At 67.4% G+C, this 112981-nt stretch carries 104 protein-coding genes (1 of these 104 cut by a window edge); 39 read left to right on the top strand and 65 right to left on the bottom strand.

Going from position 1 to position 112981, the window contains the following annotated elements; translation table 11 throughout:
• The 3 genes from SB751_RS00520 to SB751_RS00510 all read right to left on the bottom strand — a co-directional run.
• On the bottom strand, positions 1-782 hold the beginning of the coding sequence (locus SB751_RS00520) for a TonB-dependent siderophore receptor (protein ID WP_144195466.1). Its footprint begins 1420 nt before the window's first position; 782 of the gene's 2202 nt are visible here — the first part of the coding sequence; its start codon is at positions 780-782; its stop codon lies beyond the left edge, outside the window.
• Positions 783-938: 156 nt separating this feature from the next.
• Positions 939-1739 carry an IclR family transcriptional regulator gene (locus SB751_RS00515; protein WP_410747711.1) on the bottom strand — a complete coding sequence of 267 codons (801 nt, stop codon included), beginning with the start codon at positions 1737-1739 and terminating at the stop codon, positions 939-941.
• Positions 1739-2527, bottom strand: coding sequence for an IclR family transcriptional regulator (locus tag SB751_RS00510; protein ID WP_144195462.1), 789 nt, complete (start codon positions 2525-2527; stop codon positions 1739-1741). Before SB751_RS00510 ends, SB751_RS00515 begins: the two co-directional genes overlap by 1 nt.
• A 154-nt stretch (positions 2528-2681) precedes the next feature.
• Here SB751_RS00510 and SB751_RS00505 point away from each other — a divergent pair, with 154 nt between their 5' ends.
• The 3 genes from SB751_RS00505 (at position 2682) to SB751_RS00495 (ending at position 5902) form a co-directional block, all read left to right on the top strand.
• Complete coding sequence (locus SB751_RS00505; RefSeq protein WP_144195452.1) at positions 2682-3842, top strand: acyl-CoA dehydrogenase family protein; 1161 nt, start codon at positions 2682-2684, stop codon at positions 3840-3842.
• Positions 3843-3928: 86 nt separating this feature from the next.
• On the top strand, positions 3929-4870 hold the full coding sequence (locus SB751_RS00500; RefSeq protein WP_244845081.1) for a Bug family tripartite tricarboxylate transporter substrate binding protein: 942 nt from the start codon (positions 3929-3931) through the stop codon (positions 4868-4870).
• A 36-nt stretch (positions 4871-4906) separates the two neighbouring features.
• Complete coding sequence (locus SB751_RS00495) at positions 4907-5902, top strand: oxidoreductase (RefSeq protein ID WP_250025258.1); 996 nt, start codon at positions 4907-4909, stop codon at positions 5900-5902.
• 10 nt (positions 5903-5912) lie between these two features.
• Here SB751_RS00495 and SB751_RS00490 read toward each other — a convergent pair whose 3' ends face one another.
• From SB751_RS00490 to SB751_RS00465, 6 genes are read right to left on the bottom strand one after another with little or no spacing between them, the layout of a single operon-like run.
• Positions 5913-7883, bottom strand: a complete 1971-nt coding sequence (locus SB751_RS00490; RefSeq protein ID WP_410747710.1) for a response regulator — start codon at positions 7881-7883, stop codon at positions 5913-5915.
• Positions 7876-8802, bottom strand: a complete 927-nt coding sequence (locus SB751_RS00485; protein ID WP_144195444.1) for a sensor histidine kinase — start codon at positions 8800-8802, stop codon at positions 7876-7878. The genes SB751_RS00490 and SB751_RS00485 overlap by 8 nt, the downstream gene beginning before the upstream one ends.
• A gap of 41 nt (positions 8803-8843) precedes the next feature.
• Entirely contained in the window at positions 8844-9890 is a 1047-nt protein-coding gene (locus SB751_RS00480) for an ATP-binding protein (protein ID WP_246118892.1), read from the bottom strand.
• Complete coding sequence (locus SB751_RS00475) at positions 9865-10290, bottom strand: anti-sigma regulatory factor (RefSeq protein ID WP_187645152.1); 426 nt, start codon at positions 10288-10290, stop codon at positions 9865-9867. The genes SB751_RS00480 and SB751_RS00475 overlap by 26 nt, the downstream gene beginning before the upstream one ends.
• 1 nt (position 10291) lies before the next feature.
• On the bottom strand, positions 10292-10654 hold the full coding sequence (locus SB751_RS00470; RefSeq protein WP_211944294.1) for an STAS domain-containing protein: 363 nt from the start codon (positions 10652-10654) through the stop codon (positions 10292-10294).
• Positions 10655-10667: 13 nt separating this feature from the next.
• Positions 10668-11516 carry an STAS domain-containing protein gene (locus SB751_RS00465; protein ID WP_144195440.1) on the bottom strand — a complete coding sequence of 283 codons (849 nt, stop codon included), beginning with the start codon at positions 11514-11516 and terminating at the stop codon, positions 10668-10670.
• A gap of 276 nt (positions 11517-11792) precedes the next feature.
• Between SB751_RS00465 and SB751_RS00460 the strand changes: the two genes are divergently transcribed.
• The 5 genes from SB751_RS00460 to pdeM are packed head-to-tail and all read left to right on the top strand — an operon-like array spanning position 11793 to position 18255.
• Positions 11793-12050 carry a hypothetical protein gene (locus SB751_RS00460; protein WP_144195438.1) on the top strand — a complete coding sequence of 86 codons (258 nt, stop codon included), beginning with the start codon at positions 11793-11795 and terminating at the stop codon, positions 12048-12050.
• Between the two features lie 43 nt (positions 12051-12093).
• Positions 12094-13191 carry a ligase-associated DNA damage response exonuclease gene (locus tag SB751_RS00455; protein ID WP_410747709.1) on the top strand — a complete coding sequence of 366 codons (1098 nt, stop codon included), beginning with the start codon at positions 12094-12096 and terminating at the stop codon, positions 13189-13191.
• Entirely contained in the window at positions 13188-14888 is a 1701-nt protein-coding gene (locus SB751_RS00450) for an ATP-dependent DNA ligase (protein WP_410747708.1), read from the top strand. The genes SB751_RS00455 and SB751_RS00450 overlap by 4 nt, the downstream gene beginning before the upstream one ends.
• Complete coding sequence (locus SB751_RS00445) at positions 14885-17566, top strand: ligase-associated DNA damage response DEXH box helicase (RefSeq protein ID WP_410747707.1); 2682 nt, start codon at positions 14885-14887, stop codon at positions 17564-17566. Before SB751_RS00450 ends, SB751_RS00445 begins: the two co-directional genes overlap by 4 nt.
• Positions 17563-18255 carry a ligase-associated DNA damage response endonuclease PdeM gene (gene pdeM, locus SB751_RS00440; RefSeq protein WP_211943300.1) on the top strand — a complete coding sequence of 231 codons (693 nt, stop codon included), beginning with the start codon at positions 17563-17565 and terminating at the stop codon, positions 18253-18255. The genes SB751_RS00445 and pdeM overlap by 4 nt, the downstream gene beginning before the upstream one ends.
• Before the next feature lies 1 nt (position 18256).
• On the opposite strand, the gene SB751_RS00435 is transcribed toward pdeM, so the two are convergent.
• The gene (locus SB751_RS00435) at positions 18257-18778 is read right to left on the bottom strand and encodes a CinA family protein (protein ID WP_144195427.1); all 522 of its coding nucleotides are present in this window, start codon (positions 18776-18778) and stop codon (positions 18257-18259) included.
• A gap of 230 nt (positions 18779-19008) precedes the next feature.
• Complete coding sequence (locus SB751_RS00430) at positions 19009-20922, bottom strand: PAS domain-containing sensor histidine kinase (RefSeq protein ID WP_211943301.1); 1914 nt, start codon at positions 20920-20922, stop codon at positions 19009-19011.
• 242 nt (positions 20923-21164) lie between these two features.
• On the opposite strand from SB751_RS00430, the gene SB751_RS00425 reads away from it, so the two are divergent.
• Positions 21165-22304: an aromatic ring-hydroxylating oxygenase subunit alpha gene (locus SB751_RS00425; protein ID WP_144195423.1), complete on the top strand. Its 1140-nt coding sequence runs from the start codon at positions 21165-21167 to the stop codon at positions 22302-22304.
• A gap of 45 nt (positions 22305-22349) precedes the next feature.
• Here SB751_RS00425 and SB751_RS00420 read toward each other — a convergent pair whose 3' ends face one another.
• Positions 22350-23429 (bottom strand): alkene reductase, encoded by a 1080-nt coding sequence (locus tag SB751_RS00420; protein ID WP_144195421.1) that lies wholly within the window; start codon positions 23427-23429, stop codon positions 22350-22352.
• A 130-nt stretch (positions 23430-23559) separates the two neighbouring features.
• On the opposite strand from SB751_RS00420, the gene SB751_RS00415 reads away from it, so the two are divergent.
• Both SB751_RS00415 and SB751_RS00410 read left to right on the top strand, forming a co-directional pair.
• Positions 23560-25167, top strand: a complete 1608-nt coding sequence (locus SB751_RS00415) for a phospholipase D family protein (protein WP_410747706.1) — start codon at positions 23560-23562, stop codon at positions 25165-25167.
• Positions 25168-25229: 62 nt separating this feature from the next.
• Entirely contained in the window at positions 25230-25565 is a 336-nt protein-coding gene (locus SB751_RS00410) for a helix-turn-helix transcriptional regulator (RefSeq protein WP_186296738.1), read from the top strand.
• A gap of 129 nt (positions 25566-25694) precedes the next feature.
• Here SB751_RS00410 and SB751_RS00405 read toward each other — a convergent pair whose 3' ends face one another.
• From SB751_RS00405 to SB751_RS00375, 7 genes are all read right to left on the bottom strand, one after another.
• Complete coding sequence (locus tag SB751_RS00405) at positions 25695-26762, bottom strand: 2-aminoethylphosphonate aminotransferase (protein ID WP_410747705.1); 1068 nt, start codon at positions 26760-26762, stop codon at positions 25695-25697.
• Positions 26749-27954 carry a phosphonopyruvate decarboxylase gene (aepY, locus tag SB751_RS00400; RefSeq protein ID WP_144195415.1) on the bottom strand — a complete coding sequence of 402 codons (1206 nt, stop codon included), beginning with the start codon at positions 27952-27954 and terminating at the stop codon, positions 26749-26751. Before aepY ends, SB751_RS00405 begins: the two co-directional genes overlap by 14 nt.
• Positions 27951-29660: a phosphoenolpyruvate mutase gene (aepX, locus tag SB751_RS00395; protein WP_144195413.1), complete on the bottom strand. Its 1710-nt coding sequence runs from the start codon at positions 29658-29660 to the stop codon at positions 27951-27953. Before aepX ends, aepY begins: the two co-directional genes overlap by 4 nt.
• Positions 29657-30442 (bottom strand): NTP transferase domain-containing protein, encoded by a 786-nt coding sequence (locus tag SB751_RS00390; protein ID WP_144195411.1) that lies wholly within the window; start codon positions 30440-30442, stop codon positions 29657-29659. Before SB751_RS00390 ends, aepX begins: the two co-directional genes overlap by 4 nt.
• Before the next feature lie 72 nt (positions 30443-30514).
• Complete coding sequence (locus SB751_RS00385; RefSeq protein WP_144195409.1) at positions 30515-31516, bottom strand: flippase-like domain-containing protein; 1002 nt, start codon at positions 31514-31516, stop codon at positions 30515-30517.
• Positions 31513-32352 (bottom strand): 2OG-Fe(II) oxygenase, encoded by an 840-nt coding sequence (locus SB751_RS00380; RefSeq protein ID WP_144195407.1) that lies wholly within the window; start codon positions 32350-32352, stop codon positions 31513-31515. The genes SB751_RS00385 and SB751_RS00380 overlap by 4 nt, the downstream gene beginning before the upstream one ends.
• An 8-nt stretch (positions 32353-32360) precedes the next feature.
• Positions 32361-33035 (bottom strand): CDP-alcohol phosphatidyltransferase family protein, encoded by a 675-nt coding sequence (locus SB751_RS00375; protein ID WP_144195405.1) that lies wholly within the window; start codon positions 33033-33035, stop codon positions 32361-32363.
• A gap of 232 nt (positions 33036-33267) precedes the next feature.
• On the opposite strand from SB751_RS00375, the gene SB751_RS00370 reads away from it, so the two are divergent.
• Together SB751_RS00370 and SB751_RS00365 are read left to right on the top strand one after the other, a co-directional pair.
• Positions 33268-33624, top strand: a complete 357-nt coding sequence (locus SB751_RS00370) for an ArsR/SmtB family transcription factor (protein ID WP_144195403.1) — start codon at positions 33268-33270, stop codon at positions 33622-33624.
• Complete coding sequence (locus SB751_RS00365) at positions 33608-34588, top strand: SRPBCC family protein (RefSeq protein ID WP_144195402.1); 981 nt, start codon at positions 33608-33610, stop codon at positions 34586-34588. Before SB751_RS00370 ends, SB751_RS00365 begins: the two co-directional genes overlap by 17 nt.
• On the opposite strand, the gene SB751_RS00360 is transcribed toward SB751_RS00365, so the two are convergent.
• On the bottom strand, positions 34476-36431 hold the full coding sequence (locus tag SB751_RS00360; protein WP_410747704.1) for an FUSC family protein: 1956 nt from the start codon (positions 36429-36431) through the stop codon (positions 34476-34478). The genes SB751_RS00365 and SB751_RS00360 overlap by 113 nt on opposite strands.
• Positions 36432-36566: 135 nt before the next feature.
• On the opposite strand from SB751_RS00360, the gene SB751_RS00355 reads away from it, so the two are divergent.
• Entirely contained in the window at positions 36567-37457 is an 891-nt protein-coding gene (locus tag SB751_RS00355; protein WP_144195398.1) for a LysR family transcriptional regulator, read from the top strand.
• A gap of 74 nt (positions 37458-37531) precedes the next feature.
• Here the strand turns inward: SB751_RS00355 and SB751_RS00350 are convergent, their stop codons facing one another.
• The 21 genes from SB751_RS00350 to SB751_RS00250 form a co-directional block, all read right to left on the bottom strand.
• Positions 37532-42400: an ESPR-type extended signal peptide-containing protein gene (locus tag SB751_RS00350; RefSeq protein ID WP_410747703.1), complete on the bottom strand. Its 4869-nt coding sequence runs from the start codon at positions 42398-42400 to the stop codon at positions 37532-37534.
• 146 nt (positions 42401-42546) lie between these two features.
• Positions 42547-43713, bottom strand: coding sequence for an ABC transporter permease (locus SB751_RS00345; RefSeq protein WP_410747702.1), 1167 nt, complete (start codon positions 43711-43713; stop codon positions 42547-42549).
• Positions 43714-43741: 28 nt separating this feature from the next.
• A complete protein-coding gene (locus SB751_RS00340; protein ID WP_144195392.1) occupies positions 43742-44896 on the bottom strand; it encodes an ABC transporter permease in 1155 nt (384 codons plus the stop codon).
• 48 nt (positions 44897-44944) lie between these two features.
• On the bottom strand, positions 44945-45664 hold the full coding sequence (locus tag SB751_RS00335; RefSeq protein WP_410747701.1) for an ABC transporter ATP-binding protein: 720 nt from the start codon (positions 45662-45664) through the stop codon (positions 44945-44947).
• Position 45665: 1 nt separating this feature from the next.
• A complete protein-coding gene (locus SB751_RS00330) occupies positions 45666-46874 on the bottom strand; it encodes an efflux RND transporter periplasmic adaptor subunit (protein WP_144195388.1) in 1209 nt (402 codons plus the stop codon).
• A 78-nt stretch (positions 46875-46952) separates the two neighbouring features.
• Positions 46953-48365 carry an FAD-binding oxidoreductase gene (locus SB751_RS00325; protein ID WP_144195386.1) on the bottom strand — a complete coding sequence of 471 codons (1413 nt, stop codon included), beginning with the start codon at positions 48363-48365 and terminating at the stop codon, positions 46953-46955.
• A gap of 28 nt (positions 48366-48393) precedes the next feature.
• Complete coding sequence (locus SB751_RS00320) at positions 48394-49101, bottom strand: FadR/GntR family transcriptional regulator (protein ID WP_410747700.1); 708 nt, start codon at positions 49099-49101, stop codon at positions 48394-48396.
• A gap of 109 nt (positions 49102-49210) precedes the next feature.
• Positions 49211-50224: a cytochrome c-type biogenesis protein CcmH gene (locus tag SB751_RS00315; protein WP_409558923.1), complete on the bottom strand. Its 1014-nt coding sequence runs from the start codon at positions 50222-50224 to the stop codon at positions 49211-49213.
• Complete coding sequence (locus SB751_RS00310) at positions 50217-50756, bottom strand: DsbE family thiol:disulfide interchange protein (protein WP_313818850.1); 540 nt, start codon at positions 50754-50756, stop codon at positions 50217-50219. Before SB751_RS00310 ends, SB751_RS00315 begins: the two co-directional genes overlap by 8 nt.
• Positions 50753-52762, bottom strand: a complete 2010-nt coding sequence (locus SB751_RS00305; protein ID WP_410747699.1) for a heme lyase CcmF/NrfE family subunit — start codon at positions 52760-52762, stop codon at positions 50753-50755. The genes SB751_RS00310 and SB751_RS00305 overlap by 4 nt, the downstream gene beginning before the upstream one ends.
• Positions 52759-53220, bottom strand: coding sequence for a cytochrome c maturation protein CcmE (ccmE, locus tag SB751_RS00300; RefSeq protein ID WP_211943307.1), 462 nt, complete (start codon positions 53218-53220; stop codon positions 52759-52761). The genes SB751_RS00305 and ccmE overlap by 4 nt, the downstream gene beginning before the upstream one ends.
• Entirely contained in the window at positions 53217-53369 is a 153-nt protein-coding gene (ccmD, locus tag SB751_RS00295) for a heme exporter protein CcmD (protein ID WP_144195376.1), read from the bottom strand. The genes ccmE and ccmD overlap by 4 nt, the downstream gene beginning before the upstream one ends.
• A gap of 18 nt (positions 53370-53387) precedes the next feature.
• Positions 53388-54149 carry a heme ABC transporter permease gene (locus tag SB751_RS00290; RefSeq protein WP_211943308.1) on the bottom strand — a complete coding sequence of 254 codons (762 nt, stop codon included), beginning with the start codon at positions 54147-54149 and terminating at the stop codon, positions 53388-53390.
• 4 nt (positions 54150-54153) lie between these two features.
• A complete protein-coding gene (gene ccmB, locus SB751_RS00285; protein WP_144195372.1) occupies positions 54154-54819 on the bottom strand; it encodes a heme exporter protein CcmB in 666 nt (221 codons plus the stop codon).
• On the bottom strand, positions 54819-55454 hold the full coding sequence (gene ccmA / locus SB751_RS00280) for a cytochrome c biogenesis heme-transporting ATPase CcmA (RefSeq protein ID WP_410747698.1): 636 nt from the start codon (positions 55452-55454) through the stop codon (positions 54819-54821). The genes ccmB and ccmA overlap by 1 nt, the downstream gene beginning before the upstream one ends.
• Positions 55455-55517: 63 nt before the next feature.
• Complete coding sequence (locus SB751_RS00275; RefSeq protein ID WP_410747697.1) at positions 55518-56108, bottom strand: cytochrome c3 family protein; 591 nt, start codon at positions 56106-56108, stop codon at positions 55518-55520.
• A gap of 19 nt (positions 56109-56127) precedes the next feature.
• Positions 56128-56601, bottom strand: coding sequence for a nitrate reductase cytochrome c-type subunit (locus tag SB751_RS00270; RefSeq protein WP_244844761.1), 474 nt, complete (start codon positions 56599-56601; stop codon positions 56128-56130).
• A gap of 29 nt (positions 56602-56630) precedes the next feature.
• Positions 56631-59126 (bottom strand): periplasmic nitrate reductase subunit alpha, encoded by a 2496-nt coding sequence (napA, locus tag SB751_RS00265; RefSeq protein WP_410747696.1) that lies wholly within the window; start codon positions 59124-59126, stop codon positions 56631-56633.
• A complete protein-coding gene (locus SB751_RS00260) occupies positions 59098-59505 on the bottom strand; it encodes a chaperone NapD (RefSeq protein WP_144195362.1) in 408 nt (135 codons plus the stop codon). Before SB751_RS00260 ends, napA begins: the two co-directional genes overlap by 29 nt.
• Positions 59506-59591: 86 nt before the next feature.
• Positions 59592-59750, bottom strand: a complete 159-nt coding sequence (gene napE / locus SB751_RS00255; RefSeq protein ID WP_144195360.1) for a periplasmic nitrate reductase, NapE protein — start codon at positions 59748-59750, stop codon at positions 59592-59594.
• A 145-nt stretch (positions 59751-59895) separates the two neighbouring features.
• On the bottom strand, positions 59896-61026 hold the full coding sequence (locus SB751_RS00250) for an L-talarate/galactarate dehydratase (RefSeq protein WP_410747695.1): 1131 nt from the start codon (positions 61024-61026) through the stop codon (positions 59896-59898).
• 204 nt (positions 61027-61230) lie between these two features.
• Here SB751_RS00250 and SB751_RS00245 point away from each other — a divergent pair, with 204 nt between their 5' ends.
• A complete protein-coding gene (locus SB751_RS00245) occupies positions 61231-62235 on the top strand; it encodes a LacI family DNA-binding transcriptional regulator (protein ID WP_211943311.1) in 1005 nt (334 codons plus the stop codon).
• Between the two features lie 9 nt (positions 62236-62244).
• Here SB751_RS00245 and SB751_RS00240 read toward each other — a convergent pair whose 3' ends face one another.
• On the bottom strand, positions 62245-63744 hold the full coding sequence (locus SB751_RS00240) for a SulP family inorganic anion transporter (protein WP_313818852.1): 1500 nt from the start codon (positions 63742-63744) through the stop codon (positions 62245-62247).
• Positions 63745-63889: 145 nt separating this feature from the next.
• Here SB751_RS00240 and SB751_RS00235 point away from each other — a divergent pair, with 145 nt between their 5' ends.
• Genes SB751_RS00235 through SB751_RS00225 form a run of 3 tightly spaced genes read left to right on the top strand, consistent with a single transcriptional unit; the run spans position 63890 to position 66536 of the window.
• Entirely contained in the window at positions 63890-64606 is a 717-nt protein-coding gene (locus SB751_RS00235) for an ABC transporter ATP-binding protein (protein ID WP_211943313.1), read from the top strand.
• Complete coding sequence (locus SB751_RS00230) at positions 64603-65877, top strand: ABC transporter permease (RefSeq protein ID WP_250025272.1); 1275 nt, start codon at positions 64603-64605, stop codon at positions 65875-65877. Before SB751_RS00235 ends, SB751_RS00230 begins: the two co-directional genes overlap by 4 nt.
• A gap of 5 nt (positions 65878-65882) precedes the next feature.
• A complete protein-coding gene (locus tag SB751_RS00225) occupies positions 65883-66536 on the top strand; it encodes a DUF3299 domain-containing protein (protein WP_144195346.1) in 654 nt (217 codons plus the stop codon).
• 1 nt (position 66537) lies between these two features.
• On the opposite strand, the gene SB751_RS00220 is transcribed toward SB751_RS00225, so the two are convergent.
• Complete coding sequence (locus tag SB751_RS00220) at positions 66538-66966, bottom strand: VOC family protein (RefSeq protein ID WP_144195344.1); 429 nt, start codon at positions 66964-66966, stop codon at positions 66538-66540.
• A 109-nt stretch (positions 66967-67075) separates the two neighbouring features.
• On the opposite strand from SB751_RS00220, the gene SB751_RS00215 reads away from it, so the two are divergent.
• On the top strand, positions 67076-67999 hold the full coding sequence (locus tag SB751_RS00215; protein ID WP_144195342.1) for a LysR family transcriptional regulator: 924 nt from the start codon (positions 67076-67078) through the stop codon (positions 67997-67999).
• Positions 68000-68019: 20 nt separating this feature from the next.
• Here SB751_RS00215 and SB751_RS00210 read toward each other — a convergent pair whose 3' ends face one another.
• Positions 68020-68769, bottom strand: coding sequence for a M48 family metallopeptidase (locus SB751_RS00210; RefSeq protein WP_144195340.1), 750 nt, complete (start codon positions 68767-68769; stop codon positions 68020-68022).
• Between the two features lie 176 nt (positions 68770-68945).
• Positions 68946-70664: a YbaL family putative K(+) efflux transporter gene (gene ybaL, locus SB751_RS00205; RefSeq protein WP_211943315.1), complete on the bottom strand. Its 1719-nt coding sequence runs from the start codon at positions 70662-70664 to the stop codon at positions 68946-68948.
• A 208-nt stretch (positions 70665-70872) separates the two neighbouring features.
• On the opposite strand from ybaL, the gene SB751_RS00200 reads away from it, so the two are divergent.
• Positions 70873-71298 carry a DUF1801 domain-containing protein gene (locus SB751_RS00200; protein WP_144195336.1) on the top strand — a complete coding sequence of 142 codons (426 nt, stop codon included), beginning with the start codon at positions 70873-70875 and terminating at the stop codon, positions 71296-71298.
• 16 nt (positions 71299-71314) lie between these two features.
• Here the strand turns inward: SB751_RS00200 and SB751_RS00195 are convergent, their stop codons facing one another.
• Positions 71315-73048 (bottom strand): sigma-54 interaction domain-containing protein, encoded by a 1734-nt coding sequence (locus SB751_RS00195; RefSeq protein WP_410747694.1) that lies wholly within the window; start codon positions 73046-73048, stop codon positions 71315-71317.
• A gap of 165 nt (positions 73049-73213) precedes the next feature.
• On the opposite strand from SB751_RS00195, the gene SB751_RS00190 reads away from it, so the two are divergent.
• The 5 genes from SB751_RS00190 to SB751_RS00170 are packed head-to-tail and all read left to right on the top strand — an operon-like array spanning position 73214 to position 79597.
• A complete protein-coding gene (locus tag SB751_RS00190) occupies positions 73214-74761 on the top strand; it encodes an acyl-CoA carboxylase subunit beta (protein WP_250025277.1) in 1548 nt (515 codons plus the stop codon).
• Positions 74762-74817: 56 nt separating this feature from the next.
• A complete protein-coding gene (locus SB751_RS00185; protein WP_410747693.1) occupies positions 74818-75816 on the top strand; it encodes a tripartite tricarboxylate transporter substrate binding protein in 999 nt (332 codons plus the stop codon).
• A 3-nt stretch (positions 75817-75819) separates the two neighbouring features.
• Positions 75820-77961 carry an acetate--CoA ligase family protein gene (locus SB751_RS00180; RefSeq protein ID WP_144195330.1) on the top strand — a complete coding sequence of 714 codons (2142 nt, stop codon included), beginning with the start codon at positions 75820-75822 and terminating at the stop codon, positions 77959-77961.
• On the top strand, positions 77958-79385 hold the full coding sequence (locus tag SB751_RS00175; protein WP_410747692.1) for an acetyl/propionyl/methylcrotonyl-CoA carboxylase subunit alpha: 1428 nt from the start codon (positions 77958-77960) through the stop codon (positions 79383-79385). Before SB751_RS00180 ends, SB751_RS00175 begins: the two co-directional genes overlap by 4 nt.
• The gene (locus SB751_RS00170; RefSeq protein WP_092301205.1) at positions 79385-79597 is read left to right on the top strand and encodes an acetyl-CoA carboxylase biotin carboxyl carrier protein subunit; all 213 of its coding nucleotides are present in this window, start codon (positions 79385-79387) and stop codon (positions 79595-79597) included. The genes SB751_RS00175 and SB751_RS00170 overlap by 1 nt, the downstream gene beginning before the upstream one ends.
• A gap of 18 nt (positions 79598-79615) precedes the next feature.
• On the opposite strand, the gene SB751_RS00165 is transcribed toward SB751_RS00170, so the two are convergent.
• The 5 genes from SB751_RS00165 to SB751_RS00145 all read right to left on the bottom strand — a co-directional run bounded on the left by SB751_RS00165 (position 79616) and on the right by SB751_RS00145 (position 85916).
• Positions 79616-80554 (bottom strand): tripartite tricarboxylate transporter substrate binding protein, encoded by a 939-nt coding sequence (locus tag SB751_RS00165; RefSeq protein WP_211943332.1) that lies wholly within the window; start codon positions 80552-80554, stop codon positions 79616-79618.
• 105 nt (positions 80555-80659) lie between these two features.
• Positions 80660-82000, bottom strand: a complete 1341-nt coding sequence (gene eno / locus SB751_RS00160; protein WP_410747691.1) for a phosphopyruvate hydratase — start codon at positions 81998-82000, stop codon at positions 80660-80662.
• Positions 82001-82024: 24 nt separating this feature from the next.
• Positions 82025-83443: a pyruvate kinase gene (gene pyk / locus SB751_RS00155; protein ID WP_144195322.1), complete on the bottom strand. Its 1419-nt coding sequence runs from the start codon at positions 83441-83443 to the stop codon at positions 82025-82027.
• 13 nt (positions 83444-83456) lie between these two features.
• Positions 83457-84749: a glycerate kinase gene (locus tag SB751_RS00150; RefSeq protein ID WP_410747690.1), complete on the bottom strand. Its 1293-nt coding sequence runs from the start codon at positions 84747-84749 to the stop codon at positions 83457-83459.
• Positions 84750-84827: 78 nt separating this feature from the next.
• Entirely contained in the window at positions 84828-85916 is a 1089-nt protein-coding gene (locus SB751_RS00145) for a tartrate dehydrogenase (protein ID WP_092301220.1), read from the bottom strand.
• A 116-nt stretch (positions 85917-86032) separates the two neighbouring features.
• Between SB751_RS00145 and SB751_RS00140 the strand changes: the two genes are divergently transcribed.
• Positions 86033-86956, top strand: coding sequence for a LysR family transcriptional regulator (locus SB751_RS00140; RefSeq protein WP_144195318.1), 924 nt, complete (start codon positions 86033-86035; stop codon positions 86954-86956).
• A 14-nt stretch (positions 86957-86970) separates the two neighbouring features.
• Here the strand turns inward: SB751_RS00140 and SB751_RS00135 are convergent, their stop codons facing one another.
• The 5 genes from SB751_RS00135 to SB751_RS00115 all read right to left on the bottom strand — a co-directional run bounded on the left by SB751_RS00135 (position 86971) and on the right by SB751_RS00115 (position 91689).
• Positions 86971-88074 (bottom strand): NAD(P)H-dependent flavin oxidoreductase, encoded by a 1104-nt coding sequence (locus SB751_RS00135; RefSeq protein WP_410747689.1) that lies wholly within the window; start codon positions 88072-88074, stop codon positions 86971-86973.
• Entirely contained in the window at positions 88071-89006 is a 936-nt protein-coding gene (locus SB751_RS00130; RefSeq protein ID WP_250025283.1) for a LysR substrate-binding domain-containing protein, read from the bottom strand. Before SB751_RS00130 ends, SB751_RS00135 begins: the two co-directional genes overlap by 4 nt.
• 91 nt (positions 89007-89097) lie before the next feature.
• On the bottom strand, positions 89098-89805 hold the full coding sequence (locus SB751_RS00125) for an SDR family NAD(P)-dependent oxidoreductase (protein WP_144195313.1): 708 nt from the start codon (positions 89803-89805) through the stop codon (positions 89098-89100).
• Between the two features lie 209 nt (positions 89806-90014).
• A complete protein-coding gene (locus tag SB751_RS00120) occupies positions 90015-91067 on the bottom strand; it encodes an alpha/beta fold hydrolase (protein ID WP_144195312.1) in 1053 nt (350 codons plus the stop codon).
• 148 nt (positions 91068-91215) lie between these two features.
• Positions 91216-91689, bottom strand: a complete 474-nt coding sequence (locus tag SB751_RS00115) for an aminoacyl-tRNA deacylase (protein WP_250025284.1) — start codon at positions 91687-91689, stop codon at positions 91216-91218.
• Between the two features lie 289 nt (positions 91690-91978).
• On the opposite strand from SB751_RS00115, the gene katG reads away from it, so the two are divergent.
• From katG to SB751_RS00100, 3 genes are all read left to right on the top strand, one after another.
• Complete coding sequence (katG, locus tag SB751_RS00110; protein ID WP_144195310.1) at positions 91979-94231, top strand: catalase/peroxidase HPI; 2253 nt, start codon at positions 91979-91981, stop codon at positions 94229-94231.
• A gap of 449 nt (positions 94232-94680) precedes the next feature.
• Positions 94681-95679 (top strand): hypothetical protein, encoded by a 999-nt coding sequence (locus SB751_RS00105; RefSeq protein ID WP_144195309.1) that lies wholly within the window; start codon positions 94681-94683, stop codon positions 95677-95679.
• A gap of 135 nt (positions 95680-95814) precedes the next feature.
• A complete protein-coding gene (locus tag SB751_RS00100) occupies positions 95815-96201 on the top strand; it encodes a hypothetical protein (RefSeq protein ID WP_144195308.1) in 387 nt (128 codons plus the stop codon).
• A 20-nt stretch (positions 96202-96221) separates the two neighbouring features.
• Here SB751_RS00100 and SB751_RS00095 read toward each other — a convergent pair whose 3' ends face one another.
• Positions 96222-96320, bottom strand: coding sequence for a hypothetical protein (locus SB751_RS00095; protein ID WP_322791030.1), 99 nt, complete (start codon positions 96318-96320; stop codon positions 96222-96224).
• 214 nt (positions 96321-96534) lie between these two features.
• Between SB751_RS00095 and SB751_RS00090 the strand changes: the two genes are divergently transcribed.
• The 8 genes from SB751_RS00090 to SB751_RS00055 all read left to right on the top strand — a co-directional run bounded on the left by SB751_RS00090 (position 96535) and on the right by SB751_RS00055 (position 104740).
• Positions 96535-97455 (top strand): alpha/beta fold hydrolase, encoded by a 921-nt coding sequence (locus SB751_RS00090; protein ID WP_410747688.1) that lies wholly within the window; start codon positions 96535-96537, stop codon positions 97453-97455.
• Complete coding sequence (locus tag SB751_RS00085) at positions 97452-98864, top strand: amidase family protein (protein ID WP_144195305.1); 1413 nt, start codon at positions 97452-97454, stop codon at positions 98862-98864. Before SB751_RS00090 ends, SB751_RS00085 begins: the two co-directional genes overlap by 4 nt.
• A 205-nt stretch (positions 98865-99069) precedes the next feature.
• Positions 99070-100623 (top strand): efflux transporter outer membrane subunit, encoded by a 1554-nt coding sequence (locus SB751_RS00080; protein ID WP_410747687.1) that lies wholly within the window; start codon positions 99070-99072, stop codon positions 100621-100623.
• The gene (locus tag SB751_RS00075) at positions 100616-100864 is read left to right on the top strand and encodes a hypothetical protein (protein ID WP_144195301.1); all 249 of its coding nucleotides are present in this window, start codon (positions 100616-100618) and stop codon (positions 100862-100864) included. The genes SB751_RS00080 and SB751_RS00075 overlap by 8 nt, the downstream gene beginning before the upstream one ends.
• Before the next feature lie 47 nt (positions 100865-100911).
• Positions 100912-102483 (top strand): MFS transporter, encoded by a 1572-nt coding sequence (locus SB751_RS00070; protein ID WP_211943324.1) that lies wholly within the window; start codon positions 100912-100914, stop codon positions 102481-102483.
• A gap of 5 nt (positions 102484-102488) precedes the next feature.
• On the top strand, positions 102489-103541 hold the full coding sequence (locus tag SB751_RS00065) for an HlyD family secretion protein (protein ID WP_410747686.1): 1053 nt from the start codon (positions 102489-102491) through the stop codon (positions 103539-103541).
• A gap of 24 nt (positions 103542-103565) precedes the next feature.
• Positions 103566-104186, top strand: coding sequence for a TetR/AcrR family transcriptional regulator (locus SB751_RS00060; RefSeq protein ID WP_211943326.1), 621 nt, complete (start codon positions 103566-103568; stop codon positions 104184-104186).
• Between the two features lie 299 nt (positions 104187-104485).
• A complete protein-coding gene (locus tag SB751_RS00055; RefSeq protein ID WP_144196230.1) occupies positions 104486-104740 on the top strand; it encodes a DUF1488 domain-containing protein in 255 nt (84 codons plus the stop codon).
• 196 nt (positions 104741-104936) lie between these two features.
• On the opposite strand, the gene SB751_RS00050 is transcribed toward SB751_RS00055, so the two are convergent.
• A complete protein-coding gene (locus SB751_RS00050) occupies positions 104937-105344 on the bottom strand; it encodes a hypothetical protein (protein WP_144195293.1) in 408 nt (135 codons plus the stop codon).
• 762 nt (positions 105345-106106) lie between these two features.
• Between SB751_RS00050 and SB751_RS00045 the strand changes: the two genes are divergently transcribed.
• Positions 106107-106358 (top strand): hypothetical protein, encoded by a 252-nt coding sequence (locus SB751_RS00045; RefSeq protein WP_410747685.1) that lies wholly within the window; start codon positions 106107-106109, stop codon positions 106356-106358.
• On the opposite strand, the gene SB751_RS00040 is transcribed toward SB751_RS00045, so the two are convergent.
• From SB751_RS00040 to SB751_RS00010, 7 genes are all read right to left on the bottom strand, one after another.
• Positions 106351-107184: a hypothetical protein gene (locus SB751_RS00040; protein ID WP_410747684.1), complete on the bottom strand. Its 834-nt coding sequence runs from the start codon at positions 107182-107184 to the stop codon at positions 106351-106353. The two genes, SB751_RS00045 and SB751_RS00040, sit on opposite strands and share 8 nt — an antisense overlap.
• A 71-nt stretch (positions 107185-107255) precedes the next feature.
• Positions 107256-107519 (bottom strand): hypothetical protein, encoded by a 264-nt coding sequence (locus tag SB751_RS00035; RefSeq protein WP_410747683.1) that lies wholly within the window; start codon positions 107517-107519, stop codon positions 107256-107258.
• An 89-nt stretch (positions 107520-107608) separates the two neighbouring features.
• A complete protein-coding gene (locus SB751_RS00030) occupies positions 107609-108421 on the bottom strand; it encodes a zonular occludens toxin domain-containing protein (RefSeq protein WP_410747682.1) in 813 nt (270 codons plus the stop codon).
• Positions 108422-108599: 178 nt separating this feature from the next.
• Positions 108600-108923 (bottom strand): DUF5455 family protein, encoded by a 324-nt coding sequence (locus SB751_RS00025; protein WP_410747681.1) that lies wholly within the window; start codon positions 108921-108923, stop codon positions 108600-108602.
• A 1-nt stretch (position 108924) separates the two neighbouring features.
• Positions 108925-110448, bottom strand: coding sequence for a hypothetical protein (locus SB751_RS00020; RefSeq protein WP_410747680.1), 1524 nt, complete (start codon positions 110446-110448; stop codon positions 108925-108927).
• 65 nt (positions 110449-110513) lie between these two features.
• Positions 110514-110780 carry a hypothetical protein gene (locus tag SB751_RS00015; protein WP_410747679.1) on the bottom strand — a complete coding sequence of 89 codons (267 nt, stop codon included), beginning with the start codon at positions 110778-110780 and terminating at the stop codon, positions 110514-110516.
• A 1142-nt stretch (positions 110781-111922) separates the two neighbouring features.
• Positions 111923-112255, bottom strand: a complete 333-nt coding sequence (locus SB751_RS00010) for a hypothetical protein (protein ID WP_410747678.1) — start codon at positions 112253-112255, stop codon at positions 111923-111925.
• 156 nt (positions 112256-112411) lie between these two features.
• Here SB751_RS00010 and SB751_RS00005 point away from each other — a divergent pair, with 156 nt between their 5' ends.
• Positions 112412-112702 carry a hypothetical protein gene (locus SB751_RS00005; protein ID WP_410747677.1) on the top strand — a complete coding sequence of 97 codons (291 nt, stop codon included), beginning with the start codon at positions 112412-112414 and terminating at the stop codon, positions 112700-112702.
• Positions 112703-112981: the final 279 nt, after the last annotated feature.

Raw genomic sequence — 112981 nt, 5'->3', positions numbered from 1 at the left:
CGTGCGTCCAGGCCCAGCGAGACCGAATTGCGGTTGATGCCCACGGCATTGCTGGGCTTGCCTTCCTCGTGCGTGAGGTTCAGGCGATAGCCGAACATGTTGTCCGGGCCGGCGCGGCCGCCCACGTCGACGTGCTCGGTCCACACGTGCGACGAGCGGTAGCCCAGTTCCACGCTGGCCGTGAACTGCTCGGTCGGGCGCTTGGTGACGTAGTTGACCGTGCCGCCCGGGTTGCCGAAGCCGTACATGAAGCCGGAGGCGCCCTTGAGCAGTTCCACCTGTTCGAGCTGTTCGTAGGGCAGCGTCAGGCCGTAGCTGATGAACGGCATGCCGTTGATCTTGTACGCGTTGCGCCAGTCGAGCTGCAGGCCGCGCACCGTGGTGTACGACGCCCACGCGTTATTTGCGTTGCTGTTGTCCGAGACCGAGGCGTCGTTGAAGAACACATCGCCGATCTTGGTCACCTGGCGGTCCGCCAGGTCTTCGCCGGTCACGATGGTGGTGGAGAACGGCGTGTCGAGCTGCGAGCGGTTGCCCAGCGCGCCGCCGGAGGCCTTCTTCTTCAGCTGCGGGCCAATTTCGATTTCCTGCGCCGCGCTCACGGTCACGGCCGGCAGCGCCTGCTCGGCCGGGGCGGCTGCCGCCGGCTCCGTCGTCTGGGCGAAGGCGACGCCACACAGCGGGAATCCGGTCAGGACGGCCATCCGGGCGAAAGCGGCCAGAGGGCGCACGCGCGACGGCGCGTGCTGCCGGCGCGCGGCATTGGGCAAGCTGGAAGTCATTGTTATGTTGGCTCGAAGGTGCGAATACTAACGTGAATACGAACGATTCGCGTTACTCGGAAAAGTCGAATGATCCTAGGCGGGCGTTGTGCCGTCAAGGAAAAGCCCGCGTGGGGGCGGGCTTTTGTGGTGTTTTTGCGATGGATAGCTGCCGCGTCAGCGCAGCCCCAGGCGCATCTCGAGCTGGTTCGCCAGGGCCACCAGGCGTGGACCGATGACCTTTTCGACCGCATGGAAGGCCCCCGCCTGCGCCAGCACCCCGCAATGGATGACAAACCAGCGGGAATCCACGCGCGCGCAGAGCGGCACCGCAAAACCGAACACATCCGGTCGCCATTCGCCCCGGCTGGTGCAGTAGCCATGCCGCGCCAGATCCTTGCGCGCCTGCGCCAGCGCCGGCGCCGCGCGGTGGTAGGCCTCGGGGTCTTCCAGCCGCAGGCGGTTCAGCACGGCCGCGCTGGCCTTGGCCGGCGCCCGGCACAGCCATGCCTTGCCGATGGCGCTGGCCAGCATCGGCATGGCGGCGCCCACGTCGGGGGCGAACGCGAGGTCTGGGGTGGCAAGCGCGGTCTCCACGTAGATCATCTGGTTCCGGTCCCGTATGCCCAGTGAGACGGCCCCGCCCAGCTCGCCGGCCATCGCCTGCATCAGCGGGCGGGCAAGCTGGCGGATCGGCATGCCGCACAGCAGCGGGTAGGCCGGCGCCAGCACCGCCGCGCCCAGGCGGTACTTGCCCAGCGCCACGTCATGGCGCAGGTAGCCGAGCGCGGCGAGCGTGTGGGTCAGCCGGGCGACGGTGGACTTCGACAAGCCCGTGCGCAGCACGAAATCCCGGTTGCCGAGCAGGGACTCGCCGGGGCGGTAGGCCAGCAGGATGTCGATGCCGCGCGCCAGCGTGGTGGCGAACTGGCGGTCGCGCTCAGGCGGGGCGGGGGGCTGGGGCGGATGGGGTGCCATCAGCCGGCTCCGGTCAGCAGCAAGAATTCCACCTCCTGCACCATCTCGATCAGGCCCGGGCCCATGCGCTGCTCGAGCATGTCGGGGGTCAGGCGGCTGGCCAGCACGCCGCAGTTGAAGATCAGGATTTCCCCGTCGATCAGCGTGCGCATGGGCACGGCCACGGCGTGCACGTCGCGCTGCCAGGCGCCCGGCGTGCGCGTGAAGCCGAACCGCGCCAGATGTTCGATGGCCTCCGGCACGGCCCGGGCATGGTCGCACCATTCGTCCGGCGCGTGCTCGCGCAGGCCGGCGACGACTGGCGCGCGCACCGCTTCGGGCGCCTGGGCTAGCCAGGCGCGCCCCATCGCGGTGGTCAGCATCGGCAATGACGCCCCGATCTCCGGGCGGAATGCGATGGCGTCATGGGCGCGGACGGTCTCCACGTAGACCATATGCAGGCGGTCGCGCATGCCGAGCGAGACCGTGCCGCCTATGCAGTCGCTGAGGCATTTCATCAGCGGGCGGGCCAACTGGCGCACGCCCAGCGAGGCCAGCAGCGGATAGCCGAGCGAGAGCGCCGTGGAGCCCAGCCGATAGCGGCGCAAGTGCCTGTCGTAGAGCAGCAGGCCCCGGGCGGCCAGCGTGTACGTCAGCCGGCTGATGGTGGCCTTCGACAAGCCGGTCCGATCCGCCAGTTCCTTGTTGCTCAGCACCGTCTCGCCGGCGCGAAAGCACTGGAGCAGCCCCAGGCCATGGGCCAGCGTGGTGGCAAACGCGGGATCGGGATGATGGGGGCGAGAGATCATGGGGTTAACCCTTGGTATGGTGTTGCCGCCGGGTTCTTCCATAAGGGTAGACGATGTTCAAGATAGCGAAACATTGATAGTGCAAACGATGCACCCACCGTACGCTCGACGCGATGCCCTGCCTTTGTCGGTGCCGACTGGAGCGAAAAACCGAATGATCCGAGACCCGGAAGTCTTCGATCCCTTCCTGCACGCATTGCAACGCTTCGTGCGTGAACGCCTGGTGCCGCGCGAGGCCGAGGTAGCGGAGCGCGACGAAGTGCCCGGCGACATCGTGGACGCCATGGCCGCGCAAGGCATGTTCGGCTATTCGATTCCAGAGGAATACGGCGGCGCCGGCATGACCACCGAGGAACTGGTGCAGGCGGCGATGATGCTGTCGCAGTGCTCGGTGGCGTTCCGGGCCCGCGTGGGCACCAACACGGGCATCGGCTCGGAGGCGCTGGTGGCCGATGGCACGCCGACCCAGAAGCGCCGCTACCTGCCGTTGCTGGCCAGTGGCGAGGTGACCGGCGCCTTCGCGCTGACCGAGCCGGAAGCCGGCTCGGACGCCACTGCGCTGCAAACCTCGGCCCGGCGCGACAGTGACCACTACGTGCTCAACGGCACCAAGTGCTTCATCACCAATGCGCCCCTCGCCGGCCTGTTCACGGTGATGGCCCGCACCGATCCGGACACCCCCGGCGCGGCCGGCATCTCGGCCTTCATCGTGCCGCGCGACACCCCCGGGCTCACCACCGGCGCGCCGTATCGCAAGATGGGGCAGGCCGGCTCGCCGGTCTCCGAGGTCTATTTCCGCGATTGCCGCGTGCCGGCGGACAGCCTGATCGGCGGCGAGCCAGGGCAGGGCTTCCGCACGGCGATGAAGGTGCTGAACAAGCAGCGTATCCACCTGGCGGCGCTGTGCATCGGGCCGGCCATCCGCATGCTCGACGACGCCGTGCGCTTCGTCACCGGCCGCAGGCAGTTCGGCCAGCCGCTGGCGGACTTCCAGCTCGTGCAGGGCCTGATTGCCGATTGCCAGACCGACATCCACGCCGCCCGCGCGCTGATCCTGGAGACCGCGCGCCAGCGCGACGCGGGCGCGGACGTGACCATGGAGGCGTCGATCTGCAAGTACTTCGCCTCCGAGATGTGCGGCCGCGTGGCGGACCGCTGCGTGCAGATGTTCGGCGGCTACGGCTATATCGCCGACTACGGCATCGAGCGCTTCTACCGGGACGTGCGCCTGTTCCGGCTGTACGAGGGTACCAGCCAGATCCACCAGCTGAATATCGCCCGGCGCACCATCGCGCAGGCGACGGCGCCGCGCTGAACGTGTAATGTCACATCCGGACAAAACCACCGGAGATGACAAAAATGTTCAAAGCATGTGTAGTCGTCGCAAGTCTTGCATGGGGGATGTTGGGTGTGGTGGGGGTGGCGCAGGGGCAGGGGCAGGGCGCATACCCCAATAGGGTGATCCGGATCGTGGTGCCGTTCGCGCCGGGCGGCACGGCAGACATCGTCGCGCGCCTGCTGGCCGATCCGCTGCGCGAGGAGCTGGGCCAGACCGTGGTGGTCGAGAACAAGCCCGGGGCGGGCGGCAATATCGGCGGCGAGATCGTCGCCCGCGCCGCGCCGGACGGCTACACGCTGCTGCTGGCCAGCGCCGGGCCGACGGTGATCAACCCGAGCCTGTATCCGAAGATGACCTTCGACCCCGCGCGCGACCTCGCGCCGGTGACGATGATCTCGCGCGACTTCAACCTGATGGTGGTGAATGCCGGGCTGCCGGTGACCACGGTGGCCGAGTTCATCGCCTACGCCCGCACGCATAACGGGCAGGTCACCTTCGGCTCGCCCGGCAACGGCACGCCGGCCCAGCTCGCGGGCGAGCTGCTGAACCAGATGGCCGGCCTGCGCATGCAGCACGTGCCATACAAGGGCACTGGCCCGGCCGTGGCGGACCTGGTGGCGGGGCACATCACGGTGTTGATCGACAACATGCCGCCGCTGTGGCCGCACGTGCAGTCCGGCAAGCTGCGCGCGCTCGCGGTGGCCAGTGACAAGCGCGTGCCGATTGCCCCGGACGTGCCCACGGCGGAAGAGGCCGGGCTGAAAGGATTCACGGTCACGGCCTGGAAGGGCCTGATGGCGCCGGCCGGCACGCCGCGCCCGATCATCGACCGGCTCAACCAGGCCACGCTGAAGATCCTGGCCCGGCCGGAGATGCGCAAGCGGTTGATCGACCAGGGCGCCGAGCCGGTCGGCAACACGCCCGAGCAGTTCGCCCAGCAGATCCGCACGGATACCGCCTGGTGGGCGGCGCTGGTGAAGTCCACCGGCACGTCGCTGGATTGATTGGCAATGATTGGCAATGGATAGATAGGAAAGGCTATGTCGCGATTTCTGGCTTACCGGCTTCACGCGCCCACGGCAGGGGCCAGCGCGCCCGCCGCCCGCTTTGTCGAACTGGACGTTGACGATTTGTCGCCCGGCGAGGTGCTGGTGCGCGTGGCGTGGTCGAGCCTGAACTACAAGGACGCGCTGGCCGCCGCCGGCATCAACGCCATCGTGCGCCAGTATCCGCGCATCGGCGGCATCGACCTGACCGGCACCGTGGCGGCGTCGTCCGACGCGCGTTTCCGCGAGGGCGACCCGGTGGTGGTGCACGGCTTCGGCATCGGCGTGGACCATGACGGCGGCCACGCGCAGTACGCGCGCGTGAAGGCGGACTGGGCGATGCCGCTGCCGGCGGGGCTCTCGCTGCGCGAGGCTGCCACGCTCGGCGCGGCCGGCTACACGGCCGGGCTGTGCCTGCACTGGATGGAGCACAACGGGCTGGCGCCGGCGCGCGGCAAGGTGGTGGTAAGCGGGGCAACGGGCGGCGTGGGCAGCATCGCCATCGACATGCTGGCCGGGCGCGGCTACGCCGTGACGGCGCTGACCGGCAAGGCCGCCGAACTCGACTACCTGCGCACGCTGGGCGCGGCGGAGATCCTGCCGGCCGAGGTGGCCAAGGCGACGGGCAAACCGCTGGACCCGGCGCAGTGGGCCGGCGCCGTCGATGCCGTGGGCGGGGAGGTGCTGGCGTGGATGCTGCGCACGCTCCAGCCAGACGGCGTGGCCACGGCCTTTGGCAACGCGGCGGGCGCGCAGTTCGACGCCACCGTGCTGCCATTTATCCTGCGCGGCGTGAAGTTGATCGGCATCAATGCCAACAGCCCGATGGCGCTGCGCAGCGAAGTCTGGGCGAAGATCGCCGACGCCTACCGGCCGCGCCACCTTGACCTGGTAGCCAATGAGATCGCGTTCCAGGACATCCCCGAAGCCATGGCCCGCATGCTGGCGCGGCAGTCGCGCGGGCGCTATCTGGTGCGGATGGAGGGCTGACGCCGCTGGCTCACTGCAGCGGCCCCAGCACGTTTTCGATCGCGCTCATCAGTTCCTGTAGCCGCAGCGGCTTGCCGCACACCGCGTCGAAGCCTGACTCGATGGCCGCGCGGCGGTCCTGCTGGCGCGTGAAGGCGGTCAGGGCGATGGCCGGCGTGCGCGCCTGCGAGGCCACCGCCTCGCGGATGCGCACTTCGCGGATCAGGTCGTTGCCGTCGCGGCCGGGCAGGCCGATGTCGCTGATGATGAGGTCCGGCGTGGCGGCCTCGATCTCATCCAGCGCGGCCTCGCAGTCGCGCACGGTGCGCACCTGCGCGCCGTCGTTCGTCAGGATGGCCGACAGCGCCGCCGCGGCGTCGTCGTCGTCCTCCACCAGCAGCACGTCCAGCGCGTTCAGCGGCACGGCCGGCTGGATGGCCGCCACCTCGGCGCGCTCGGCGCCAGGGTCCGGCGATCCCGGCTCCACCAGCGGAATCGAGACCTCGAAGGTCGCCCCCGTGCCCACGCCGCCGCTGGCGGCATGCACCGTGCCGCCGTGCATCTCGGCCAGATGCTTGACGATGGCCAGCCCCAGCCCCAGGCCGCCGTGCTGGCGCCGGTTGGCGTCGTCGCTCTGGGTGAAGCGGTCGAACAGCAGCGGCAGGAAGTCCGGGGCGATGCCGCGCCCCTGGTCCACCACGCGCACGCGCAGCGTGTCGGCATCGGAGCTGGCCTCCACGCGCACCGCGCCGCCCTCGGGCGAGAACTTGATGGCGTTGGAGAGCAGGTTCCACAGGATCTGCTGGAAGCGCGCCGGGTCCAGCCAGGCGCGGGGAACCAGCGTGGCCGGCAGGTCCACGTCCAGCGCCACGCGCCGCTCGGCGGCCTGCGCCAGCATGCTGTCCAGCGCGCCGCCAATCACGTCGGCGGGTTTGGTGAGTTCGCGTTCGAGCTTCATCTTGCCGACGTTCAGCATCGACACATCGACCAGATCCGCCACCAGCCGGCGCTGGATGGCGATATTGCGCTCCACCGCCGCCAGCCCGCGCCGCCCCTCCTCGGAAGTCACGTGGCGGCTCAGCACATGGGTCCAGACCGAGATCACGTTCAGCGGATTGCGCAGTTCGTGCGAGAGGATGGCGATGAAGTCGTCCTTCATCCGGTTCAGCCGCTCCACGGCGGCGCGCGCGGCCTGCTCGCGCTCGATCAGCTGCTCGCGCTGGCGCTCCAGCAGCACGCGGTCGGTGATGTTGGACACCACGGCCACCTTTACGCCGTTCTCCAGCACGGCTGAAATGCTCCACTCCAGGTGCATGGTCTCGCCCTGCGCGTCGCGCAGCGGAAACGCACCCTGCCAGCCGTCCTGCAGATGCTGGCCGGTGGCCTCGGCCACACGCTCCACCCAATCGGGCGGGGCGAAGGCGGCCACGGGCTGGCCGATCAGCGCGTCGGCGGGGCGCTGCAGCAGGCCCAGCATGGCCGGGTTCAGATCGACGAAGCGCCCCTCCAGGTCCAGCGTGCAGATGCCGCCGATGGCCTGGTGGTAGATCGCGCGGAAGCGTGCCTCGCTCTCGCGCAGCGAGCGCTCGGCGGCGCTGGCGCGCAGCAGCGAGGAGATCGTGGCCACCAGCACGGCCGGCTCGGCCGGGTGGATCAGGTAGGCACTGGCGCCGGCGTCCAGCCCGCGCACCTTGTCGTAGTCGGCCACGTAGGTGGCGGAGAGGTGCACCACCGGCACGGTGGCGGTCTCGGTGCGCTCGCGCAGGCGGCGGCAGACCTGAAAGCCATCGATGTCCGGCAAATTCACGTCGAGCACCACGGCGGAGACGCTGGTGTCGGCGCGTTGCAGCGCCTCCTGGCCGCTCTCGGCCTCGATGGTGCGGAAGCGGGCCGCGCTCAGCACGCGCACCGTGGCGTAGCGCGTAACCGGGTTGTCGTCCACCACCAGCACCAGCGGCGGGGTGTCGCCCCTGCCGGTGGCTGGTGCATTGTGGTCAGCCATGATGGTCTCCGGCAGGCGCGCCCGGGGGCACGGGCAGCGCCACCGGCACGGTCACGTAGAAGCGCGAGCCCACGCCGACTTCGCTCTCGAAGCCGACATGCCCGCCAAGCAGCTCCGCCAGCCGCTTGCTCAGCGCCAGCCCGAGGCCCGAGCCCCGGTAGCGCCGCTGCAGCGGGGAGTCGATCTGCACGAAGTCCTGGAATACCTCGCCGTGGGACTCCGCCGGGATGCCGATGCCGGTATCGCGCACCGAGAACGTGATGGTGTCGTCGCCATCGCACACGGCCGAGACGCGGATCTCGCCGCTGGGCGTGAACTTCAGCGCGTTGGAGATGTAGTTGCGCAGGATCTGCGAGAGCTTGCGGTCGTCGCTGAACAGCTTGGGCACGTCGTGCGGCGCCTCGAAGATCAACGACACCTCGGGGTTGGTCAGCACGGGCTTGAACATGCCGCGCAGGGCGTCGAACAGGGCCACCATGTCGAACCAGGCCGGCGACACATCCACGCGCCCCGCCTCCAGCCGCGCCAGGTCGAGCAGGTCGTTGACCATCTCGGCAAACTCGGCGGCGGTGTCGCGCACGAACACCACCTGCTTTTCCTGCTCGGGGGTGAGCGGGCCGTCCACGCGGTCGATCAGCAGCCGGGTAATGCTCTGGATGGCGACGATCGGCGTGCGGAACTCGTGGCTCATATAGGCCAGGAAGCGGCTCTTCAGCTCGGTGGCCTGGCGCAGCTGGTCGGCCTGGATGTCCAGCTCCGAATACAGCGCCAGCACGCCGCGATTGGTTTCGTCGAGTTCGGCGCGCAGCGCCTCCACTTCCTGGGTGCGCGCCGCCAGCGCGGCCAGGAGTCCGGCGGGGTCGGCGTCGGGGGAGGACGTCGGGTGGGTCGGGTGGGTCGGGGGAGTCGAGTGGGTCATATCGCGGCCAGTCTCACGGTCTCTTGCGGGCCCGGGGGGCATCACCGCTGCGCGCGGCGAACCACCACGACGGTGGCATCGTCGCGGCCCCGGCAGAATTTCCAGAACACAAACGCGGCCACCAGCGAGGGATCGCGCTGCAGCACGGCCGGGTCGTCCAGCCGCCAGCGCGACTGGATGCCATCCGAATGCACGATCAGCAGCGCGTGCGGCGGCCACTCCACCTCCTGCTCCTGCACGGCGCGCATCTGCAGGCCGGCCGTGCCATTCTGGACCAGCAGCGTACGGTCGTCGATGCCGGACATCACGCGCGCCATGACGTTGCCGGCACCGGCATAGCGGATGCGCTGGGCGCCGGCGTCCGCGCGCGCGGCGGTCACGGCGGCGCCGCGCGTGGTGCGCAGCGCGCCATGCGCCAGTTCGAGGTAGCGGCCCGGATGGCTGCCCCGGGCCTGGGCAAACACGGCCAGCGCCACCGCGGCGGCCTCGGCGGCGTCGGGGCCGTGCCCCAGGCCGTCCGCCACCACCACGTCGGCGCGGTTGTCGTGCATGGCCACATTCCAGCCGTCGCCGCTGACCGTCTCGCCCGGCGCGGCCACGCATACGGCGCCCACATCGAAGCCGGCGCCGGCGCGGCGCGGCGCGCCGTTGGCATCGTGCTCGCGGTAGAAGCGGGCCAGGATCAGCGTGCCCTGGCCGGGGCGGGTGTAGACGTCGAAGTCATCGGCCAGCCGGCTGACCGCGCCCAGGCCCTGGCCGGCGCTGCCGCCGGTGGAATAGCCGTCGCGCAGGCAGGCCTGGAGGTCGGCCATGCCGGGGCCGTCATCGATCGAAATCAGCTCGATGGCGATGGCGTCGCCCAGCTGGCACGCGCCCACCAGCAGCCGGCCGCCCCGGGCGTGGCCGACGAGGTTGTTGCCCAGCTCGTTGACGGCCACGGCCAGCCGGCCGGACTGGATGGCGTCGAAGCCGTGCCGCCCGGCCAGTTCGGCGGCGGCGCGGCGGGCCTCGCCCACGCGGCTGCGGTCGCCCATCGGCACGGCGATGTGCGGGCCCAGGTTGTTACTTCCACCGAGTGATGCTGACACAGGTTCCCTCGCCAACTTTGGTATTGATGGCGAACTCGTTCACCAGTCGCTTGCTGCCCGACAGGCCCATGCCCAGCCCGCTGCCCGTGGTCCAGCCGTCGGTCAACGCCTGTTCCACGTCCGGAATGCCGGGGCCCTTGTCCTCGAAATGCAGCCGCAGGCCCTTGCGGATGCCCTCGGCCAGCATCTCCCAGCGCATCTCGCCGCCGCCGCCGTACACCACGGTGTTGCGGGCGAGCTCGCTGGCTGCCGTAATCATCTTAGTCTGCTCCACCAGCGAGAACTTCAGCTGGGTCGTCAGCGTGCGCACCATGGCGCGCGCGTGGACGATATCGCGCTCGTCCTTCAGCGGGGCGCTGCCCGTATCGGCCAGCGCGGTGGCCACGGCAGGGATGGCCATGTCAGGCTCCCCGCGCGGCGGCGTCGAGCATCTGCATGCCGCGCTCCACGCTCAGGGCCGTCTTCACGCCGCCCAGCGAGAGCCCCAGCTCCACCAGCGTGATGGCCACGGCCGGGCGGATGCCCGCCACCACCGTGGTCGCGCCCAGGATGCGGCTGATGTCCGAGATGCTCACCAGCATGCGGCCGATGAACGAGTCCACCATCTCCAGCGCCGAGACATCGATCAGCACGCCGTGCGCGCCGGTCTGGTCGATGGAAGAGGCAATGTCTTCCTGCAACATCAATGCGGTCTGGTCCTGCATGTCAATCTGGATCGTGACCAGCAGGTTCTTGCCCATCCGCAGGATTGGAATCCGTTCCATGGCGCCTCCGGGTTCAGACGGCGCGGGTGACGGTGTGGCCGGTCATGCGCATGGCCGTGGCCAGCGCGTCCGCCAGCGTGGACTTGGTGATGATGCCCTGCAGGTCGATGCCAAGATGAACGATGGTCTGCGCAATCTGCGGCCGGATGCCGCTGATGATGCTTTCCGCGCCCATCAGGCGGATGGCCGTGACGGTCTTCATCAGGTGCTGCGCCACGAGGGTGTCCACGGTGGGCACGCCGGTGATGTCGATGATGGCCAGCTCGGCGCCGGTATTCACCAGGCGCTCCAGCAGCGTTTCCATGACGATCTGCGCGCGGCTGCTGTCCAGCGTGCCGATTACCGGCACCGCCAGCACGCCGTCCCACAGCTTGATCACGGGCGTGGACAGTTCCAGCAGCTCGTGCTGCTGGCGCACGATGATTTCCTCGCGCGTCTTCTGGTAGGTGGAGACCGTCCACTGCGCCATGCGGTCCACGATGGAGGAGGCCGCCCAGACCACCGCGATCTGGCCGTCCACGTCGCCGCGATGGCGCTGCAGGCCATCGAACAGCGGGCGCTTGAGCGCCAGCACGAAGCCGCTGGTCATGTCGGCGGTTTCGCCCTGTGCCGCGCGCGCGGAGGACAGGCGCGCCAGCGTGTCCCGCAGGGCGTTCCAGGCGCTGATGTCGAAGCTGCCGGTGTCGGCATCCGCGGTCAGCCCGGTCTCGAGCGCCTTGAGAATCGCCCGCTGCTCGGTCTCAAGGTTCTGGCTCAGGCCGCGGCCGCCCGTGTAGACGTGGTACTCGGCGGTCCAGCCGCGCAAGATGGTGTCCTGGTCCTCGCGCAGGAGGTCCGCTAGTCGCTGATTTTCTGGGCGCATGAAGGTGTGGAAGATGGGAGGGATCGGGCTATGGACGCCCCGAGGCTGACCGCGCCCCAAGGCAGGACGTTGAGTCGATTCTAGGAGAGATTCATAGCCCACACTATCGGCGCCCGGCTGATTGACGCCGTATGGGAAATCGGCATTCCGCTCATCAAGTGCTTTATAGATAACGTTGTGAGAATGCGCCGACAGCCGAACGGGACACCCCACGCTGGCCGCCGCCACACCGGGCCGACTACGCTGGATAAGGATCGTCAGGTCGGGAGGATTTCCGTGGATTGGCTCGATGCGCTGCAATGGCCCGCGATGGCGGTAACGGTGGCCGCCACCTGGCTGGTGGGCAGCCGCGCGGCGGGCCGGCGCAAGGTAGGCTTCTGGGTCTTCCTGATTAGCAACGCGATGTGGGTGGGCTGGGGCTTCCATACCGGCGCCTGGGCGCTGGTAGTGCTCCAGTTCGCGCTGGCCGCGCTGAACGTGCGCGGCATGGCGGAGGCGCGCAAGGCGCGGCGCGCGGGGCCGTCCGCTACCTGAACGCCACCGGAACGCTGCCTGCCGTATTTATATATAGAGAAGGATGCCGATGGCCGACCTGATCGTCGCGCGGCCGGAAGGGCTGTACTGCCCGCCCGGCGACTTCTATATCGATCCATGGCGCCCCGTGGCCCGCGCCGTCATCACCCACGCCCATTCAGACCACGCGCGCTTTGGCCACGGCAGCTACCTCTGCGCCGCCCCGGGGCGCGGCGTGCTGCTGGCACGGCTGCCGGGCATCGCGCTGGAGACGCTGCCCTACGGCGCAGCCATCACGCATCACGGGGTGCGGCTGAGCCTGCATCCGGCCGGGCACGTGCTGGGCTCCGCCCAGGTGCGGCTGGAGCATGGCGGGCAGGTCTGGGTGGCATCCGGCGACTACAAGGTTGAGGCGGACGGCACCTGCGACCCGTTCGAGCCCGTGCGCTGCGACACCTTCATCACCGAAAGCACCTTCGGACTGCCGATCTACCGCTGGCCGACGCAGGCCGCGCTGATGGCCGAGATCTTCGGCTGGTGGCAGGCCAATGCGGCGGCGGGGCGGGCGAGCGTGCTGTACTGCTACGCCTTCGGCAAGGCACAGCGCATCCTGCACGGGTTGATGCGCCATGCGGGCGCGGACGCGGCCCTGCCGGGGCCCATCGTCGTGCATGGGGCAATGACCGCGTTGAATAGCGCCTATGCCGAGGCCGGCGTGGCGCTGCCGCCCACCCTGACCACGGCGGACCTTCCGGCGCGCAGCCCGGCGCTGCGCCGCGCGCTGGTGGTGGCGCCGCCGTCCGCGCAGCGCTCCACGTGGCTGCGCCGCTTTGGCGAATCCGCCGATGCGTTCGCCAGCGGCTGGATGCAGCTGCGCGGCACGCGGCGCCGGCGTGGCGTCGATCGCGGCTTCGCGCTGTCCGACCATGCGGACTGGCCCGGCCTGCTGTCGGCGATCACCGCCACGGGCGCGCCGCGCATCATCGTCACGCATGGCAACGTGCCGGTGATGGTGCGCTTCCTGTGCGAGCAGGGCTGGCAGGCGCAGGCGTTCCAGACCGAGTATGGGGACGATGCCGGGGATGATGACGAGCCGGCGCAGGGGCAGGGGCAGGCGCAGGCGGAAACCACCCCGGAGTCAAGCGAGGAGCAAGGCGCATGAAAGCCTTCGCCGACCTTTATGCGGCGCTGGACGGCACCACCTCCAGCAACGCCAAGCTGGCAGCGCTGGTCGACTACCTGCGCGCCGCGCCGCCCGAGGACGCCGCCTGGGCGGTCTACTTCCTGTCCGGCGGCAAGCCGCGCCAGCTGGTGCCGGTGGCGATGCTGCGCGAGCTGGCCCGGCAGGCCGCCGCGCTGCCCGAATGGCTGTTCGAGGAAAGCTATCAGGCCGTGGGCGATCTGGCCGAGACCATCGCGCTGTTGCTCCCGGCCGCGCCGCACGTGGACACGGCCGGGCTGGCCGAATGGGTGGAGCAGCGCCTGCTGCCGCTGCGCGGCCTGCCGCCCGAGGTGCTGCGCGAGCGGCTGGACGCGCTCTCGCGGCCCCTCGACGCGCGCGGGCGGCTGGTGCTGTTCAAGCTGATCACGGGCGCGTTCCGCGTGGGCGTGTCGCGGCTGCTGGTCACGCGGGCGCTGGGCGAGGTGGCCGGGCTCGACGCCAAGCGCGTGGCCGAGCGCATGGTCGGCTACACGGACATCTCGCGCCGCCCCGATGCCGCCCACTACCTAGCGCTGATCGCGCCGGACGATGCCGGCACGGCGGCGGGCGAGGGCGCCCTCGCCAGCATCCAGCGCGGCGGCCAGCCCTATCCCTTCTTCCTCGCCCATCCGCTGCAGGCCCCGGTGGAGGACTTCGACACCGTGCTCGGCGCCCCGGCGCGCTGGCAGGTGGAATGGAAGTGGGATGGCATCCGCGCCCAGCTGGTGCGCCGGGCCGGCGCCACATGGCTGTGGTCGCGCGGCGAGGAACTGATCACCGAGCGCTTTCCCGAGCTGGCCGAAGCCGCCGCCACGCTGCCGGACGGCACCGTGCTCGACGGCGAGATCGTGATCTGGCAGGACCGCCGCGTGCAGCCGTTCGCCTTGCTCCAGCAGCGCATCGGCCGCAAGACGCTCGGTGCCAAGCTGCTGCGCGAGGCACCGGCCATCCTGATGGCCTACGACCTGCTCGAATGGCAGGGCGAGGACTGGCGCGCCCGCCCGCAGGCCGAGCGCCGCGCGCGGCTGGAGCAGGTGATTGCCGATCACGTCCACCCGGCGCTGGAGTTGAGCCCGCTGGTCGATGCTGAAAGCTGGGCGCGCTACGCCACGCTGCGCGAGACCTCGCGCGAACTGGGCGTGGAGGGTTTCATGCTCAAGGCTGTGAACGCCGCCTACGGCGCGGGGCGGACCAAGGACGTGGGCGTCTGGTGGAAATGGAAGATCGACCCCTACACCGTGGATGCCGTGCTGATCTACGCCCAGCGCGGCCACGGCCGGCGCGCCAGCCTCTATACCGATTTCACCTTCGCGGTCTGGAACGGCCCGCCGGGCACGCCGGATCGCGCGCTGGTGCCGTTCGCCAAGGCGTACTCGGGGCTGACCGATGCCGAGATGCGCGCCGTGGACGCCATCGTGCGCAAGACCACCGTGGAGTCGTTTGGCCCGGTGCGCAGCGTCACGCCGACGCAGGTCTTCGAACTCGGCTTCGAGGGCATCTCCCGTAGCGGGCGTCACAAGAGCGGCATCGCGGTACGGTTTCCACGCATGCTGCGCTGGCGCACGGACAAGCCGATCGAGGAAGCCGACACGCTGGCCACGCTGGAGGCGATGCTGCCGGGCGCCGCGCGCGCGGTGCCGGCCGAGGATGCCGCATGAACGATGTCTTCGTCCGCCCGCCCCCCGTGGCCGAGACGCTGCCGGCGCTGTTCGCGGCCCGCCACTGGCAGCCGTTCGATTTTCAGTGCGAAGTCTGGGAGGCCATCGGGCACGGCCAGAGCGGGCTGCTCCACGCCACCACCGGCACCGGCAAGACCTACGCCGCGTGGCTGGGTGCGCTGCTGGCCTTCGCCGAGCCCCCGGCCCGCGCCGGCGCCACGCCGCCACCGCTCACCGTGCTGTGGCTCACGCCGATGCGCGCGCTGGCCGCGGACACCGCCCGCGCCTTGCAGGCCCCGCTGGCCGAACTCGGCCTGGACTGGACCGTGGGCCTGCGCACCGGCGACACCGGCAGCAGCGAACGCGCCGCGCAGGCGCGCCGCCTGCCCACGGCGCTGGTGACCACGCCGGAGAGCCTCTCCCTGCTGCTGACCCGCGCCGACGCCCGCGAGGCGCTGGGCCGCGTGCGGGTGGTGGTGGTCGATGAATGGCACGAACTGATCGGCGCCAAGCGCGGCGTGCAGGTGCAGCTGGCGCTGGCACGGCTGCGGCAATGGCAGCCAGGGCTGATGGTCTGGGGGCTGTCGGCCACACTCGGCAACCTCGACCATGCCAGCGATGTGCTGCTGGCCGGCCTGCCCGACGATCGCCGCGTGCGGGTGCACGGCCATACGCCGAAGACGCTGGTCATCGACACGCTGCTGCCGGACGCCGCCGGGCGCTTTCCGTGGGCGGGGCACCTCGGGCTGTCGATGCTGCCGCACGTGGTGCGTGAGCTGGAATCCACCAGCACCGCGCTGGTCTTCCTCAACACGCGCTCGCAGGCCGAACTCTGGTATCAGGCCCTGCTCGATGCGCGGCCCGAGTGGGCCGGCCAGATCGCGCTGCACCACGGCTCGCTGGACCGCGCCGTGCGCGACTGGGTGGAGGTGCATCTGAAGAACGGCGCACTGCGCGCCGTGGTGTGCACGTCGAGCCTGGATCTGGGCGTGGACTTCCTGCCCGTGGAGCGCGTGCTCCAGATCGGCTCGCCCAAGGGCGTGGCGCGGCTGTTGCAGCGCGCCGGGCGGTCTGGCCATGCGCCGGGGCGGGCATCGCGCGTGACCGTGGTGCCCACGCACAGCCTGGAACTGGTGGAAGCCGTGGCGGCGCGCAACGCGGTGCGCGCCGGCCGCATCGAGGCGCGCGAGTCCCCGGACAAGCCGCTCGATGTGCTGGTCCAGCATCTGGTGACGGTGGCGCTCGGCGGCGGCTTCCGGGCCGATGACCTGCTGGCCGAGGTGCGCACCACCTGGGCCTACCGGGCCCTGAGCGACGAGGAATGGCAATGGAGCCTCGACTTTGTGCGGCAGGGCGGGCGCACGCTGTCCGCCTATCCCGACTATCACCGCGCGATGCCCGACGACGCCGGCATCTGGCGCGTGCCCGATGCGCGGCTGGCGCGCCGGCACCGCATGAGCGTGGGCACCATCGTCAGCGACGCCACGATGCAGGTGCGATTCTGGACCCGGGCCGGCAGTGGCGGGGCCTCGCTGGGCACGGTGGAAGAGGGCTTTATCGCGCGGCTGGCGCCCGGTGACTGCTTCCTGTTCGGCGGCCGGCTGCTGGAACTGGTGCGCGTGCAGGAGATGACCGCCTACGTGCGCCGCGCCGCCGGCAAGCGGCCCTCGGTGCCGCGCTGGAACGGCGGCAAGATGCCGCTTTCCACCGAACTGGCCGAGGCCGTGGTCGATACGCTCGAAGCCGCCCAGCTTGGCCACCTCGACCCGGCCAGCACGCCCGAATTGGCGCTGATCCAGCCGCTGGTAGACCTGCAGGCGCGCTGGTCGGCGCTGCCCACGCGCGGCACGCTGCTGGCCGAGACCCTCCATTCGCGCGAAGGCTGGCATCTGTTCCTCTATCCGTTCGCGGGCCGCTCGGTGCATCTGGGGCTGGGCAGCCTGCTGGCGTGGCGTCTCGGGCAGCAGGTGCCGGCGACCTTCTCGGTGGCCGTGAATGACTACGGGCTCGAACTGCTGGCCTCGGCGCCGCTCGACTGGGCGCACTGGCTGCCGCGGGTACTGGCCGAGAAACGCCAGCGCGACCTGGCCGCCGACGTGCTCGGCAGCCTGAACGCGGGGGAGTTGTCGCTGCGGCGCTTCCGCGAGATCGCCCGCGTGGCCGGGCTGATCTTCCAGGGCTACCCCGGCGCCCACAAGAGCGCGCGGCAGTTGCAGGCGTCATCGAGCCTGTTCTACGAGGTCTTCCGCAAGCACGACCCGGCCAACCTGCTGCTTGGGCAGGCCGAGCGCGAGGTGCTGATGCAGGAGCTGGACGCCCACCGGCTGGCCGACACGCTGGCCCGGCTGGCCGCGCTGCGGCTGGACCTGCACGCCCTGAAACGTCCGTCGCCGCTGGCCTTTCCGCTGGTGGTGGAGTTCCTGCGCGAGAAGCTGAGCACGGAGAAGCTGGCCGACCGCATCGCCCGCATGCTGGCCGAACTGGAGGCGGCGGCTGGGCCGGTGGGGGATATGGCGGATACCGGTGCCGATGCCACGCAAGTGGCCGAGGTGGCGCGCTTCGGCATGGCCGATCACGTCAAGTCAGGCGGTCGCAGTGGTGGAAGAAGCGGGGCCAGCGGTCGCGCACGTCGCTCGGGGCGCCCGCGCAAGCCATCGAAACCGCTCCCGCTGCTATGAGCCAGCCGGACGCCGCCACGTTGCATGCCTTCGGCGCCCAGGCCGTGGAAGTGGCCGGGGAGACGCTGTGGCTGCTGCCCGAGCATGCCATCTGGTGGCCCGGCGCGGCGATGCTGCTGGTGGCGGACGTCCATATCGGCAAGGCCGCCGCGTTCCGGGCGCTGGGGCAGCCGGTGCCGCCCGGTACCACGGCGGAGAACCTGACGCGGCTGCACGCGCTGGCCATGCGCTATCCGGCGCGGGAGCTGGTGTTTCTGGGCGATTTCCTGCACGCCCGCGCCGCGCGCACGGCGGCGGTCATCGCAGCGCTGCATGACTGGCGCCGGGCGCTGCCGGCCCGGGTACGCTGCACGCTGGTGCGCGGCAACCACGACACCCATGCCGGCGACCCGCCGCCGGAACTCGGCATGACCGTGGTCACGGAACCGCTGCGGGCCGGCCCGTTCGCGCTATGCCATATGCCGGGCGCTTCCCCGGACGGCTATGTGCTGGCCGGCCACCTCCATCCGGCCGTGGTGCTGCGCGGCAGCGGCGCCGATGCGCTGCGGCTGCCGTGCTTCGTGCTGGGGGAGGCGGGCGCCATCCTGCCGGCCTTCGGCGCCTTCACGGGCCATGCCACGGTGCGGCGCGCGCCAGGGAACCGCATCTATGGGGTGGGCGATGGGCGGGTCTGGCCAGTGCCTGGGTAGTTCATTCGCGGCTGGCGCCGCGCCGCGCCTGCTCGTAGTAGTGCTGGATGCGCAGCAGCGCGTAGTCGGCGGCGGCGCAGCGCACGGCGTTGCGGTCCCCGTCGAAGCGCCGCGTCTCCGTGAACACGGCCAGCGGGGCGGTGCGGCCCGGCAGCCGGAGCACCCAGGCGAAGCACTGCGTGCCGGCCGGGGTGTCGTCGGGCGCGTTGCCATCGGCCACCCCCGTGTTGGCAATCGCCAGATTGGCATCGGCAAGGCGCAGCACGCCGTGCGCCATGGCCAGCGAGACCGCCTCGCTGGTCAGCCCGTGGCGGCGGATGACCTCGGCCGGCACGCCCAGCACGGAAGTCTTGATGTCCGGCGCATAGGCCACCACGGCGCAGCGCAACACGTCGCCGCAGCCGGGCACCTCGGCAATGCGCGACGCGATCAGCCCGGCAGTGCACGACTCCGCCGTGGCCAGCCTGAGACCGTGGCGCGAGAGGAAATGCGCCATGTCCCGGATTTCCGGACTTTCCTTCATGTCGATGCCTGGGATGGATGGTGGGGTGGAGTGGCAGGTTTTGTGCCAGCAGCGCAGCGGGCGCCGGCGACCGAGCGCGCGCAAAACTGCATCGCTCCCCATCCATCCCCTTGTAAGACTTGCCCAGCCTGCGCACCGGCGCGGGCGCTGGGGGCGCCTGTCTTGCAGAGACCTATGCGTCACCACGGTTGGCGAATGCCCTGGCAACGACGGGGATGACGCCGGCAGGGCTAGCTGGCGTCGATGGCCTGGAGCAGCGCCTCCAGCTCCACCGGCTTGACCAGATGCCGGTGGAAGCCGGCCTTCTGGGTCTGCTGGCGGTCAGACGCCTGCCCGAAGCCGGTCATCGCGATATAGCGCGTGTTGGCCAGCGTGGGCATCTGGCGCAGCGCATGGACCACTGCGAAGCCGTCCATGCCCGGCATGGCCAGGTCCACCAGCGCCACGTCCGGCCGCACGCGTGCCGCCGCGTGCACGGCTTCCATGCCATCGTAGGCAATCGTCACGGCGTGGCCGGACATCTCCAGCAGGATCGCCATGCTGTCGGCGGCGTCGCGGTTGTCGTCCACCAGCAGCACCCGCAGCGGCCGGGGCGTGCCGCCGGCGGCATCGGCGTTCTCGCCGGCCGGATTGAACGCCGCCGCCAGCGGCAGCTGCACCGTGAAGGTGGCGCCCAGCCCGGGCCCCTCGCTCGTGGCCGAGACCGAACCGCCGTGCATCTCCACCAGCGAGCGGCACAGCGACAGCCCGATGCCCAGCCCGCCCTGCGCGGTGCTGCCGGGCCGGTCTTCCTGCACGAAGAGGTCGAAGATGTTGTCGAGCGACTCCCGCGCGATGCCCCGGCCATGGTCGATGATCTGGATCACCAGCGTGCGGTGGCGCACCATCGACGTAATCGAGATCGACGCGCCCGGCGGCGAGAACTTGGAGGCATTGAGCAGCAGGTTCTGGATCACCTGCACCAGCCGCGTGCGGTCCACGAAGAGCGGGATGTCCTCGGTCGCGGCGGTCACGCCTACCGGCTGGGACTTGGCGGCCAGCGCCGGCTCGGCGGCCTCGATGCCGAGCGCGATGATCTCGCGCGCCTGTATCGGCTCGCGGCGCAGTTCGATCTTGCCGGCGGCGATGCGGCCCACGTCGAGCAGATCGTCCACCAGCCGGGTGAGGTGGGTCATCTGCCGGTCGATCAGGCTCAGGCTCTTTTTCGTGACGGCGGGCTCCTGCGGGCGCAGCCGCATCACGGTCAGCGCGTTGCGGATGGGGGCGAGCGGGTTGCGCAACTCGTGCGAGAGCGTGGCCAGGAACTCGTTCATGCGGCGCTCGGACTGCTCCAGTTCCGCCAGCCGCTTGCGCTCGCTCATGTCGCGCGTGACCTTGGCAAAGCCGCGCAGGTTCTGGCGCTCGTCATAGACCGCCGTAATGGTCACGTTGGCCCAGAACAGCGAGCCATCCTTGCGCACGCGCCAGCCTTCGTCCTCCACGCGGCCCTTGGCGCGGGCGATGGCCAGTTCGCGGCCGGGCTTGTCAGTCGCCAGGTCCTCGGCGGGATAGAAGACCGAGAAGTGCCTGCCAACAATCTCGTCGCGCCGGTAGCCCTTGATGTAGGACGCGCCGGCATTCCAGCTCATCACCCGGCCATGGGGGTCGAGCATGAAGATGGCGTAGTCCTTGACGTTCTCCACCAGCATGCGGAAGGTTTCCTCGCTCTGGCGCAGGGCCTCGGCGGCGAGGCGCTGATCGCTCATGTCGCGCGTGACCTTGCCGAAGCCGAGCAGGTGGCCCTGGGGGTTGCGCAGCGCCGTGATGACCACGTTGGCCCAGAAGCGGCTGCCGTCCTTGCGCACGCGCCAGCCTTCATCCTCGAAGCGGCCGATGCGCGCGGCGGTCTCCAGCTCCATGCCCGGCCAGTTGCGGGCGCGCGCCTCGTCGGTATAGAAGCGCGAGAAATGCTGGCCGATGATCTCGTCGCGCTTATAGCCCTTGATCCGTTGCGCGCCGGCGTTCCAGCTGCTGACGCGGCCCTCGGGGTCCAGTGTGAAGATGGCGTAGTCCGTGACGGACTCCACCAGCGTGCGCAGGCGTTCGCTGTCCACGTCGTTGGGCGAGGCAGGGGGCGGGGAGGGTGGGGATGCGGGGCGCGGCATCGTGTTGGCTGGCTTCAGATCCTCCAAGGATACATAGATTTTGGCCGTTTCTCGCCCTGTGGCTACCCGTGGGCAGGGGAATCCCACCCATCGTGCAGGCCGGGGCTGTCGCCGCTCCGCAACACGTGGCGCGGGGCGTGCCGGAGCGGGGTAACGTCGGAGAAATGCCGACATACCGAGGGGACGCAATGGGGTAGACTCGTTCGCTTCCCTGCCAGTCCTGCCCCACGGAGATGCCACGCATGTTTGCAGAGTCTGCGCTTGACCGCCGTACCATCGAACCTGCCGTACCGGTGGCCGAACCGCCGTCCAGCGTTGCGGCGCCGCAGCCGCTGGCGGGTGACGTTGGCGTGCGGGACCTGCGGCGCGTGCCGATCCATCCCGACTACTGGTATCCGCTGGCCTGGTCGAAGGAGGTGAAGCGCGGCAAGGCGCACGGCGTGCGCTTTGCGGGCGATCCGATCGTGCTGGTGCGTACCGAGAGCGGCAACGTGTTCGCGCTCGAAGACCGCTGCGCCCATCGGCAGGTGCCGCTGCACGCGGGCGTGGTGGATGGCGAATCGATCCGCTGCTGCTACCACGGCTGGACCTACGACTGCTCCGGCCGCTGCATCGACGTACCCTACCTCGGCAAGGAGCGCCTGCCCAACGGCGTGCGCGCCTACCCGTGCAAGGAGGTGGCCGGCCTGATCTTCGTCTTCCCCGGCGACCCCGCGCTGGCGGACAGCCGCCCGCTGCCCGCCTTCGCCTCCGTGGCGGACAGGCAGTACAAGACCCGCCGCCTGGGCCGCGAGGTGAAGTGCCACTACTCGTTCATGCATGAGAACCTGATGGATATGAACCATCAGTTCCTGCATCGGCGGCAGATGGGCATGATGCGCGCCCGCTCGGTCGGGCGGCGGCGTGGCGAGGGCTTTGTCGAGGTCGACTACACCTTCACCCGCGAGGGCGGCAAGCAGCCCGTGGGCGAGGCGCTGGTGTTCAGCAAGGACGGCGGGGAGAACAGCAAGGATGTGATGACGGTACGCACTGTCTATCCGTATCAGACGCTGCAGATTCGCTCGGGCAGCGGCACGCTGGTGATGGACCTGTGGATTGCCTATGTGCCGCTGGACGCGGCGCAGCGCACCAACCGGACCTTCGGCACGCTGTCGATCCGCCGGCCGGGGCTGCCGTTCGCGCTGGACCTGGCGTGGCCGCTGCTGGTCTGGTTCACCGAACGGATTTTCAAGGAAGACCGCGAGATCGTGGAGATGGAACAGGCCGCCCACGACAAGCAGGGCGCGGACTGGAACCACGAGGTGTTCCCGGTCATCCGCGACCTGCGCGACCTGCTGCGCGAGTGCGGCGGCCGGACGGTGATTCCGATCCAGAAGGTCTGAAAGGTTTTTCTCCCCACTCCTGCAAGCGGGAGCGGGGAGCAAGGCTTACGACGCCGACGCGGTTTCCAGCGTGGGGTAGTCCGTATACCCGCGCGTCTCGATGCCGCCCGTGCCGTACATCGTGGCCGGGTCGATCGCGTTGAGGTCGGCACCCAGCCGCAGGCGCTCCACCAGATCCGGATTGGCGATGTACGCGCGGCCAAACGCCACGGCGTCGGCATCGCCCGTCGCCAGTACGGCCGTGGCGGCCGCCTGGTCGAAGCCATCGTTAGCGATGATCGCCCCGCCGAAGGCGCGCTTCAGCTGCGGCAGCAGCGCACCTTCGCCCGGCGTCTCGCGCACGAACAGGAAGCCCAGCCCGCGCTGGCCCAGCGCCCGCGCCACATGGCCGAAGGTCTCCGCCGGCTGGCTGTCTGCCATCGAATGGCTGGGCGAACGCGGCGCCAGATGCACGCCCACGCGCTTGGCGTCCCACACGGCCGTCACGGCGTCCGCCACTTCCAGCAGGATGCGCGCGCGATTCTCGATCGATCCACCATATTCGTCCGTCCGCACATTGCTGCCGTCCTGCAGGAACTGGTCGAGCAGGTAGCCGTTGGCGGCGTGGATGGTCACGCCATCGAAACCGGCCGCCTTGGCGTTGGCGGCGGCCCGGCCGAAGTCGGCCACCACGGCGCGGATCTCGTCACGCGTGAGTTCGCGCGGCACCACGAAGGGACGCTGCGGGCGCAGCAGGCTCACGTTGCCGCCAGCCGCGATCGGGCTCGGCGCTACCGGCAGGCGGCCATTGAGCAGGCTCGGGTCGGAAATCCGGCCCACGTGCCACAGTTGCGCCACGATGCGGCCGCCGGCGGCGTGTACGGCATCGGTCACCTGCTTCCAGCCTGCCACCTGCGCGTCGGACCACAGGCCCGGCACGTTCTGGTAGCCCACGCCGTCTTCGGAGATGGGCACGCCCTCGGAAATCAGCAGGCCGGCGGAGGCGCGCTGGGCGTAGTACTCGGCCATGACTGCGTTGGGGACATGCACGGGCTCGGCGGCGCGCAGCCGGGTCAGCGGCGCCATGACGATGCGGTTCGGCAGCGCCAGGTCACCAATTTGCAGGGGATCGAACAGGGTGGGCATAAACATATCCGTCACGGTTATAAAGCTTGCAAACTGCAAGTAACGCAAGCTTAGCAGCGCGCGGTAAGATCGCAAACGTCGATTTCGACCTATTCAATTGTTGCGGGTGGAACAATCCAGGAGCGGTCCGATGCGCGTTGCAAACTGGCTGATGGCGGCAGGAGCGATTGTGGTGTCGATGCTGGGAGCGGGCTGCGCCCGCCTGCCGCCGCATCCGGCCCAGCCGCCGACCCTGGCGCTGGCCTCGGCCGATACCGCCGATACCGCCGATACCGCCGATACCGCACTCGGGCGCGTGCTGGCGCCGCGCCTGGCGCAGCATCCCGGGGAATCGGTGTTCTATCCGCTCACCGCCGGCGCCGATGCCTTCGCCATGCGGCTGGCGCTGGCCCGCACCGCCCAGCGCAGCCTGGACCTCCAGTACTACATCTTCGATGCCGACGACACCGGCCTGACCCTGCTGGCCGAGGTCATGGCCGCCGCTGACCGTGGCGTGCGCGTGCGGCTGCTGCTGGACGACCTCCACACGGACGGCCAGGACCAGGCGCTGGCGGCGCTGGACGCCCATCCCAACGTCGAGGTGCGCCTGTTCAACCCGTTTGCCAACCGGGGCATGCGGATGTTCGAGTTCGCCACCGATTTCCGGCGCGTGGACCGGCGCATGCATAACAAGTCGATGACGGCGGACAACCAGCTCACCGTGGTGGGCGGCCGCAATATCGGCGATGCCTACTTCGCGGCCAAGTCCGATGTCGATTTCAGCGACCTGGACCTGCTGGCGGCCGGCCCGGTGGTGCCGCAGGTCTCGGCCGTGTTCGACGATTACTGGAATGCCGAGGCCACCTATCCGCTCGCCACGTTGGCGAAGCGCCAGTCGGACGCCGAAACCGTGGCCTTCCAGCAGCGCGTGCGCCAGTACCTCGATGACCGCAAGGTGAAGCTGCGTGCCACGCCGTATGGCAAGACCGTGCTGGAGTCCGGCGTGATCCGCGCCATCCAGCAGGAGGCGCTGCCAGCCTACTGGGGCCGCGCCACGGTGATTGCCGACCGCGCCGCCAAGGTCACGCTGCCGCCCGAGGACAACTCGACCCACGCGATTCCGGCGCTTCTCAAGGTGCTGGGCGGCGCGCAGCACGACCTCACGCTGGTCTCCCCGTACTTCGTGCCCGGGAAGGCCGGCATGGACTGGCTGGTTGGCCTGCAGCAGCGCGGCGTGCAGGTCCACATCCTCACCAACTCGTTCGGCGCCACCGATGTCTCGGCGGTACACGCCGGCTACGCGCCGCGCCGCGAGGCGTTGGTCCAGGCGGGCGTGCTGCTCTACGAACTCAAGCCCAGCGCCTACGCGGAGATGGCGAAGGAGAACAAGGGGCGCGGCATGGGCGGCAGCAGCCGGGCCAGCCTGCATGCCAAGACCTATATGGTCGACCGCCGGTTGCTGTTCATCGGCTCGCTCAACCTGGACCCGCGCTCGGCGCGGCTCAATACCGAGATGGGCATCGTGGTAGACAGCGCGCCGCTGTGCGACATGCTCGGCAAGCGGCTCGACGATGCCCTGCTGGACGCCGCCTACCAAGTGGTGCTGCTCCCCGACCCCCAGACCGGCCATCTGCAACTGGCCTGGATCACGCGCGAGGACGGCGTGCTGCGTACCTACACCAGCGAGCCGGACATGAGCGGCTGGAACCGCATCGGGCAGGGCTTCATGCGGCTGCTGCCGATGGAGTCGGAATTGTGACGATCGGGGCGCATGCGTGTCTGTGCCTGCCATAACAAGCAGTAACGCAAATAATGCCTGTTATGACACGCTCCGTTGCCTCGCCGCTACCCCCTGAAGTCGGATTGCGCCTCGCCGCGCTCGGCGCCCGTATCCGGGACGCCCGGTTGCATCGCAAACTGCGCCAGGTCGATCTGGCGGAGCGCGCCGGCCTGTCCCGCTCGACCATCGAGGCCATCGAGCGCGGCAGCGCCGACACCGCCATCGGCGCCTTCGCCCGCGCCCTCTGGGTCATGGGCCTGGACCGCGAACTGGACGTCGTGGCCGACACCGCGCTCGACCAGGAAGGCGCCGCACTCGAATATCAGCCCGGCGAGCGCCGCGTGCGCATTCGGCGGGCACTCGACAATGACTTCTGAGGCAAGGCCGCTGGAAACAGGGATTGATAGACGAGGGGATCGGCGAGCAGGAAGCCGACGACTGGGCCGTCTGCTTTACCCCGCTGCCGGATTCCCTCTAGGCCGCTAAACGGCCAGGCGACCTGCCGACTAACGCTGCGTCAGCGCCTTGAAGCCGTCCACCAGCCGGTCGATGTCGGCCGGAGTGAGCGCGCCCATGGTGGAGATGCGGAACAGTTGCGCGGACAGGCCGCCCTGGCCGGCATAGATCACGAAGCCGCGTGTCTTCAGGCCGTCGTGAAGTTGCTCGTACGTCACGCCTTGCGGCAGCTTGTACGCGCGCAGCACCACGGACGACTGCGAGGCGGGCCACAGCGGCTCGATGCCGAGTGCCGCCAGCCCCGCGCGGGCCTGTTCGGCCAGTGCGGCGTAGCGTTGATGACGCGCCTGCCAGCCGCCTTCTTCCTCGTGCTCGCGCAGCGCTTCCACCAGCGCGTAGTACGCGTGTACGGACGGCGTGAACGGCGTGTTGCGCTGGTCCTGGAGCTTGGCCAGCCCGCCGATGTCCAGGTAGTAGGTGCGGCTGGCCGCCTGCGCCAGCGCGCCGCGCCGGGCGATGACGAAGGCCGCGCCGGGCACGCCGTGCAGGCACTTGTTGGCCGTGGCGGACACGGCGTCGATGCTGCCGCCGAAATCGATGGCCTCCGCGCCGAAGCTGCTCACCGCATCCACCAGCAGGCGCACGCCGTGTTCCTGGCAGAGCCGGTCCACGGCGGCGATGTCGTTGAGCCGCCCGGTGGTGGTCTCGTGATGGATCACCGCCACGTGCGTGATCGCCTTGTCAGCCTTGAGGGCGGCGGCGATGCGGTCGAGGTCGGGCGCGTCCATCCAGTCGTGCTTCACCAGCGTGTGCGCGATGCGGTACTGCGTGGCGATCTGCGCGATGCGCTCGCCATAGACGCCGTTCTGCACGATCAGCAGCTTGCCCTGCTCGGGGACGAGGCCGGCGATCATGGACTCCAGCGCGGCGGTGCCCGAGCCCGTCATCAGCACGGCGGACCATGCGGCGGGGTCGAGCGCGTAGATCTTCAGCAGCCGCGCGCGGGCTTCGTCCTGGAGGTCGAAGAACTCGCTTTCGCGGTGGCACAGGTCGGTTTGCAGCAGGCTCTGGCGCACACGCTCGGAGAGCGTAACGGGGCCCGGGTTAAGCAGCAGCATGGTCGGTGCCTTGGCTTGTGCCTTGATCGGCGCCGATCTGGCGGCCGAGGCGGGTCTTGACTTCCACCGGCGTCACGGTCGGGCGCGGCAGGCCATCCGGCGTGCCGGCGCGGGTTTGCAGGCAGACGAAGGTCGGGCCGGCCTTGGCCGTGGCGGCGCCTTGCAGGACACTGTCGAGCAGGTCCAGGTGATCGCCCTCGGCCGCCGACGCGTAGCCGCACGCGGCCGCCACCGAGGCGAACGACACGTTGTGCGACACCGTCGACTGGCCGCCCGTGGAGTCGTGCGCGTTGTTGTCCAGCAGCACATGCGTGAGGTTGGCCGGGCCGTAGGCGCCCAGCGTGGCGAACACGCCCATGCGCATCAGCGCGGCGCCGTCGCCATCGATGGCCACCACGCGCAGGTCCGGCCGCGCCAGCGCGAGGCCGAGCGCGAACGGCGTGAGGCAGCCCATCGAGCCGACCATGTAGAGCTGGTTCGGCCGGTCATCGAGCGCATAGAGTTCACGGCCGCAGAAGCCGGTGGAGGCCAGCACCACGGTGCCGTCGACCGGCGTATGAGCGATCACGCGCGCCAGTGCGTCGCGTCGGCTCGGCAGTTCGGCGGCCGGCACGTTGCGGCGCGACACCTGCGGCGTGGCCTTGGGCCGTGCCTGCGGCGGCGTCTGGGCCGTCAGCGGATAGGGCGCCACGCTGCCTTTCTGCATGACCAGCGCGTAGGGCCGGCCGGTGGCGTCCATATGGGCCACGGCGCGGTCCAGCGCGGGGCCGACATCGGCTGGCTCGGTCGGGAACAGCTCCCATGGAATCTCCATGGTTTCCAGCATGGCCGGCGTGACCGGGCCCATCAGCGCGTGCTGGGGCTCGTCATGCACGCCGGGCTGGCCGCGCCACGTCACGATCAGCAACTGGGGCAGGCGGAACGTCCACGTCAGCGAGGTGAGCGGGCTCACGGCGTTGCCGAGGCCCGAGTTCTGCATCATCGTCACGCCGCGCACGCCGTTTTGTGCGCCTTGCGTCACGCCGGCGATAAAGGCCACCGCATCACCCTCATTGGCCGCCGAGACGTAATGCAGCGAGTTGTCCTGCACCACGTAGTTGATGAACGGCGTCAGGTAGGAGCAGGGCACACCCGCGTACCACTGGAAGCCACGCTCGCGCGCGGCCTCCACGAACTGGACCGCCTCGATCATCGGGCGGCCTCGCCGTTGGCCTCACCGTCGACATTCCCCAGGGCGTACGGCGTCTGCGTATGGGCGAAGTCGCCGGCACGGCGGAAATCGTCCAGATCGTTCACACCGCGCCAGTGGCCGTGCACGTACTTGACCTCGATCTTCTCGCCGGCTTCGACCAGTGCGTTGAGCAGGTCGGGCAGGTCGAGCTGGTCGAAGTCCGGCCGCTCGCGCAGCTTGGCCAGCAGCGCCTGCAGCTTGGCGCGGCCTTCGCCACGCACGCTGAACAGGCCGATCCAGCGGCCATTGGGCTGGGCTTCGCCGGCGGCGGGCAGGGTGTCCGAGACCTTCTTCAGGGTGATGGTCTGGCCGAACAGGTCGCGGTCGTCGCCGCCCGAGCACCACGCGAAGTCGCGCACGCTCTGGTTCGACGGCGCGGTCTGCGAGGAATCCACCACCACGCTGAACGGGGCATCGGATTCGAGCAGGTCGCGCAGGATGTAGCTGCGGAACAGCAGGTCGCCGTAGGCGATCACAGTGTCGGTCTGCATGGCATCGGCCGCGCAGGCCAGCGAGGCCAGCTCGCCGGTCTGGGCGTGGCGCTCGTTGACGGCCAGCTTGATGCCGGCCGTGTCGATGGCCTGCGCCTGGTAGCCGCCCACCACGGTGATGTCGTTGATGCCCTGCTTCTTGAAGCCATCGACCAGCCAGCGCAGCAGCGGCTTGCCGGCCACCGGCAGCATGATCTTGGGCTTGTCTTCGGTCAGCGCCTCGAGGCCCTTGCCACGGCCCGCCGCCAGCACCACGGCGGCGCCCGGCACCTGCGCGCCGGACAGGTAGATCTTCTCGGCGGCCGAGTACTCGTCGGCGTCCTGCAGGCGGAAGATCTCGTTGACGGAGGCGATGCGGTCTTCCACGTTCACCAGCGTCTCGCTCTCGTGGATTTCGCGGGCCACGGCCTGCATCGACGAGGCGGCCACGCGGATCAGGTGGTTAGCCCAGATCACGAGGCTGATGCCCGCCTTGCGGAAGGCCTCGGTCGGCGTGCTGTAGTACTTCGTCGGCACGATGACCAGCGGACCCCGGCCCGCCCATTCGCGTGCGAAGGTCAGGATTTCGTCCGGCTTGGACAGCTTGCTATGGATCAGGATGGCGTCGGCGCCGGCCTGACGGTAGGCCTCCGCCCGGCGCAGGGCCTCTTCCATGCCCCAGCCCGCGATCAGGGCTTCCACGCGGGCGACGATCGAGAAGTCGTCGTCCGTCTGCGAGTCCTTGCCGGCCTTGATCTTGCCGCAGAATTCGTCGATTTCCGCCAGCGGCTGGCGCTCGCCGTCGATGAAGCTGTTGGTCTTCGGGAACTGCTTGTCCTCGATGCAGACGCCGGCAATGCCGCGCTGCTCCAGCTTGCGCACCAGACGGCGCACATTGTTGAAGTTGCCGTAGCCGGTGTCGCCGTCGAGCAGGATCGGCAGGTCGCTGGCATCGGCCATGAACTCGAGGTTGTCCACCACCTGGGTCCAGCTGGCCTCGTTGTTGTCACGCACGCCGAACTGGGCCGAGATGGCCAGCCCGGAGGCCCAGATGCCCTTGAAGCCGGCCTCGCGCACGATGCGCGCGGACAGCCCGTTGTGGGCTTCCATGATGAATTCGAGCTGGTTGGACACCAGCATCTGGCGCAGGCGGGCGGCGCGGGAGGTGGCGAGCAGGTTCGGGTCGATAGCGTTCATTGTGCGAATCCCACGATGGGCAGAAGTTGGGGCAGGACTTCATTGGCGGCGCGTTCGACGTCGCCGGGGAAATCGATCTCGATCCACGGCGCGCCGGTCACGTCGGCCGTGTCGAACTGGTGGCTGCGCTGGGCCAGCGACTCGAGCAGCAGGTCGCGGACGGCTTCCTCGTGCGGCATGTTGGCGCGGCCCGAATCGACGTAACCCTTGACGATTTCGGCCAGCCGGCGTGCCGTGTGTTCCTGGAATCGGAAAAATCCTACGGATTCACCGATGGTGTCGTACTGGAGGTCGGCCATCAGCTGCTTGCGCAGTTCCACCGGCACGCCGTCGCGCAGGCAGAGCTTGACGGGCTCGTCGCCGGCCTCGAAATCGCGGTCGATCAGCAGGCGGTTGACGGTCTCGCCGGCCACCAGCGCGTTGAGAATGCGCTCATCGTAGAGCACGTCGGCGTCCATCAGCAGGACGTCGCCGCCGCGCGTGAGGGCGTCCGCCACGGTGTGCACGGTCAGCACGCTGCCGAGGTCGAAGCGCGGGTTCAGCACGATCTCCACCGGCGGGTGGCCGGCCGGGCGCGCGATGTTGGCCAGTTCGGCCTGCACCTGGGCGGGCTCGAAGCCCAGCGCAAGCACGACTTCCGTGACGCCGGCTGCGTCGAGCATGCGCAGGTGGCGCTCGAGCAGGGTGATGCCGTCAAAGCGCAGCAGGCACTTCGGAAACTGCTTGCCCGGCTGTTGCTGAAGCCGCAGGCCCAGGCCCGCGGCGAGAATGATTGCTCGCATTATTGTCTGTTCACCTTGCTTGAGGATTTGCCTGGGAATTACCTGAGGATTGCCCGGGTCGACGGATGTTCGTTATTCGGAGCCCTGCCACGCCGCCTGCCGGGTGCGCCGGCGCTGGTATCGGCGCTCGCTGTGGTGCAGGTAGAGCAGCCCGGGGATGCCGAGCACCAGTTCGCGCACGCGCTTGGCCAGCGACATCGCCAGCGCGGCATCGGGCGGCAGGCCCACCAGCGGCGCCAGCAGCAGATAGCCGCCTTCCTGCGCGCCGAGCGAGCCCGGAATGGCGAACGCCGCGCCGCGAATTGCCTGCCCCACGCTCTCCAGCAACAGCGCCTCGTGCCAGCTCACGGGATGACCCAGGAAGTAAAGAATCAGCCAGACCTCGCCCGTGCCGACAATCCAGCCGGCCAGGTTCAGCAGGAAGCTGGCGGCCACCTTGCGGCGGTCGCGGTACAGGGCGCGGATGGCTTCGTCCACGGCATCGGCACGCAGCGCCAGGCCGTCCCAGTTGCGCTTGCCGAACACGCGCGCGGCCACGCGCAGCACGCGGCCAAACATGCCGCGCCGCTGGAGGATGCAGAAGGCCAGCACGCACAGGGCGAGGACCACCGTCACGGCGATGATCGGCCCGCGCTGGTCGGAGAGGTTGCCCTGCGCGCCGAACAGCAGGATGCCGAGCAGCGCGAACAGCATCTGCGAGAGCGCCTGCGTGGTCGTGCTGACGGTGATGGCCGCGGCGGCGTCGCGCATGCGGGCGCCGTGATGGGCGAGGTAGCGCACCATTAGCACCGGGCCGCCGATCTGGCCGGCCGGCAGCAGGCTGTTGACCGACTCGCCGGCCCAGCGCGCACGCAGCGCGGTGCAGAACGAGCCATGGTGCGCGGAGCGGTCTACCAGCACGGCGATGGCGGCGGCGTCTAGCGCCAGCGGCACCACGTGGAACGCGGCAACCACGGCCAGACCCCAGCCGGCGGACATCAGCGTGGTCGTGACCGCGCCAAAGCCTTGCCAGGCGAGTAGCGCGACAAACAGCGCCGCGCCAATCGTCAGCAGAATAAATGCAGCGCGAGTCACTTACTGGACTTCCCGCCCGATAGCAGGCGCCTGAAGACCTGCCGGAAGCCGAAATAGGCCACCGCGTCTTTCATATTGGAGATAAAGCGCAGCCACGGCCGCATGCCCGGATCGGTCACGTATTCGAAGGTCAGCGACACGCGGATCTCGTTCGGGCCGGCGGGGGTAATGCGGTGGCGCAGCTTGTCGCCATCGAACAGCACGATGCCGCCCGGCGGAATCTGCACCGCGCCCGGTTCGTCGGGCACTTCGGGGTTACGGGTGTGGAGTTCGTATTCGAGCCGGCAGGAGGACTCGTCCAGCACGCCGATCAGCAGCGTGTAGCGCCGGCCATCGTAATAGGAGGTGTCGTAGTGCCAGCCGATATGGTCGCCCGGGCGCGTGTAGTAATAGAGCGCGTAGGCGTGCGGGTCGGTGGGCGGGCAGACCTGGAGCTTGTCGCCGGTGACCTGTTCGAGCCAATGAATCAGCGCGGGCGATCGATAGAGCTCGGCAATGAACGGCGCCTGCTCGTCGATGGTGTGCCGGCTGACGCTGCCGCCCTGCTTGTGGCCGGGCAGGTAGTTGCGGTTCAGCCCCGGCTGGAGCGCGCGGGCCAGCGCCACCAGTTCGGCGCACTGCTCGGGCGGCAGGAATTTGTCGAGGTAGAGGAACGCGCCCTGGCGGTCGAAGTCGGCGCGCAGCGCGGGCGTGTCCAGCCCGGCCGTCGCGCGTGCCACGGCGGCATCGGGGTGGCCAGCATGGCGCGGAAGCGGCGCGGGAGCGTCGATGGTGGGATGGAGCCCGGGATCGAGCGGGGAATCTAGCGCGATGTCGCGGGTAGCCTGTTCCGTCATTGGCCGCCTCAATGTTTCGTTGGGGTGCCGACCGTCTGGGGGCGCCGCATGACGCGCCAGTAGTCGATGATGACAAGCAGGGCAAACAGCGGCGCGCCCACCGAGGCCAGCGCCAGGAACGGTCCGATGCTGCTGGTCAGCGTGACCAGCGGCAACAGGTACAGCACGTCCTCGGTCTCGAACCCGGCGGCGGAAGCCTGCTTGGTGCCACTTTTGCCAACCCGCGATTCTATACGCATGCGCAGGAAGAAGATCAGTGCCACCGCCAGCCCGGCCACGGTGCCGCGGCCCACCGGGCCGATCGCCTCGGTGGTCGCGGGCGCGGTCGCGCCAATCGCCATGCCCATGCTGACGAACAACAACACGGTAATCAGGGCATCGCTGGCCAGATCGTAAAAATGCCCGATCTTGCTGCCTTTGCCGCTGATCCGCGCCAGTTCGCCATCGGTGTGATCGATGAAGTTGGAGATGACGACCAGCAGGGCGCCGTAGTTGGTCCACGCGTAACCCCCCTGCGCCAGACAGGCAACGCCGGCAAGCCCGATGAGCAGGCGCAGCGTGGTCAGGTGGTTCGGGGTGACTCGGGTATTCCGGAGGGGCCGCACAAGGCGGCGGGCAAGGCGGGCATCCCAGGTGGGCGGCATGGGCGGCTCATCCGGGAAATTCGGGGATTTCTGGTTCATCCGTCAACAATCTGGAACGCATCCCGGCGCGGAGGGGCCGGGCGATGCGCAACACTACGCCGGTGGCGCGGGAATGACAAGCGCACCAGAATACGCCTTTTTGCGGGACGGCGCACTGGGCGCGGGCCCGGCGGGCGCTGGCGCCGCAGGGTGGCGGGGGCGCCGCATGCGGCGCTTCTTCGATATTGCTAAAGTCCTTGCTTAACTATTTGCCGTCGCTATACTAAAGCACATGCTTAACCAATCAGATCCTCTCGACATGACGTTCCAGGCGCTGGCCGACACCACGCGCCGGACCCTGCTGGTGCAACTGTCACGCGGCCCCGCGTCCGTGACCGATCTTGCCCGGCCGCTGGCGATGTCGTTGCCGGCCGTCATGCAACACCTGGCCGTGCTGGAACAGGCCGGGCTGGTGCAGTCGCAGAAGGTTGGGCGGGTACGCACGTGCCGGATGGCGCCGAACGCGCTGAGTCAGGCCGAGCAGTGGATCAGCGCCCGGCGGGCCGAGTGGGAAGGCCACTTCGACCGCCTGGGCGACTACCTGGAAACCATGAAGAAGGAGGCAACCCCCAATGACGACGGCAACTGAAGATACGGCAAGCCCACTGGCGCAACTGGCGCAACTGGCGCAGCCGCGCCCGCTGACGGTCTCGCGCGCGTTCAACGCCCCGAAGGAACTCGTGTTCCAGGCGTGGACGTCTGCCGAGCACGTCAAGCACTGGTTCTGCCCGCAAGGGTTCACGATTCCCGAGGCCGAGGTCGAGCCCCGCGTGGGCGGCAGGTTCGACTACTGCATGCGCGCGCCGGACGGGCAATCGCACTGGGTGCGCGGCCATTTTGTCGAAATCCTGCCGAACGCGCGGCTGGTGATCGACATGACCGTGGTGGGCGGCGACGGCGCCGCGCTGTTCAACGCCCTGACCACGGTGTCGTTCGACAACGTCTGCGGCGGCACGCAGCTCGATGTCGAACAGCACTACACGCTGCTGGACCCCTCCGCCGGCAACTTCACGCGCGGCGCCGAGCAGGGCTGGGCCCAGACGCTGGACCGGCTGGAGGTGGAGGTAGCCCGCATGGCCGATGCACCGCCCGCCGCGCGCTCGGTGGTGCACGGCATGTTCCGCATCGAGCGGACGTTCAAGGCCACGCCGGCGCAGGTCTTCCGGGCGCTCACCGACCCCAAGGCCAAGGCGCAATGGTTCGGGGGCGGCGAGGGCTATCAGGAACTGGCGCGGACCATGGATGCCCGCCCCGGCGGCCGCGAGCACCTGAAGGGCAGCTGGGCCAACGGGCTGGTCTCGACCTTCGATGCCATGTATTTCGATGTGGTGCCCGGCGAGCGTCTGGTCTACGCCTATGAGATGCACATGGGCGAGCGCAAGATCTCCGTCTCGCTGGCGACCTTCGAGATGAAGCCGGCCGGCGACGGCACGCGGCTCGTCATGACGGAACAGGGCGCTTTTCTCGATGGCTATGACGATGCGGGCTCGCGGGAAGCGGGCTCGAAGCACCTGCTGGAGGCACTGGCGAAGTTTGTGGAGCCGGCAGCGTAACCCGCAGCACCACCAACGCGCTGCGCACCGCCCGCATCTCTGTTTCTATTAGTGTGAGTGCGCCGATGCAGGCGAGCGCAGCGTCGATCTGGCCGGCAAGCCGGGCCGGCGGCGGTACCGCCGCGCCGGTCCTGAGCCGCCCCCGGTAGTGCCGGGCCACCCCGCTCAGCACGCGCCGGACGGGTTTGCGCGCCGGCGCCGGCAGCGTCGGTAGCGCGCGTTGCAGCGTCAGCGTGCAGTAGCCCACCTGTAGCTCCGTGAAGCCGTCCGAGGCCAGCCGGTCCGCGCTGGCGCCGAGGCGCGGCATCAGTTGCCCGAAGCGGTCCAGCATGCGCGCGCCCAGCGGCGCGGGGTCGCCGCGCCACGTGGCGGCCTGCGCCAGATCCTGCCAGCTGGCGCGGATCAGCCGGTGCGCGGCCACATGGGCCCCGAACGGCCGCGCCAGCGTGGCCCAGAGCGGTGCAAACAGCATCGCCGCCGCGTTGGCCAGACTCGTATTGAAGGCGCCGAGCAGGTTGGCATCGTAGATGCTCTGGATGTTGGCGAACGAGGCCGTGTTCACCGACAGCAGCATCGCAATCAACTGGAAGCCGGGCCGCGAGATCAGCAGGCCGATGCCGAGGTAGGGCAGGGCGAGCATGCCGACCAGCGCCTCGAAGGTCTGCGCGTGCGGTACGACCAGAAACAGGTAGTAAGACGCCACGGTCAGGCAGGCCAGGCTCCAGCGCGCGAACACCGGCGCCACGCGGCGCGGTTCGTCGAGGGTGGCGAAGAAGCAGCATGCGATGGCCGCCACCGCCACCGGTCCGCCCCCATCCTCCCATCCGGAAAATATCCAGATCAGCCCCGCGCAGAACACGGCCAGCCCCGTGGAGGCCGCGCCGAACAGCAGCATGCCGTGGTCGTGATAGCGGCCTGCTGTGGGGCTTTCCGGCGGGGCGATGCGGGCCGGGGCCGGCGGGGCGGCTTGCGTGGGACGGTCGCCAATGCCGTGCTGGAGGGCGTCGCAGGTGGCTAGCAGTTCGTCCATCCGGCCGCGCAGGAAATCGGCAGCGTCTTGCAGGGCGGGGGCGGGGTTGGTGTCAGCCGCGCGCGGCTGGGCGCGCAGCACGCTGTCCAGCGCGGAGAGCGTGGGCATCAGCCGCGACATGGTCTCGCGCAGCGCCCGCGCATGGTGCAGGGTGTGCCGGCTCTCGGTATCGAACGACAGGTGCGCGATCATCTGGTCCAGCGCGAGCATGTCCGCCGCCAGGCGGTGGCGGCTGGCGCTGGCGTGCGCGTCGGCGGCGAGGATATCGGCCGCCCAGGCCCGGGCATCGCGAATCCACTCCCCGGCGCGTTCGCGCAGCGCCGGCGCCACCTTGGCCGGCAGCACGATCGCCCCGACCAGCCCCGCGCAGACGATACCGATCACGATTTCCTCGATACGCGCCACCGCCACATCGAAAATCTCTCCCGGATGGCTCACGGCCGGCAGCGCCACGATGGGCAGCGTATAGGCGGCCAGCAGGAACACATAGCTGCGCGGGCCGCGCTCCAGCAGCGAGAGGTAGACCAGCCCCGTGATCCACAGCGCGATGGCGCCCGTCAGCACAATCGGCATATTGACCAGCGCCGGCACCGTGACCACGGCGGCGGTGGCGCCCAGCACCGTGCCGGCCACGCGATAGGCAGCCTTGGAGCGCGTGGCGCCCGTGAGCGGATGCGAGACGAAGTAAACCGTGGCCATGGCCCAGTAGGGGCGAGGTAGGCCGAAGGACAGGGCGATATAGAGCGCCAGCATCGCGGCCGCGAATGCCTTCAGCGAGAACAGCCACTGTCGGGCATGCGGCCAGCCAGCCATGATGGGAATCTTCCGGGGGCGGAAGTGTGTGGGAGCGTTGCGGGGCAGTGTAGCGAACTGGCGATCATTCCATCCATGATTTAAAATTCGCCGATCCAGTCGGAATTTTCATCATCATCGATCCCGGGGAATGCCATGCCCATCGACATCCGCGCGCTGCGCTACTTCGTGGAAACCGCGCGGCTCAAGAGTTTCACGCAGGCGGCGGCGTCGCTGTACGTCACCCAGTCCACCATCAGCAAGATGGTGCGCCAGCTGGAGGACGAAGTGGGCCAGCCGCTGTTGATCCGCGAAGGCAAGTCCGTGCGCCTGACCGATGTGGGCCGGGTGGTCTACGACCGGGGGCAGGAGGCGCTGGGCGTGGTGCATCGGCTGACGCTGGAGGTGGCGGATCTGTCGTCACTCGGGCGCGGGCAGCTGACCGTGGGCCTGCCGCCGATGGTCAACCTGTTCTTCTCGCCTGCCGTCAGCGCGTTCCGTCAGCGCTATCCCAATCTGGAACTGACCTTGTCCGAGCATGGCGGGCAGGTGGTCGAGCAACAAGTGGCGAATGGTGAACTTGAGGTAGGTGCCACGCTGCTGCCCGGCGACAGCGGGCTGGACCTTGCCACGCGCGAGTTCGCGCGCTATCCGATCTGGGTGGTGGGCCCGCGCGGCGTGCCCTGGGCGGGCGGCAAGACGGTACGGCTCGAGGCGCTGCGCGAGACGCCGCTGGTGCTGCTGACCGACGAGTTCTCGCTGACCTGCAAGCTGCGCCAGGCGTTTGCCACGGCGCGCATGACGCCGCGCGTGGTCGCGCAGAGCGGCCATTGGGACTTCCTGGTGTCGATGGCCGCCGCCGGCCTCGGCACCACCTTTCTGCCCGAACCGCTGCTGGCGCGGCTGGACGCCGCCGACACCCTCGCCATGGCCCGCCTGACCGAGCCGACCATGGACTGGGCGATGGCCCACGTCTGGCCGCCGGGCCGCTACCTGTCTCACGCGGCGCGCGCGTGGCTGGCGGTCTGCGAAGAGGTGATCGGGTAATCAGGTAAACGAAAAAAAGCCGGGCAAGGCGCCCGGCCGAAGTCACTGCATGGAGAGGCGGATTCGGATCCGTCTTAGAACTGCTTGACCACCTTGAACATCACGCCATAGTCCTTCACGCCGTCCTGGTCGGCCGTGTAGCCGTTGGCGGACAGGTTGAGCAGGTCCTTGGCGTAGCCCACGCTGACGGTGCTGTTGTAGTTGAAGCGGCTGCGCTGGGTGGCATCCGGCAGCGCGAAGCGCGCATCCGGGGCACCAGCCAGGCTGGCCTGGCGCTGGCCGGCGCCGTAGAACAGGTTCGGCCCGCCCTGCAGGCGCACGCTGGCGTTCAGGCCGTTGGCGTGCTGATAGCCCAGCTTCACACCGCCGATGGCGTCCATCGCCGTGGTGGTGGCACCCGAGACGTTGAGGTTGTAGGCCCCGGCGCCTTGCTCGTTCACCGCGTGGTCGCGGGTCTGGCGCATGTCCAGGCCCATCATCGGCGTGACGGTGAAGCCCTTGGCCACTTCCACCGGCTTGCCCACCACGAAGTTGGCGCGGTACTTGTCCTGGCCGTTCTTCGAGGAGGCAGTCTCGTTGACGCTGCCGTAGTTGAGCGAGCGGCTCGATTCGAGACGATGTTGCTCGAACTGCAGGTCACCGGAGAGTTCCAGCCCGGCGGCGATCGGGTTGACGTACTGCACACCGGCGAACTGGCTCACGCCCGAGAGGCCGTTGCTGGTGGCGGCGTTGGAGCCGGCGTCGATGCTGGCCAGGTTGGCCACGCCGTAGCGCACGGCCACCTTGCCCTGGTCGCCCACGCTGAAGCGCGAGGACAGCACGGCCATGTCGTACTCGGAGCCGGCCAGGCGGGCGCCGGGGGTGCCACGGGTGACCATGTTGAAGCCCAGGCCGCTCGGGGTTTCCTTGACGTTGTCGGCCAGCACGTTGAAGCGGTTGCTGAGCACCTTGGCCTGGTTCATGGCCTGGCCGAAGCCCTGGCCGGTGAGCTGGCTCACGCCCTTGGTGACTTCGGCGGCGGTGGCCAGGTTCAGGCTCTGGAACACGGCGTTATTGCTGTAGGCACCTTCGAGGGCGGCGGCGGCGTCCTTGAGCTTGGCGTCGGTCACCACGTCCTGGTAGGCGTTCTTGGTCATCGTCACGTCGATGCCCTTGGCGTCCTGGGCGGCGTTGGCGGTCCAGACGGCGCTGTCGGACTGGATGTTCTGGGCGCCGGTGATATCAGTGCCCTGGAACACGTTGTCGAAGGTGACCGCCTTGGCGGCGGTGCCGGCGGCGAAGGCGGTGTCGACCTTGACCTCGGAGACGTCCAGATGGCTGCCACGCAGGGTGCCGGCCGTACCGTTGGCATTGGTGCCGACCTGGTAGCCGCGCAGCACCATGCGGGGCGCTTCGACTGCCGGCGTGGGCACGGTGCCCTGCGAGGGCGCTGTGGTCTGGGCCGCGATGGCCTTGTCGCTGCCCGTGATGGCCGCGGCGCTGCCCGGGGCAAAGATCGCGCAGCCGGTGTCGCATTCCAGATTCACGGTGCCGTTGTTGACGACCTTGCCATTGCCGCCGAAGGCGTACGAATTGTTGGCGTAGACGTTGATGACGCCCGTGGTGTTGTTGTAGATCTGGTTCGCGGTGTTGGTGCCCTTGATGCCGACCAGACCGGTGCCGTTCGTGCCGTCCGCCTTGCCGGCTTCGGTGCCGACGTTGAGGGTGCCGGCATTGATGATGTGGGTGGTGTAACCCGTATTGGCGCCCAGGATGCCCACCGCCCCGTTGCCCTGCACATTGATCGTGCCTTCGTTGCCGAAACTGGTGGCGCGGCCCATGCTGATCAGTGCCTTCTCGGTGCCGTTCATCATGCCGTTGATCACGCCCGTCGAACGGTTGACCAGCCAGTTGTTCGGATTGTCGGTCGCGTCGCCATGGCCGGTCTTGAGGGCGCTGTAGCCGTCGGTGGCGGTCATCGTGCCGCCGTTGTTGAACGGCTGGCCGCCGGGCAGGGAGCTGATGTTGACCAGCGCGCCTGTGCCCGGCGCCGTATTGCGCAGCGTGCCGCCCTCCTGATTGATGAGGTTGAGCCGGCCGTAGATGGCATCGCCCTCGCTCACGGTCCAGTCGCCGGTGTTGGCGATCTTGTTGGTATAGGATCCCGCCGTTGCGCTGCCGTGGAAGTTGCCTTCGTTAAAGAAGTTGTTGCCCGATACCAGCGACAGCAGCCCCACATTCATCGTGGCGCCGGCCCGGTTGTATCCCACGCCGCTCGTCACCGTGCCGGCCGTCAGCGTGCCCTTGTTCTCGAACTTCGCAAGTGTCAGCGGGGTGGAAGGCGACGAGAAGCTGGCGCCTTGCTGGTTGAGCAGCCAACTGCTGCGCATGTCCAGCGTGGCGGCGTTGGTCACTGCGCCATAGTTGGTGAGATGGTTGGCGGCGACATAACCCAGGGGGTCATCCAGCGTAACCGACTGGCCTGTTCCGGCAATGACGCCGGCAAGTGGCGTGGCCGTGACGGCGGTGTCGCTGTTGTCGACCGTCGGCGATACGCCTTCGCCCACCACGATCTGGCCGCGGTTGACGATGCGGCTGGCGCTATCGGCGTCGAAAGCCTTGCCCGCATTGGTCTGGATGTTGATGACGCCGGTGGTGTCGTTGACGGCCGTGCCGCCGTTGTAGGCGGCCATGCCGACCAACTTCCCTTCCGTGACCGGGGCGCCCTCGTCAGTCACCAGATTGATGGTGCCCTGGTTGATCACGGTGCCGGCTCTCTGGGCACTCATGCCAACACCGGCGTTGTGCATGGTGATAACCCCATCGGCGGCGTTGGTAGCGATGCCGTTTGTATTGGCAAAGTGTGTGTCGTTACCGGCATACATGCCGACACCATGCCGGTTCGCAGCGACCGGGCCATCCTTGACGATCGGCGCAAGATCAATTACGCCGTGATTGGTGGCGGTTCCCTGAATCGCCCCCATCCCATAGACGTTGTAACCGTGGCCGGCGATGCGGCCATTGTTGATGATGGCCGTGTTGGTGTCCTCGCCGACCATGGCGATGATGCCTCTTGAACCGACGAAGTAATCCTCTTTTTGTAGATTCCCGTCGTTCTCGAGGACGGCGGCGCCGTTGTCGGAATTCAGCAGGATGGTCCCAGCGTTCGTGGCGCGGGCGCCCTTTTCGGCAGCGATTGCGACCGTGGAAATGTGGGTGCTTGTTCCGGACACCGGGGAATCTTCATTCACCTTCGTCAGGTCCAGCGTGCCATGGTTGGTCACGCTGCTGCCGGCGTCCGACACATCGATCAGGTGCGACTGGATGCCCGCATTCAGGACCGCCGAGTCGGCGATATCAAGTGTTGCGCCACTGCGCACATCCAGCAGCGCCAGGACGTCAATCGATTTGTCGTCGTTGTCATACATTTCCTTCGTGCTGAAGCGCGTGGTATCGACGTCCAGCGTCCCGTTTTCCCAGACGACTCGGGCGCCGTTGGTGGCGGACACGATATTGGGATAGTTCGTTCCGGTACCGCTCACGCTGGACTTCCCCGAAATATGGAGTTCGCTGTTTCCGTCCACGGACACGAGTGACCCGTACACGCCCTTGCCTGCGGACAAAGGGCTGCCAGAGGCACCCGTCAAGGCATTCTTCTCGCCGATGAAGCTCACGCCGCCGTTCAGATGCACCTTGTTGGTGTTCTCCGCGCCGGTGAGATCTCCGGTGACCACCACGCCGTACAGCGTTTCAGCCGCACCACTTCCGCTCCGATATACCGAGTTCGCGATTTCTTCGCCATCGGCCACGACGCGCAGCTGTCCGTCCAGGTTCACGGTGTTGCCGCTCCCCGTGACGGCCAGGCCGGTGGCGGTTTCCGTGAACCGCTCGGCCGCATCGGCGGCGTTCTGGTCCTTGTCGACGGTGATGCCGCCGCGCAGCGAAACCGTGTTGCCGTGGCCGCGCACCGTGACGCCGGTGGCATTGCCGCCGACGACCTTGACGTTCTCGGCATCCGGGCCTTGTGCGGCGCTGCCGATCACCACGTTGCCGCCGTTGCCGGTCAGGCTCACGCCGGTGGCGTCGTTGCCGACCGTCATTTGTCCCAGCAGATTGATCTGGGCGTCGTCCCCTTGCACGGCGATGCCGGTGGCATGGTCCGTGACAGTGGTGGTGCCGCTTTCCGTGACAGTGGCACCGTTGCCGGTGATGGCGGTGCCCGTCGAGCCTTGCCCGGTTACCGAGGTTTCGCCGTCGTTGATTACCACGGCATCGCTGCCGCTGATGCGCGTGCCGGTGCCGCCATCGGTGACCGTCGCACCCGCTTCGTTGAGCACCTTTGCGCCATTGCCGGTGACCGATGTCCCGACGGCGCCTTCGCCGCCGACCGATGCGTGGCCGCCGTTGATGACCGTGGCATTGTCGCTCTCGACATCCGTGCCGATCTGGCCGGCGGAGACCTGGGTGTCTGTGGCATTGACGATGCGAACGCCGGGAAGCGGGGCAGGGCTGGGTGCGGGCTCGGCGTCGGGGGCGACGACCGGAGCGATCCCCGGGGCCGGTGCGCTGGCGTGGCTGCCGCCACCGCCATTGAGCAGGGCCGCGAGGCCGCCGAGGCCGGCGACAACGCCAGCGCCGATGACGAGCTTCTGATCGCCAGACGTCGCAGTTTCCTTGCAAGCATCGGCAATCGGCAGGCCGGCGGCGTCGAGTTCGGGCTCGCAGGCGGCTGCATCGGCCGACTGGATGTCTTGGGAAGTCGTGGGCTGGGCGAGCACGGCCGCTTCCGCGTCAATCTCGCCGGCATTGGCCATGCCTTGCATGCCCATCAGGCTTGCCGCCACGGCCAAGGCAGTCAGTGCCTTGCGCACGCTGCTGCGCTTGCCGTGGGACTTGGCGATTTCGGAAACGGCAACCCAGGTGCCAAGGGATTCGTTAAAGACTGCGCGATAGGTGGTGTTCATTTCTGCTCTCCATGAGTGTGCATGGAGGGTAGAAATGAAGCGGTCTGCGCTGAATGGTAGAAACTTTAGAAACCGGGAGACGCCGGGGGGGCCCCCCCGATCCGGCTTCGATCCGGATCTATCCGATCACCCGAACGGGTTTCCGATCAACGCGCGCGCAGCGCATCCACGATATTCAGGCGCGACGCACGCAGCGCCGGCAGGAATCCGCCGATGAAGCCCATCGCCATCGAGAACAGCAGCGTCTTGACGACGATGCCGGGCGTGAGCAGGAAACGGAACGACAGGTCGGCAAAGGTCTGGAAGTTCGTCGTCGAAAATGACGCAAACTGCATCAGCGCCGCGCAGGCCAGCCCGGCCACGCCGCCGACAAAGCCCAGCAGCACCGCCTCGATAAGAAACGCCGCGAGCACATTGGTGCGCTGGAAGCCCAGCGCGCGCAGCGTGCCGATCTCGCCCACGCGATTGGCCACCGAGGCGTACATCGTGATCATGGCGCCAATCATCGCCGCCACGGAGAAGATCGTGGTCAGCGTCAGCCCAAGGATGTTGATGAAGGTGGAGAGCGCGCGCGACTGGTCGCTGTAGAACTGCTGCTCGCGCTTGGCCTCGTTGGCGAGGCGGGGGTCCACGTCGATGTCGGCCCGGAACTTGTCGAAGCCGTCCGCCTGGCCCAGCCGCACCACCATCGACGAATAGCTGGTGCGCCGGAACGACTGCATGAGCTGGTCTACATCGCCCCAGATCTCGGAGTCGAAGCCGCTGCCGCCGGCGTCGAAATGGCCCACCACGGTCCAGTCGCGCTGGGCAAAGCGCAGGTGGTCGCCAATGCGCACGTTGCCGAAGCCCTTGGCGATGCTGCTGCCGACGATGATCTCGGACGAACCCGGCCGGAACACGCGCCCGGCCGTGATGTGCACCTGCGGGCGCAGCGTCACGCCCTGCGGGGACACGCCACGGATCACCACGTTGGCCGGCGAGGCCGCGCCGCTCTTGGTCAGCGAAATCAGCACCACGGCCTCGCGCGAGGCCATGGGCCGGCCCTCCTTGTTCATCGCCACGGCCGGATGCATCTCCATGGCGGCCGCCTGGTCGCGCGAAATCGCGCTCTGGATCTCGGTTTCGGCGCCCTTGCGGATCAACACCACGTTGTCCGGCTCGCCCGTGGTCACCAGCGTCTGCTTGAGGCCCGCGTCCAGCATCAGCATGGCGGCGAAGACAAACACCACCAGCGCCAGCCCGCCGGCCGTGAGCGTGGTGGTGAGCCGCCGGGCCCAGACGTTGCGCGCGATGTAGTGGAGCGGGATGACCATAGGAGGAGGGGGGAGGGAGCCGGCCCGGTCAGCCGATGGCCCGCAGGCCCTCGACAATGCGCACGCGCGCCGCCTGCACCGCCGGCACGATGGCCGCCGCCGCGCCCACCACCAGCGCGCACGCGGCCTGCATCACGGCGGTTTCTTGAGACACGGTGAACACCGGGAACACGCCGCCCACCGCCTGCTTGAAGAAACTGGCTGCCGGCGGTGTCAGCAACATGCCGATGGCACCGCCCACGATGCAGATCAACATCGACTCCCCGAACACCAGCATCGACAGGAAGCCCGGTCCGAATCCAAGTGCTTTTAGCGTCGCATATTCGGTGGTCCGCTCGCGGGCGCTCATCGCCATGGCATTCGCCATCACGGCCATCACGATCACGATCACCACGTAGGACACCACGCGGATGGCCGCGATGATCTGGTTGGACATCGCCACGAAGCCGAGCTGGAACGCCTGCTCCGTCTCGGTCATGGTCTCGGCCAGCGAGTTGCGGAAGACATCGTCCACGCGGCGGGACACGGCGGCGGCATTGTCCGGGTTGTCGATGCCGAGGATGAACACGCCCACCTGATCCGGCTTGCCGACGGCCTTCTTGCGGATGCTTTCGTTCAGGTACTCGTAGTGGAACAGCATCTGCCGCGTGATGGTAGATTCGTCGCGGCCTTCCATGATGCCGCGCACGACGAAGTCCCACGTGCCGGGGTAGATCGTGCCCTTGAGCGGGATGACATCGCCGATCTTGAAGCCGTACTGGTCGGCCAATTGCCGGCCCACCAGCGCGCCCCGGCGGTCGCGCCGGTAGTCCGCGCGCTGTTCGGGCGGCAGGATCAGTTCGGGATACAGATCGATGTAGTTGTCCGAGACGGCGAATTGGGCGAAGAAGTTCTTCGGGTCGCGATAGGTGCCGGCGAACCAGCTCGAGCGCGCCACCTGCGTCACGCCCTCCACGCCCCGGATGCGGTTCTCGTAGCTCAGCGGCAGCGGAAACACCAGCGAGATCGAGTTGCGCGTGACCAGCCGCGCGTTGGACGCCGCCGCCGCGCCCGCGTACCAGGCATCCACCACGGTCTGGAGCAGCCCGTAGGCCAGCACGGCGATCACCAGCCCAAGCACGGTCAGCGCCGTGCGCAGCTTGTGGCGCAGGGCGTTGCGGGCGATCAGCCGGGGCAGGTACATGGCGATGGGGTCCTGGGGTCCTGGTGTCCTGATGTCCTGGATCTGAGCCTAGCGCGGGCCGGGCAGCAGTTCGCCCTTTTCCAGGTAGACGAGCGAGCGCGCCGCTTCGGCCGCGTGGGCGTCGTGGGTGACCATGATGATGGTCTTGCCGGCCTCGGCATTGAGCCGTTGCAGCATGGCCAGGATCTCGGTGGCGGAGGTGCGGTCCAGGTCGCCAGTGGGCTCGTCGGCCACGATCAGCGTGGGGTCGGTGATCAGCGCGCGGGCAATCGCCACGCGCTGCTGCTGGCCGCCGGACAGCTCGGACGGGTAATGGTCCATCCGGTCCGCCAGGTTGACCATGCGCAGCACCATCTCCACGCGCTCGCGCCGCTCCTGGCGCGACAGGTGCGTCAGCATCAGCGGCAGCTCCACGTTCTCGTACGCGGTGAGCACCGGCATCAGGTTGTAGAACTGGAAGATAAAGCCGACGTGCGCGGCGCGCCAGTCGGCCAGCGAGGATTCCGGCAACCCGGCGATATCCACCCCGGCCACGCGCAGCTCGCCGCTGTCCGGGCGGTCGATGCCCGCGATCAGGTTCAGCAGCGTGCTCTTGCCCGAACCGGACGGCCCCATCAGCGCGATGAAGTCGCCTTCGGCGATATCGAGCGTGATATCGGACAGCACCGGCACCGTCTGCGCGCCGCGCCGGTACGACTTGGCGAGGTGGCGGATGGAGACGAGCGGTTCAGGGCGGTGGGTAGGATTGTGGGTCACGTCAGTCGTCACGTCACTTCTTCGCCACGGTGACCTTGCTGCCATCGGACAGCTTGTCGGCCGGCGCCAGCACCAGCGTGTCGCCGGGCTTCACGCCCTGCACGGCCACCAGCTCGCCCACGCGGGCGCCCTTGGTCACCGGCACCTGCCTGGCCTTGCCATCCACCACCTGGAACACCACCGGCTTGCCGTCGCGCTCGGCAATGGCGGCCGGCTGCACCGCCACCAGCGCCTTGCGGTCCTCGGGCGGCACCGGTTTGGAGAGGAAGGCGATCTTGGCGCTCATGTCCGGCAGCACGCGCGGGTCACGGTCGACAAATCGCACCTTGACCAGCACGGTGGCCTTCGAGCGGTCCACGGTGGGCACGATGCGCGACACCCGGCCGGCCATGCGCAGGTCGGGCAGGGCGTCCAGCAGCAGTTCCACGGGCTGGTCGACGATGATCCTGGCGATGTTGGACTCGGAGACATCGGCCTCGACTTCGAGGGTTTCCATGTCGGCGATGGTGACGACCGCGCCCTTGGTGTCCGACGCGGCCGAGAACGGCGTGATGTTGTCCCCGACGTTGGCGTGCTTGATCAGCACCACGCCGTCGAACGGCGCGCGGATCACGGTCTGCTCGACGGATACCTCCGCCGAGCGGGCGTTGGCCTGGGCGGAGGTGATGGACGCCTGCGAGTTGTTGATCGACGCGCGGGCCTTGTTGTAGCGGGCCAGGTCGGCGTCGTACTGCTGCACCGAGATGGCCTTGGGCGCCAGCAGCGTCTCGGAGCGGCGCAGGTTCACCTCGGCATCGCGCAGTTCGGCCTGCTGGAGTTGCAGGTTGGCCTGCGCCACCTGCACCTGCGCCCTGGCCTGGGCCAGCGACGCCTCCACGTCCCGGCTCTCGATCCGGGCGATGATCTCGTCCTTCTTGACGCGCGAGCCCTCCAGCACGCCCAGCCATTCGAGCCGGCCCTGCGCCTTTGAGGCCAGCGCCGCCTTGCGCTGCGGCACCACGTAGCCGGTGGCGTTCAGCAGGGTGTAGTTCTGGGAGGGGTAGGCGCTGGAGACGGTGACCACCTCCACCGCCTGCGGGCCGGCCAGCCGGGCGCCAATGCCGATCACGGCCAGCACGACCACGGCAATGGCCGCGTAGCGGAGCCAGCGGCGGCGCCCACGCGGCGCGGGCGCCATGGCACTGCGATCGATTTTCAGCCTGCTCAGGTCTTGATCAGCCAATTTTTCAACCGGTAGGGTGCGGAAAAGGGGCTGACAGTATAGCGCCGTGTGATCCCGGCGCCGGAAGCCGCCGGGAACTCAGAGCAGCTTGCCCGGATTCATGATGCCGCTGGGGTCGAACACCTGCTTGATGGCGCGCATCAGGCGCAGTTCGAGCGGGTCTTTCAGCGCCAGGAACGAGTCCCGCTTGAGCTGGCCGATGCCGTGCTCGGCGCTGATGCTGCCGTCGTAGCGGGCCACTTCGTCCAGCACGTCCTCGCTGACCGCCTTGCCCTCGTTGAGCGCCCATTTCGCGTCCGCGCCGAGCGGGCGCGACAGGTTGTAGTGCAGGTTGCCGTCGCCAAAATGGCCGAAGATGAACGGGCGGATGCCCGGGTGCTTCGCCAGCAGCCGGGCCTCCATCGACGCCATGAAGGCCGGAATCCGCTCGATCGGCAGCGAGACATCGTGCTTCAGGTGCAGCCCGTCGGCGCGCTGGGCCTCGGAGATTTCCTCGCGCAGCCGCCACAGGCTCTGCAACTGGGCCAGCGAGGCCGAGACGGCCGCGTCCAGGCAGAGACCCTGTTCCAGCGCATCGCCAATCACCGATTCCAGCAGGGCATTGAGCACATCCTCGGGCGCCGTATCGGCGATTTCCACCAGCACATAGGCGGGATGGCGTTCCGGGAAGGGCGCCTGCACGCCTTCGGCATGGGTCAGCACCAGTTCCAGACAGTCGCCCGTAAAGAATTCGAAGGCCTGGAGCCGGGCGCCGCAACGGGCGAACAGCAGCGAGAACAGCTTCAGCGCCTGCTCGGACGACGCCACCGCGGCCAGCACCACGGCGCGGGAATCGGCGCGCGGCAGCAGGCGCAGCGCGGCAGCCGTGATCACGCCCAGCGTGCCTTCCGAGCCAATCAGCAGTTGCTTGAGGTCGTAGCCGGTGTTGTCCTTGCGCAGCGTGCGCAGGCCGTGGAAGACCTCGCCATCGGGCAGCACCGCCTCCACGCCCAGCACCAGCTCGCGCGTCATGCCGTAGCGCACCACGTTCACGCCGCCGGCGTTGGTGGCGAGGTTGCCGCCGATCTGGCACGAGTCCTCGGCCGCCAGCGAGAGCGGGAACAGCCGGTCGGCCTCCTCGGCGGCACGGCGCAGGTTGCCGAGAATGCAGCCGGCCTCCACGACCATGGTGTTGGCGATGGTGTCGATCGAGCGGATCTTGTCCATGCGGTCCAGGCTCAGGATCACGTTGACGGGCCGGCTGTCCGGCGCGGCACCGCCGCACAGGCCGGTATTGCCGCCGCGCGGCACCACCGGCACGCCGGCCTGCTGGCACAGCGCCAGCGCCCGGGAGACCTGCTCGGTCGTGCGCGGCCGGATCACGGCCTGCGCCTGGCCCTTGTAGAGGCCGCGCCAGTCGCTGGTCCACGGCGCCACGTCATCGGGCGCGGTGGCCACCACGTCGGGGCCAAGGGTGTCGGTCAGGCGTTGCAGGAAGGCTGCGTCGGACATGGGATACCTATCTATATATAGAGGGGGTTCAGGCGGCGGCCCGCAGCGGCAGGCCAAGCCGCGCGGCGGCATTGCGAAGATGGGCGGCAGCGGCCAGCCGGGCGGCCTCGGGGTCCGCCGCGCGGATCGCCTCGAAGATCGCCACGTGCTCGCCATGCACCTGCTCGGGCAGCCCCGGCTGCCGCTGGGAATTGCCGCGCGCGGTGCGCACGGCGTGGTGCAGCTGCAGGTTCAGGTACTGGAGCAGGTCCTGGTAGTACTTGTTGTGGGTGGCGGCGGCCACGGCCACGTGGAACTGGGTGTCGGATTCGGCACCCCGGTCGATGTCGTGCAACTGGGCGGCAAGGGTACTGAGCAGGTCGGCCATGCGCTGGAGATCGTCGTCGGTCCGGCGCCGCGCGGCCATTGCGGCGGCGGCGCTTTCCAGGTCCAGACGCAGTTCGTAGATCGCCGCCAGATCGGCGGCATCGGCGCCGGCCTGGCCGGAGAGCCGGAACCCGGCATCGCTGACGCGCGCGCGCACGGTGCTGCCCAGCCCCTGACGGCTCTCGATCATCCCTTGCGAGCGCAGGTGCTCGGTCACCTCCCGGATCACGGCGGTGCTGACGCCGTAGCGCTCGGCCAGCTGCTTGCCGGTGGGCAGGCGGGCGCCAACCGGATACACGCCATCGGCAATCTCGGCGCGGAGCTGCTGGATGACGCGTTCGGTGAGGGTGATGGGGCGGGTTGTCTGCATGGGGTGAGACGTTACACTTTTATGGTTATATGAAAACTAGGGGTAAACGTTAGGTTTTGGGTCTTTGCGGGGTTGGCTTTTGTTCGCAACGCACAATAGCCAACACTGCTTACTTCAACGCCCCCCGAGCCGCCTCCAAATTCCCCCTGACCCTCCGAGCCGTCTCAGATTCCGCCGGCAGCAACCGATAAAGCCGCTCCCAATACCCAATCGCCTCCGCCAACGCCCCCCGCTCAGCCGCATCTGTCCCCGCCAGCGCCAGCGCCTTCGGCTCATCCCCATCCAGCGCCAGTGCCGCGCGCACCTGCTCCATTGGCGCGCCCTCCAGTTGCCCCCCAGCCGCGCTGGCCAGCGCATCGGCATAGTCGGCCCGCAGCGCCGCCGCATCCGGCACCAGCGCCACGGCCTTCGCGTAGGCCGCCGCCGCGTCGTCAAACCGCTCCAGCGCCGTATAAGACCTCGCCAGCATGTACCAGCCGTTGGCATCGCCCGGCTCCTGCCGCAGGCGCAGGGCCAGCCGGGACACCATGGCGTCGATTTGCTGCATGTCTACGGTGTGCCCATCGCCAGCCGGCAGCGTGGCCGGCGTGCTGGCCCAGGCTGCGCGGACCATGCCGGGGTTGCCGAGGTGGAGGTAGAGCAGCATCGCCCCGCCCGGCAGCAGGGCCAGCGAGGCGGCGACTACCCAGCGGGACCGCCCCGGTGGCGCAACTAGATCAGCCAATTCCGGCGGATCGGTGCGAGGACGAAACACGGCCCGATGCCGCCGCCTCGCCCGCACCACGACCACGGCGGTGCCGAGTACCAGCAGGGCCGGCCCGAACCACAGCAGCCACGTCAAGGGCCGCACCGGCGGGTCGTAGAGCACGAAGTCGCCATAGCGCTGCACGAGGAAGTCCTTCACGGCGGTCTCACTCGCGCCACCGCGCAGTTGTTCGCGGATCTGGCTGCGCAGGTCCACCGCGAGGTCGGCGTTGGAATCGGCCAGCGTCTGGTTCTGGCAGACCACGCAGCGTAGCTGTTCCGCCAGCGCATGCACGCGGGCGTCCAGTTTGGCGGCGTCTTCGGCGCCGTGGGCGGCGCACGCCATCCAGAGCAGGCAGGCGAGCGCCAATCTACGCATGGCCGGGCTCCCGTTCCAGCGTGCGCAGCAGCGGCAGGATCTTCTGCTCCAGCACCTGCGGCGTCACCGGCCCCACCTGCCGGTAGCGCACCACCCCGGCACGGTCGATGACATAGGTTTCCGGCACGCCATACACGCCCAGGTCGATGCCGGCCTTGCCATCCGCGTCCACCAGGGACGCCACGTACGGATCGCCCATGCGCCGCAGCCAGTCGCGCGCGGCGTCGGGCTGGTCCTTGTAGTTCATGCCGACCAGCGGCACCTCGGACTTGCCTGCGAAGTCGGTCAGCACCGGATGTTCGACGCGGCACGCCGTGCACCAGGACGCCCACACGTTCAGCATCCACACCTTGCCCTTGAGATCGGATGTGGCGCGTACTTCACTGGAAGCTTTCAGCAGCGGCAACCGCAACGCCGGGGCGGGCTTGCCGACCATCGCCGATGGCAGTTCGCGCGGATCATGCCGCAGCCCGGCAGCCAGCGCGGCGGCCAGGGCCAGGAAGACGGCGAGAGGAAGGAGGAAGCGCGTCATCGCAGCGGCTCCCGGGTGGTGGCCAGCGGCACGGCGGGGCGCGGGGCCGGGAGCGCGGCCTCCGTCACCACCTCCACCGTCCGCCGCCGGTAACGCCGGTCGCAAGCCGCCAGCACGCCGCCGAGCGCCATCAGCACGCAGCCGCCCCAGATCCATCCGACAAACGGCTTCACGTGGAGCCGCACCGCCCACTGGCCGTCGGCCACCTGTTCGCCGATCGCCACGTAGAGGTCGCGGGTAAAGCCATTGTCGATGGCGGCCTCGGTGGTCGGCATGTCCTGGCTGCGGTAGACGCGCCGTTCCGGCGCCAGCGTGGCCACCGTCCGCCCGTCGCGGCTGGCCACCAGCGTGGCGCGGAACGCCGCGTAGTTGGGGCCGCGCACCGGCGCCACGCCCTCGAAGCGGAACGCATAGCCGCCCACGCTGACCACCTCGCCGGCCCGCATCGGCAGTTCGCGCAGGCTTTCCTGGCTTTTCACCAGCGTTACCCCGGCGATAAACACGCCCACGCCGACATGCGCGAGCAGCATCCCGTAATACCCGGCCGGCAACTGCCGCAGGGCCGCCCAGCCGCGATGACGCAGCCGGCTGGCGAGGCTGGTCAGCCCGCTGGCCACGCACCAGGTGGCCAGCCACAGCCCGAGCCCGGTCAGCGCGGAGCCGTTGCGCAGCATCGCCAGCAGCGCCAGGGCCACCAGCAGGCTGCCGATGGCGGCCCAGCGCAGCCGCGCGGCCAGGTCGGGCAGGGCGGCGTGGCGCCAGCGCACCAGCGGGGCCACGCCCATCAGCAGCACGGCCGGCGCCATCAGCGGCACGAAGACCTGTTCGAAGTAAGCCGGCCCCACCGAGATCTTGCCGAGGCCGAGCACGTCCAGCAGCAGCGGATAAAGCGTGCCGAGCAGCACCGTGGCCGCCGCCACGGCCAGCAGCACGTTGTTGGCCAGCAGGAAGGATTCCCGCGACACCGCCGCAAACGCCGCGCGCACCGACACGCGCGGCGCGCGCCAGGCATAGAGCGCCAGCGCGCCGCCCGTGATGGCGCCGAGCAGGGCGAGGATGAACACGCCGCGCGTCGGGTCCACGGCGAAGGCATGCACGGACGTCAGCACCCCCGAGCGGACCAGGAAGGTGCCGAGCAGGCTCAGCGAGAACGTGAAGATGGCCAGCAGCGCGGTCCACGCGCGGAAGGCGCCGCGTTTCTCGGTGACGGCCAGCGAGTGCATCAGCGCCGTGCCGGCGAGCCAGGGCATCAGCGAGGCATTCTCCACGGGGTCCCAGAACCACCAGCCGCCCCAGCCCAGTTCGTAGTAGGCCCAGGCGCTGCCGAGCAGGATGCCGAGGGTCAGGAAGCTCCACGCCAGCGTGGTCCACGGCCGCGCCCAGCGCGCCCAGGCGGCGTCCAGCCGCCCGCCCAGCAGCGCAGCCACGGCGAAGGCGAAGACCACGGCAAAGCCCACATAGCCCATATAGAGCTGGGGCGGATGGAACACCATGCCGGGGTCCTGCAGCAGCGGGTTCAGGTCGCGCCCCTCCATGGCCGGCGGCAGCAGGCGGATGAACGGGTTGGAGGCGAACAGCAGGAACAGCAGGAAGCCCACGCTGATGGCGCCCAGCACACCGATCACGCGGGCCCGCAGCGCCGGCGGCAGGCCGCGGCTGAAGCGCGCCACGGCCAGCGTCCAGAGCGCCAGCATCAGCGTCCACAGCAGCATCGAGCCCTCGTGCCCGCCCCAGACCGCCGCCGCGCGATAGATCGCCGGCAGCGCGGTATTCGAGTTGGCCGCCACGTAGCGCACGCTGAAGTCGTTGTCGAGGAAGGCCAGGGTCAGCGCGCCATAGGCCGCCAGCACCAGCAGCGCCTGGGCCACGGCGGCGGGGCGGGCCACGGCCATCAGCGTGGCGTCGCCGCCCGGACCCCGCGCGGCGCCGGCAATCGGCAGCACCGCCTGCATCACGGCAACGAACAGCGCGAGGATCATGGCGAAGTGGCCGAGTTCGACGATCATCGTGGCGTGGCCTCCGGGGTGCGTGCCCTGGTCTGGGCGGCCTGCTTCAGGGCCTCGGCGGCCTCGGGCGGCATGTAGTTCTCGTCGTGCTTGGCCAGCACTTCGGTGGCCTGGAACACGCCGTCGCGTAGCTGGCCACGCGCCACCACGCCCTTGCCTTCGCGGAACAGGTCCGGCAGCAGGCCGCGATAGACCACCGGCACCTGCCGCACGGTGTCCGTGACGATAAAGCGGATGGTCATGCCGTCGCCCTCGCGGCGCAGCGAGCCGGTCTCGACCAGCCCCCCCAGCCGGAACGCGCGCCCGGCCGGGGCTTCCTGCGCGGCCACCTGCGTCGGGCTGAAAAAGAAGACGAGGTTGCCCCGGAAGGCGTTGAGCACGAGCGCCGTGGCCACGCCGGCGCAGGCCAGCGCGGCCAGCAGCCAGCCGAGGCGACGGCGCCGCGTTGTCGTTGTCATGCGCGGTGATCGTCGCCAGCCGCCAGCCGCCGCGCGGCCCGCGCGCGCCGGGCCAGCAGCATCATTTCCAGCCCCAGCGCGGCAAACGCCACCCCGAAGGCGCCGGCCACATAGCCCAGATGGGGCGAAGACAGCAGCAGGTTCAGCATGATCGGCTCCGGTTCTCGCTACGCCAGCCGTGGCTCGGCGCGCTCGCGCAGGATGCAGCGCACGCGCACCAGCGCCACGGCAATCGTGTACATCCAGCAGGCCAGCGTCATCAGCAGCATGCCGGCCAGCATGGTGTGCGCCATGGACGGCGCGGCAGTCAGGCTCACCGACGCGCCCTGGTGCAGCGTGTTCCACCACTGCACCGAGAAATAGATGATGGGAATGTTCACCACGCCGACCAGCGCCAGCACCGCGCAGGCACGTTCGGCGCGGCGCGGGTCGTCGATGGCGTTCTCCAGCGCGAGGAAGCCGAGGTAGAGGAACAGCAGGATCAGTTCGGAGGTCAGCCGGGCGTCCCAGACCCACCACGTGCCCCAGGTCGGCTGGCCCCACAGCGCGCCAGTCCAGAGCGCGATAAAGGTGAACAGCGCGCCGGTGGGCGCCAGCGCGGAGGCCATCATCGACGAGAGCCGCGTGCGCAGCACCAGCGCCAGCGCGCAGTAGCCGGCCATCACCAGGTAGATGAACATCGACATCCACGCCGCCGGCACGTGGATGAAGATGATGCGGTAGACCTCGCCCTGCTGGGCGTCCGTGGGCGCCACGCCGAAGCCGACATACAGCCCGGCGATCAGACACAGCGCTGCGGCCATGGCGAACCACGGCGCCAGCCGCCGGGCCAGCGGGTCGAAGCGGGCCGGGGAGGCGTAGGCCAGCCAGCGCGACCGGGAGGGCTGGGCCAGTCTGGCGGAGCGGGGCAGGTCGGCCGAGGATCCCATCGTCTCACTCCATGGCAATGCGCAGGCCGGCAGCGGCGGCCGGCGGACACAGGCACAGCGCCAGCGCCAGGCAGGCGCCCAGCAGCGACAACTGCGGCATGACGTCGAGCCCTGCATCCGCCGCCGCGCCGGCCCCGGCGCCAAAGACCAGCACCGGCACGCAGAGCGGCAGGACGAGGATGCACAGCAGCACCGCGCCGCCGCGCACGCCCAGCGTCAGCGCCGCGCCCACCGCGCCGATCAGGCTCAACACCGGCGTGCCGATCAGCAGCGACGCCGCCAGCATCCACGTCGCCCCGGCCGGCAGCGAATACTGCTGGGCCAGCACCGGCGTCAGCAGCAGCAGCGGCAGGCCGCTGGTCAGCCAGTGCGCGCAGATCTTGGCCAGCACCAGCAGCGCCAGCGGCGCCGGGGACAGCAGCATCTGCTCCAGGCTGCCTTCGGCATGGTCGGCGGCGAACAGGCGCGAGAGCGACAGCATCGACGCCAGCAGCGCCGTCACCCACAGGATGCCGGGGGCCAGCGCGCGCAACTGCTGCGGATCGGGGCCGATGGCGAGCGGGAACAGGCTGGCGGCGATGACGAAGAAGACCAGCGTGGCGACGAGGCCGTCGCGCCGGCGCCAGGCCAGTTTCAGGTCATGGACGAGCGTGGCGCCGAAGGCATGCATCAGGCGGTGCCCTCCAGCGCGAGCCCGCGCAGGCTGCCGCGCGCCGTTGCCAGTGGCAGCGCCAAGGGGCCATGCAGGGCGATCACGGCCATGCCGCCGGCGTCCAGATGGGCATCGAGGCGGGTGCGGAAGTGGTCGGCGGCGGGGGCGTCCAGCGCCGCCAGCGGCTCATCCAGCAGCCACAGCGGGCGGGGCGTGAGGGCCAGCCGTGCCAGCGCGATGCGCCGCCGCTGGCCCTGGGAGAGCGTGCGCAGCCGCGCATCGGCCATCCGCGCGAGCCCCGCATCGGCCAGCGCCGTCCGCGCCGCCTCCGGCGTGACCCGGTGCCCGGCAAGCCGCGCCGCGTAGACCAGTTGCTCGATGGCGCTCATGTCGGCATCGAGCCCGTTGTGGTGGCCGAGGTAGGCCACCGAACGCCCATAGTCCGGATCGCAGCCGCGCACGGGCCGGCCTTGCCAGGTCACGGCGCCGGCCAGCGGCACCAGCAGCCCGGCCAGCACCCGCAGCAGCGTGGACTTGCCGCTGCCGTTGGGCCCGGTCAGGGCGATGGCCTGCCCGGGCGCCAGGTCGAGGTCGATGCCACGGAATACGGCGCGGCCGGCGCGGGCAAAGGCGAGCTGGTGGGCCGCGAGCATGGGGCGGGCCTCAGCCGGAACGGGGTCGGGCGCGGGAACGGGAACGGCAGGGCGCGGCGTGGGTCATTCGCTGCCCTCGGCCTTGGAGACATCGGGCAGCCGGTGCGCAATGCCCTTGTGGCAGTCGATGCAGGTCCGCTCCTTGTTGGCGAGGTAGGTGGAGTGCATGGTCTGGGCGCGCGGGCTCTGCCGGGTGAAGTCCATCGACTGGTAGTCATGGCAGTTGCGGCATTCGAGCGAGTCATTGGCCTTGAAGCGTGCCCACTCGTGCTGGGCCAGTTCCAGCCGGTGGGCCTGGAACTTCTCGCGGGTGTCGATGGTGCCGAAGATCTTGGCCCAGACCTCCTTCGACGCCTGCATCTTGCGGGCCATCTTGTCGGTCCAGTTGTGCGGCACGTGGCAGTCCGAGCACTTGGCGCGCACGCCGCTGCGGTTGGTGAAGTGGATGGTGCCCTGCAGCTCCTGGTACACGTTGTCGCGCATCTCGTGGCAGCCGGTGCAGAACTTCTCGGTATTGGTGAACTCCAGCGCCGTGTTGAACGCGCCCCAGAACACCACGCCGGCAATGAAGCCGCCCAGCGTGAGGAAGCCGAGGCTGAAATACGCGCTGGGGCGGTTGATGGTGCGCCAGTATCGTTTGAGCAGGTCGAGCATCGCGCTAGTCCGCCAGGTCTTATTTCTTGGCTGCAGTGCCCTTGGGCGCCGCCGGTTTCTTCAGCATGGTCTCCACGTCCGTGAACGTGTTGCCGACCAGCGGCTTGGCGTCGGCCTGCGGCACGTGGCACTGGGTGCAGAAGTAGCGCCGGGGCGAGACATCGGCCAGGACGTTGTTGTTCCGGTCCATATAGTGCGTGATACTCACTGGAATGGCCTGGGTCTCCTCGGTGCGGGTGCGCGCGTGGCAGAACATGCAGCGGTTGTAGTCCTTGTCGAGCTGGTAGCCGTCGATCTTGTGCGGGATGGTCGGCGGCTGCATGGTGTAGTTGCGGTTGCGGCGCACGTCCTTGTTCTCGGTGGGATAGAGCAGGGGCGGCTTGGACTCGCTGCCGATGGGCGTGGGGCCGCGCATGGCATCGGTGAGCCCGCGCCCCTCGGACTGGGCCTGGGCGCCGGCCAGGACGAAATGGCTGGCGAGGATCCAACCCATCCAGACTGTTGATCGCATGGCGTGGCCCCCTATACCTTCACGATCTTGACCGCGCACTTCTTGAAGTCGGTCTGGAGCGAGATTGGGCAGGTGGCGTCCAGCGTCACCTTGTTGATCAGCTGGCTGGCGTCGAACCACGGCACGAAGACCAGCCCGCGCGGCGGCTGGTCGCGCCCGCGCGTCTCGATCCGGGAGCGCATGCGCCCGCGCCGGGACACCACCTCTACCTCCACGCCGCGCCGCAGCCCCATCGCCCTGGCATCCTCGGGGTGCATGAACACCACGGCGTTCGGGAAGGCGCGGTACAGCTCCGGCACGCGGCGGGTCATCGAGCCGGAATGCCAGTGCTCCAGCACCCGGCCCGTGGCCAGCCAGAACGGGTATTCCTTGTCCGGCGACTCGGCGGCGGGCTCGTAGGGCAGGGCGAAGATGACCGCGCGGCCATCCGGGTTGCCGTAGAACTGGAAGCCGGTGCCGGCCTTTACATAAGGGTCGCTGCCCTCGCGGTAGCGCCACAAGGTCTCTTTGCCGTTGACCACGGGCCAGCGCAGGCCGCGCGCCTCGTGGTAGGCATCGAACGGGGCCAGGTCGTGGCCGTGGCCCCGGCCGAAGCTCGCATATTCTTCAAAAAGTCCTTTCTGGATGTAGAACCCGAACGCCTTGGCCTCATCGTTGTGATAGGCCGGGTTGACTTCCTTGAGCGGGAACTTGTCCACCTGGCCGTTGCGGTAGAGCACATCGAACAGCGTCTTGCCCTTGACCTCCGGCATCTTGGCGATCAGGTCCGCCGGCCAGACTTCCTCGATCTTGAAGCGCTTGGAGAACTCCACCAGCTGCCACAGGTCCGAGCGGGCCTCGCCGGGGGCATCGACCAGTTGATGCCAGAACTGGGTGCGCCGCTCGGCGTTGCCGTAGGCGCCTTCCTTCTCCACCCACATGGCGGCGGGCAGGATCAGGTCCGCCGCGAGCGCGGTCACGGTGGGGTAGGCGTCCGAGACCACGATGAAGTTCTCCGGGTTCCGGTAGCCCGGCAGCCCTTCCTCCATCAGGTTGGCCGCCGCCTGCATGTTGTTGTTCACCTGCACCCAGTACGCGTTGAGCTTGGCGTCCTTGAGCATGCGGTTCTGCAGCACGGCGTGGTAGCCGGGCTTCTCGGGGATGGTGCCAGCCGGGATCTTCCAGATCCGTTCGGCGGTCTCGCGGTGCTTGGGGTTGGCCACCAGCATGTCCGCCGGCAACCGGTGCGAGAACGTGCCCACCTCGCGCGCGGTGCCGCAGGCCGAGGGCTGGCCGGTCAGCGAGAACGGGCTGTTGCCCGGCGTGGCGATCTTGCCGGTCAGCAGGTGGATGTTGTAGACCATGTTGTTGGCCCAGCTGCCGCGCGTGTGCTGGTTGAAGCCCATGGTCCAGAACGACACCACCTTGATGTTGGGGTCGGCGTAGAGGGCGGCCAGCTGTTCGAGCTTGTCGCGCGGCACGCCGGAGAGCTTGCTGACGGTGGCTACGTCGTACTTCGCCACGAACTTGGCGAAATCGTCGAACGAGATCGGCGTGGCGGCGTTGGGGTCCGCCGCGTTCTTGGCCTTCTTCTGCAGCGGGTGGTCCGGGCGCAGCCCGTAGCCGATGTCGGTCACGCCCTGCTTGAACACCGTGTGCTTGTTGACGAAGTCCTTGTTCACCTTGTTGTTGGTGATGATGTAGTGGGCGATGTAGTTCAGGATCGCCAGGTCGGTCTGCGGCGTGAAGATGATCGGCAGGTCGGCCAGTTCATAGGAGCGGTGGGTGAAGGTGGACAGCACCGCCACGCGGGTCTTGGGCGCGGAGAGGCGGCGGTCCGTTACCCGGGTCCACAGGATCGGGTGCATCTCGGCCATGTTCGAGCCCCAGAGCACGAAGGCGTCGGCCACTTCGATGTCGTCGTAGCAGCCCATCGGCTCGTCCATGCCGAAGGTGCGCATGAAGCCGGCCACGGCGGAGGCCATGCAGTGCCGGGCGTTCGGGTCGATATTGTTGGTGCGGAAGCCGGCCTTCATCAGCTTGGAGGCCGCGTAGCCCTCCCAGATCGTCCACTGGCCCGAGCCGAACATGCCGACCGCCGTGGGGCCTTTCTCCTTCAGCACGCGCTTGAACTGGGCCGCCATCACGTCGAACGCCTTGTCCCAGCTCACCGGCTGGAACTCGCCATTCTTGTCGTACTGGCCGTTCTTCATGCGCAGCAGCGGCTTGGTCAGCCGGTCCTGCCCGTACATGATCTTGGAGAGGAAGTAGCCCTTCACGCAGTTCAGGCCCTTGTTGACCTCGCACAGCGGGTCGCCCTGGGTGGCCACCACCTTGTTTTCCTTGACCGCCACGGTCACGCCGCAGCCGGTGCCGCAGAAGCGGCAGGGCGCCTTGTCCCATTTCAGGCGGGTCAGGTCGCTGTCCGTGACGAAGTTGGCCGCATCCGCTGCCAGCGGAATGCCGCCCACCGAGGCGGTGGCGGCCACGGCGGTCTGCTTAATAAAGTCCCGGCGAGTGACTTTCATCGACAATCTCCGTGTCCATGTCGCACGCATCCTCGTTGTGCTGGTAGACCAGGGTGGCCGCCAGCACGCCGTCCAGCTGATGGAGGAACGTCAGATGCGCCGCGATGGCGCGTGAGGTGGGGGCTTCCAGCGTGACGACGAGCTTGCCGGCGTCGCTGGCGGCGTGGATCTCGGCACCGGCCAAACCGGCGATGGCGCCGCGCACGGCATCGAGGCTCGCCGGCTGGGTGTGCACGAGCACGCCGGCGATGTGCCACTGCTGCGCATCGAAAACGCCGTCGGCGCCGTCGGTGCCGGGTTCGCTGCTCGGTGAGCCGGCTTCTCCCGGCTGCGCCGTGGGGCGTGGCGGCTCGGGGGGGGAATGCGTGGTACCTGGCATGACTGTCCTTGCGGCGGCAGGCCGCGTCGTTCAGTGCTACAGGAACTGCAGGCGTCACCCCAACGGGCGACGTCGATCCATGCCAATCAATGCGTGGGCGGGCCGCTGACGAGCTGGGTCATCCAGACGATGAACCCGTACCCGGCCACGATGATGACGGACAGCACCGGCACCATCACGGCGGTCAGGAACAGGAAGCTCCGGAGTTCTTCTTTCTTGCGCTGCGGATCGTCGGCGACAGCCATCGCAAAGTCCGGCATGGATTTCGTGGGGACCGGATCATTTAAGGCAGCGCATCCGGTGGTGTCAAGCGCGCTTTGGGCCAATATGGCACGGCGTGATGTGTGGAGGCGGACCCTGATACGTCAGAGACCGCCCCCGGGGCGAGCCTCAGGGCTCGTTGCCGAACGCTGCCTGCGCGCGTGTCCAGGCGCGGGCCTGCTCGCTGATGGAAACACCCAGGCCGGGGCGCGTGGGCACGACGATGCGGCCGTCGCGGATCTCCAGCCTTTCGTTGAACAGCGGTTCGAGCCAGTCGAAATGCTCGACCCACGGCTCGCGCGGATACGCCGCCGCCAGGTGCACATGCAGCTCCATGGCGAAGTGCGGCGCAATCATCAGCCCGGCGTGGTCAGCCAGCGCCATCACCTTGAGGAAGGGCGTGATGCCGCCCACGCGCGGCGCGTCCGGCATCAGGTAGTCAGCGGCGCGGTGGCGGATCAGGTCCCAGTGCTCGGCGGCGCTGGTCAGCATCTCGCCCGTGGCGATCGGGGTGTCGAACTGCGTGGCCAGCGCGGCGTGGCCCTCATGGTCGTAGGCGTCCAGCGGTTCCTCGATCCAGACCAGGTTGAACGACTCGAAGGTGCGGCACATGCGCTGCGCGGTGGGGCGGTCCCACTGCTGGTTGGCATCGACCATCAGCGGCACGGCATCGCCCAGGTGCGCGCGCACGGCGGCTACGCGGCGCAGGTCCTCGGCGCGGTCTGGCTGGCCCACCTTGAGCTTGATGCCGCCGATGCCGCGCTCGACGGATGCCGCCGCGTTGACCTTGAGCTGGTCCAGCGGGGTGTGCAGGAAGCCGCCCGAGGTGTTGTAGCAGCTCACGGCGTCCCGGTGGGCGCCCAGCAGCTTGGCCAGCGAGAGCCCGGCGCGCTTCGCCTTCAGGTCCCAGAGCGCTACGTCGATGGCGCCGATGGCCTGCGTGGACAGCCCGCTGCGTCCTACCGAGGCGCCGGCCCAGCAGAGCTTGTCCCAGAGCCGGGCGATGTCGCTGGCGTCCTCGCCCAGCAGGGCCGGGGCGATCTCGCAGGCGTGGGCGTACTGGCCGGGGCCGCCGGCCCGCTTGGCATAGCTGAAGCCGAGCCCGGCGTGGCCGTCGGCGGTGCGGATCTCGGCGAACAGGATGGCCACCTCGGTCATCGGCTTCTGCCGGCCGGTCAGCACCTTGGCGTCGCTGATCGGGGTGGCGAGCGGCAGATAGCAGGAGGAAAGGCGAATCCAGGCGATCGAATCGGGAGACATGCAGGTTCCTTTTCAGGGGTATGACAACGTTGTCATTTTTAGGCGAAAAGCCTTGCTAAAATGCGTCGCATCGGCCACGTTATCTTGGTTCCAGGCGCAAACTGGCGCCAGTTCAGGCAATCGTCGGTAGAATGCTAACGTTGTCATACAACTGGGTCAACCCATCCAATCCGCTCAAACCCGCCAGAACCCGCCCGAGCCCGCATGCCCCAAGCCCCTGCATCCAAGTCCGTCACGCTCCATGATGTCGCCCGCCAGGCCGGCGTCTCGCTGATTACCGCCTCGCGCGCGCTGAGCAATCCGGGCATGGTGTCCGAGGCAACCATCGCCCGCGTGCGCGAGGCCGTGGCGGTGACCGGCTACATCCCGAACCTGCTGGCCGGCGGGCTGAAGTCCCGCAAGAGCCTGATGGTGGCCGCGCTGGTGCCGGACATCGCCGTGCAGCAGTTCCTGCCGACCGTGAAGGCGCTGACCGATGCGCTGGACGCCGCCGGCTACCAGCTGATTCTCGGCCAGACGGGCTATGACCATGCCCGGGACAAACGGGAGGAGGCGCTGCTCGCCACGATGATCAGCCGCCGCACGGACGGCATCGTGGTCACCGGCCTGATCCATTCGCAGACCGCGCGCGACCAGTTGCGCCGCGCCGGCATTCCGGTGGTGGAAACGTGGGATTTGAGCGATCGTCCTGTGGACATGGCGGTGGGCTTCTCGCACCTCAAGGTGGGCAGCGCCATCGCCGGCTACTTCCTGGGGCAGGGGCGGCGCCGGCTGGCCATTGCCACCGGCGACGACCAGCGGGCCGCCGTGCGGCGCGAGGGCTTCCTGTCCACCGTGGGCCACGACGTGCCGACCGTGGTGGTGCCCGCGCCAAGCAGCCTCGAATACGGCCGCAGGGCGCTGGGCGACCTGCTGGCGCAGGACCCGCACATCGAGGCGATCTATTGCAGTTCCGACCAGCTCGCGCAGGGTGTGATGATCGAAGCACACGCGCGCGGCCTGCGCATGCCGCAGGATCTGGCGATCTGCGGCTTCGGCGACGCCGATTTCGCCGCGCATATGAACCCGCCGCTGACCACCGTCCACGTGGATGGCGCGCAGATCGGCGAACTGGCCGCGCGGCAGTTGCTGGCGCGCTTCCGGGGCGAGGCGGTGCCGGAGCCGGTGATCGACGTGGGCTTCCGCATCATCGAGCGGGGCACCACGTAAGGGCCGGTGCTAGTGCGCCGCTTCTGGCGGCGTGGCCCCGGCGCCGGCCTTGTCATGCGTGCCGAAGCGCTCCACCATCGTCACGCTGGCCCGGTTCAGGCCGGTGACCTCCACCGCCACGCCGTTGCGGCGGAACTTGTGGACGATGCGGTCGAGCGCCTCGATCGCCGTGATATCCCAGAAATGCGCGTGGGACAGGTCCAGCCGCACCTGGCTGACCGGTTCGCGGAAGTCGAACGCCGCCACCAGTTGCTCGGACGAGGCAAAGAACACCTGTCCGCGCACCGTATAGCGGCGGGTCTGGCCGTCGGGGTCCAGCGTAGGATCCAGCGTGGCGTCCACGTGCAGCACACGCCGCACCTTGGCGGCAAAGAAGACCGCGCTCAGCAGCACGCCCACCAGCACCCCCAGCGCGAGGTTGTGCGTGGCCACCACCACGATGACCGTGGCTACCATCACCACCGACGAGCTTTTAGGATGGGTGGCGAGGTTGCGCACCGAGCGCCAGCTGAAGGTGCTGATCGACACCATGATCATCACCGCCACCAGCGCCGCCATCGGAATCTGCTTGACCCACGGCCCCAGGAAGACCACCAGCACCAGCAGCAGCGCGCCGGCCACGAAGCTGGACAGCCGGCCCCGGCCGCCTGACTTCACGTTGATGATGGACTGGCCGATCATGGCGCAACCGGGCATGCCGCCCAGCACGCCGGCGACGATATTGGCGATGCCCTGGCCCCGGCATTCCTTGTTCTTGTCGCTGGCCGTGTCGGTGAAATCATCGACGATGGCGGCCGTCATCAGCGACTCCAGCAGCCCGACCACGGCAATCGCCACCGAGTACGGAAAGATGATGCGCAGCGTCTCCAGCGTGAACGGCACGGCTGGCAGGGCGAAGCTGGGCAGGTGGTCCGGGAAGGCGCCCATGTCGCCCACCGTGCGGACATCGAGCCCGAGCAGGGCCGCGATGATCGAAATCACCACGATGCAGACCAGCGGCGACGGCACTGCCCGGGTCAGGCGCGGGAACAGGTAGATGATGGCCAGCCCGCCTGCCGTCAGCGCGTAGACCGCCAGCGGCGCGCCGATCAGCTCCGGCAACTGCGCCAGGAAGATCAGGATGGCCAGCGCGTTGACGAAGCCGGTGACCACGGAGCGCGACACGAAGCGCATCAGCCCGCCCAGCCGGAGCAGGCCCGCGCCGATCTGGAACAGGCCGGCCAGCAGCGCGGCGGCGAACACATATTGCACGCCATGATCCTTGACCAGCGAGGTGATCAGCAGCGCCACCGCGCCCGTCGCGGCGGAAATCATGCCGGGCCGGCCGCCCACGATGGCGGTGACCACGGCAATGGCGAAGGCCGCGTACAGGCCGACCTGCGGATCGACGCCGGCGATCAGCGAAAACGCGAGCGCTTCCGGAATCAGGGCCAGGGCGACCACGGTGCCTGCGAGCAGGTCGCCACGGATATTCGACAGCCATTCCTGGCGGAGGGTATGTAAAGACATTGGGGGCTTGAAGCGGAGGATGGGGCGGATTGATGCGGCGCGTCATTGTAAGGGCATTCGGCTAATCGTTGACGGCTCAAGCGCCTCGCCATTGCAACCGAGTTGCGTTAATATCGGCGACTCCTTTGCTGGTCCCACGCACCTCATGGCACTCCCAGACCCCGCGCAGCCCGTGGCTGCGCTCCGCGACATCGCCTTCGCCTGGCCGGGCCAGGACGGCCCTGACCTGCGGGTGGACCATTTCGAGGTGAGCGCTGGCGAGCACGTCTTCGTCTCCGGCGCCAGCGGCAGCGGCAAGAGCACGCTGCTGGGCCTGCTGGCCGGCGTGCTGACCCCGGCGCACGGCCGCATCGAGGTGAATGGGACGGATCTGAGTGCGCTGTCCGGCGCCCGGCGCGACCGCTTTCGCGCCGACCACATCGGCATCATCTTCCAGCAGCTGAACCTGCTGCCCTACCTCTCCGTGCTGGACAACGTGCTGCTGGGGTGCAAGTTCTCGGCCCATCGGCGCCAGCGCAGCGTGGCGCAGGGCGGCAGCCCGGCCGCGGCGGCGGGCATGCTGCTGGCGCGGCTGGACCTGCCGGAGCCGCTGTGGCACCGGCCCGCGGCGCGGCTGTCGGTCGGCCAGCAGCAGCGCGTGGCTGCCGCGCGGGCGCTGCTCGGTCGGCCGGAGCTGGTGCTGGCCGATGAGCCGACCTCCGCGCTGGACGCGGATCGCCAGTCGGCCTTCATGGACCTGCTCCAGCGCGAATGCCGTGCGGTGGGCGCGAGCCTGGTGTTCGTCAGCCATGACACGCGCCTGATGCCGCGCTTCGACCGCCATCTCGCCATGCCGCACGGCTTTGTCGCGGCGCCGGCATGATGACGCTCACCGGCATGGCGGCCCGCAGCGCCTGGAACCGCCGCTACAACCTGCTGCTGATGATCGTGGCGATTGCGCTGTCGACGGCACTGCTGCTGGGCGTGGAGCGGCTGCGCCATCAGGTGCGCACCGGCTTCGCGCAGGCGATCTCGGGCACCGACCTGATCGTCGGGGCGCGCACCAGCCCGGTCCAGCTCACGCTCTCTACCGTGTTCCATCTGGGCGGCGTGACCCACGGCATGTCGTGGGCCAGCGCCCAGCGCATTGCCGACCATCCGCTCGTGGCGTGGACCATCCCGGTCTCGCTCGGCGATTCCCATCGCGGGTTTCCGGTGCTGGCCACCTCGGAAGACTACTTCCGGCACTTCCGTTACGGCGACCGCCGCGCACTGGCGCTGGCTGACGGGCGGCCGTTCGGGGCCGTGTTCGAGACCGTGCTGGGCGCGGAGGTGGCGCGGCGGCTGGGCTACCGGGTGGGGGACCGCATCGTGCTGAGCCACGGCGAGCCCGCGCATGGCGACGACGACCATCATGCGGACCATGCCGACAAGCCCTTCGTGGTCACCGGCATTCTGGCCCCGACGGGCACGCCGGTCGATCGCACGGTCCATATCCGGCTCGATGGCATGGAAGCCATCCACCTCGACTGGCAGGCCGGCGCGCCGGTGCCGGGCATGTCGATTCCGCCGGCGCTGGTCGGCAAGTTCCAGCTGACGCCCACGCACATCACCGGCGTGCTGGTGGGCCTGAAACTGCGCTCGCGCGTGTTCGCGCTGCAACGCGAGATCGACGAAGATCCGCACGAGGCCCTGATGGCGGTGCTGCCCGGCGTGGCGCTTGATGCGCTGTGGCAGATCGTCGGCGTGGGCGAGAAGAGCTTGCTGGGGATGTCCGCGCTGATCGGGGTGGTCGGGCTGGCGGGGCTGGTCTCTTCGATCCTGGCCGCGCTGGGCGAGCGGCGGCGTGAACTGGCCATCCTGCGGGCGGTCGGCGCCCGTCCCATCGACCTGTTGATCCTGCTCGCGAGCGAGGGCTTTGTGCTGATGCTCGCCGGCACGCTGGCCGGCTACCTGCTGCTGACCGGGCTGTCGCTGGCCGGCGCGCCGTGGCTGGAGGCCCGCCTTGGCGTGGCGCTGCCGGTGGCGTGGCCCCGGCCGAGTGAACTGCCGCTGCTGGGGGCGATTCTTGCCGCCGGCGCCATCGCCTCGTTGTTGCCGGGCTGGCGCGCCTATCGCCTGAGCCTGAGCGATGGGCTGACGCCACATACCTGATATCCATGAAGCTACCTTCCAAGCTGCGCCTGTCGGCGCCCCTCCTGGCCATCGCCGCCGTTGTCTGCATCGTCTGCATCGCCGGACTGGTGCGCTGGCTGGCGTGGCCGTCCGCCGATCAGGCCAAGTCCGACCAGCGCTACACGGTGGGCCAGACGCTGACCCCATCGCCCGCCGCGCCGGCCGCCGGTAGCTACCGCGAAATCGACTGGCAGGCCCTGCTGCCCAAGGGCTGGGACCCGATGGCGCCCTTCAAGGGGCTGCCGCTGCAGGAGATGGAGGATGGCGACCCGCGTGCGCAGGCCGCCCTGGAGAAAGCGCGGCAGTTCTGGCGCGACGCGCCCATCGAGACCGCGCTCGACGGCGAGGCGGTGCGGCTGCCCGGCTTCGTGGTGTCGCTGGACGGGGAGGGCGAGGCGATCCGGGAATTCCTGCTCGTGCCGTACTTCGGCGCCTGCATCCACGTGCCGCCCCCGCCGTCGAACCAGGTCGTGCACGTGCGCGCGGCCAAGCCGCTGGAGGGCCTGCGCACGATGGATACAGTCTGGATCAGCGGCGTGATGCGCGTGGAGCGCGCCGAAACCATGATGGGCGACGCCGGCTACGCGATGCACGACGCGCGGCTCGAACCGTATCAGCCCGCGCAGCCGGCCCGCTAGGCTACATCCCGTCCGGCGGCAACAGGTTGACGTTGTACGCCACCTCCCAGAGGTGGCCGTCCGGGTCCTGGAAATGGCCGGCATAGCCGCCCCAGAAGGTTTTCTGGGCGGGCTTGACGATGGTGGCGCCGGCCTGTTTCGCCTCCGCCATCACCGCATCGACCTCGGCTTCGCTGCGCACGTTGTGGGCCATCGAGAATTCGGTGGCGCTGGGCGGCGCCACCGGCAGGCCGGCCTCGCGGGCGAGATTCTCGCGCGCGAACAGTGCCAGCTTGGTCCCGCCCTGCAGGTCGATGAACACGGCGGCGCCATGCTCGAACTCCTGTCCGATAATGCCGGCGGTCGGCAGGCCCAGGCCGTCGCGGTAGAAGCGCAGCGAGCGCTCCAGATCGTCCACGCCCAGCGTGATCAGGGTGATGTAGGGTTTCATGGGCTGTCTCCGTTTTCGGTGCGACAGCTTACCGCCGATCCCTCCCCCTCGGCGGAGATGCGGCAGAATGCGCTTTCCGCACGCCCGCGCCCCAAACCACAATGATCCGATGCTCAGACTCGAGGACCTGAACCTGTTTGTCCGCAGTGCCGCGCTCGGCAGCTTTTCCAGCGCCGCGCGCGAGGCCGATCTGCCGCCCGGGCAGGTCAGCGCCGCCATCCAGCGGCTGGAGCGGGAACTGGACCTGCGCCTGTTCGTGCGCTCCACGCGCAGCCTGCGGCTGACCGCCGAGGGCGAGCGATACCTGCCGTATGCCACCGATGTGCTCGCGCTGCTGCACGAGGGGCATGAGCGCTCGCGGAGCGAGGAAGGGGATCTGAGCGGGATCTTGCAGGTGTCGGCGCCGTCCGATGTCGGCCGCAACGTGCTGCTGCCGTGGATCACGGCGTTCTGCGCGAGCCATCCGCGCCTGTCGCTGCGGCTGCTGCTCTCGGACCGTGTCAGCGACGTGTTCCGGGAACCGGTCGATGTGGCCATCCGCTACGGACTGGCCGAGGACGCGAGCTATGTGGCCCTGCCGCTGGCGCCGGAGAACCGCCGCGTGCTGGTCGCATCGCCCGGCTATCTGGCTGCACAGGGGCGGCCGGCGAACCTGGACGACCTGTCGCGCCACCGCTGCGTGCTGTACCTGCTGGGCGGGCGCATCTATGACAAATGGGTGTTTCCGGTGGAGGGCAAGCGCCGGCAGGTGGCGGTGAACGGGGCGATGATCTGCGACGATGCCGATGTCGCGCGCCGCTGGGCCGTGGCGGGGCAGGGCATCGCCTATAAGTCGTGGCTCGATGTCTGCGCGGATGTGGAGGCGGGCACGCTGGAGGTGGTGTTGCCCGGCCAGCCGGGGGAGAGCGCGCCGCTCAGCCTGATCTGCCCGCATCGCAAGCAGTTCTCGCCGGCGGTGCGCCAGTTGCAGGCACTGCTGCGCGAGCGGCTCGCCCCGCTGGAGGCCCGGTTGCGCGGCATCGCCACGCCCTAGGCCCCCGTTTCGTACCAGTCTTACTTCGAGGCGACCTTGCTGATGCGGTCCTCGATATGCTTGGCGCGCGCTTCCGAGCCGGGGTGCGAGCCGAACATGCTCGACTTGCCGCCATCGAGCTTGGCCAGCTTCTCGAACGCGGTGACCAGCGCCTTGGTGTTGGCCTTGTTCTTGGTCAACAGGTCGAAGGCGAAGTCGTCGGCAGCCGTTTCCTGCGCCTGCGAGAACTGTGCGTTGACCAGCTTTTCGCCGAGTTCGCCCAGTTGGGAGGAAGACAGCGCGGCCACCGCGCCGTTGGCGGCGCCGGCCATGCTGCGCGCGGCGGTGGCCGTGTAGGCTACCTGCATGGCCTTCTTGCTGTGCCCCAGCGCCACGTGGCCGAGTTCGTGGCCCAGCACGCCGCGGACCTCGTCGTCCGTCATCATGTCCATCAGGCCGCTGTAGACGCGCACGCAGCCGTTGGCCATGGCCCAGGCATTGACGTCCTTGGTCAGGTACACCCGTACGTTGAGATTGGGCACGTCGCTGTTCTTCAGCCCGCCCATGATCTTGGTGAGGCGCCTGGCGTAGTTGGTGCGCGAGCCGGCGGTCTTGTTGGTCTGGTCGGCCTCGGCACAGGCCTGGTCCGAGAGCGATTTCACATCCGCGTCGGTCAGGGTGGCGGCCTGCGCCAGCGAGGTGCCGGCGGTCACCAGGCTGTTGACATCGGTGCCGGCGCAACCGGCAAGCAGGGCGGTGGTGAGCAGCGGAAGTACGAGAAAGCCTTTCATAGCGGTTCGCGAGGTAGTGGCGGGAGTTTCCCGGGAATGGGAGGCTATGCCACTTCATCGCGGGCGAACCCGCATCCAGATCAAGGTCCGCCGTGTTTCCGCGCGCCGGCTAAAGAAATCGGATTTCTGCCAATCGCATCAATCCTGAGCCAATCGTGAATCGATCCTGACGCGATTCAGGCCGTGGCCTCATGCGCGCCGCGCGGCACGAAGCGCCCCAGTACATGGCTGGTCATGCCCTTGGCCAGCTCCTCCTCGCCATAGAACACCGTGCCGAGCCCTTCCTTGCGCAGCAGCGCGGATTCGTCCTCGCTATGCGTGCGCAGCACGATCTCCACGTCGGGATTGAGCGTCTTGGCGGTTTCCACCATCTGGCGCACGTAGAGCGGCTCCGGCACGGCAATCACCAGCATCGCCGCGTGGGCGATATGGGCCTGGATCAGCACCGCCGGGTCGGCCGCATTGCCCGAGACCGCCGCGAAGCCCGCGCGGCGCAGGGACTCCACGCGCTCGCGGTTCTCGTCCGCAATCACGAAGGGAATGCCACGCTCCTGCATCGCCTGGGCAATCCGCTTGCCCACGCGGCCGTAGCCCACCAGCACCACCTGGCCTTCCAGATACTTGCGCTCGGTGGTCATCGGCAGCTCGGCGTACGGGTCGCCACGCTGCTCCAGCCGCCGCGCCAGCGCCGAGCGCTTGAGAATCCAGTTTCGCAGCGGCTCCACGCCGGCAAACAGCAGCGGATTGATCGCGATGGAAATCAGCGCGCCGGCCAGCACCAGGCTCATGCCTTCCTCGGGCAGCAGCCCCAGCGTGACCCCCAGCCCGGCCAGGATGAACGAGAATTCGCCGATCTGCGCCAAGCTGGCGGACACCGTCAGCGCCGTGTTGAGCGGATAGCGGAAGGCCAGCACCAGCGCGAAGGCCGCCAGCGACTTGCCGAACACGATGATGGCCACCACCGCCAGCACGTGCAGCGGCTGCTCGATCAGGATGGCCGGCTTGAACAGCATGCCCACCGAGACGAAGAACAGGACCGAGAACGCGTCGCGCAGCGGCAGCGACTCCTCGGCGGCGCGATGGCTGAACTCCGACTCGCGCATCACCATGCCGGCGAAGAAGGCGCCCAGCGCGAAGGACACGTTAAACAGTTCGGCCGCCCCATAGGCAATGCCAATCGCCACGGCGACCACGGCCAGCGTGAACAGCTCGCGCGAGCCGGTCTTGGCCACCTGCCACAGCAGCCACGGCAGGATGCGCCGCCCGGCCACCAGCATCAGCGCGATAAACGCCACCACCTGGAGCAGCGTCTTGAGGATGGTGAAGCCAAGCGCCTGGGCGCTCTGGTCCGGCGCGGCGCCCGTGCCGCCGAGCAGCCCGGCCAGCGGCGGCAGCAGCACCAGCACCAGCACCGTGGCCAGGTCTTCCACCACCAGCCAGCCCACCGCAATCCGCCCGTTCATGGTTTCCAGCACGTTGCGGGTTTCCAGCGCCTTGAGCAGCACCACCGTGCTCGCGCAAGACAGGGACAGGCCGAAGACCAGCCCGGTGCCCAGGCTCCAGTCCCAGATCCACGCCACCAGCATGCCCAGCGCGGTGGCAAGCGCCATCTGCACCACCGCCCCGGGAATGGCAATGCGTTTCACCGCCAGCAGGTCGCCCAGCGAGAAATGCAGGCCGACGCCGAACATCAGCAGCATCACGCCGATTTCGGACAATTGCGAGGCCAGATGAACATCGGCGACGAAACCCGGCGTGCCGGGGCCGATGATGATGCCGGTGACGAGGTAGCCGACCAGGGCGGGAATCTTGACGCGTTCAGCCAGGAAGCCAAGCACGAGGGCGATGCCGAAGCCGGCGGCGATGGTGGTGATGAGGGTGAAGTCGTGGTCCATGCGTCGTCTGCGGGGTGCTGCGCAAGCGGCCAGTGAAATGCTGGGGCGAGGGGCAATTGTAACGGCAGGTGCCCGGCCTCGACGGCGGACCCCATGAAAAAACGGGCGGATTCCGGCCAGCGCCCGGCGCCGGGGGCTTGGCAAGGCGCGCCACTTCGACAACCATACACGCACCAAAAGGCGGATAAATACGAGAGGAGAGGCGGGAATGACCCAGACGAAGACCAAAGCCCCGGCCAAGACCGCAACCAAGGCCACCGCGCCAGCGGACGAGTCCCCGGCAGCCCTGATCGACGCCCGGATCGCCGAACTGGGCGACTGGCGCGGCGAAACCCTGGCCCGCCTGCGCGCGCTGGTGAAGGAAGCCGACCCCGAGGTGGTGGAGGAATGGAAGTGGCGCGTGCCGGTGTGGTCCCACGACGGCATCCTGTGCACAGGGGAGACCTACAAGAGCGCCGTGAAGATGACCTTCGCCAAGGGCGCCTCGCTGGAAGACCCGTCCGGCCTGTTCAATTCGAGCCTGGACGGGAACACGCGGCGCGCCATCGACTTCCGCGAGGGCGAGAAGATCGATGCCAAGGCGCTGAAAGCCCTGATCCGCGCCGCCGTGGCGCTGAACCAGGGCAAGGGCTAGTTCCGGAATTCCCGGTTCAGGCTTCGCCGCCGCGCTCGAGCATCTTATATAGATGGGAGCGGGAAATGCCCAGCTCCAGCGCGGCCTGCTTCTTGTTGCCGCCATGCCGGGCGATGGCCTGCAGCACCGCGTCATACGCGAGGTCGCGCAGGCGGGCTGCGGCCGGGGCCGGGGCATCCTCCGAGGCGAAGACCTGCCCAAGCGGGTGGGCGGCTGGCGGTGTCATGGTCGCCACCATCGTCGCCATATGGCTTTCCTCGCCCCGGGCGAAGTCCTGCACCCGGAGCCGGCTGCCGTCGCAGAAGACCAGCGCTTCCTCGATCTTCTGCCGTAGCTGGCGCACATTGCCGGGCCAGCGCCGCGAAGCCAGGTGCCGCGCCACATCGGGCATGACCTGCGGCACCGGCACGCCGTTGCGCTGGCAGAACGCCTGCACAAAGTGATGGAGCAGGGCGGGAATGTCCTCCAGCCGCTGGCCCAGCGCTGGCACGCGCAGCACCACGCCGCTGAGGCGGTAGTAGAGGTCGAGCCGGAAGCGGCCACCGTCGATCAGCGCCTGGATGTCGCGGTTGGTGGCGGTCACGAGCCGGAAATCCACCCGCCGCGCCTGCCGGCTGCCCAGCCGCTCGACCATGCGGTCTTCCAGCACGCGCAGCAGCTTGACCTGCATCTCCATCGGAATATCGGCGACTTCGTCCAGGAACAGCGTGCCGCCGGCTGCCTGTTCGAGCTTGCCGGGCTGGCCATGTCGATGGCTGCCCGTGAAAGCGCCCGCCGCATGGCCGAACAGTTCGGCCTCGATCAGCGTGGCCGGGAACGCGGCCAGGTTCAGGCTGACCAGCGGCGCGGCCTGCGTCCCCTCGTCATCGCCTTGCGTGCTGAGGGCGCCCCGGCCGGCGCTGTGGATGGCCCGCGCGACGAGTTCCTTGCCCGTGCCGGACTCGCCCAGCACCAGCACGGGCACGTCGAGCCGCGCCACGGTCTCGATCTCCCGGCGCAGCCGCTGCATCGGCGCGCTCTCGCCGATCAGCAGTCCCACACCCCCTGCGCCGGCATCGCGCTGGCGCAGGCCGTGCAGTTCGCGCCGGTAGTGCGCCAGTTGCGAGCGCAGTTCCTCCACCTCCTTGTGCATCCGGCCGATGGCCTCCGGCTCTTTGAATAGGACTTGTCCGATCGCGCCGACCGTCTTGCCATCGGCGACGATGGGCACCCGGTTCACCACCCGCGTCACGCCATTCATCCGCTGAAGCTGGCCGATCTCGGCCTTGCCGGTGGCCACCACATGGCCCAGCCGTGAATTCGGGATGACCTGCTCGGCGGGGCGCCCGGTGCCTTCGCCAGTGCGCAGGCCGAAAAACGCCTCATGGACCGGACTGATGAAGCGGATATGCCCCGTGTGGTCCACCACCGTGATCGCCTGATAGGGATTGGTCAGGAAGTGCTCAAGGATGGCGTCCGCAAACGGCACCGCGCCGAGGAAATCGAACAGCGCCGCCCCGGCGGCCGCGCGGCGCAGCAGGAGGGTCTGTTGGCTGGCATCGAGCAAGGCCAGCCCGATGTGGCGCTCGCCATCGACCTCGAACTCGAAGATGCGGCCGGCGTGGTGGTCCTCGGCGGGGGGCAGTGCCGCCACGGCGGCCTGCGCGGCCCGCGCGATGGCCGGATTGCGTGCTGTGCCCGAGGCGGCAAGGGTCTCCCCGCCGGCCCCGAGCACCAGCGCGCCCAGGCTTTGTGTCTTCACTGACGACATTGATTGTGTCTCCATGCGGGACATCTGGGTGTCCTCGTGCCGGACACTCTACCGGCCAGCCGAAAAAATCGCAATGAAATCAATGTGCTTCATGGCTGGCACGGGTAGTGCGTTAGCTCTCGGATAACACCCATACCCAAAAGCCCGAAGACACAGAGGAGACACATGTCCTGGCAGCCGGAAATCGACGAACTGGCCTATCGCAAGCGACTGGCCGCCGAGCTTGGCGGACCCGACAAGGTCAAGCGCCACAAGGACGCGGGCAAGCTCACCGTGCGCGAGCGCATCGAGGCCATCGCGGACCCCGGCAGCTTCCGCGAGGTGGGTGCGCTCACCGGTAGCGGCCAGTACGACAGCAATGGCCGGCTGGTGGGCCTGACCCCGGCCAATCTGGTGATGGGTCGCGCACATCTGGATGGCCGACCCGCCGTGCTGGTGGGGGATGACTTCACCGTGCGCGGCGGCGCCAACGACGGCGCGGTGGGCGACAAGCTGATCCACGCCGAGAAGATGGCCCACGACCTGCGCCTGCCGATGGTGCGGCTGGTCGATGGCACGGGCGGTGGCGGCTCGGTGCGCAATATCGAGAACCGTGGCTACACCAACATCCCGACCATGAAGGTGTGGCAGCACGTGGTGGAGAACATGTCGGTGGTGCCGGTGGTGTCGCTGGCGCTGGGTTCGGTGGCCGGCATGGGCGCGGCGCGCGTGGCGGCCAGCCATTACTCGGTGATGGTCAAGGGCACCGCGCAACTGTTCAACGCCGGGCCGCCGGTGGTGGCGCGCATCGGCCAGATCCTGGAGAAGAACGAACTCGGGGGCAGCCAGATCCACACCCGCAACGGCGTGGTCGATGACGAGGTGGCGAGCGAGGAGGAAGCCTTCGACCGGGCCCGCCGCTTCCTGTCCTACCTGCCGCCGTCCGTGTACGAGCTGCCGCCGCGCGGCGCGCCGGCCGACGACACGCGCCGCCGCGACGAATGGCTGCTCTCCGCCATCCCCCGTGAAAGCCGTCAGGTCTACAAGATCCGGCCGATCGTGCAGGCGCTGGTCGATCAGGACTCCTTCTTCGAGATCGGCAAAAACTGGGGCCGCGCCATCGTCACCGGGCTGGCCCGGCTGGACGGCTGGCCCGTGGCCGTGGTCGCCAGCGACCCGTACTACTACGGCGGCGGCTGGGACGGCCCCACGGCGGAGAAATTCACCCGCTTCCTGGACATGGCCGAAGCCTTCCACCTGCCCGTGGTCAACCTCGTCGATATCGCCGGGTTCCAGATCGGGCTGGAGGCCGAGAAGGCCGGGATCATGCGCTACGGCGTGCGCGCGCTGGCGGCGGTCTATCAGGCCACCGTGCCGTGGTGCTCGGTGATCGTGCGCCGCGCCTATGGTGTGGCGGCGGCGGGGCACCAGCACATGGGCCGGTTCAACTTCCGCTACGCGTGGCCGTCCGCCAACTGGGGGTCGCTGCCGATCGAGGGCGGGCTGGAGGTGGCCTACAAGGCGGAGATCGAGGGCGCCGACGACCCGGTGCAGAAGCGGGCCGAGATCGAGCAGCGCGTGCGCAGCCTGACCTCGCCGTTCCGCAGCGCGGAAGCCTTCGTGATCGAGGACATCATCGACCCGCGCGACACGCGGGCGCTGCTGTGCGAGTTCGCCAACCTCGCCGCGCCGCTGCGCGAGGCGGGCGTGCGCAAGTTCGGCATCCGGCCTTGAGGCTGTTCGGACGGCACTCGTCCACACACTACAAGAAGATTCAGGAGACAAACCGCATGCAACGCAGATCCCTACCTTCGCTGTGTCTCGGCCTCACGGCCACCACGATGGCCACCACGATCGCCGCCACGATCGCCGCGCCGGCCTTCGCGCAGGAGCACTGGCCCGCCAAGCCCGTCACCATCGTCGTGCCGTTCCCGGCGGGCGGCATGACCGACCTGCTGGCGCGCCGCATCGCCCGTGACATGCAGGCCGAGCTGAAGCAGCCCTTCGTGGTGGACAACCGCGCCGGCGCCAGCGGGCAGATCGGCACCGAGATCGTGGCGCGCGCCAACCCGGACGGCTACACGCTGCTGGTCTCGGCCACGCACCACGTGATCAACCCGGCCATCCGGCCCAAGCTGCCGTACAACGCGTCGAAGGATTTCACGAACATCGCGCTGCTGGCCACCACGCCCAACGTGCTGGTGGTCAACAACAGCGTGCCGGCCAGCAATCTCCCCGAATTCCTGGCCTATGCCCGGAAGCAGAGCGAGGGGCTGTCCTACGGCTCGTCGAGCATTGGCGGCGCCACGCACATGTCCGGAGAGCTGCTGCGCCTGATGGCCAAGGTGCCGATGACGCACATTCCGTACAAGGGTGCGTCCCCGGCGCTGGCCGACCTGCTGGGCGGCCAGATCCCCGCGCTGTTCCATGACGTGATGACCATGGCGCCGTACGTGAAGGACGGCAAGGTCAAGGCCATCGGCGTGACCTCGGCCAGGCGCAGCGAGGCGCTGCCCAACGTGCCGACGATTGCCGAACAGGGCGTGCCCGGCTACGAGGCCACCACGTGGATCGGCTTCTACGGCCCCGCCAACCTGCCGCGCCCGCTGGTGGAAAAGCTGAACCGCGAAGCGGTCAAGAGCATGAACAGCGCCGAAGCCAAGACCTACCTGACCCAGAACGGCACCAGCCCCGGCGCGCTCAACGCCGAGCAGTTCGGCAGCTTCGTGCAGGCCGAACTCGACAAATGGAAGCGCGTGGCCACCGAGGCCAAGGTCAAGGTGGATTGAGCGATGGCGGATACCAAGGAGCAAAAGGAACCCGCTTCGCTGCTGTCGTTGCTGGCGCCGCGCTCGGTGGCGGTGCTGGGCGCGTCAGACAACCCGATCAAGGCCGGCGGGCGGCCCATTGACTATATGCAGCGCCACGGCTACGGCGGGCGCATCTACCCGGTCAACCCCAAGCGGGCCGAGAGTAAACGGGCAGAAATTCAGGGCCTGGCCGCCTACCCCGATCTGGCCGCGCTGCCAGACTCGCCCGAGGTGGTCATCATCAGCGTGGCCGGCACCGAGGCCGAGCAGGCCATCGAGCAGTGCATTGCCGTGGGGGCGAAGGGCGCGGTGATCTATTCGTCGGGCTTTGCCGAACTGGGCGAGGCCGGCGCGGCGCAGCAGCAGCGGCTGGTGGCGCGGGCCCGTGCCGGCGGCCTGCGGCTGTTCGGGCCGAACACACAGGGCGTGGCCAATTTCGCCACCGGCGCCGTGCTGCATTTCTCGACCATGATCAACGAGGAAGCGCCGCAGGACGGCCCCGTGGCCATCGTCAGCCAGAGCGGCGCGGGCTCGTCCATCGTCTATGGCGGGCTGCGCCGCAAGGGTATCGGCGTGCGCTACATGGTGGCCACGGGCAACGAGGCCGACGTGACCGCCGCCGAAACGCTGCGCGCGATTGCCGAGGACGACGCCGTACGCGTGATGCTGCTGTACGTCGAATCCCTGCGCGACCCGGACGTGCTGGCGCAGGCCGCACGGATCGCCCATGCGCGCGATGTGCCGATCCTCGCCGTCAAGGCCGGCCGGACCCGCGCCGGGCAACTGACCGCCAGCTCCCACACCGGGGCGATGGCCGGCGAGGACGCGCTGGCCGATGCCTTCCTGCGCCAGCACGGCATCCTGCGCGTGAACGATTTCCGGGAATTGTCCGAGTTCGCGCAGATCTTCGCGGGCGGCCAGCGGCCGCGTGGCCGCAAGGTGGTGGCGATCAGCAACTCGGGCGCCACCTGCGTGCTGGCGGCGGATGCGGCGGAGTCCCACGGGCTGGACCTGTGCCAGTTCGACGAACCCGGCACCGCCGCGCTGCGCGCCGTGCTGCCCGGCTATGTCTCGGCGCGCAATCCCATCGACATGACCACCGCGCTGCTCGGCCAGCCGCAGATCTATGGCCAGACGCTCGACGCCGTGGCGGCCCAGCGGCAGGCCGACCTGATCTTCGTCGGCTTTCCGATTGGCGGCGAAGGCTACGACTTCGACGATTTCTCCGCCCAGACCGGGCGGTTCGCCTCGGCCAGCGGCGTGCCGGTGGCGGTCAGCGCCAATCAGGAGTGGGTGGCGCAGGCGTTCCGCGCGCAGGGCGTGCCGGTGTTCGACAGCGAGCGGTCCGCCATGCAGGCGCTGGCGCTGCTGGCCGAATATGGCGAACGCCGCGAGGCGGCGCAGGCCGCGCCCTTGCCGGCTGGCGTGCCGGCAGGAGTGCCGACGCACGCGGCCTCCGCCCATGCCCTCGATGAAGTCCGCAGCCTGGCCGAACTCGCGGCGGCGGGCCTGCCCGTGGTGGCGCACCGGCTCTGCCACAGCGCCGATGACGTACGCCGTGCCGTGGCCGAACTGGGCGCGCCGGTGGTGGCCAAGGGCGTGTCCCCGGACATCACGCACAAGTCCGAGCACGGGCTGGTGAAGCTGAACCTGTCCGGCGAGGCTGCCGCCGTGGCCGCCTTCGACGAGATCGACCAGATCCTGCGCCGGATGGAAGTCCGCCACGGCGGCGTGCTGCTGGCGCGCCAGCAACGCGGCGCGTTCGAGTTGGCCGTGGGCGCCCATATCGACCCGGCCTACGGCCCGGTGGTGATGGTGGGGCAGGGCGGCGTGCTGGTGGAGGCGCTGCAGGACGTGCAGTTCCTCGTCGCGCCGTTCACGGCCAGTCAGGCGCGGGAGGCCATCGGCCGGCTGCGCATCGCCCCGGCGTTCGCCGCGCTGCGCGGCATGGAAGCGGTGGATCTCGACCAACTGGCCGGCATGCTGGTCCGTCTGGGCGACTGGATGGTGGCGGCGGGCGGCACGGTGCATTCGGTCGATGCCAACCCGGTGATCGTCGCCCGTGGGGCGGTGGCGCCGGTGCTGGTCGATGCGGTGGTGATCCGCGCAGGAGAGACGGCATGAACCCAACCAGCAAGGTCCGCACGCTGCGCTGCGTGCTGGTGGCCAACCGGGGCGCCGTGGCGGCTCGGGTCATCCGCGCGCTGCGCCAGCTCGGCATCGCCTCGGTGGCGGTCTACTCGGACGCCGACGCGGGCCTGCCCTACCTGCGCGAGGCCGATGTGGCCGTGCGCATCGGCGAGGCGGCGCCGCTGGACAGCTATCTGCATCAGGAAAAGCTGCTCGACGTGGCCCGGGAGACCGGCGCGGACGGCGTGCATCCCGGCTATGGCTTCCTGTCGGAAAACGCCGACTTTGCCGAACGGGTGGAGGCGGCCGGGCTCTGCTTTATCGGCCCGTCGCCCGCCTGGATTCGCCGTCTGGGCCACAAGACCGAGGCGCGCGACTTCATGGCCGGCCACGGCATGCCGATGGCGCCGAGTTCCGGCGTGCTGCCGGACGACATGGCGGTCGTGGCTGCCGCTGCGGAGCAGATCGGCTACCCGGTGCTGATCAAGCCGGCCGGCGGTGGCGGGGGCATCGGCATGCTGCCGGTGCGCGATGCGCAAGGGCTGGCCGCCGCATGGCAGCAGGCGCGCTCGGTGGCGCAGCGCAGCTTCGGGCAGGCAGAGCTGTATCTGGAAAAGCTGATGGAGCAGCCGCGCCACATCGAATTCCAGGTCCTGGCGGACCGTTACGGCGGCGTGCGCATCGTCGGCGAGCGGGACTGCTCGGTGCAGCGCCGTCATCAAAAAGTGCTCGAAGAAGCGCCTGCGCCAAACTTGCCGCCTGAGGCGGTGGCCGCCATGCGCGAGCGGCTGGCCACGCTGCTGGGCCACGTCGGCTACGACGTGATCGGCACCGTGGAGATGCTGCATACCTCCGAGACCGGCTTTGTCTTCCTGGAGATGAACACGCGGCTCCAGGTGGAGCACGCGGTGACCGAGCAGGTGACCGGCATCGACATCGTGGCCGCGCAGGTCCGGCTGGCCTGCGGCGAGCGCATCGACGCCGTGCTGCCGGCCCCCACGCCCCAGCAGGGCCATGCCATCGAGGCCCGCGTCTATGCCGAAGACCCGGTGCGCTTCTTCCCGTCGCCGGGGCCGCTGGACACCTTCGTGCCGCCGCAGGCGCCCGGCATCCGCGTGGAGACCGGCTACGCGCAGGGCCAGCGCGTGACGCCGTACTACGACCCGATGATCGCCAAGGTGATCGCCACCGGCAGCGACCGCGCCGACGCCATCCGGCGCCTGCGTGCCGCGCTGGAGGCGTTCCAGATCGCCGGGGTCAAGACCAACCTGCCGTTCCTGCTGCGCGTGCTGGCCCACCCCGACTTCGCCGATGCCCGCATCGACACCGCCCTGACCCAGCGCGTGCTGGCCACGCCGGCCTTGACGTCGACGCCTGCGCCGAAGCAAACCGAAACCCTTACCGAAAGAGCAGCCTGATGCCCCAGATCGACGCCGCAGTCAGCGGCCATGTGTCTTCCATCGCCATCGAAGCCGGCGCCACCATCTCCGCCGGGGACGTCCTGATGATCATCGAATCGATGAAGATGGAAATCCCGCTGGAAGCCGAGGCGGATGGCGTGGTCAAGGCCATCCTGGTCCAGCCCGGCGACGCCGTGACCGAGGGCCAGCCGGTGGTGGAGGTCGAATAACGCGCCAAGGCCCGGGCCTTACTCGATCGTCACCTTGCCATCCTTGACCAGCTTGGCGAACTTGGCGGTCTCGTCGTCGATGCGCTTGGCGAATGCTGCCGAATCGCTGGGCATCGGCTCGGCGCCGGCGGCCAGCATGCGCTGCTGGAAGTCCGGCGAATTGACGATTTCCACGATCTTCGCGCTGAGCTGGGCGACGATGGGCTTGGGCGTGGCCGCCGGCGCCAGGATGCCGAACCACGTGCCGATATCGAAGCCCTTCAGGCCCGCTTCCTCCATGGTCGGCACGTCCGGCAGCACGCTGGAGCGCTTGGCCGTGGTCACGGCCAGCGCGCGCAGCTTGCCGGCCTTGATGTGCGGCAGTACGGGGGTGAGCGTGTCGAAGGACATGGTCACCTGTCCGCCCAGCAGGTCGGTGGTCAGCGGGCCGCTGCCTTTATAGGGCACGTGCAGCAGCGGCGCGCCCGAGGCGGTCTGGAACTGGGTGCCGATCAGGTGCTGCGCGGTGCCGTTGCCGTTGGAACCGTAGGCAAACTCGGTGGGCGACTTCCTGGCCAGCGCCACCAGTTCGGCCACGGTCTTGGCCGGGGTCTTGGCGGGATTGATCACCAGCACATTGGGCACCATCGCCACGGTGGCGATCGGCGCCAGGTCTTTCTGGAAGTTGTACGGCAGCTTCTTGTAGACGCTGGTGGCGATGGTGTGGTGGACGGCACCCATCAGCAGCGTGTAGCCGTCCGGCTTGGCCTTGGCCACGTAGTCCGCGCCCAGCGTGGCGCCGGCGCCGGGCCGGTTCTCCACGATCACGGGCTGGCCCAGCCGCTTGGAAAGCTGGTCGCCGATGGCGCGGGCGAGTACGTCGGTGGTGCCACCGGAGGGGAACGGCACGATCAGGCTGATCGGCTTGGCCGGCCACTCCTGCGCCACGCACAGGGCGGAGGCCCCGGCGCCCAGCATCAGCAGTGCGGTACGGAGGAAGCGGGGAAAGAAGCGGGGAAAGAAGCGGGGAAGGGTTTTGGTAGTACGCATGGTCTGTCTCCTGTATTTTTACTTTGTGATGTATTAAGCGCTTATAGCGAGGTCAGTCGCTGACTGCAACACCTGCAAACCCGGTACGCGCAGCGCGGCGCGTCCCGCGAAGGTGGCCGCGCAGCCCAGTTCCGCCTCGATATAGAGCAGGCGGTTGTACTTGGCGACGCGGTCGGAGCGGCACAGCGAGCCGGTCTTGATCTGCGTGGCCGCCGTGCAGACGCTGAGGTCGGCAATGGTCGTGTCCTCGGTCTCGCCGGAGCGATGCGAGATGACCGAGGCGTAGCCGGCCGCCTCCGCCATGTCGATGGCGTTCAGCGTCTCGGTCAGCGTGCCGATCTGGTTGGGCTTGATCAGGATCGCGTTGGCGGCGCCGCAGTCGATGCCCTGCCGCAGGATCGCCGTGTTGGTGACGAAGAGGTCGTCGCCCACCAACTGCACGCGCTGGCCCAGCCGCTCGGTCAGCAACTGCCAGCCGGCCCAGTCGCCCTCGGCCATGCCGTCCTCGATGGTGACGATGGGGTACTGATCGACCCACTTGGCCAGCAGGTCGACAAAACCGTCCGCCGTGTAGGACCGGCCTTCGGACTGCAACTCGTACCGCCCGTCGCGATGGAACTCCGAACTGGCGACGTCCAGCCCCAGCGCGATGTCCCGCCCAGCCTGGAACCCGGCCTGTTCGATGGCGCGCAGGATGATCTCCAGCGCATGCTCGTTCGAGGCGAGGTCCGGCGCGAAGCCGCCTTCGTCGCCCACGGCGGTGGAAAGCCCCTGCGCCTTGAGTACCGCCTTGAGCGTGTGGAAGATCTCCGCGCCCCAGCGCAGGGACTCGGAGAACGACGGCGCGCCCACCGGCAGGATCATGAACTCCTGCATGTCCACGCTGTTGTCGGCATGGGCGCCGCCATTGATGATGTTCATCATCGGCAGCGGCAGGCGGGCGTCGCGGCGCTGGCCTCCGATGGTCCGATAAAGCGGCACGCCGGCCGAAGCCGCCGCCGCCTTCGCGGTGGCCAGCGACACCGCCAGCAGCGCGTTGGCGCCGAGCCGGGACTTCTCCGGCGTGCCGTCGAGCCGGATCAGGCAGTCGTCCACCGCCGCCTGGTCTGCCGCCGGCATGCCGGCCAGCGTGCGGGCGATATCGACGTCGATATGGGCCACGGCCTTGCGCACGCCCTTGCCGAAGTAGCGCCGGGGTTTGCCGTCGCTGTCGCCGTCGCGCAGTTCCAGCGCTTCGCGGGCGCCGGTGGAAGCGCCCGACGGCGCCGCCGCAAAGCCTTGCGCGCCGTCCGACAGCCGCACCTGCGCCGCCACGGTGGGGTTGCCGCGCGAGTCGAGGATCTCGTAGCCGCGAATGTCCTGGATGATGGGCATGGGGGTTCCTAACGAAATAGCAACTTACTGGACCTGCGCGATTCGCAGCAGATTGGTGGTGCCGGCTACCGCGAAGGGCAGCCCGGCGGAAATCACGATCGAGTCGCCGGCCGCGCCGAAGCCCTCCTTGCGCACGGTCTGGCTGGCCAATTCGGTCATCTCGACCACATCGACCACCTCGTGGCACAGCACCGCGTGCACGCCCCACGCCAGCGCCAGCCGGCGCGCGGTGGCCATGCGCGGGGTCATGCCGAGAATGGGCACCTCGGGGCGCTCGCGCGCCATGCGCAGCGCCGAGTAGCCGGAACTGGTGTAGGCCACCGTCGCCGGGGACTTCAGCAGCCCGGCCACATGGCGCACCGCCAGCCCGATGGCGTCGGCGGCCTCTGCGCGCGGCGGGGTGTGGGAGGCCTGGATGGCATCGTGATAGAGCGGGTCCGACTCGGTGCGCGAGATGATGCTGTTCATCATCCGCACCGCCTCCACCGGATACTGGCCCGAGGCCGATTCGGCGGACAGCATCACCGCGTCGGCGCCGTCGTACACGGCCGTAGCCACGTCCGAGGCTTCCGCGCGGGTCGGCACCGGCGAGGCGATCATCGATTCCAGCATCTGCGTGGCCACGATCACCGGCTTGCCGGCCTTGCGGCAGGCCCGCAGGATCTGCTTCTGCAGCGAGGGCACCAGTTCCGCCGGCATCTCCACGCCGAGGTCGCCGCGCGCCACCATCACGGCATCCGCTTCGGCGACGATGGCCTCCAGGCTCTGGATCGCGGCCGGCTTCTCCAGCTTGGCGACGATGCCGGCGCGGTCCTTGACGATGTCCTTGATCTCCAGGATGTCCTCGGGCCGCTGCACGAAGGACAGGGCGATCCAGTCCACACCCAGCGTCAGGCCGAAGTCCAGGTCGCGCCGGTCCTTCTCGGTCATGGCCGACAGCGGCAGCACCACGCCGGGCACGTTGACGCCCTTGCGGTCGGACAGCGTCCCGCCGTTGACCACGGTGGTCTCGGCGAAGTCCTTGCCGCAGCGCTCCACGCGCAGGCGGATCTTGCCGTCATCGAGCAGCAGTTCGGTGCCTTCCTGCAAGGCCGCGAAGATTTCCGGGTGGGGCAGGCTGACCCGGCTGGCGGTGCCGGCCACGCTGGCGTCGAGGTCGAGCCGGAAGCTGGCCTCGGCGGCCAGCTGGATCGGGCCATCGGCAAACGTGCCGATGCGCAGCTTGGGGCCTTGCAGGTCCAGCAGCACGCCGATTGGGCGGCCACGGTCCCGTTCCACGGCGCGGATGGTGTCCAGCCGCTGCTTGTGGTCGGCGTGGCTGCCGTGGCTGAAGTTGAGCCGGAATACGTCGGCGCCGGCCTCGAACAGCGCGTCGATGACTTCCGGCGACGTGCTCGCGGGGCCCAGTGTGGCCACGATCTTGGCATTGCGGGTACGTCTCATCTTGTTACTCCCTTCACCGCGCGATCAGGATGGCGCGGAAGTCATTGACATTGGTCAAGGTCGGCCCGGTGACAACCGCATCGCCGAGCGCCTCGAAGAAACCGTGGCCATCGTTGGCCGAAAGTGCATCCTGCGGGCGGATACCAAGCTGCCAGGCGCGCGCCAGCGTGTCCGGGCCGGCCAGCGCGCCGGCAATCTCCTCCTGGCCGTCCACGCCATCGGTATCGCCCGCGATGGCGTACACGCCGGGTTCGCCGCGCAGCGTCAGCGCCAGCGAGAGCAGGTATTCCACGTTCCGCCCGCCGCGCCCGTTGCCGCGCACGGTGACGGTGGTCTCGCCGCCCGAGAGCAGCACGCAGGGCGCCGTGAACGGCTGGCCGTGCCGCGCCACTTCCAGCGCCAGACCGCCCATGACCTTGCCGACATCGCGCGCCTCGCCCTCGATGGCATCGCCCAGCAGGTGGGCGCGCAGGCCGGCGCGGCGTGCCACGGCGGCGGCAGCTTCCAGCGCCAGCCGGGGCGTGGCGATCAGCGTGGTGTCGATGGGCGGCAGGCGGGCATCGCCGGGTTTGATGGACTCGGACGCGTCCGAATCGAGCACGGCCAGCACATGCGGCGGCACGTCGATGCCGTAGCGCCGGACGATGGCCAGCGCGTCGACCCGGGTGGTCGGGTCCGGCACGGTGGGGCCGGAGGCGATGTCGATGGGGTCGTCGCCGGGCACATCGGACAGCAGCAGGTTGCAGACCCGCGCCGGATGGCAGGCCGCTGCCAGCCGCCCGCCCTTGATCGCCGACAGATGCCGGCGCACGGTGTTCATCTCGGTGATGGTCGCGCCGGACTTCAGCAGCGACTGGTTGACCGCCTGCTTGTCCGCGAGCGACATGCCGGCCAGCGGCAGGGGCAGCAGCGCGGAGCCGCCGCCCGAGACCAGGCAGATGACGAGGTCGTCCTCGGTCAGCCCGGACACCCGTTCCAGCATGCGCTGCGCGGCGTGGAAGCCGGCGGCGTCCGGCACCGGATGGGCGGCCTCGACGATCTCGATGCGCGCGCACTCCACCGCGTAGCCGTAGCGCGTGACCACCAGCCCTTCCAGCCCCTTCGGTCCCTCCAGCGGATGGGGCCAGGCATCTTCCAGCGCGCGGGCCATGGCCGCCGACGCCTTGCCGGCCCCGATCACGATGGTCCGGCCAGGAGACGGTGGCGGCGGGGGCAGGTGGGCGGCCAGCGTGCGCGCGGGCTGGGCGGCGTGGATGGCCGCCTGGAACATCTCGCGGAGCAGTTGGCGGGCCTGGGGGGTGTCCATGGCGGGGCTCGGGGGGCTCAATTCGGGGGGATCGGCCGCCCGGCCAGTGGCAGGGCGGCGGGGGCAGAAGCGGGAGGGTTAAGCCGCCTTGGCCTGCTTGTTGGCGGCCAGGTAGTCGCAGACCGCCTTGGTCACCTGGACCGTGGTGGCCTTGCCGCCGAGGTCGCCGGTGTGGAGGGCCGGGTTGGCGGTCACGGCCTCGATGGCGGCCATCACGCGCTTGGCGGCGGCGTCTTCGCCCAGGTGTTCGAGCAGCATCACCACGGACCAGAAGGTGCCCACCGGGTTGGCGAGGCCCTTGCCCATGATGTCGAAGGCGGAACCGTGGATCGGCTCGAACATCGACGGGTAGCGGCGTTCCGGGTCGATATTGCCGGTGGGCGCGATGCCGAGGCTGCCGGCCAGCGCGGCGGCGAGGTCGCTCAGGATGTCCGCGTGGAGGTTGGTGGCGACGATGGTGTCCAGCGTCTTCGGGCGGTTGACCATGCGCGCGGTGGCGGCATCGACCAGTTCCTTGTCCCAGGTCACGTCCGGGAAGTCCTTTGCGACTTCCACGGCCACCTCGTCCCACATCACCATGGCGTGGCGCTGGGCGTTGGACTTGGTGATCACGGTCAGCAGCTTGCGCGGACGAGATTGCGCCAGCTTGAAGGCGTAGCGCAGGATGCGCTCCACGCCCACGCGGGTCATCATCGACACATCGGTGGCTGCCTCGATCGGGTGGCCCTGGTGCACGCGGCCGCCCACGCCCGAATACTCGCCTTCCGAGTTCTCACGCACGATCACCCAGTTCAGGTCTTCCGGGGCGCAGCGCTTGAGCGGGCCGTCGATGCCGGGCAGGATGCGCGTCGGGCGCACATTGGCGTACTGGTCGAAGCCCTGGCAGATCTTCAGGCGCAGGCCCCACAGCGTGATGTGGTCGGGAATCTGGTTGTCGCCGGCCGAGCCGAACAGGATGGCATCCTTGCCGCGCAGCGCGTCCAGGCCGTCGGCGGGCATCATCACGCCGTGCTGGCGGTAGTAATCGCCGCCCCAGTCGAAGTTCTCGAATTCGAACTGGAAGCCGGCGCCACCGGCGGCCAGCGCTTCCATCACTTCACGGCCGGCGGGAACCACTTCCTTGCCAATGCCGTCACCGGGGATCGTGGCGATCTTGTACGTCTTCATCTTGTGTCTCCTGGTCAGAATCATCGCTGTAGTGCGTGGGACGGATTCTTGACCGTGGACGCGGTGTTGGATCGACGCTAAAGTTAAACCATCTTTAACCTGACATTAACAATGCCATGAGCGCGACGAGCGGCATCCAACCGTCCGAACTGGGCTTTTTCGCGGCGGTGGCCACGGCGGGCAGCCTGAGCGCGGCGGCGCGGGATCTGGGAATCTCGACGGCGGCGGTCAGCAAGCGGCTGGCCCAGATGGAGGCGCGCATCGGCATGCCGCTGCTGACGCGGACCACGCGCCGGATGGGGCTGACGCCCGAGGGGGAGGTGTTCCTGGAGCATGCGCGGCGCATCCTGGGGGAGATCGACGACCTGAGCCAGTTGCTGACCAGCGCCAAGGGGCGGCCGAGCGGCCTGCTGCGCGTGAACGCCACGCTGGGCTTCGGCCGCATGCACGTGGCGCCGGTCATCGCCGAGTACAGCCGGACCTACCCCGATGTCGATGTGCAACTCCAGCTATCGGCGGATCCGCCGCCGCTGACGGAGGATGCCTTCGATGTCTGCGTGCGGTTCGGGGAGCCGCCGGACGCGCGGATCATCGCCAAGTTCCTGGCCCCGAACCGGCGCCTGCTGTGCGCCTCGCCCAAATACCTGCGCGAGCACGGCGTGCCGGCCACGCCGGGGGATCTGGCGCGGCATAACTGCATCGGCATCCGGCAGGGCAGCGATGCCTACGGGGTGTGGCGGCTGACCTCGGGCAAGGGCGCAAAGCAGCGCACCGAGGCGATTCATGTACGTGGCAATTTGACGACCAATGACGGCGAAATCGCCGTGCAGTGGGCGCTGGAGGGCCATGGCATCGTGATGCGCGCCGAATGGGATATCGAGCGCTACCTGCGCAGCGGGCGGCTGGTGCAGGTGTTGCCGCACTACGCCACCCCCGAGGCGAACATCTATGCCGTCTACCAGCAACGGCACCAGTTGTCGTCGCGCATCCGACTGTTCGTGGAGTTCCTGGGCTCGAAGTTCAGCGAGTTTGGAACCTGATCAGGCTTGCTTGACTACTCGATCGATGCCCGCAGGCTGCTCAAGCGGTCCAGCGCCAGGCGCAGTTCGGCGGTGAGTTGGGCGACCAGCGCGCCGGCGGGCAGGGCCCGGGCGAGCGGCACGGCCTGGCCGGCCCATTGCGCGGCGAACTCGCTGACGCCCTTGGCCTTGGCGGCGGCGTGGAGCGCCTTGCCAGCGTCATAGGTGACGGGGTAGTCGGGAATCGCGGGGGCGCCCGGCGCCACGCCGAGGGCGGTGAAGCGGCTGGTGAAGCCCCGCGCGGCGCGGCCGGAAATCGCCCGGGTCAGCGTGGTGGATCGCGGTTCGGCGGCGGTCAGGGCGGCGCGGTAGGCGGCGTCTGCCGATGACTCGTCGCACGCCACGAAGGCGGTGCCCAGTTGCGCGGCCTGCGCGCCCAGCGCCAGCGCGGCGGCAATGCCGGCGCCGTCCATGATGCCGCCGGCCGCGATCACTGGCAGGCCGGTGCGCGCCACCAGCACGCGCACCAGTGCCAGCGTGCCCAGCCCTTCGTCGTCGCCCTCCGGATCGAACACGCCACGGTGCCCGCCGGCCTCGATGCCCTGCGCGATGATGCCGTCGATGCCCGCCGCTTCGATCTGGCGTGCCTCCCGCAGCGAGGTGGCGCTGGCCAGCAGGACGATGCCGGCGGCCCGCAGCGCGTCGATCTTCGCCTGCGCCGGCAGCCCGAAATGGAAGCTGACCACGGCAGGCTTTTCTTCCAGCAGCATCTGGTACATCGCCTCGTCGGCCACGAAGCTCTTGTAGATCTCGCGCAGGCTGGCAGGCGGCGTGGCGCCGAATTCGGCGAACTGCGGCGTCAGGTATTGCAGCCAGGCGGCCTCCCGCGCCGCATCGGCCTGGGCCGGGGCGTGGCAGAACAGGTTGATATGGAACGGCTTGGCGGTCAGCGCGCGGGTCTCGCGGATGGCCTTGCGGGCGCCTTCGGCGTCCATCGCCCCGACCCCGAGCGAGCCCAGGCCGCCGGCTTCGGACACGGCGGCGGCCATGGCCGGCGTGCTGACACCAGCCATCGGCGCCTGGATGATCGGCGTGGCGAGGTTGAGAAGGGAAACCAGGTTGCGGGCGGCGGTGTTCATGGCTGGGCTTCAGGTTGGGTGGACGATGACGGGGACTGGCCTTGCTGCGTTTCCCGCAATTCCCGCAGGAACGCCGTGCAGGCCGAGGTGGCGAAGCCGGCGCGCTTCACCAGGAAAGTGTGGACGGTGCGGACCGGCACGGTCTGGAGATGGGCCATTTCGCGGTGCACCGCCAGCAACGAGCGCGGCACGATGCCCACCGCCGAGCCCGCCGCCACATAGGCCAGGATGGCGTGATAGGACGGCAGGTCGATCACCGAGAGCCGACGGCGCATGTCGTCGCCAGCCTGCTCCAGCCAGTCTTCGGCGCATTGGCGGTAGGTGCAGCCGCGGGCGAAGGCAGCCAGCTGGTGCAGCGTGACGTCCTGCGGCCGGCGCACCGGCGGGTGGGTGGCGGGCAGCACCAGCACCAGTTCCTCGGTTTGCAGGTAGGTGCCGTCGAGGCCGTCGCCCATGTCCTTCAGGTCGATGTCGTCCGGCGCGCCCTTACCCGGATGCGCCACCACGGCGCAGTCGAGCCGATGGCCAAGTACTGCATCGACCAGCGCCTGCGAGGTGCCCGTGGTCAGCTTCAGTTCCACATCCGGCCAGCGGGCGTGGAAGCTGCCCAGCGGGCGGGGCAGCAGCGTGGCCGCCGAGCTTTCCATCGAACCAAGCCGCAGCGGGCCGCTTGGCGCATCGCTGCGCATCGACTGCCGCGCCTCGTCGGCCAGCGCCAGCAGGCGGTCGGCATAGTCGAGCAGGCGGAGTCCTTCCGGGGTGAGCAACATCTTCTTGCTGTCGCGCTGGAACAGGCTGACGCCGAGGCTCTCTTCGAGCTGCTTCACGCGGGTGGTCACATTCGACTGCACCCGGTCTAGCCGCTTGGCGGCGCGTGTGATGCTTTGCTCACGCGCCACCGCCCGGAAGATCTCCAGTTCTGCCAGTTCCACGATTTACGTTCTTCAAACAAGAATGAAAACGAATGAAGTATCGTGAATGAAGAACGTCAAGTCAAGGGAATGACTTGGGGTAACCAGCCCCTTAGTGGCCAGCGCTCTGGCCACCATCGACGTGCAGGATCTCGCCCGTCACAAACGGGGCGGTCTCCAGGAACAGCACGGCGTTGGCGATATCGGCCATTTCGCCCATATGGCCCACGGGGTGGAGGGCGCCGAGTGCGTCATGGGTTTCCGGCGCATGCATCGGGGACTTGATGATGCCGGGCGACACGGCGTTCACGCGGATGCCGGTCTTGGCGTACTCGATGGCCAGGGACTTGGTGGCGGCGTTGATGCCACCCTTGGTCAGCGAAGCCAGCACCGACGGCACGCCGGCGATGGCGTGATCGACCAGGCTGGTGGTGATGCTGACCACGTGGCCGCTGCGCTGCTTTTCCATCTCGGCGATGGCCAGCTGGGTGATGTGGAAGAAGCCGGACAGGTTCACGTTGGTCACGGCGGCGTAGTCCTGCGCGGTGTACTGCGTGAACGGCTTGGCCACGAAGATGCCGGCGTTGTTGACCAGCGAGTCGATGCGGCCGAAGGCTTCCAGCGCCTTGGCCACCACGCGGCGGGCGGTGTCGGGGTCGCCGATGTCGCCGGGGACGATGGCGATATCGGGATCGTCGGTCGGCTTGATATTGCGCGCCGTGGCCACCACGCGGTAGCCGCGCTCACGGTAGGCCTTGACCAATTCGGCGCCGATGCCTTGGGATGCGCCAGTCACGATGACAACTTTTTGCGAGGACATTTCAGATTCTCCTGGTAGGGGTTAGGCGTGTTTGCCTTGGGCTCAAATCTAGTAGAGCCGGCCCCAACGAAGAAGGCATCGCCCACATCAACAGTTTTGCGCGGCGGGAACAAGTCAGGAGGACGGGGGGGTGGACGGCAAAAAAAACGCGCGCCGGCGGGGAGCCGGACGCGCGCTTAGGGAGGGAACTGCAGTGATTCTTAGCGCTGTTAGCGCTTGTCCACGTCCAGCACAGCCTGGGCGAAGGCCACCGGCGCTTCCTGCGGCAGGTTGTGGCCGATGCCGCCGGTCAGGTCGCGGTGCTCGTAGCGGCCCGTGAACTTGCTGGCATAGGCGCTGGGCTTGGGATGGGGGGCGCCGTTGGCGTCGCCTTCCATGGTGATGGTCGGGATGCTGATGGTCGGCGCCGTGGCCAGGCGCTTCTCGAGATCGTCGAACTTCGGCTCGCCCTTGACCAGGTCCTGCCGCCAGCGGTAGTTGTGGATGGTGATGGCCACGTGGTCGGGGTTGTTGAAGGCGGTGGCGCTGCGGTTGAAGGTGGCGTCGTCGAAATCCCACTTCGGCGAGGCCAGCTTCCAGATCAGCTTGGCGAAGTCGTGCGTGTACTTCTGGTAGCCGGCGGCGCCACGGTCCGTGGCGAAGTAGAACTGGTACCACCATTGCAGCTCGGCTTCGGGCGGCAGCGGCACCTTGCCCGCCGCCTGGCTACCGATCAGGTAGCCGCTCACGGAGACCAGGCCCCGGCAACGGTCCGGCCACAGCGCGGCCATGATGTCGGCGGTGCGCGCGCCCCAGTCGAAGCCGGCGACCACGGCGTTCTGGATCTTGAGGGCGTCCATCAGCGCAATCATGTCGGCGGCAATCGCCGACGGCTGGCCGTTGCGCATGGTGTCCGGCGAGAGGAAGGTGGTCGTGCCATTGCCGCGCAGGTAGGGCATGATCACCCGGTAGCCGCGCGAAGCCAGCAGCGGGGCCACATCGACAAAGGCGTAGATGTCGTACGGCCAGCCGTGCAGCAGCAGGGCTACGGGGCCATTGGCCGGGCCGGCTTCGGCGTAGCCGACGTTGAGCACGCCGGCCTGGATCTGCTTGAGCGGGGCGAAGCTGGTATGGCTGCCCGGCTTGGAGGCCGGCAGCGCGGCCGCCTTGGTGATGGCGGACTGCGCCTGAGCGGCTTGCGATAGCGTCAGTTGCGCGGCGGCCAGCGTTGCGGCGGCGGCGCCCAGGAAACCGCGACGGGGCAAATCGATTTTTTCCGACATATTGTTCCTCTCTCCTCGGGTCAGTGATGAAACTGACACGAAGTCTATGAGGCCATGGCAAGTGCCATGTGTCGGAATGCACGGTTTTTGTATCGCTGTGTATATGGCGATGCCTGACTGACACGCGGATGCAGAAACCGGGGCTCCCCTAGAGCCGTCGATGGGCGAAATGCCCGCGCCGGGCCCCGGCCATCAGGGTGGCGAACTGCTCGGTGCTCATGTGCACCACGGCCTCGCGGTCCCCGGCCTCGAAGTAGACGTCGGGATGGGTCATCAGGCTGTCATCGAGCCAGGTCTGCGTGCCGTAGACCATGCCTACCGGGGGCAGCGCGCCGGGGTCGCAGTCCCGGAACACCTCGTGCACGCCTTCCGCGCGCGCCCGGGCCAGCTGGCGGCCGGTCTGCTCGCAGATTTCCGAGAGTTTCAGGTGATGGGTGGCGGGGATCACGGCGGCGAGGTAGCCCCGGCTGTCCTCCAGCAGCACCGTGCGGGCCAGCCGGTCGCCGGGAATCGATAGCGGCCTGGCGGGCGCCGTGCCATCGGGGCTGCCGTGCCGGTGCACGGTCTCGTACCGGCTCTGTGTCTTGCTCAGGCACCTTGCCAGGGCGGTGGACATGGTCATGAGGGCAACCTCCGAGCGTGGATCGCTACAGTTGTCTGGAGTACGGGAACTATAGGACAAGCGTTGGACGGCACTTGGTTGGGGCTAACCCGAGCATGGCGGGGTGGGCGGGGTGGCGCGGGGGTGACCCATAGCAAGCCGCTATCGCAGCGATTGCAATCGTCACATTTGGTTGGCGGCGGGTCTCAACTATATTTTGTGTGCGGCAGGCTTGCCGAGGCAGGCCCACGTGGAAGCGTAGACGCGGAAAGACTAGAACTAGCGTTGGGTACCCCCCAAAGGAGATCGCATGTCTTACGAAAAGTGTCCCTTCAACCATGCCGCCGGAGGCGGCACCACCAACAAGGACTGGTGGCCCCAGCAGTTGCGGCTGGATCTGCTCAGCCAGCACTCGGACAAGTCCAATCCACTGGACAAGAGCTTCAACTATGCCGAGGCGTTCAAGAGCCTCGATCTCGCCGCGGTCAAGCAAGACCTGACGGCACTCATGACCGACTCGCAGGACTGGTGGCCCGCGGACTTCGGCCACTACGGCGGGTTGTTCATCCGCATGGCCTGGCACAGCGCCGGCACCTACCGCATCGGCGATGGCCGGGGGGGTGGCGGGCGTGGCCAGCAACGGTTCGCCCCGCTCAACAGCTGGCCGGACAACGTGAGCCTGGACAAGGCGCGCCGGCTGCTCTGGCCGATCAAGCAGAAATACGGGCAGAAGATTTCCTGGGCGGACCTGATGATCCTGGCGGGCAACGTGGCCCTGGAAAGCATGGGATTCAAGACCTTCGGCTTCGCCGGGGGCCGCGAAGATACCTGGGAACCGGACCAGGACGTGTATTGGGGGAATGAAAAGACCTGGCTGGGCGGCGATGTCCGCTACGGCAAGGGCGCGGCAGGCAAGGATGACGATGGCGGCGTGCTGGTGGCTGACGTGCAGAAGCACGGCCAGGAAGTCAGCCGGACCGACCCCGGCCGCTACCTGGAGAATCCGCTTGGCGCGGTGCAGATGGGCCTGATCTATGTCAATCCGGAAGGGCCGGACGGCAATCCGGACCCGATCGCCGCCGCGTACGATATCCGCGACACCTTTGGCCGGATGGCCATGGATGACGAGGAAACCGTGGCGCTGATCGCCGGCGGCCACAGCTTCGGCAAGACCCACGGCGCCGCGCACCCCGAGAACGTGGGCGACGAACCGGAGTCTGCCGAACTGGAACTGCAGGGTTTGGGCTGGCGCAACAAGTTCGGCACTGGTTGCGGCCCGGACACCATTACCAGCGGCCTGGAAGTCACCTGGTCGAATACGCCGACGAAGTGGGGGAACAGTTTCTTCGAGAACCTGTTCAACTTCGAGTACGAACTGACCAAGAGCCCGGCCGGCGCCAACCAGTGGATCGCCAAGGATGCGCCGGAGACGGTGCCGCACGCCTACGATCCGGCCAGGAAGCTCAAGCCGACGATGCTGACCACGGATCTGTCGCTGCGCTTCGATCCCATCTACGAGAAGATCTCGCGGCGTTTCAAGGACGACCCGCAGGCGTTTGCCGATGCCTTCGCCCGTGCGTGGTTCAAGCTGACCCATCGGGACATGGGCCCGCGCGCGCGCTATCTCGGCCCGGAAGTTCCGGCCGAGGAACTGCTCTGGCAGGACCCGATCCCGCCGGTGGACCATCCGCTGGTCAATGACCAGGATGTGGCGGGGCTCAAGCAGAAGATCCTGGCTTCGGGGCTGTCGGTCTCGGAACTGGTGTCCACGGCCTGGGCGTCGGCGTCTACCTTCCGCGGCTCGGACAAGCGCGGCGGCGCCAACGGGGCGCGTATCCGCCTGGCGCCGCAGAAGGACTGGCCGGCCAACAACCCGGATCAGCTCGGCAAGGTGCTGAAGACGCTGGAAGGCATCCAGGGCGAGTTCAACGGTGCGCAGTCGGGCGGCAAGAAGATCTCGATGGCGGACCTGATCGTGCTGGCGGGCAGCGCCGGCATCGAGAAGGCGGCGGAGGCGGGCGGCCAGAAACTGACCGTGCCGTTCACGCCGGGCCGCATGGATGCGTCGCAGGACAAGACCGACGTCGAGTCGGTGGGCGCCCTGGAGCCGAAGGCCGATGGCTTCCGCAACTACCTCGACGCGAAGGTGCAGGCGCCGGCGGAAGCCATGCTGATCGACAAGGCGCAGCTGCTGACCCTGACCGCCCCGGAAATGACGGCGCTGATCGGCGGGCTGCGCGTGTTGAAGGTGCAGAGCGGCAAGGATGCCCACGGCGTGTTGACCGATCGCCCGGAAACGCTGACCAACGACTTCTTCCGCAACCTGCTGGATATGGGCGTGCAGTGGAAGCCGGTGTCACGCAATGTGTTCGAGGGCAGCGACAAGTCCGGCAAGGTCCGCTGGACCGGCACGCGCGTGGATCTGGTGTTCGGCTCGCACTCGCAGCTGCGGGCGCTGGCCGAGGTCTACGCCAGCGAGGACGGCAAGGAGAAGTTCGCCAAGGACTTCGTGGCGGCGTGGGTCAAGGTGATGAACCTGGACCGGTTCGACCTGAAGAAGTAAGGCAGTCAGGCGGGAAGGGCGCCGGACGAGAGTCTGGCGCCCCGGCATGGCGTGGCCGCTGTGCCATACTCGCGCGTCCATCCGACAGGTACTCGAACAAGTACGAAAATCTATGGATAACGCGCCCGGTCCGCCGCTGCTGGACCATGACGACCTGCGCCATAGCCGCGCGCGCGGCAGAGGCCAGTTTCACGCACTGCTTCACCGGCTGGACGCGGGTTTGCGCCAGTAGGCTGGCGCAGCCCTGCCTGGGCCTTGCCGCTCCGTCGATGGGAATTGGCGGCAGGGGCTTCCTTTGGAATGACGCCGGCAATCCTCCTTCGGAGGGATGTGTCGTAAAAGACATAAATCGGACATGCGGCGTTAGAATCCCTGCCGCCGCGCATTCCAGCATAGGAATGCCGGGGGTCCAAGAAGTCGAAAAATCAAAGCAATTTTTGGGGAAATCCATGAAGAGGATGGGAAATCTGGCGGCCTGCGTCATGCTGGCCGGGGTTCTGGCCGCCTGTGGTGGCGGTGACGATGGCGGCAGCACGCTGAACGTGAGCGCCACCGGCAGCGCCACACAGGGCACCAGCGTCGGCGCTGGGGGAAGTACGACGCTGAGCGTGCAATCGAGCGACTTTATCCGTCTGCAAACCAGCCAGCCGGTGCGCTGGCAGGCGGTGATCACGAGCGACAAGACGACGGTCACCAACCAGGTGCTGACCGAGACCCAGTGGTCCGGCAATCTGGTCAGCCCTACGGGCGATTCCATCAACCTGACGGCGACGCAGGTCAGCGATCCGTCCAAGGTGTTCACGCTGAAGATCGCCGTGGCGCCGCAGCGCTACAACGCCGGGCCGTACACGGTGGGCCAGGTGGCGACGTTCGCGGAGACGCAAGTCCGCTTTAATGGCACCTCGACCGTCGAGAACCTCGCCTACACCGTGGCGGCCGTGAACAACGGGCTGGCGACCATTACCAGCGCCAACGCGGACACAAGCGCCCCGGACACCAGCTACGTGCAGGACCTGGATCGCAACCGCCTGTCGCGCACGTACACCAACGGCAATGTGTGCACGTATTCGCCCAAGCGCGCGCTCTACGACATGCCGCTGTATGTGGGCAAGAGCTGGACCGGGTCGTGGAACTACGCCTGCCAGATGGGTTACACCGAAAAGGGCGCGGTGGTCGGCAATGTGCAGGCGTATGAAAGCGTCACGACGCCTGCCGGCACGTTCAACGCGCTGCGCATCGCCTTCACGGTGACGTACACCAACTCGAACGATATCCAGCTGCCCAATGGCAACACCGGCAACGCCACCTACAAGGAGACCATCCTGGGCTGGTGGGCGCCGGAGCTGGGCCGCATCGTCAAGTGGCAGTCGAACTATTCGTACGCGGCCGGCTTCTCGAATCCGACGTACATGACGACGTACACGCAGGTGCTGACGAACCTCCGTTGATCGTCCGTTGATCGTCCGCTGAAGACGCACGCGTAGCAGGGCTCCCCGCGACGGGGAGCCTGATCACCGCCCGGTGATTCTCAGGTAGCCTATGCGGGGCAAACCTGCCCGCCTCAGATCCCACATCCCACGCCAATGCCAACTGCCGTCCGCAACTCGCTTGTCTGGATTTTCGATGCCTTCGAGCGGGACCCCAGCTACATCCGCAAACGGATGTTCGGCAGCGATGCCGCCTATCTCGACGGGAACCTGTGCCTGATCGCAGCGGACCGCGACGACCCATGGAACGGGCTGCTGGTGTGCACCTCGCAGGAACACCACGCCGCCCTGATCGCGGACATGCCGGCGTTGCGGCCGCACCCGGTACTCGGCAAATGGCTCTATGTGCCCCAGGCCGATCCGGCGTTCGAGGAGACCGCCGACTGGCTGGTGGCACGCGTGCTGGAGCGGGATGCGCGCGTGGGCGTGGAGCCAAAGCCATCCCGGCGGCGGAAGGGATCTGCGCTGCCGAAGGGCGCTTAGGGGAGGCGGTTAGGGGAGTCTCACGATACCGAGCGGATCGTGCCGCCGTCGACCCGGATCGTGGCGCCGCTGACGTAGTCGGCATAACGGCTGCACAGATAGGCGACTGCTGCGGCGATCTCTTGTCAGGTGGTAGAGATGGCAGGGCTGACCGAAGCGGAACCGGAGGACCTGGCCAGGCAGCTGGAAGCGATTTTCTGTTTGCTGGCCGGCGTCACGCTGCCGGCATAGCATCTCGATGCAATTGCAAATAATTCGGTCTATCCCGACAAGATGATGTGTCGATAATCGTCAAGCTGTGTACGTCTATCAGCAACGACTGTAAGGATGCACATGCAGGCCACGCTTAACGGCACCGAGCTCTTTTTTGATGTGGATGGCGAGGGGTTTCGCCCGGAGCAGGGCGCACTGGTGGAAAAGCCGGTGCTGGTGGTAATCCACGGCGGCCTTGGCTTCGACCATGGCTACCTGAAGCCGGGATTGTCCGCGCTGCGCGATCAAGCGCAACTGATTTATGTCGATCTCCGTGGGCAAGGGCGTTCGGGGCGCCCGCCGCTGGAGACCTGCACGCTCGAACAGATGGCCGATGATGTCGCGGCGTTGTGCGCGTATCTCGGCGTGGGGCGGGTGCACGTGTTTGGCCATTCGGCCGGCGGCTTCGTCGCCATGCATTTGGCGCTGCGCCATCCGGCGCTGGTACGGGGGCTGGTGCTTTGCGGCAGTTCGCCAACCGTGCAGCCGATCATGGACGACCGCGAAGAACCAGCGCCAACGCTGGCCTCGCGCGCCGGGCCCGAAACCATGGCGGTGGCGGCCCGCGTGTTTTCCGGCGACATTACCGCCGAAAGCGTCGAGGCATTCTTTCGCGAGGTGGGCCCCTATTATGCGGCGCCAGCGCACATGGACGTGCCCCCGGCGCTCACTGCGCTCAGCATCGCTTCGGTCGACATGATGCGGCATTTCATGACGGTCATTGCGCCGTCCTACGACTTGCGGCCTCTGCTGGGCGGGGTGGCCGCCCGAACCCTTGTGCTGGTCGGCAAGTACGACTGGGTGTGTCCGCCCCGCGCCAGCCGCGCCATTGCGCGCGGCATCCCGGGCGCGGTGCTGGTGGAGTTCGATGAGGCGGGCCACTTTCCGTTCTCCGAGACGCCGGCGGCGTTCATCGACGTGATGGCGAATTACTTCGCGGGCAAAAACGCCAGCCGCGCTGGTCTGCTTTTTTCCGCCTTGAATGGCAGGGAGGGATCGTGACTGAACTATGGCGACTGTCGGCAACTGAACTGGCCTCGCGCATCCGGCGCCGCGAGGTGTCTGCCCGCGAGGCAGCAACGTCTGCGCTCGAGCGTCTGGACGCCGTTAACCCGCTGATCAACGCAGTGGTCGCACATCGCCCGGAGTTGGTCCTGGCGCAGGCGGATGCCGTTGATGCGGCGCTGGCACGCGGTGAGGACCCGGGACCGTTGGCGGGCGTACCCGTCACCACAAAGATCAATACCGATCACGCGGGCTTCGCGACGACAAATGGCACACGTCTCCAGGAGGGACTGGTTGCGCAGCACAATAGTCCGGCCGTCGACAACCTTGCCCGCGCGGGCGCCGTCCTGCTTGGCCGCAGCAACTCGCCCACGTTTGCGCTGCGCTGGTTTACCGACAACCGGGTCCATGGTCATACACGCAATCCGCGTAATCCTGCACTCACGCCGGGAGGATCGAGCGGTGGCGGGGCGGCGGCGGTGACCGCGGGGATCGGGTGTATCGCCCTGGGCACCGATATCGGCGGCTCTATCCGCTACCCGGCGTACGCATGCGGCATCCACGGGCTGCGGCCGTCGTTCGGCAGGGTGCCGGCTTTCAATGCCTCCTTGCCGGAGCGTCCGATCGGCGCCCAGTTGATGTCCGCAACAGGGCCCATGGCACGTACGGTGGAGGATCTTGAGGTTGCGCTGACGGCCATGTCCGCGCCCGATGTGCGCGATCCCTGGTGGGTGCCTGTGCCGCTGCGGGGTCCCGAAACGGCGTTGCGGGCGGCGCTCTGTCTACGGCCCGGTGGCATGGAGATCGCCCCGGAAGTGGAAGCTGCGCTGCTTGATGCGGCGCGGCGGCTGGTGGACGCGGGTTGGGCCGTCGAGGAGATCGACGACACGTCGCTGATCCGTGATGCGGCCGAAGTTCAGGAGCGACTGTGGCTCGGCGACGGATTCCCGGCGCTGGTCGACGCGGTTACCCGGGATGGCGACCCCGGCGCGCGGGCCGTGGTCGAGGGCGTGCGTGCCAAGGTGAGTGCGATGCCCGCTGACGTCGTCAACAGCGCCTTGGTGCGCCGCACCACGCTGACGCGTCATTGGCGCGCATTCCTTGCCAGATACCCGGTGCTGCTGCTGCCCGTCTCGGGCGAGCTACCGTTCCCGGACGGACTCGACATGCAGGGCAAGGCGGGCTTCCAGCGGGTCTGGGAAGCGCAGCTGACCATGCGGGCGCTGCCAGCAATGGGGCTGCCGGGACTCGTCGTTTCCACGAACCTGGTCGGCTCGGTGCCTGTCGGCGTACAGATCGTCGCCAGCCATTTCCGGGAGGACTTGTGCCTGCTGGCAGGGAAGGCGATCGAAGCGCGCGGCACGCCGGCTTCTCCGGTCGATCCGTGCTCATCGCCCCGCGCTTAGGCGCGCTTCACGACACGATGCCGCGCGGTTTCCATCGTGTCGAAATAGGCATCCACGGGCATCCTGCCCTTGCATTCGGGGGGCACTCGACTCCCGTGCTCCTCGGTCGCACTATCTCTAATACGTAGACAATACGCCTTATGGATACCGGTGGTATCCGCATACCCATGGTATTTTTGCGGCAAGTTTCGCTCGAATCCTTGCCATGTGCTTCTTTATTAACACGAGGCGACTCATCGTCGCCCTGTGCTGCATCACCGTTGGGGGATGCGCGGTCGGCCCTGACTTTGCGCCGCCAGTGGTTTCGCCTCCCATCCATGTTCAGCGCGGTGCCCCGGACCAACCCGCCGTGTCGGCGGACGAGTTTTCCCCAGACTGGTGGACGTTTTTCGGCGATCCGGTCCTGAGTCGTCTGGAGCGTGAGGCGGCTGCGCAGAATTTGAGCCTGAAAGCCGCGGCGGCGAGGGTGGAACAGAGCCGGGCGCAAGTCGGCATTGCCGGATCTGTCGCGCTGCCCCAGGCGGCGGCAGGCGTGTCGGGGTTGCGTGAAATGGCGAGCGCAAACGGGATCCTGCGATTGACAGGCGAGCCCGAGCCGAAGCCCGAAGCCGCGAGCGGTACGGATCCCTTCGGGACTGCCTCGCTCGAACAAGGCAGCGGACCGGCTCCGTATAACTTGTGGCAGTACGGGCTTACGGCGAGCTGGGAAATCGACCTTTGGGGGCGCGCGCGGCGAACGAAGGAAGCCGCTCTGGCTTCGTTGCAGGCCAACCAATATGCGGTCGAAGGGATGAAAGTGTCGCTCGCGGCAGAGGTGGCGCGCACGTATCTGGATCTCCGCGAGGCGCAGCAGCAACTCGCGGTTGCGATAGAGAACCACACGCTCGCGCAGCACACATTGCGACTGGCCAAAAGCCGCGAGTCCAATGGCGTGGGAACCCGGTTCGACGCGGCGAGCGCGGGCGCCCAGTTGGCCGCCGTAGCGTCGTCGCTCCCGCCGCTACGTACAAAGGCACGCACGTTGATGAATGCGCTCGCGCTCCTGCTAGCTCGGGAGCCGGGCAGTCTGGAAAGGGAATTGGGAGCGCCGCTCGCCATCCCCGCACCGCCGGCGGTTCTGCCGGTCGGCCGGCCGGGCGACCTTGCGCACCGCCGCCCGGATATTCTCGAGGCCGAAGCGCGACTGCACGCAGCTACCGCAAAGATTGGCGTTGCAAAGGCGAGCTTCTATCCGTCGATCAGCCTGACCGGCAGCTTCGGCATGCAAGCGCTCGACTTCAGCAATATTGCGGACTGGGGGTCACGCCAGTTCGTACTCGGACCGGTGCTGAACCTTCCGATATTCCAGGGCGGACGACTAAAGGGGCAATTGGCGCTGACGGAGGCCCAACAACAGGAAGGCGCTATCGCGTTTCAGGCGACCGTACTCAAGGCCTGGCACGAAGTGGATGATGCACTGGATTGGATCGGCAGCAGTCACGCGCAGCAGCAATCGCTCCAGACTGCCGTGAGCGAAAGCCAGACTGCCTATCGTACGGCGCAGCGCCGCTATGAACAGGGCGCCTCGGATTATCTTACCGTCCTCGTTTCCCAGCGTGATGTGTTGAAAAATCAGCAGGACCTGATCGCGGCAAGGCGCAGCGCAGCGGTTGCTGTCGTGGGGCTGTACAAGGCACTAGGCGGTGGCTGGGATCTTCCGGCCGAGGCCGGCGTGACTTCTGTGGAAAGGCCGCCTGCGGGGGTAACGGCACATGACTGACGTCAGCTGGCGTGAAGTCCACGACGACGCGGTGAGATGCTGGATCCTCGATCTCGACGGCGCGGTGTTCAGTGTGCACCATCGTCGACTGTGTGTGTGGCAAGACGAGTTCAACCTGCTGTGGTGCTGGGAGATAGAAACCTATGACGGGCTGGGCTGCGCAGCGCGCGGCACGGCCTCCAGCCGGGAATCGGCGATGCGGGAAGGGGAACTCGCGGCCCGCAGGCAGGGCGGATCGTGACGGCGCGAAATCTCTCTCAACCAATGATTCTGAACCCGGCGTTTCCCATGGCTTCTTCGCATCCATCCCCCGTGGCCTCTCCGCCTGTTGCGCATCCATTCGGCCCGCGTCTGTTCGTGGGAATGCTTGGTGTTCTTGTCGCAGCCATCATGTCGGGGCTTAACGGGCGCGTCGCTGCCGTTGCGCTCCTGGACGTGCGCGCCCCACTTGGGGCGGGGTCTGACGATGGTTCCTGGATCACGGTGATCTACGCCGCGTGCGAGCTGGCCGCGATGCCGATCTCCGGATGGCTGTCGGTGACGTTCTCATTCCGTCGTTACCACATTGCAGTAGTCGCGGTCTTTTCGCTGCTGGCGCTGCTGCTTCCGTTCATTCATTCGTTGCCCCTGCTGGTATTCCTGCGCGGCGCACAAGGGTTCTTTGGAGGCCTTCTCATACCGGTTCTCATGGCCGGCGCGCTGCGCTTCTTTCCGTTGCCACTGCGCCTGTACGGTCTGGCGCTGTACGCACTGACTGCAACGTTCTCGCCGAACCTTGCTGTCTGGCTGGCCGCAATCTGGACAGATCAATTGTCGATCGTCTCCATGTTGTATCTCCAGGTGTTACCCCTCGCCGCTTTTTCCATGCTTGCGGTGGCCTGGGGAATCCCTCAGGATCCAGTGCGTCTCGAGCGTTGGCGCGAAGTGAACGTGATAGGGCTGCTTACCGGACCAGCCGGACTTGCGCTGGTCGCCATCGCACTGGGGCAAGGGGAGCGACTCGATTGGCTCGACAGCGGACTGATACGTTCCCTACTGAGTGCGGGCATCCCGATGTTGACGGTGTTTGTCTGTAGCGAATGGTTTCACCCAACTCCATTCATGCGCTTCCAGCTTCTCTACAGACGAAATCTCGGATTAGGGTTCACCATTTTCTTCGTCATGCTGATCGTGATGCTGTCGGGCTCCCTGTTGCCCATGGACTATCTGCTGGAACGATGGCATTTTAGGCCGGAAAACCTGTACGTCATTGGTGCGATCCTCGGGCTTCCTCAGCTTGTGCTCGGCCCCATGGTGTCGATGTTGCTCTATAAGCAGTGGGTCGATGCGAGGTGCGTCTTCGCGTTGGGGCTGGCCTGCATCGCAATTTCCTGCCTGCTTGGCTGGCGCGTAACTGCAGACTGGAATGCGGCGGATTTCGTTGCCGTCCAGGTGCTACAGGCACTCGGGCAACCGATGGCGGTAGTTTCCGTGTTGTTCCTTTCGACAAGCGTCGTTCAACCTATGGAAGGGCCGTTTGTCTCCGGCATTGTGAATACGCTGCGCGCGCTGGGAACCCTCGGCGGATCGGCGCTCGTTGGACACCTGCTGGCAGTGCGGGCGCACTTCCATGGCAACGTGTTGCTCGACCGGGCGATGACTGGTACCGCCGACGCAAGGCATCGAATAGCGGGAGGCGAGGGCGCAATCGAACATGGACTGGCGGAACTTGCCGAATTCGTGAATCAACAGGCGACAGTGCTGGGAATCGCGGATTGTTACCTTATCCTCGGCGCGCTTGCCTTGCTCCTGATCCCGTTGGTGTTGAACCTGCAATACATGCAGCCCCCACTACTGACCCCAAAGACCAACCGAAACTAGTCGTCATGTCTCTTCCTCTTTCTCTTAAAGTCGGCAGCGCGGCTGTTGTGGCGGTCGCCATCGCTGCCGCCGGCTACCATCTGTACGCCGACGAAGGCGCCGCCACGCGTCAGATTACCGATGATGCGTATGTCGCCGCCGACTCCACGCTGGTTTCGCCACGCGTTGCGGGCGTTGTGCAGACCATTCTGGTCGAGGACAACCAGTCAGTTCGTGCAGGAGACCTGTTGGCGACCATCGACGATCGCGAGTATCGGGTAGCGCTTCATGCAGCCAACGCGCGCCTGGACGCCGCAACCGCCGCCCAAAGCGTACTGGATGCCCAAATCCGGCAGCATGAAAAGGTGGTCGAGCAGGCCAAGGCAACGGTCGATGCGGACCAGGCTTCGCTCAAGCTCGCACAAGCCAATGCAAGGCGCTACGAAAACCTTGCCGCGGATGGATCGGGGACCATACAGGAACGCCAGACTGCGACGGCGCAACTGCAAATACAGGAAGCGTCAGTCGTCCGTGATGAGGCAGCGCTCGGCGCGGCCAGGCGCGAGCACACTGTCCTTACGGCACGCCGCGAGCAGGCAGCGGCGGAGACTGCCGCTGCCAAGTCCGCGGTGGAAGCTGCGGAGCTACAGCTGTCCTATACCCGCATCATCGCGCCGATCGACGGCACAGTCGGACAACGCGACGTTCGCATCGGGCAGTACGTCAACATAGCCAGGCCCCTGCTTGCACTGGTTCCCCTTCAGTCTGCCTATATCGAGGCGCATTTCCGGGAGACGCAGTTGACGCGAATCAAGGCCGGCCAAAAGGTGGACATCAAGGTGGACACGCTGCCCGGCGTGCGCTTGACGGGGCATGTCGACAGCGTGGCGCCAGCCACCGGCCTCAGCTTCTCTCCCATCGCGCCCAATAACGCAACGGGAAACTTTACGAAGGTCGTGCAGAGGCTGACGGTGAAGATCAAGCTCGATGCCGGTCAACGTGACGCTGGCCGCCTGAAGGTTGGAATGTCCGTGGTCCCGACGGTCAATGTGGATAATGGTGGACCTGAACACATCTGAACGTAACGGGGGGGGCAGAAGGGCATGGCAGCACGAATGTCGAGGGAAGAAAGCAAGGCGCTCACGCGTGAGAAGCTCATCGCTTCGGCACGGAATGTGTTCGCGCGACTGGGCATGGCCGGCGCGTCGATCGACCGTATCGCTGAGGAAGCCGGCTTCAGCAAAGGAGCGTTCTACTCGAACTTCGAAAGCAAGGAAGAGATCTTCTTCGAGCTCCTGGAGGAGGTTGCCAAGGAAGATTCCCGCGCACTCGCGCAGGCGCTTGAGTCCGTCTCCGACCCGGAATCGGCGATCAAGGCGATTTGCGACTGGGCGCGCGCGAAGACCAGGGACCCGAATGTACCGTTACTGTTGTTGGAGCTGGCACGGAAAGCCCGGTCTGACGAAGCGGTAGGAAAGCGTCACCGCCAACTTTTTCATGAGCAGTGGATTGCCGTGGGAAAATTGGCCATGAGGATCCTGCCAGAGGGTAGCGAGCGCATCACACCGTTAATGCTCGGTGGCCTGATTCTGGAACTGACCTACAGCAACGCGACGCTGCTGCATGATTCGCCGACCTCGAGTGACCTGATTGCCGCCGCGCTTCACGGATTGCGGGATGGTGCCCTTTGGCACGCCACGCAGACAGACTCGCAAGACGAATAGCGGGAAGCGGAAGCACGCGGCAGAAGGGCGTATCAAGCCGTACGTATTGCGCGCTGCCGTGCTTCATCAGGTTTGGACGCACGCGCGCTGGTGCACGTCCTTGCTCAAGAAAGCAAATACCCCGGGTGGCGGCACGGACAACCACAGCAGCGATTTCGCGCATTCTTGCTTGTTCGTCGCCCCGTGAAGGAAAAGCAAAGCTACTGCGCGATGCAAACAGGCGCATACTCAAGGTGGCTAGCGGTGTCATTGCTTTCGGCCGCCGAACGCCCGATGTGTTGCGTTACAAGGAGTTCTCCATGGCGCTAAATTTCCCCAACCCCAGCCGCAGCTATGATGCTGCGCGGCATTGTGTGTGTTTCTGGGGCTATGACAACGCTCGTGAAGTAGCGTTTCAGGTCTCCGACGATGTCCTCATACGCCTTGACAGCAAGGTCTCTTGCTCGGAAGCGATTGTGTTGCTTGACACGTTTGACCGCCATCGAGACAAAATATTGCTTCTCGCAAAGGACGTGTACACGGCAGGACCGTGCAATTCGTACAAGATCAGTTAGCGCAAGCGGTCGCGTGTTTGCTGGAGCGGCAGCGAACCGAAGCTCGCTCGGTGCGACGAGAGCTAGACGGTTTGCGCACACATCCATTCATTTGAAGCTCCGGGTCAGCTCGCGATGGTGGCCAGTTGCGACGCTAGCTCCCGCTCGCCGCGGCTGGCACCGCTGACCGTACGGGAGCGACAGCTCCGTCGACAGTTCAGATCTGAGATTGTCTCTCCGTGGCCTGGCAATCCTTTTCCAGCATGGTGAGTACGTCGTAAAACACTTCATGCCAATCCGGGTGGGCAGGGTCGCCAACGTGTTGGTCATGGCCGTCTGCAACCTTCGCGTGCAAGCCGTGACGGGTGAGCGTCATCAAGACGGGCACCTCGGCGCTGTGCACAACGGAATCCCCTGCGCCGAAGGTGATCACGAATTTGAAGCCGTAGCTTTTCGGTCCGGGGTCTCCAGTGGGCTTGATCGATATAACCTCGAGAGGCGCTTGCAAATATGCAGCGAGCTTCTCGCCTGTGGTCCGGGCGACCGCTTGCAGTAAGGCCCTGTGATCCTTCTCTTGCGTCGATGCCTGGAAGAATCGATCGCGTAACGCTTCATATTGGGACATCGCTCTCCTCCTTGCGGTGGGCCAACCAGATGGGCTTCGGCCGACTGCGGCATGAACCTACTGTAGAACGCCATGCGAGGAACATTCGTACAATTCGACTCCGGTTGCGGCTTTTTGAGCAGAAGCTGGTCGAATTTCGCCTCAGGATCGGCTGGCATCAAATATGTGGGCTCAGGCCAACCGCGTTGCCGCGATACCTGTCGTGAGGCGTCCATCTGCCAAGGCCTGCAAGACCTTGAGGCGATCCAGTTGGCGCATCGTCATGGTGATCGTGTCCGGTCGCATGGCGGCTCCCAGGCAGACTGAGGCCGTACAGGGTACCTTGCAAGACTCGGACATTTGAATCTGGCTGGAAGCGGACATTCTGGTTTAGCCTCTACACATGGTGATCGTATAATGCGTAAAGAGTTCAGCGCATAAAAAAACCCGGAGAGCCGCCAGAGCAAAGGCTTTCCGGGTCAGTTAGGATAGTGGACAAAAAGTACAACGACAGTCCGCAGGGTCCATGAAATTCCGCACATCAACGCGCCACGTTTTCCCCTCCGAGTTCGACGCAGCTACAGCAGGTTTTCCAGAAGATGTTATAGCACTTTGGACGGGTAGACACGTCCGAACCATTCGCCGATGGAAGGCAGGGCAGAGACCAGTACCCCGATGGGCATACGAGCTAGTTTTGTTCAGGACTAGACAGCTTGAGCTATTCTAACGCCCGCAACACGATCCAATCGGAAGTAATCCCCACTTTAGAAGGGAATCAGGGCGATGGGAATTTACGACAGGGACTGGTGGCGGGACCGTTATAACAAGCGGCAGGACTTCGACGAACAGAAAGACGCCACCTGGCGCAAGCCACAACAGCCGCCGAAGAAGCCCGAGACCGAACCGGAACGCGCGGCGCCACAGAAGGCGCGCAAGCAGAAGATGGGCCTAAGCCCGTCTCCAATCGGACCGATCATCATATGGACAGTGATCTTTCTCACGATCTTTGTTTCGGTACGACACATCCTCAGGTGATGATAGGCCCGGTAGCCATCCAGAACGTAGAGTGCTTGTCGTAATAGGCTTGCAGATCGACCGGGTTACCCTCGCGATTTGCAAGCACCAAGCACTCCGCCATGATCTCCGCCACATCCCGAGCATGCGCATAGTAGGCGACCCGCTCAGGCTCCGGCACGTCAATACCACGCGAACACCAGTAGCGCTTTTCGTTGAGCCCGAAAAGCTCCGCATTCTTCGCAATGTACTTCGACAGGTACGCTGCTAGCTTGTGCTGGCCACCACGGCGACCGTGAGGGTTCGTCACATCGATATTGCCGTTATCCTCGCCCACGATACGACGCCAGATCGAGCGCACCAACTGATAGACCAGCCGACCTTTGACAGCGATATGGAAGTGCCATGCGCCTCGCTCCTGAGGCTCCATGGTGCAGACATACTTGAAGTCCCGGTACTTCGACATAGCGCGACGGAAGCGATCAAAGTCCCGTTTTGCCCGGTCCCGATCCGTCATGTTTTCCCGGTAGGTAAGTGTCAGCATACGGTCAGCACCCATAGCCTTCACCAAATGGCGAACACGCTGTTTCGCACGGTTCGCAGAGTCCTTGATGTTCGCTTCGCGGTTGTCCGACTCGCCACGCTTTGCCTTTGGCATGCCGTTCCACTGGAGCGCACCGACATAGCGGTCGTACTTCTTCGCAACGATCTCCATTTGCCCATCTGCGAAGACCCGCTTGCGGATCTCCCATTCCTCATGGAAGGCGTTGAAGTAGCTACCCGGCTCCCGGTGTCCGTCGATTGCTTGTGAATCCTGATCGTTTTTTGCTATAGTGTTTTCACGCATGGCGACTGCCCCTGAATGCTCGCTATGTACGGCCCCGGAGTGCTGGTAACACTCGCGGGGCTTTTCCTTTTCTACACGATGCGGAACCGACCCTCCGCTGCTTCGTCCTCACCTTCGACCAACGGTGTCAACTGCACACGCAACCGCGCGAAGTTCGTGCCATGCTGAAACAGCCATGCCGTGACGATCGAGCCGAGCAGCCAATAGGCCGATACCGAGTCATCAAAAAAATCCTCCATATCGCCGGTACACAGGTCAATGGTGAAAACGTCCGGCACTACCGAAGCACCGTCCGGGACGTGTCGAATCGACGCTAGCTCAACGATCTGTGCCATTCGCTCCGCTTCCTTTTCGTTAAGTGTCCACATTACAAGTCTAGGCCGGCTGCGCCGGCCCGCGCTGCGCACAGACCGACGCCGCCGGCCTACGTTTTGGCAAAGAGCGTGCGCCATTCCTCAAAACTAATCAGTCCCGCCCGCTGCAGTCCGGTGAGCCGCCGACGCTCCGCCAGCTTCCGGGCGATGTTCCGGTAGCGCTTGACGCTTTTCCAACCGGCTGTGTACCAGGGGGGCAGGTAGGAGAAGGGCGCCTGTGTCGGATCGAGCCTGAAGACCTGCCGCGTGTCGTATGCATCGAACAGATCATTTCCGCGATACGTCCACTTGTCCGCCAACGGGGCGCCAGCATCGACGCCATAGCGCACCATGGCCTGATGCACACGAGGGAAGTGGGGCACCCACGTGCCGCCCGTCAGAAGGCTGAATAGAGGCCGCAGGAAGGGGATTGTCATGCGATCCATCCGCTTGCACGTCACCCTGTACTCCACAAGCGCCTCACGCACCTGCTTATCGATCTGCGCGATGTTCTGGCAGATGAAGTAGACGTCCCACCCCTTTTTTCGCGAGTGGATCAACCAGTCAATCACCGGCTGCCGGTCCTTGTCACCATAGCTGCGCGCATTCATGTACGCCGCCATTTCGTCCACCACGATCAGCCCGTTCTTCGACTCGTCCAGATCAGGATTCCCAATGCCGATCATTTCGAGATGCGCGACGGTCGGTTTGTCCGGTATCCGAATGACGCGGCACATCTTGGCATCAGCGTTGACGAGCTTGTCCAGGCGGAGATCTAGATTCGTGGCCACACGCTTGCCGGCAATCAGCGCTTCACGAATACGGCCCACGGCACAGAGCGTTTTGCCGGCGCCGAGCTTGCCCTCAATTAAATATATAGCCATTTTCGCAACTCGCTTTCGATGCCAGCTACCAGAGACCACAATCCAACCAACGTAAGAAGAAAAGCCGCTTCACTACGCCATTCGGAACAGCTAAGCGCCATGACAACAGGATGCGCGTCGGGACATGACACAGCCCACGCCGCAACCCACATGCAGAGCCCGAGAAGTATGAGCAGCATCAAGCCCCCGCAACGTAATCCATCGCCTTGACCTGCCAGCGATACAGGCGACACGCAGCCCATACGCCGGCGTAGATCGAGAGCAGCGCGCCAGCGGCAGGGGGCATACCGCACGACAGCGCCACGAGCAGCCAATCAGCATTAGGGATGAACTCGCCAAGAGCCGCCATAGCCGCCTTGAGCGCCAGCAGCACCGCACCGAACACGCCGCCAAAGGTGCCGACGATAAGCACACGGTTCGCAACCCGCTTGCCGAAGAAGTCGAGAAAGACTTTGGCGATCCAACCGAACAACGACGAGAGCAAAGCACCGAGCAGCGGCATATCAGGCTCCGTTCAATGCGTCCTTGACCTCTGCAACAGAGAAGCCGAGAACAGTAAAGGCCCATATGGCCGTGGATAGGATTTGCATGTAGCCGACAGCGGGGCACCAATCGACCTCTACTGCAACCTCTAGCGGAGACACACTGATTGGCTTGCACTCCGAGCGGGGTATCTGCGGGAGCCAGCCAAACCAATCCGTTTGCGGCTTTTCGCCGTTGAGCACGGTATTGACTGCATCGGTTTGCGTTTTGGCGGCTGCATCCATGGCTTGTGAGGTCACCGATGCAGTCTCAGCTTTTTGTCCTTCAGCCGTGCCGGTCTCATCAATCTTGCAGGCAGGCTTGCCGGGGAGACCGCAGGTTTCGACTTCCACCTTGGGAGGCGTCGTGCCTGTTGCCGGCGCGGTGCCGGTTTCCGTTGTCTCCGTACTTGTGGTGCCGTCCGGATTCGTCGTCGTCGTTACGCACTTCTGACCTACCTGTATCGGCTTGTCTTTGGCCGTGGCCATATCCGGGTTAGCAGTGCCGGTATAGGTGCATGTCGTTTGCTTTTTCGTGACCTTGCCAGCGGAATCTGTCGTGCTTGTCGTCGGCCCCACATCCTGCACCGTACCCGTGCCGATGACTTCCGCCAGTTGAGCCATAGCATTGGCCCATGCCGCATTTTGGGCAGCCGGATCTTCAAAGCCCCAATACTGCTGCTGATAGGCTGGATTGGCCTGCATAGCACGCTGCCATGCCTGATTGATTTCATCGGATGTAGCTGGCGTAGGCTGAGTGCCGGGGGTGTAGCCAGGGGGCACGCACTGACCATTTACCTTTGTAGAGCCCGATTGATAACACACGCCATCGGTGTACCGCTGAACCTGTCCCGCAGATTCAAACGTTGTCCCATCGTCGGCACGCTGACGGACACATCCGTAGTACGTCGCGCGCGGGATGACATTCACGAGCGTCGTCTTAACGCCAACGCCCCGAGCATTCTGGTCGTCCACCAACGCCTGACACATATCCTGACCGCTACCGTAAATGGTCTGGCTCGGAATGCCGACATTAACAGCAGCGTAGTCTGTCGCCGGATAAGGCTTGCCGTTCGGCGCTTGCTCGCCCTGCGCAGGCTTACACCACGTCCCATCGGCACACTTCTCAAGCCCATATTGCAGCAGTACCGTAGCGCCAATCGCGATCATGCCGGGAATCGACGCAGCACGGCCAGCCATGGTCGCCAGATCGATCAGCCGCTTTTCCTTTAGCGCGATGGACCCGACCTTGCGACCGCCATTGATGATGTCGAGCGTACTGTTGGAACTGACCTGTAAGCCCGATGCACTGCCCGCGATGATGCGCGACATGGACCGCTGATAGGCGTAATCGACGCCAGCGGCACCGCTCAACTGAGCATGCGCAATGCGGAGAGGAAGCAGCAGGGAAAAGAGAAGGGCCAGCGTGATAACGACTGGCCCAAGAAACAGATCAATTCCGGTAGACGCAGAAGCCGGCTGAGTCCGGACAAGAGAGGCGCGCATGGTACGGATCTAGGTAAGCGCATGCCGTGAGGCATGACCCCACGGCACACAGAACGAGCAGACGCTTAAGCAGCGCCACGGAACTTCTTGACGTACTTGACGCCGACACCCACGCCCACACCGGCAGCGGCAACCAGCAGCAGCGGAGCGGTGAACTTGGCAACGGTCGTCAGCGCGGACGACTTCGCTTCGGCGATGGCCTCATCCATGCCATCGGTCGAGGTCTGTGCGAAGGCAGCAGGCGCAGCGGACAGGGCCAGCACGCCGCCGATGGCCGCAGCAGCGGCGGTCTTTTTCAGCTTCGGGGTGAACTTCTTGAGATGCTTGATCATGATTTCTCCGTTATGGAATGCCGCCCTTGAGATGCATTGCAGATGGGCGACTAGTCTGCAATTCGAAATCGCGCGCGCAGTGTCTGCGCAGAGGTCGAGACCTTTTGTTCGCCTGGACTCCACTCCCTCACTCACTCCGTTCCGCCGCTCACTACGCCCCTCCGGGTACTCCCGTTCAGCGCTGAAAGTGAGCCTCCCCTGCACTACATTCCAGCGCGGGCGCGGCGCGGAAAAGTCGGGGAAAAACCGGTAAAACCTCGCCCCTCCGGGGCGGCTCCGCCTACAGCGTGGATAAGCTCGCACTCCACGCGTGGACAAGCCATTGACAGGCATGGACAACAGTGAGGCGCGTTGCCCACACCTGCCAACAACTTGCCCACCCGTTCCGTAACCACACGACCTTACCCACCCCTCCGGCTGCGCTCTACAAACTAAATACATTTCCCCCTTGGGGAAATTGCGACTTTTCCGCGCCGCGCCCGCGCCTCCATTCCGTTCCGGGACTCCCTTGTCAGCGCTGAAAGTGAGCCTCCCCCTACAGGTCTACGCTCCCTCTGTCTCTGCGCTCCCTCAGTCCCTACGCCCCGACTCGCAAATCAACGCTCGCACCTTGAAGCAGAAGGGCGCGCGCGTCAGGAAACGTCCTCAAAGCGCCGGAAATTGCGGATGGCAGCGCCGAGGCCGAAGCCGATAAAGAACCAGAGCAGCACGACAGCAGCGACGCTCATCGCAACACCCCCGCAACCACGCCGATACCGAACGCAATGGCGCAGGCGGAGTACAGAACGACATTGCGAAGATCAAGCAGCGCCTGTGTCGTCGGGTCAGTAGCAGCCTGTACCGTTGCACACGAGAGCAGGAGCAAAAGGCTGATAGTCAGCGTCCTCATGACTGGTACCCGAGACAAGCAATGCACACGTTATGAGTGCGACCGCGACGATCAACGCTGCGGAAGCATCCGGTTCCTTCGACGTAGCCTTTGGCCGGTGTGTTGAGGCATATAGGCAAATCAACCCGATGAGTGCCAGCAACAACAGGAGGACTTGCATATACGTCCCACAAAAAAACCGCCCCGCCGCCGACCGAGAGGCCGACAAGCAGGGCGACGAAGTTAAGAGCAAAACGGTTCACGGCGGGGGAGGTCAGGCGGCCTTGTCAGCGACACCAGCACCCGGCTTCGGCATAGCCTGAGGCGGGACGCTGCGCAGGGTACTGATACGAGCAGCGACGGTGTTGTCGCGACCTTGCATCAAGTCGAAATCGGCTTCGTACAGACCCGGAGGCGTTTCCTTGAGGTGATTGGCCAGCGTCATCACGCCGACGAAGGGGGGAAGCGGAGCACCGGTTTCCTGATCCACACCCCGCGACTGCACGATGCACTGCGCCTGGAACATTTCGTAAGCGTTGCCAGTTTTCCGGCTGGTGCCACGAATGGGGATGATCGAGATGATTTGCAGCGTTTGTTGAGCCTTCATTTGTTGTCCTCATGCGCCACCTAGCGCGAGATTTCGTTACAAAGGCCCCGGTTTACGGGGCGTTGTTTACCGCCTACACTTCGCACATCGCTAACTACGCGATTGCTAACCGTATGCATCATGCCTACGGTAAGCCGAAGCTTAGGAGAAAGCACAATGCTTAGTACAATAGATATTTTGGATCGCGCAAAGGGCGCCAATAGTGACTATTGGATTGCCCAACAACTTGGCTTCAAACATCAAGCGATGGTGTCGAGCTGGCGCAAGCGCGGTCACGTTGGAGCAGAGAGCATCCCGACGCTTTGCAAGATGGCTGGCATCCCGGTAACGACCGGCCTTGCCGTCTGCGCCATCGAAGGCATCAAGAACAAAGAGAAGCGCGCAGAGCTACTGGAAACGCTGTCTTTTAAGAAAGCCCGCAGAGCCGTGAACCTGCGCCTCATCTAAGAGGCGTGCACTGCGGGCTGACTGATTCCTTGGGGGTCAGTCGGTCCGCATAATATGCATAATGCGTATTATGTTAAATGCGTGCTACGGGGCTGCAAGCCAATACCGGGTTCCTTCTTAATCAACTCCGCTCTATATCGCAACACGTTTCACGACCGATCACCCGGCGCGTCCCGCAGCCTGCGCAGACGCGCCCGCACTATGAACTGACCCCCTAAAGTTGGACGGGTAAGTTAGGCCGCGGCCAAGGGCTGGGTCCTGTATTGCACAGGACTCAGC

The sequence above is a fragment of the Cupriavidus sp. SIMBA_020 genome, from assembly GCF_046535395.1.
Classification (GTDB): Bacteria; Pseudomonadota; Gammaproteobacteria; order Burkholderiales; family Burkholderiaceae; genus Cupriavidus; species Cupriavidus campinensis.
Note: the sequence above shows the minus strand (reverse complement) of the source record. Positions and strands in the feature narration are given on the sequence as shown.

Bases quoted from the DNA above. Each gene is read 5' to 3' on its own strand.
- SB751_RS00515 (WP_410747711.1), bottom strand. From the start codon at position 1,739: ATGGCACCCCATCCGCCCCAGCCCCCCGCCCCGCCTGAGCGCGACCGC.
- SB751_RS00510 (WP_144195462.1), bottom strand. From the start codon at position 2,527: ATGATCTCTCGCCCCCATCATCCCGATCCCGCGTTTGCCACCACGCTG.
- SB751_RS00505 (WP_144195452.1), top strand. From the start codon at position 2,682: ATGATCCGAGACCCGGAAGTCTTCGATCCCTTCCTGCACGCATTGCAA.
- SB751_RS00500 (WP_244845081.1), top strand. From the start codon at position 3,929: ATGTTGGGTGTGGTGGGGGTGGCGCAGGGGCAGGGGCAGGGCGCATAC.
- SB751_RS00495 (WP_250025258.1), top strand. From the start codon at position 4,907: ATGTCGCGATTTCTGGCTTACCGGCTTCACGCGCCCACGGCAGGGGCC.
- SB751_RS00490 (WP_410747710.1), bottom strand. From the start codon at position 7,883: ATGGCTGACCACAATGCACCAGCCACCGGCAGGGGCGACACCCCGCCG.
- SB751_RS00485 (WP_144195444.1), bottom strand. From the start codon at position 8,802: ATGACCCACTCGACTCCCCCGACCCACCCGACCCACCCGACGTCCTCC.
- SB751_RS00475 (WP_187645152.1), bottom strand. From the start codon at position 10,290: ATGGCCATCCCTGCCGTGGCCACCGCGCTGGCCGATACGGGCAGCGCC.
- SB751_RS00470 (WP_211944294.1), bottom strand. From the start codon at position 10,654: ATGGAACGGATTCCAATCCTGCGGATGGGCAAGAACCTGCTGGTCACG.
- SB751_RS00465 (WP_144195440.1), bottom strand. From the start codon at position 11,516: ATGCGCCCAGAAAATCAGCGACTAGCGGACCTCCTGCGCGAGGACCAG.
- SB751_RS00455 (WP_410747709.1), top strand. From the start codon at position 12,094: ATGCCGATGGCCGACCTGATCGTCGCGCGGCCGGAAGGGCTGTACTGC.
- SB751_RS00450 (WP_410747708.1), top strand. From the start codon at position 13,188: ATGAAAGCCTTCGCCGACCTTTATGCGGCGCTGGACGGCACCACCTCC.
- SB751_RS00445 (WP_410747707.1), top strand. From the start codon at position 14,885: ATGAACGATGTCTTCGTCCGCCCGCCCCCCGTGGCCGAGACGCTGCCG.
- pdeM (WP_211943300.1), top strand. From the start codon at position 17,563: ATGAGCCAGCCGGACGCCGCCACGTTGCATGCCTTCGGCGCCCAGGCC.
- SB751_RS00435 (WP_144195427.1), bottom strand. From the start codon at position 18,778: ATGAAGGAAAGTCCGGAAATCCGGGACATGGCGCATTTCCTCTCGCGC.
- SB751_RS00430 (WP_211943301.1), bottom strand. From the start codon at position 20,922: ATGCCGCGCCCCGCATCCCCACCCTCCCCGCCCCCTGCCTCGCCCAAC.
- SB751_RS00425 (WP_144195423.1), top strand. From the start codon at position 21,165: ATGTTTGCAGAGTCTGCGCTTGACCGCCGTACCATCGAACCTGCCGTA.
- SB751_RS00420 (WP_144195421.1), bottom strand. From the start codon at position 23,429: ATGCCCACCCTGTTCGATCCCCTGCAAATTGGTGACCTGGCGCTGCCG.
- SB751_RS00415 (WP_410747706.1), top strand. From the start codon at position 23,560: ATGCGCGTTGCAAACTGGCTGATGGCGGCAGGAGCGATTGTGGTGTCG.
- SB751_RS00410 (WP_186296738.1), top strand. From the start codon at position 25,230: ATGACACGCTCCGTTGCCTCGCCGCTACCCCCTGAAGTCGGATTGCGC.
- SB751_RS00405 (WP_410747705.1), bottom strand. From the start codon at position 26,762: ATGCTGCTGCTTAACCCGGGCCCCGTTACGCTCTCCGAGCGTGTGCGC.
- aepY (WP_144195415.1), bottom strand. From the start codon at position 27,954: ATGATCGAGGCGGTCCAGTTCGTGGAGGCCGCGCGCGAGCGTGGCTTC.
- aepX (WP_144195413.1), bottom strand. From the start codon at position 29,660: ATGAACGCTATCGACCCGAACCTGCTCGCCACCTCCCGCGCCGCCCGC.
- SB751_RS00390 (WP_144195411.1), bottom strand. From the start codon at position 30,442: ATGCGAGCAATCATTCTCGCCGCGGGCCTGGGCCTGCGGCTTCAGCAA.
- SB751_RS00380 (WP_144195407.1), bottom strand. From the start codon at position 32,352: ATGACGGAACAGGCTACCCGCGACATCGCGCTAGATTCCCCGCTCGAT.
- SB751_RS00375 (WP_144195405.1), bottom strand. From the start codon at position 33,035: ATGAACCAGAAATCCCCGAATTTCCCGGATGAGCCGCCCATGCCGCCC.
- SB751_RS00370 (WP_144195403.1), top strand. From the start codon at position 33,268: ATGCTTAACCAATCAGATCCTCTCGACATGACGTTCCAGGCGCTGGCC.
- SB751_RS00365 (WP_144195402.1), top strand. From the start codon at position 33,608: ATGACGACGGCAACTGAAGATACGGCAAGCCCACTGGCGCAACTGGCG.
- SB751_RS00360 (WP_410747704.1), bottom strand. From the start codon at position 36,431: ATGGCTGGCTGGCCGCATGCCCGACAGTGGCTGTTCTCGCTGAAGGCA.
- SB751_RS00355 (WP_144195398.1), top strand. From the start codon at position 36,567: ATGCCCATCGACATCCGCGCGCTGCGCTACTTCGTGGAAACCGCGCGG.
- SB751_RS00350 (WP_410747703.1), bottom strand. From the start codon at position 42,400: ATGAACACCACCTATCGCGCAGTCTTTAACGAATCCCTTGGCACCTGG.
- SB751_RS00345 (WP_410747702.1), bottom strand. From the start codon at position 43,713: ATGGTCATCCCGCTCCACTACATCGCGCGCAACGTCTGGGCCCGGCGG.
- SB751_RS00340 (WP_144195392.1), bottom strand. From the start codon at position 44,896: ATGTACCTGCCCCGGCTGATCGCCCGCAACGCCCTGCGCCACAAGCTG.
- SB751_RS00325 (WP_144195386.1), bottom strand. From the start codon at position 48,365: ATGTCCGACGCAGCCTTCCTGCAACGCCTGACCGACACCCTTGGCCCC.
- SB751_RS00320 (WP_410747700.1), bottom strand. From the start codon at position 49,101: ATGCAGACAACCCGCCCCATCACCCTCACCGAACGCGTCATCCAGCAG.
- SB751_RS00315 (WP_409558923.1), bottom strand. From the start codon at position 50,224: ATGCGTAGATTGGCGCTCGCCTGCCTGCTCTGGATGGCGTGCGCCGCC.
- SB751_RS00310 (WP_313818850.1), bottom strand. From the start codon at position 50,756: ATGACGCGCTTCCTCCTTCCTCTCGCCGTCTTCCTGGCCCTGGCCGCC.
- SB751_RS00305 (WP_410747699.1), bottom strand. From the start codon at position 52,762: ATGATCGTCGAACTCGGCCACTTCGCCATGATCCTCGCGCTGTTCGTT.
- ccmE (WP_211943307.1), bottom strand. From the start codon at position 53,220: ATGACAACGACAACGCGGCGCCGTCGCCTCGGCTGGCTGCTGGCCGCG.
- ccmD (WP_144195376.1), bottom strand. From the start codon at position 53,369: ATGCTGAACCTGCTGCTGTCTTCGCCCCATCTGGGCTATGTGGCCGGC.
- SB751_RS00290 (WP_211943308.1), bottom strand. From the start codon at position 54,149: ATGGGATCCTCGGCCGACCTGCCCCGCTCCGCCAGACTGGCCCAGCCC.
- ccmB (WP_144195372.1), bottom strand. From the start codon at position 54,819: ATGCATGCCTTCGGCGCCACGCTCGTCCATGACCTGAAACTGGCCTGG.
- ccmA (WP_410747698.1), bottom strand. From the start codon at position 55,454: ATGCTCGCGGCCCACCAGCTCGCCTTTGCCCGCGCCGGCCGCGCCGTA.
- SB751_RS00275 (WP_410747697.1), bottom strand. From the start codon at position 56,108: ATGCTCGACCTGCTCAAACGATACTGGCGCACCATCAACCGCCCCAGC.
- SB751_RS00270 (WP_244844761.1), bottom strand. From the start codon at position 56,601: ATGGGTTGGATCCTCGCCAGCCATTTCGTCCTGGCCGGCGCCCAGGCC.
- napA (WP_410747696.1), bottom strand. From the start codon at position 59,126: ATGAAAGTCACTCGCCGGGACTTTATTAAGCAGACCGCCGTGGCCGCC.
- SB751_RS00260 (WP_144195362.1), bottom strand. From the start codon at position 59,505: ATGCCAGGTACCACGCATTCCCCCCCCGAGCCGCCACGCCCCACGGCG.
- napE (WP_144195360.1), bottom strand. From the start codon at position 59,750: ATGGCTGTCGCCGACGATCCGCAGCGCAAGAAAGAAGAACTCCGGAGC.
- SB751_RS00250 (WP_410747695.1), bottom strand. From the start codon at position 61,026: ATGTCTCCCGATTCGATCGCCTGGATTCGCCTTTCCTCCTGCTATCTG.
- SB751_RS00245 (WP_211943311.1), top strand. From the start codon at position 61,231: ATGCCCCAAGCCCCTGCATCCAAGTCCGTCACGCTCCATGATGTCGCC.
- SB751_RS00240 (WP_313818852.1), bottom strand. From the start codon at position 63,744: ATGTCTTTACATACCCTCCGCCAGGAATGGCTGTCGAATATCCGTGGC.
- SB751_RS00235 (WP_211943313.1), top strand. From the start codon at position 63,890: ATGGCACTCCCAGACCCCGCGCAGCCCGTGGCTGCGCTCCGCGACATC.
- SB751_RS00230 (WP_250025272.1), top strand. From the start codon at position 64,603: ATGATGACGCTCACCGGCATGGCGGCCCGCAGCGCCTGGAACCGCCGC.
- SB751_RS00225 (WP_144195346.1), top strand. From the start codon at position 65,883: ATGAAGCTACCTTCCAAGCTGCGCCTGTCGGCGCCCCTCCTGGCCATC.
- SB751_RS00220 (WP_144195344.1), bottom strand. From the start codon at position 66,966: ATGAAACCCTACATCACCCTGATCACGCTGGGCGTGGACGATCTGGAG.
- SB751_RS00215 (WP_144195342.1), top strand. From the start codon at position 67,076: ATGCTCAGACTCGAGGACCTGAACCTGTTTGTCCGCAGTGCCGCGCTC.
- SB751_RS00210 (WP_144195340.1), bottom strand. From the start codon at position 68,769: ATGAAAGGCTTTCTCGTACTTCCGCTGCTCACCACCGCCCTGCTTGCC.
- ybaL (WP_211943315.1), bottom strand. From the start codon at position 70,664: ATGGACCACGACTTCACCCTCATCACCACCATCGCCGCCGGCTTCGGC.
- SB751_RS00200 (WP_144195336.1), top strand. From the start codon at position 70,873: ATGACCCAGACGAAGACCAAAGCCCCGGCCAAGACCGCAACCAAGGCC.
- SB751_RS00195 (WP_410747694.1), bottom strand. From the start codon at position 73,048: ATGTCGTCAGTGAAGACACAAAGCCTGGGCGCGCTGGTGCTCGGGGCC.
- SB751_RS00190 (WP_250025277.1), top strand. From the start codon at position 73,214: ATGTCCTGGCAGCCGGAAATCGACGAACTGGCCTATCGCAAGCGACTG.
- SB751_RS00185 (WP_410747693.1), top strand. From the start codon at position 74,818: ATGCAACGCAGATCCCTACCTTCGCTGTGTCTCGGCCTCACGGCCACC.
- SB751_RS00180 (WP_144195330.1), top strand. From the start codon at position 75,820: ATGGCGGATACCAAGGAGCAAAAGGAACCCGCTTCGCTGCTGTCGTTG.
- SB751_RS00175 (WP_410747692.1), top strand. From the start codon at position 77,958: ATGAACCCAACCAGCAAGGTCCGCACGCTGCGCTGCGTGCTGGTGGCC.
- SB751_RS00170 (WP_092301205.1), top strand. From the start codon at position 79,385: ATGCCCCAGATCGACGCCGCAGTCAGCGGCCATGTGTCTTCCATCGCC.
- SB751_RS00165 (WP_211943332.1), bottom strand. From the start codon at position 80,554: ATGCTGGGCGCCGGGGCCTCCGCCCTGTGCGTGGCGCAGGAGTGGCCG.
- eno (WP_410747691.1), bottom strand. From the start codon at position 82,000: ATGCCCATCATCCAGGACATTCGCGGCTACGAGATCCTCGACTCGCGC.
- pyk (WP_144195322.1), bottom strand. From the start codon at position 83,443: ATGAGACGTACCCGCAATGCCAAGATCGTGGCCACACTGGGCCCCGCG.
- SB751_RS00150 (WP_410747690.1), bottom strand. From the start codon at position 84,749: ATGGACACCCCCCAGGCCCGCCAACTGCTCCGCGAGATGTTCCAGGCG.
- SB751_RS00145 (WP_092301220.1), bottom strand. From the start codon at position 85,916: ATGAAGACGTACAAGATCGCCACGATCCCCGGTGACGGCATTGGCAAG.
- SB751_RS00140 (WP_144195318.1), top strand. From the start codon at position 86,033: ATGAGCGCGACGAGCGGCATCCAACCGTCCGAACTGGGCTTTTTCGCG.
- SB751_RS00135 (WP_410747689.1), bottom strand. From the start codon at position 88,074: ATGAACACCGCCGCCCGCAACCTGGTTTCCCTTCTCAACCTCGCCACG.
- SB751_RS00125 (WP_144195313.1), bottom strand. From the start codon at position 89,805: ATGTCCTCGCAAAAAGTTGTCATCGTGACTGGCGCATCCCAAGGCATC.
- SB751_RS00120 (WP_144195312.1), bottom strand. From the start codon at position 91,067: ATGTCGGAAAAAATCGATTTGCCCCGTCGCGGTTTCCTGGGCGCCGCC.
- SB751_RS00115 (WP_250025284.1), bottom strand. From the start codon at position 91,689: ATGACCATGTCCACCGCCCTGGCAAGGTGCCTGAGCAAGACACAGAGC.
- katG (WP_144195310.1), top strand. From the start codon at position 91,979: ATGTCTTACGAAAAGTGTCCCTTCAACCATGCCGCCGGAGGCGGCACC.
- SB751_RS00105 (WP_144195309.1), top strand. From the start codon at position 94,681: ATGAAGAGGATGGGAAATCTGGCGGCCTGCGTCATGCTGGCCGGGGTT.
- SB751_RS00100 (WP_144195308.1), top strand. From the start codon at position 95,815: ATGCCAACTGCCGTCCGCAACTCGCTTGTCTGGATTTTCGATGCCTTC.
- SB751_RS00090 (WP_410747688.1), top strand. From the start codon at position 96,535: ATGCAGGCCACGCTTAACGGCACCGAGCTCTTTTTTGATGTGGATGGC.
- SB751_RS00080 (WP_410747687.1), top strand. From the start codon at position 99,070: ATGTGCTTCTTTATTAACACGAGGCGACTCATCGTCGCCCTGTGCTGC.
- SB751_RS00075 (WP_144195301.1), top strand. From the start codon at position 100,616: ATGACTGACGTCAGCTGGCGTGAAGTCCACGACGACGCGGTGAGATGC.
- SB751_RS00070 (WP_211943324.1), top strand. From the start codon at position 100,912: ATGGCTTCTTCGCATCCATCCCCCGTGGCCTCTCCGCCTGTTGCGCAT.
- SB751_RS00065 (WP_410747686.1), top strand. From the start codon at position 102,489: ATGTCTCTTCCTCTTTCTCTTAAAGTCGGCAGCGCGGCTGTTGTGGCG.
- SB751_RS00060 (WP_211943326.1), top strand. From the start codon at position 103,566: ATGGCAGCACGAATGTCGAGGGAAGAAAGCAAGGCGCTCACGCGTGAG.
- SB751_RS00055 (WP_144196230.1), top strand. From the start codon at position 104,486: ATGGCGCTAAATTTCCCCAACCCCAGCCGCAGCTATGATGCTGCGCGG.
- SB751_RS00050 (WP_144195293.1), bottom strand. From the start codon at position 105,344: ATGTCCCAATATGAAGCGTTACGCGATCGATTCTTCCAGGCATCGACG.
- SB751_RS00045 (WP_410747685.1), top strand. From the start codon at position 106,107: ATGGGAATTTACGACAGGGACTGGTGGCGGGACCGTTATAACAAGCGG.
- SB751_RS00040 (WP_410747684.1), bottom strand. From the start codon at position 107,184: ATGCGTGAAAACACTATAGCAAAAAACGATCAGGATTCACAAGCAATC.
- SB751_RS00035 (WP_410747683.1), bottom strand. From the start codon at position 107,519: ATGGCACAGATCGTTGAGCTAGCGTCGATTCGACACGTCCCGGACGGT.
- SB751_RS00030 (WP_410747682.1), bottom strand. From the start codon at position 108,421: ATGGCTATATATTTAATTGAGGGCAAGCTCGGCGCCGGCAAAACGCTC.
- SB751_RS00025 (WP_410747681.1), bottom strand. From the start codon at position 108,923: ATGCCGCTGCTCGGTGCTTTGCTCTCGTCGTTGTTCGGTTGGATCGCC.
- SB751_RS00020 (WP_410747680.1), bottom strand. From the start codon at position 110,448: ATGCGCGCCTCTCTTGTCCGGACTCAGCCGGCTTCTGCGTCTACCGGA.
- SB751_RS00015 (WP_410747679.1), bottom strand. From the start codon at position 110,780: ATGATCAAGCATCTCAAGAAGTTCACCCCGAAGCTGAAAAAGACCGCC.
- SB751_RS00010 (WP_410747678.1), bottom strand. From the start codon at position 112,255: ATGAAGGCTCAACAAACGCTGCAAATCATCTCGATCATCCCCATTCGT.
- SB751_RS00005 (WP_410747677.1), top strand. From the start codon at position 112,412: ATGCTTAGTACAATAGATATTTTGGATCGCGCAAAGGGCGCCAATAGT.